Below are 91,737 nucleotides of genomic sequence, written 5' to 3'. Positions count from 1 at the left end.
CTTCATGCACTGGCTTTTAGCACACTGTTGAGTTCTCAAGAAACGGACGCGTTCACCGTCCCTCCGAACCGTTTTACCGGCCGGAATTCCGGGGCGTTTCGTTTCGTTCATTTCGTTGTGTCTTTATTCTTTCAGACCCGCTTTTTCGTGTCAAACCGATCCGACCGGATCCATTTTCTTCGATAAAGCCTGTCCGAGGAATTTCGGACCGCCCCGTCTCCGGAGCAACCCTTCAAACTTACCAGCACCTGAGTGGCTCTGCGAATCGACGCGAACCGATCATTGGAACCGTTGGTTTGAAGGGGTTGTCAGCGGACACAGAACAAGCCAAACCGGATCACCGGAGTGAGTGGAGTGGTTTGCGCCGAACCTTGCCGACGCCAGAACATTAGCAGTCCCCGCAGACCGCTCGGGACGTAACGACGAACCCCGCAGCTTGATCCGGGACGTCTGGCACGGAAAACATAGACTCGACGGGGTGAGCAGCCAGACACCGCCTACGGCGAAGAAGGTTCCCAGCGAGCGCGTGCACCACGGGGACACCGTGGTCGACGACTACGCGTGGCTGACGGTCAAGGACGACCCCGAGACGATCGCCTACCTCGAAGCGGAGAACGCCTACACCCGGCAGGCGACCGCCCATCTCGAAGGGCTCCAGGAAACGATCTTCCAGGAGATCAAGGGCCGGACGCTGGAGACGGACCTGTCCGTCCCCACCAGGAAGAAGGGCTGGTGGTACTACTCCAGGACGGAGGAGGGCAAGCAGTACGGCATCCAGTGCCGGGTCGCCGCTGACGGCGACGCTCCTCCCGAGCTGAAGGCGGGCGAGGCGCTGCCCGGTGAGCAGGTCCTGCTCGACGGCAACGAGCTGGCCGGGGACAGCGACTTCTTCTCCCTCGGCGCCAGTTCGGTCAGCCCCGACGGGACCCTGCTGGCCTATTCGGTCAACTTCACCGGCGACGAGCGGTTCACCCTGCGGGTGAAGGACCTCACCACAGGTGAGCTCCTCGACGACGAGGTCAGCGGCATCTTCTACGGCGGCGCCTGGTCCGCCGACGGCAGTGCCTTCTTCTACACGACCGTCGACGACGCCTGGCGGCCCAACCAGATCCACCGGCACATGATCGGCACCTCGACCGAGGAGGACGTGCTCGTCCACCAGGAGGACGACGAGCGGTTCTGGATCGGCGTCGGCCTGACCCGTAGCGAGCGCTACCTCGTACTTTCGGCGGGCAGCAAGATCACCAGCGAGGTCCACATCCTGGAGGCCGACAACCCGACCGGTGAGTTCCGGCTCGTCAGAGCCAGGGAGACCGGTGTCGAGTACGGCCTCGACCACGCGGGGGACCACTTCCTGATCCTGCACAACCAGAACGCGGAGAACTTCGAGCTGGCCACCGCGCCGATCGACTCCCCCGCCGACTGGACCCCGTTGATCGAGCACCGCGCCGACACCCGGCTGCTGAACGTCGAGGCCTTCCAGGGCTACACGGTCGTGCACCTGCGCCGTGACGGGCTGACCGGCATCCGCGTCCTGCCCGAGGGGGCGGAGCCGTACGAGATCTCCTTCCCTGAGCCGATCTACGACGTGGCGCCCTCGGGGAATCCGGAGTTCGTCACCGAGCGGTTGCGGCTCGGCTACACCAGCATGATCACTCCGCCCTCGGTCTACGACTACGACCTGCGGGCGCGTGAGCTGATCCTGCTGAAGCGCAAGACCGTGCTCGGTGGGTACGACCCGGCCGACTACGAGCAGTTCCGTGAGTGGGCGACCGCCGAGGACGGCACCCGCGTCCCCATCTCGATCGTGACCAGGAAGGGCGTCGAGCGGCCCGCTCCGACCGTGCTGTACGGCTACGGCAGCTACGAGATCTCGATCGACCCGTCGTTCTCCGTGGCCAGGCTCAGCCTGCTGGACAGGGGGTTCGTCTTCGCCGTCGCGCACATCAGGGGCGGCGGTGAGATGGGCCGTCACTGGTACGAGGACGGCAAGTTCCAGCGGAAGAAGAACACCTTCACCGACTTCGTCGCCGCCGCCAAGCACCTCGTCGCGGAGAACTGGTCGAGCGCGATCATCGCCCGGGGCGGTTCCGCCGGCGGACTGCTCATGGGCGCGATCGCCAACCTGTCGCCGGAGACGTTCGCGGGTGTGGTGGCCGAGGTGCCGTTCGTGGACGCGCTGAACACGATCCTCGACCCGTCGTTGCCGCTGACCATCATCGAGTGGGACGAGTGGGGCGACCCGCTGCACAACGCCGAGGTGTACGAGTACATGAAGTCGTACACCCCGTACGAGAACGTGAGCGGCCAGATCTATCCTCCGATCCTCGCGATCACCAGTCTCAACGACACCCGCGTCTACTACCACGAGCCCGCCAAGTGGATCGCGCGGCTCCGCGAGGTGGGCAGGGGCGGTCCCTTCCTGCTGAAGACGGAGATGGAGGCCGGGCACGGAGGTCGCAGCGGCAGGTACGACTCCTGGAGGGAGGAGGCCTTCGTCCTGGCCTGGATCCTCGACACCGCCAAGGTCGAGGGCACCGCCAGGGTCGAGCGATGACCTACGTGGCCGACGCGGGCCGGTACGACGGGCGGCAGCCGTACAACAGGGTGGGCAGGAGCGGGTTGAGGTTGCCCGCGGTGTCGCTGGGGCTCTGGCACAACTTCGGCGACGACACGTCGTTCGGGACCCAGCGGGCCATCCTGCGGCGGGCGTTCGACCTGGGGGTGACCCACTTCGACCTGGCCAACAACTACGGCCCGCCGTACGGCGCCGCGGAGACCAACTTCGGCAGGCATCTCAGGGAGGACTTCTCTGGATACCGGGACGAGATGGTCATCTCCACCAAGGCCGGGTATGACATGTGGCCCGGCCCCTACGGCGAGTGGGGGTCGCGGAAGTATCTGCTGTCCAGCCTGGACAGGTCGCTGGAGCGGATGGGACTCGACTACGTCGACATCTTCTACAGCCACAGGTTCGACCCGGAGACTCCCCTTGAGGAGACGATGGGCGCGCTCGACCAGGCGGTCAGGTCCGGCAGGGCGCTGTACGCCGGCATCTCGTCCTACTCCCCCGAGCAGACCGAGCGGGCGGCGCGGATCCTGCGGGAGATGGGCACCCCGCTGCTGATCCACCAGCCGTCGTACTCGATGCTCAACCGGTGGGTCGAGGACGGGCTGCTCGACGTCCTCGAACAGGAGGGGGTCGGCTGCATCGCGTTCTCCCCCCTGGCTCAGGGCATGTTGACCGACCGCTATCTCGGCGGTGTCCCCGAGGGGTCGCGTGCCTCGCAGCGGCGCTTCCTCACCCCGGAGATGCTGACCGAGGAGACCATGCGACGTGTCCGCACGTTGCACGAGATCGCGGCCTCACGTGGTCAGTCCCTGGCGCAGATGGCCCTGGCGTGGGCGCTGCGCGACCGGCGTGTCACCTCGGTGCTGGTCGGCGCGAGCAGCGTCAGGCAGCTTGAGGACAACGTGCGGGCGGTGGAGAACCTGTCGTTCACCGAGCAGGAGCTCACGGCGATCGACGGGCACGCGGTCGAGTCGGGGGTCAACCGCTGGGCCCGTTCCAGCGAGACCTGAGGGGTCACAGGGCCTCGTGTCGCTGCAGGTAGGTGAACGAGGCCCACCCGGGAAGCACGGGCAGCCAGAACGTCAGCAGCCTGAACAGCAGCACGGCCGAGGTCGCGACCTCGCCGGGCAGGCCGGAGAGGGTCAGTCCGACGGACAGGGAGGCCTCGACGGCGCCGAGCCCTCCGGGGGTCGGCGCCGCCGAGCCGATGGCGTTGCCCGCGAGGAAGACGATGGCCACGGCCGCGAAGTCGAGTGATCCGCCGAAGGCCCGCACCGAGGCGTCGAGACAGGCCACGAAGAAGATCGTCAGTAGCAGGGTGCCCGAACAGCCTTCGATGATCTTCCGGGGCGTCTGGAGCACGTCCAGCAGGCGGGGGATGACCCCGGAGAACAGGGCGCGCAGCCGTACGGTGATCAGTCTGCGCAGGCGGGGGACGCTCACGATGAACAGGACCGCGACCGCGATGGCGAGCAGGACGAACACCAGCGTGCGCGACGGGGTGAACGACGTGGCGGCGCTCGACCCGGTGATGTAGGCGAACAGCAGCAGCAGTGTGATGTGCGAGGCCAGGCCGATGAGCTGGGAGGCTCCGACGCTGGCGACGGCCTGGCCCGGGGGGATGCCGCGTTTCTGCAGGTAGCGGGTGTTGATGGCGACGCCGCTCACCGCCGCCGGGGCGACCAGCTTCACGAAGGAGCCCGCGAACTGCACCAGCACCGTACGGCCGAGCGGCAGCCGTTCCGGCACGAAGCCCCGCAGCATCAGCGCGGCGGCGACGTAGCTCATCATCGCCGCGACGAAGGCGACCCCGGTCCAGCCCCACTTGGCTGAGGTGATCATGTTGAGGTTGATCTGCGTGAGGTAGTAGACCAGGAAGTAGGCGGCGAAGGCGCTGGCGATGATCGTGATGAGGGTCCTGGGGCGGAAGCGCTCCAGGCGGACCTCGTCGGCCTCGGCCTGGGGTTCGAGGGCGACGATCCGTTCGCGGATCGCGGTCAGCAGTTCCTTGTTCTTGGTGAGCGCGGCCCTGGTCTCGCGGGTGAGCGCGATCCGTTGCAGCAGCGGCAGGGCGCCGGCCAGCACGTCGGGGCCCGCGACGGCCGCGCCCGCGGCGACGGCGCGGTCGGCTCCGACGCGGAGGCTGAGGTAGGTGAGCAGCTGGGCGATGTCGAGGCGGAGCAGGAGGTCTCCGGCGGCGATCTCACCGCTGCGGGCGTCCATGAGGACGACCCTGCCCTCGTTGTCGACGTGGATGCTGTCGCCGGTCAGCCGCCGGTGGGCCAGCCGCTGGACCTGCAGGAGCAGGATCTGCTCCCAGATCTGGGCGAGCAGGTTGTCGTCGATCTCCTCGTCGGGGATGTCGTCGAGCGGCCGGGTCTCGATGTGCTCGTAGGCGAGCAGCGCGGCCTCGGTGCCGATCTCGCTGGTGCCGACGAGCCTGGGGATGCTGGCGCCCGCGGCCTGGGTGGCGTAGGCCATCAGGGCCTCGCGTTCCAGCTCGGCGCGCAGGGAGCGGATGGCCCTGCGGCGGGTCTCGGTGTTGAGCCGGATGCGGCGCCAGATGCGGTAGAGCACCCCGGCGACCTGGCGGTCGCGGTCGAGGACGGTGACGTCGAGGCGGGTGCCGTCCTTGAGGCCGACGGCGTAGCGCCTGCTGCTCTGGTGGTCGTCGTCGAGGCGGTGCGCCCTGGCGGGGGCGAAGCCGAGTTTGGCGAGGGTGGCCACGATCGTGCTGCCGGGCGGCCTGGTGTTGGGGCTGCCGATGCCGTACAGGGTGGCGTAGCCGACGGCGAGGCCGACCAGGATGGAGACGACGATGCCGAGGATGGTGGCCGCGGTCGCGGCGAAGAGCGCGACGGCGTTGAGCGCGACGGCGCTCCACAGGGCCGCCCGCCAGGTGGGTCTTCGGGAGATGCGCACCGCGGTGACGTAGGCGATGACCGAGGTGAGCAGCGTGTTGAGCGGCTCGACCCCCTGTCTGCCCCCGGTCAGCAGGAGCCACAGGTCTTCCGGGCCGGCGCCGACGATCCACTCGCCGAGGGCGAAGGACAGGACCATGCCCGCGATGGCGGCGAAGAGCCCCTCCGCGACGCGCAGGCCGTCGCGGTGCAGGACGCGTTCGATGGCGTAGGCGGTCGGCACGCCGAGCATGGCGGCGCCGCTGAGCACGCCAGCGAGGCCGCTGAGGAGGAAGGGCGCCCGGTTCGTCCCGTCGATGACGTCGCCTTCGAGGCCGTTGAGGGTCTTCTTCGCGACGAGGGCGAGCAGGACCACGGCCACGAGCCCCAGCAGGGTCGCCAGGAAGCGCAGCAGATCGGACGGTCTGCGGATGCGCTGCGGCAGGAGCGGTTCGACGACGAGCACGCCGGAATCACGCTCCGTCTCGGGCTCTGTGCCTTCGACGGGCGCCGCTTCTCCGTGCTCTCTGATTTCCGTCACCGCCAGCGATTCTGCACGTTCCGCATTACAGGTGCGTCACCGATCTTCTCTTCCAGTGTCCACAATCGAAGGCATGCGTATCTCATTGGCCTCGGACAGTCTTGACGGGGTGGCTCCCATCCTGGTGTCGGAGATAGAGGCGAGAGGACACACGGTGATCGCGTACGGCGCCGTCGCCGCAGGGCCTTCTGACTGGGCGTGGTGTTGCTCACAGGCCGCGCGGGACGTCGTCTCCGGGGTGGCCGACCAGGCGGTCGTGTGCTGCTGGACCGGCACCGGGGCGTCGATCGCGGCCAACAAGGTGCGCGGGGCGCGGGCCGCCCTGTGTGTGGACGCGGCGACGGCCGAAGGGGCCAGACGCTGGAACGACGCCAACGTGCTGGCGTTGAGTCTCAGGCTGACCTCGGCGCCGTTGCTGGGGGAGATCCTGGATGCCTGGTTCGCCGGGAGCGTCAGCCCGGAGGAGACCGATGTGGCGAACATCGCGTACCTATCCGAGATTGAGAATTGACCTGCTGGAATGCGGCGATGACGGCCGGGTCGGCACCGGCCTGAAAAGCTGATCATCATGCGTCGCAGCCCCGTTTTTCCTTCGCACCCGACCCTAGCCACTTCTGGCGACCGCGTGGCGCCGTGGAAGGGTGCGAAGCGGATGGCCGTGGTGCGACGTGTCACGGCACACGGTCGTGTGCCATTACCCGGGTGACACCGTGACCGCCGAGTGACGCCGGGGAACACCCCGCCCGTCGATCTGACTTAGATTGTCAAATTCGGTTAATCCGGCCACTGGAGATCGTTCTTTGTTCGCCGCGATCACGGGGATTCCCCGCTCCACTTCCGTCAGCTCTCGTCAGAGGAGTTTCGCATGCGCGTACGCGCGTACCAGGGCCTGCTGGCCGCGATCACCACAGCCTCGGCCGTGACCCTGCCCGGCGCCCAGGCGACCGCCGTGACCTCACCGGCTCCCGAGGTCACCGTCGCGTCCGTCGGTTCGCCGCCTGTGGACGTGCTCTCCGTGAAGCGGCACCTGGAGGCGTTCCAGCGGATCGCCACGGCCAACGGCGGCACCCGGGCCGCCGGAACCCGCGGATACGACGAGTCGGCCGGCTACGTGGCGGACAGGCTGCGGGCCGCGGGGTACAGGGTGACCGAGCAGGAGTTCGAGTTCCCGTTCTTCCGCGTCATCGGCACGCCCAAGCTCGCCCGGGTCTCCCCCGGGGCGAGGACCTACACGCCGCAGACCGACTTCATCCCCATGACGTACTCCGGCTCGGGGAGCGTCACGGCCACCGTGCAGCCCGTCGATCTGGTGCTGCCGCCGAGCGCCGAGCCAGGTTCGACCTCCGGGTGTGAGGCCGCCGACTTCGCGGGGTTCGTCCGGGGCAACATCGCGTTGTTGCAGCGTGGCACGTGCGGCTTCCGGATCAAGGCCGAGCTGGCGGAGGCCGCGGGCGCCTCCGGCGTGATCATCTTCAACGAGGGCCAGGCCGGCGAGGGGGCCGCCGACCGGCGGGGACCGCTGAACGGCTCGCTCGGCGACACGACCACGCGCGTCCCCGTCGTGGGCACCACCTTCGCCGTCGGCCAGGAGCTGGCCAGGCCGGGATCCCGGGCCACGCTCTCCGTCACCGCCGAGGGCGACCCGCACAGGAAGACCCGCAACGTGATAGCCGAGAGCCCCTGGGGCGACTCCAGCAGGGTCGTCATGCTGGGCAGCCACCTGGACAGCGTGCCGGCGGGACCCGGCGTCAACGACAACGGCTCGGGCAGCGCGGCCGTGCTGGAGACGGCGCTGCGGGCGGGCGGCACGCCGACCAGGAACAGGCTCAGGTTCGCCTTCTGGGGGGCGGAGGAGCTGGGGCTGCTCGGCTCCCAGCACTACGTGGCCGCGCTCTCCCCCGGGGAGAGGGCCAGGATCAAGCTGTACCTGAACTTCGACATGATCGCCTCGCCGAACTTCGTCTACGGCGTCTACGACGGCGACGACTCCGACCACACGGGCGCCGGGGCCGGTCCCGCCGGATCGGGCGAGATCGAGAAGCTGTTCGAGACGTACTACGCCTCGATCGGCCAGCCGTACAAGGGGACCGACTTCACCGGGCGGTCCGACTACGGGCCCTTCATCGCGGTCGGCATCCCGGCGGGCGGGTTGTTCACCGGCGCCGAGGGGATCAAGACCGCCGAGGAGGCCGCCACGTTCGGCGGTGAGGCGGGGGTCGCCTACGACCGGTGCTACCACCAGGCCTGCGACACCCTGGCCAACATCGACGACAGGGCGCTGGCGGTGAACACCGGCGCCATCGCGACGGCCGCGGCCGTCTACGCCCGCAGCCCGATCCTGCCGGGCGGCGCCGCCTCCGCGGCGCCGAGCAGGATGAACGTGGCCCCCGCGTGGCGGGACGCGGTGTCGCGGTGACGGGCTGACCTCAAGGGGGGTACGGCCCGCGAGCCGTACCCCCCTGGCTAGAGTCTGGGCATGGCAGTGGGTGAGCGGGGGGAGTTGCGTGTCCTGGGGGCCTGTCCGCTGGACTGCCCGGACACCTGCTCGTGGGTGGTGACCGTCAGGGACGGCAAGGCGGTCGGGATGCGCGGCAACCCGGAGCAGCCCTACACACGCGGTGCGCTCTGTGTGAAGGTCAACCGCTATCTCGAACACGCCGGGGCCTCCGACCGCATCCTGTACCCCATGCGCCGGGTCGGCCCCAAGGGTTCGGGCCGTTTCGAGCGGATCAGCTGGGACGAGGCTCTCGACGAGATCTCCGTACGGCTGCGCGCGATCGTGGACGAGCACGGCGGCGAGGCGATCTGGCCCTACCTCGGCACCGGGACGCTCGGCCACATCCAGGGCTGTGAGGGGGTCGCGGGCCGCCGGTTCTGGAACGTCCTGGGCGCCTCCCGGCACTTCCTGAACATCTGCTCGACCGCGGGCAACACCGGTCTGCGGCTGACCAACGGCACCCCGGGCGGGATGGACCCCGAGACGTTCGCCCTGTCGCGGCTCATCCTGCTGTGGGGCACGAACACCCTCACCAGCGGCCACCATCTGTGGCGGTTCATCCAGGAGGCGAGGGCGGCCGGGGCGTACGTCGTGGCGATCGACCCTATCCGTACCAGGACCGCCGAGCAGGCCGACCTCCACCTGCCGATCAGGCCGGGCACGGACGCCGCCCTGGCCCTCGGGCTGCTGAACGTGGTGTTGTCGGAGGGCGCGCAGGACGACGCCTTCCTGGCCGAGCACACCAACGGCTGGGAGGACTTCCGGGCGGAGATCCTGCGTCACCCGCCCGCCCTCGTCGCGGAGATCACCGGCCTGCCGGAGGCGGACATCCGCTCCCTCGGCGTACGGCTCGCGCACACCCGGCCGACCGGCATCCGGGCCACGATGGGCGTCCAGCGGCACACGGGCGGCGGTACGGCGATGCGGACGATCGCGGCCATCCCCGCGGTGACGGGCGACTGGCGCCGTCCCGGCGGCGGGGTCGCGTACTCGACCAGCGGCCACATCCACCTGAACATCGACACCCGTGACGATCTGCTCGCGGCGCCGGTCAGGCGGCTCACGATGACCCGGCTGGCCGACGGGCTCGACGAGTCGGTCAAGTGCCTGTGGGTCTACGCCGCCAACCCGGTCGGCTCGACCCCCGACCAGAACCGTGTCCGCGAGAGGCTGGCGCGTGAGGACCTGTTCACCGTCGTGATGGAGCAGTTCCCCACCGACACCGTCGACTACGCCGACATCGTGCTCCCGGCGACGATGCAGATCGAGCACACCGACCTGCACGCGGGATACGGGCACATGTATCTCGTGTGGAACGAGCCCGCGGTCGAGCCGCCGGGCGAGTGCCTGTCGACGACGGAGACGTTCCGCCGCCTGGCCGGGCACATGGGTCTCACCGAGCCGTCGCTGTACGACTCCGACCTCGAACTGGCCGAGCAGCTGCTCGCCTCCGGTCATCCCTCCCTCGACGGGATCACGGTCGACCGGCTGCGCAAGGAGGGCTGGGTCAGGCTCAACGTGCCCCGGCCGTTCGTCCCGTTCGCCGACGGCTTCCCCACGGCCTCGGGGAGGCTGGAGTTCGGTTCCGGTCCCGCCTACGTGCCGCCGCGTACGGCCTCGGCCGCGGGCGGTCCCTACCCGCTGGCCCTGGTCACGCCCGCGTCGCACACCTTCCTCAACACCACCTTCGGCAACAACCCCGAGCTGCTGCGCCGTTCGAAGGGGCCCCGGGTGGTGGTCAACCCCGAGGACGCCGCGTCCAGGGGGCTGTGCGACGGGCAGCGGGCCCGGGTGTTCAACGCGGTCGGCGGCTTCGAGGCCGTGGTCGAGATCAGCGACCGGGTACGGCCCGGCGTCGTGGCCTCGACGAAGGGGCACTGGCGCAAGCTGAGTCCGGGGGGTTCGACGGTCAACGCCGTGGTCGAGGAGTACGACGCCGACCTGGGCAGGGGGGCCGTCTATCACGACAATCTGGTCGAGGTGACGCCCGTTATGTCTGAGTCGACATAGGTAAAGCTACGGTGCCGCATTAGGGGTGCCCCGTGAGATCCTTCCGCGGTGACCTCAACTCTCGGATACGCGATCCTCACAGCGCTGGCCCGCCGACCGAGGTCCGGATACGAGCTGGCCACCGCCATGGGACATCCGCTGGGATGTTTCTGGACGGCCCGGCACAGCCAGATCCATCCCGAGCTGCAACGGCTGGTCGCGGCGGAACTGGTCACCTTCGAGCAGGTCCCGGGCCCAGGCCCGCAGCGCAAGAAGATCTACTCCATCACCCGGCTGGGGACGAGGGAGCTGCGCGAGTGGGTCGTCGAGCCCCCGCAGTCCCGTCCCGAGCGTGACGAACTGCTGCTGAAGTCCTACGCGGCCTGGCTCGCCGACCCGGCCGAGCTGGTCAAGCTCTTCCAGATCCAGCTTGAGGAGCACGAGCGGCGGCTGGCGACCTACGAGGACGAGCGCTCGGCCTTCTCCAGCGCGCCCGGCCGCGAGAGCCGCCGCTTCGGCGACTACGCGACCCTGTGGTACGGCATCAGCTACGAGAACCACCGCATCGCCTGGTGTCGCTGGATGATCGACCAGCTCCGCGCGCGTTCCGCGCGCAGGTCACGCCTCCGCAAGGCCCCGGCGGCTGTTCCGGCTCCGCCGCCGGTGCCGTCGTTCGACGTGAGTCCGCGCTTCGGTGCGATCCCGCGCTTCGACATGGGCGCGGAGTTCGGGGTCGGCGCGCAGTTCGACGTGGGCGCGCAGTTCGGGGTGAGTCCGTGACCCGGTGGGGGTCCCGTGCCTCAGCTCAGCGCGAGCTTGTATCCCTCGTGTGAGGCGACGAAGCCGAGGGAGTCGTAGAAGCGGTGGGCGTCCTTGCGCGCCTTGTTCGTGGTGAGCTGGACCAGGGCGCACCCCCTGGTCCGGCCCCGCTCGACGGCCCAGCGCAGCATCTGCCCGCCCAGTCCTCCGCCGCGCAGGCCGGAGGCGATCCTGACGGCCTCGATCTGCATCCTGAGCGCTCCTCCGCGGGAGATCCCCGGGATGTAGGTGAGCTGCATGGTGCCGACGACCTCGCCGTCCAGTTCGGCGACGATCAGCTCGTTGCCCGGGTCGGCGTCGATGGCCTCGAAGGCCGCCCGGTGTGCCTCGCCGTACTCCCCGTGTTGGGAGCCGGAGGTCGAGTCGTCGGCCAGCAGGGCCAGGATCGTCGGGACGTCCTCAAGGGTCGCGACGCGAAAGGTCAGATAAGGGTTCACCGGCATGCCGTGAGCCTACCGAGGCCCGGTCCTCAGGGGCCGGGCCTCGGTAGGCGTCAACACGGACATGCGGGCCTCGACGTGAGCGGCGTTCGAGTCGACGGCCCGACGTCGGCCAAGTGGGCTCTCAGCAGCCTGCCGAGCCGACGTACGTGACCGGCCAGTTGACCGTCGTCTTCGAGACCTGGCCGATGGCCACGCAGGGGCCGGTGATCAGGATGTTGCCGGTGTAGTGCTGCGCACGCACGACCACCAGGTGCCGGCCCGTACCGGAGGTGCAGAGGCTGGACGCCCAGTTCGATCCCTGCTGCACGGTGCAGCCGGAGGGGGCGGCCATGGCCGAGGTGGGGGTGAGTGCCAGGACGCCCAGGCAGAGGGCGGCAGAGCTGGCGAGGGTCACCGCGCGACGACGAAAGCTCACGACGAATCTCCTAGAAAGTGGGGGGCTAGGAAGCTTTCCTTTAGGAAAGTTTCCTAATTGAATCCTAAATCGGGACTTAGGGACAGTCAACAAACGTTCAACGTTCGCCGCGGCGCCCGGCCCCGCGGGTAGGGGACGGATCAGGGTTGCTCCCCGATGCGAAGAAGGGGGCCGACGGGGCAGTCTTGGGAACATGAACGACGAACTCACTCGACGTGACGAGATGTCCCTCGCCGGCGCGGCCCTGCGGGGAGCCCCCTGGAGGGCGGCGGCGGTGACCGGAGGCGCGACGGCGGCCGTCAGCTTCGGCCTGGGGGTGATCCTGCCGGGGGCCGCGAACCTCACCTGGGCGCTCTGCCTGGGGATCACACTGTTCACCCTGGTCGCGGCGATCGGGTCGGTCGGCAGGCCGGGCTCGGGTGACCGGGTGACGCGGCAGGCCAGGATGTGGGCGCTGCGCAGGCCGTGGCGGTTCTCGCTCTACCCCGCGCTCGGCGCGGCGGCGCTCATGTATCCGGTGCAGCTCATCGTGGACGACCAGGGCGTGTTCGGCGCCGCGTTCGACGCGCTGCAGGGCGGCGTCGTGGTGTATCTGATCACCGCGTTCCTGGCCCTGACGCTCAGGGGACGCGGCGAGCGGCCCTCGCTGCCCCACGGGCACTGACCGGACGGCTCGGCGGAACGTCCCGGGACCGGTGAAAGGCCCCGGGAGGCCCGCTCGTCACAGAGATCTCACGACTGCTTCTCGTAGTCGGCGCGGCAGACGCAGAACTCGTTGCCCTCGGGGTCCAGCATGGTCACCCAGCCGGTGCCGTCGGGGTTGCGACGGTCGTCGTGGACCGTGGCGCCGAGCCCGGCCAGCCTCTCGACCTCCTGGTCGCGGGTGGTACCGCCGGTGCCCGTGACGTCGAGGTGGACGCGGTTCTTGACCGACTTGCCCTCGGGAACCCTGATGAACAGCAGGTTCGTCGGCCCGCAGACGAGGACCTCGTCGCCGTCGGGTTCCGTCTCCGGGTGGATCTCCCAGCCGGTCGCCTGGCTCCAGAAGGCCGCCAGCTCGTGCGGCCGAGCACAGTCGAATGTCACATAGTGCACGTTAATCATGCCCTCAGCCAACCGCGACACCATCTATCGCGTCAAACCGGTTTCCCTTAGGGGTGGTCAGTGGCCGCCCGCGAGGTTGAGCCCGATGACGCCCGCGAGGATGAGGACGATGGAGATGATCTTCAGAGCCGAGGCGTCCTCTCCCAGAAGGGCGATACCCACGGCGGCCGTGCCCACGGCGCCGATGCCGGTCCAGACGGCGTAGGCCGTACCGACCTCCAGGTTCTTGAGGGCCAGTGAGAGCAGACCGAAACTGAGCACCCCGAAGACGACGACTCCGACGCTCGGCAGCAGCGAGGAGAACCCGTTGCTCAGCTTGAGCGAGTAGGCCATCGCGATCTCGAACAGACCGGCGATGACAATGAGGACCCAGGCCATGACGACTCCCTGAAGCGTCGTCTTTTCAGACCGGGTACGGCGCGTCTCGTCCGGGAGTGTCTCGATTGAGAGCTCTATTCGGGCAACGCCTCCGATGTCGGCCCGATTCCCGTGTCCCACCACAGGGTGAACCACCGCTCGCGGGGAAGCGGCCACATGTCGAGCCGGATCACCGTCGCGACGACCTCGTCCGCCCGCCCCGGGTCGAGGCAGAGTCTCCTGCAGGCGCTCTCCGCCAGGCCCTCCGGTGTCGCGAAGCGGGACAGCGGGGCCAGACGCGCCTCGTGCCGCACCCGGTGACCGAGCGCCTCGGCGACGGCGATCACGTCGTGGACCGTGGGCCGGTCCGGGCGGACGATCCCGTGGAAGTGGGCCCACAGGGGGTTGAGCCAGGTCATCGGGTGGCGTTCGGTGAGTTCGACGACGACCCTGAGGCGGGCGTGACCGGACAGCTCGGTGAGGAAGGCGGCCAGGTCGGGCACGTTGTAGACGACGTGGGCGCAGACCGCGACGTCGGCGACCGGGGTCCGTGGCGCGACGTCGGGCCATCGGCCGGTGACGATCCTGAGCGGCACGCCGAGCACGGCGGCCCGAGACTCCAGTTCGGCGAGCATGCCGGGCGAGGTGTCGACCGCGACCAGCTCTCCCATCCGCCCGGCCAGCGGAAGGCCGGCCGCCCCGGTGCCCGCGCCGACGTCGAGCAGGGTGCCCCCGGGCGGCAACGCCTCGGCGACCCGGTCCAGGGTCGGTCCCTGCGGTTCGGCGAGCGCCCGCTCCGTCCGCTCGGAGAACCGCGCGGGCGAGTGCCCCCAGGGGTCGGTCCGCGCCTTCGCCGCGATCTCGTCGGGGATCGCCCACAGCGCGAGGTCCGCACGCCACCGCTCGTCCATGGCAGGAGCCTAACCCGGGGGTGACGACCGCCCCTGTCAAGGTCGCGTGTCGGCCCGGGGGCGCGACCCCGTCCGAGCAGGCCGGTACAGCTCCCTTTCCTTGAGGAATGTGACAAACACCCTTACCGCTCCAGTTTTTAGGGGTTACTGACGGGTAGCATCAGGGGTAAGGTTACTGACGAGTAGAGAAAAAGCCCGGTCCCCCGGTTTCAAGGAGCAGATCCCATGGGCCACTACAAGAGCAACCTCCGCGATCTGGAGTTCAATCTCTTCGAGGTGTTCGGCCGCGGGGACATCCTGGGTACCGGCCTCTACGCGGACATGGACGAGGACGTCGTGCGCAGCGTCCTCGACGAGGTCAACCGCCTGGCGACGGGCGTTCTGGCCGACTCCTTCGAGGAGGGCGACCGCACGCCGCCCGTCCTGGACCCGGAGACCGGCGCGGTGACGATGCCCGAGGGCTTCAAGCGGTCCTTCGCCGCCTACCGCGAGGGCGGCTGGACCAACATCGGCCTGCCCGCCGAACTGGGTGGCCCCGGCCTGCCGCCCAGCGTCAACTGGGCGCTCGCCGAGATGATCCTCGGCGCGAACCCGGCCGTCTGGATGTACGCCAGCGGACCCGCCTTCGCCTACGTGATGCACCTCATCGGCACCGAGGACCAGAGGCGCTTCGCCGAACTGGCCATCGAGCGGACCTGGGGCGCGACCATGGTCCTCACCGAGCCCGACGCGGGCTCCGACGTGGGCGCGGGCCGTACGAAGGCGGTCAGGCAGCCCGACGGCACCTGGCACATCGAGGGCGTCAAGCGCTTCATCACCAGCGCCGAGCACGACCTGGCCGACAACATCTTCCACCTCGTGCTGGCCCGCCCCGAGGGGCACGGCGTCGGCACCAAGGGCCTGTCGATGTTCCTGGTCCCGAAGTACCACGTGGACCTGGAGACCGGTGAGCTGGGCGAGCGCAACGGCGTCTACGTCACCAACGTCGAGAAGAAGATGGGCCTGAAGGTCTCCACGACCTGCGAGCTCACCTTCGGCGAGCGGCACCCGGCCGTCGGGACGCTGATCGGCGACGTGCACGAGGGCATCAAGCAGATGTTCATGATCATCGAACACGCCCGGATGATGGTGGGGACCAAGGCCATCGCCACCCTGTCGACCGGTTACCTGAACGCCCTCGAATACGCCAGGGCCAGGGTGCAGGGCGCCGACCTCACCCAGATGACCGACAAGGCCGCCCCGCGCGTGACCATCGTCCACCACCCCGACGTGCGCCGCGAGCTCATGCTCCAGAAGTCGTACGCCGAGGGCATGCGGGCGCTGGTGATGCTGACGGCCACCTACCAGGACGCGGTGCAGGCCGCTCGCTTCGAGGGCCGTGAGGACCGGCACGCCGAGGCGATGAACGACCTGCTGCTGCCGCTGGTCAAGGGGGTCGGGTCCGAGCGGTCCTACGAGCTGCTCTCCCGCTCGCTGCAGACCCTGGGCGGCTCCGGCTACCTGCAGGACTACCCGTTCGAGCAGTACATCAGGGACGCCAAGATCGACTCCCTCTACGAGGGCACGACCGCGATCCAGGGCATGGACCTGTTCTTCCGCAAGGTCCTGCGCAACCAGGGGGCCGCGCTCGGCGCGCTGCACGGCGACATCAAGGCCTTCGCCGCCTCCCAGGCGGGCAACGGCCGCCTCAAGGAGGAGCGCGGGCTGCTCGACGAGGCCGCCGACGAGGTCAAGACCATGGCCGACACGATGGCCGGCTGGGCGATCACCTCGCTGGAGACCCCCGAGGAGGTCTACAAGGTCGGTCTCAACAGCACCCGGTTCCTGCTCTCCCTGGGTGACCTGGTGATCGGCTGGCTGCTGCTGCGCCAGGCCGAGGTGGCGCTGGCGGCGCTCGGCTCCTCCGGCAGGGACCAGGCGTTCTACGAGGGCAAGGTGGCCGCGGCGTCGTTCTTCGCCAAGACCGTCCTGCCCCGGCTGGCCGCCGAGCGCCGTGTGCTGACCGAAACCGACCAGGGCCTGATGGAGCTGTCCGAAGAGGCGTTCTGACCACCCGGCCGCGGAGGGTCGTCCCGTTTCGGGGACGGCCCTCTTCCGTGTGTGCGATCATCCCCGAACCGAGTTATTCTCATTGTGAGACTATCTTGACCCGGGAAGGGCGTGTCGTGGACGAGAAGGAATCGGCGTTCCTGGCGGAGTACGACCCCAGGGACTATCCCCCGGTCGCCGTGACGGTGGACGTGGTCGCGCTCACCATCCGCGCGGGTGTGCTGCACGTGCTGCTGGTCGAGCGGGGCCGTCCTCCCCAGCAGGGACGCTGGGCACTGCCGGGAGGGTTCATCAGGCCGGGCGAGGACCTGCCAGAGGCGGCCAGGCGGGAACTGGCCGAGGAGACCGGGCTCGCCCCCCGCGTCCACATCGAACAGCTGGCCAGCTACGGAAGCCCGGACCGGGACCCGAGGATGCGGGTCGTCTCGGTCTCCTACCTCGCCTTCGCCCCCGATCTGCCCGACCCCAGGGCGGGCTCCGACGCGGCCTCCGCCGCCTGGCACCCGGCCCCGCGCCCGCCGGAGCTGGCCTTCGACCACGCGCGCGTCCTCGCCGACGGCCTCGAACGGGCGCGGGCCAAGCTGGAGTACACGCCACTGGCCACGACGTTCACCGGGGAGACGTTCACGATCTCCGAACTGCGCGGCGTCTACGAGACGGTGTGGGGGGTCCCGCTGCACGCGGGCAACTTCCACCGCAAGGTCCTCTCCGTTCCCGGATTCGTCGAGGCCACCGGGCACAGCACGGTGAGCGGCGGCTCCCGGGGCGGGCCACGCGCCAAGCTCTACCGCGCCGGGGACGCCCGCCTGCTGCACCCCGCCCTGCTGCGGCCCGCCGATCAGGAGGGCACCCGATGACCACCCCGGCCGAGGCGATCGCGCTGGTCTCCGCCGCCCGCGCCCCCGAGGACCTGTTCGGCGGACCGACACCACGGCGGACGTACCGGAGGCTGGCCAGGCTGCTGCACCCCGACCTGACGCCGGGTGCCGAGGCCGCCGGGGCGTTCGCCAGGCTGGCGAGCCTGTGGGCCGAGCACACCGGACACACCCCCGTGAACGACCTGGCCGGAACGGTGATCGGAACCCGCCACGTCGGGCGGCTGCTCCACGAGGGCGCGACCGCCCTGCTGTACGACTGCGCCCCCGACGCCCTGCTCAAGATCCCGCGCGGCCCTGCGGACAACGACCTCATGCGGCGCGAGGCGCAGGCGCTCAGGACGATCGAGCGGGAGGGCGATCCGACGCTGCTGCCGTACGTGCCCCGGCTGGTCGACTCCCTCCGGCACGGCTCCGGCGACGCGCGGCGGCGGGCGAACGTGATCAGCCGGGTCCCCGACGGGTTCGTGAGCCTGGCGGAGATCTCGCGGCGGCGGCCGGTGCTCGACCCGAGGGACGCGGCGTGGATCTGGCGGCGGCTGCTGGTCGCGATCGGGGCGGCGCACCACGCCGGGGTGGTGCACGGCGCGGTGTTCGGCCACCACGTCCTGGTCCATCCGATCGACCACGGCCTGGTGCTCGTCGACTGGAGCCAGTCCGTCCCGCTCGGCAGCCCGTTGAAGGCCCTGGTCGCCAGGCACCGTGACGACTACCCGCCGGAGGTCCTCACCGGGGCGCCCGCGACCGAGACCCTGGACATCAGGCTCGCCACCCGCTGCGTCGCCGCCCTCATGGGGGACCGGGTGCCCGGCGCGATCGGCCGTTTCGTACGGGGCAGCCTGGTCGCGCCGCCCCGGGACGCCTGGCGGCTGCTGGGTGAACTCGACGAGTTGCTCGACGACCTCTACGGCCCCAGGACCTACCGTCCGCTGAACCTCTGAGTCTCAGACCGAGGCGAACAGTTCGACGGTCCTGGCCCGTTCGCGCTCGTCACCGAGCGGGTTCACCAGCAGCTCCGTCGTCCCGGCGTCGGCGTATCGCCGTACGGCCCGCGCCACGGTCTCCTCGTCGCCCGCCAGGACCGTCTCGTGGACGCCCGACTTGCCCTGCCGGTCGAGCATGGCCCGGTAGCTGGGCAGCCGGCCGGCGAACCCGATCCGCTCGGCCACCCCGCGCCTGATCCCCTCGGGGTCGGCGGTGACGCTCGCCATCACCGCGGCCACGACCCTGGGGGCGGGCCGTCCCGCCTCCTCCGCCGCGCGGGTGATCGCGGGCCTGACATGGTCGGCGATCGCCTCGGGCCCCGTCCACACGGTCACCGTGCCGTCCGCGAGCTCTCCGGCGACGCGCAGCATGACCGGTCCGAGCGCGGAGAGCAGCACCGAGGGCGCCTTCGCGCCGGGCACGTCCACCCGCCCCGAGGCGGAGACGGTCTCCCCGTGGTGGTCGACGACCTCCCCGCGCAGCAGTGGCCGCAGCACCGACAGGTACTCCCTGATGTGCCGGGCGGGCCTGTCGTAGGAGTAGCCGAACTGTCCCTCGATGATCTGCCGATGGCTCGGCCCGACACCGAGGGTGAGGCGGTTCCCGCCCGCGGCCTGCACGGTGAGCGCCTGCCCGGCCAGCGCGAGCGGGTGTCTGGGGTAGGTCTGCACGACCGCCGTTCCCAGGTCGACGCCGGGCACCTCACGCGCGGCGATCGCCAGGACGGCGAGCGCGTCCCACGAGGTGAGCTGGCTGAGAAAGGCACTGTCGAGTCCGGCGTCGGTCGCCGCGCGCACCTGTCCGATCATCGCGTCCAGGCTCAGCCCGATGCCGCTGATGTAGAGGCCTCTTCGCACGAATCCCCCAAAGTGAAGCGGATCTTCCGGTTCCGAAAGACCACGGTACATTAACCTGAGGCCGGGATTCCGGTTAACTCAGGAAGGACGGGCCGTGCGAGCCGACGCGCGACGCAACCGCGAACTCATCGTCACGACCGCGCTCGGCCTGTTCGCCGAGCGCGGTGCCGCCGTTTCGATGGAGGAGATCGCCCGCGCGGCGGGACTGGGGGTCGGCACCCTCTACCGCCACTTCCCCGACCGGCAGGCCCTGGTCGAGGACATCGCCCTTGACGCGCTGCGCCGCCTCATGGTCTTCGGCGCGACCGTGACCACCGAGGGCACGGCCGACGACAGGCCGTACTGGCGGTCCCTGCGCCTGGTCGTCGAGCACTGCGCCGGGCTCCCCCTGGCCCTGATCAAGGCCCTGTCGCCCGAGACGACCGCCAACCCCGAGCTGGCGCGGCTCGAACGCGACCTCAACGCCCTGTTCGAACGGCTGGCCAGGGGCGCCCAGGAGGAGGGGACGCTGCGCGGCGACATCCCGCCCGGCGAGGTCGTCGGCCTGCTCAACGTGGCCGTCTGCCGCCCCGGCGCCCGCGCGGACGACCATCTCACCACCGTCATCCTCGACGGCCTCAGGCGCTGATCCGCCCGTGGCGGACCTCGCGGGTTGACGCGGCCCATCGTTATTCTCATAATGAGATTAACTCAATCTGAGAACAACCAAGGGGACCCACATGGGAAGCGGAATCTGGTCGACCGACGTCTACTCCGCCGCCGCGAGCTACCGCGCCGCCAAGGGCACCAGCGCCTTCGCCTACAGCGACAGCGGCGCGCGCGCCACGCACGAGGACCTCGACCCGTACGGCGTCGCCGCCCGCGAGAGCCGCGACTCCGACGAGCACCCCGACAGCCTCGCCATCGCCGTCCTGTTCGACGTGACCGGCTCGATGGGCGGGGTCCCCCGTACGCTCCAGACCAAGCTGCCCGACCTGCTGGGCCTGCTGATGCGCAAGGGCTACGCCGCCGACCCGCAGATCCTCTTCGGCGCGATCGGCGACGCGACCTGCGACCGCGCCCCCCTCCAGATCGGCCAGTTCGAGTCCGACAACCGGATGGACGAGGACCTCGGCAAGATCCTGCTCGAAGGCGGGGGCGGCGGCCAGAAGACCGAGTCCTACGAACTGGCGATGTACTTCATGGCCAGGCACACCTCGATCGACTGCTTCGAGAAGCGCGGGCGCAAGGGCTACCTGTTCATCATCGGCGACGAACTGCCCTACCCGAAGGTCAGCCGCCGTCAGATCCGCCAGGTGATCGGCGACTCCCCGCTGCGGGACATCACGACGAAGGACATCGTCGCCGAGCTGACCAGGGCCTACCACGTCTACTACATCCTGCCCGCCGGGGCGAGCTACGCCGGGGACGGCCAGGTGCTGACCGCCTGGCGCGACCTGCTCGGCCAGAACGTTCTCGAACTGGACGACCTGGACGCGGTCTGCGAGACCATCGCGCTCACCGTCGGCCTCGGCGAGGACGCCATCGACCTGGACGAGGGACTGGACGACCTCGACGAGATGGGCTCCGAGGCCGGCCAGGCCGTGGGCAGGGCGCTGGCCCGCCTCGACCGGCGGACGCTCGCGGTGCCCGAGGAGCCGGGCGCCAGCGGCGTGATCCGGCTGTGAGAGGTACGGGCGTGCGCGAACACGTGATCGTCGCCGACCTCGGGTACGGCGACGCGGGCAAGGGGACCGTCGTGGACTGGCTCTGCTCGCAGGAGCCGGTGCGGGCGGTCGTCCGCTTCAACGGCGGCGGGCAGGCGGCGCACAACGTCGTCCTGCCCGACGGGCGGCACCACACCTTCGCCCAGTTCGGCGCGGGGACGTTCCGGGGCGTGCCGACCCATCTGTCACGCTTCACGATCGTGGACCCGCTCGCCCTGGCCTCCGAGGCGGCGAACCTGGCCCGCCTCGGGGTGCCCGACCCGTTCGGGCTGCTCACCGTGGACCGGGACGCCCTGCTCGCGACGCCGTACCACGTGGCGGCCGGGCGGGCCAGGGAGCTGGCGCGCGGTGAGGACCGGCACGGGTCGTGCGGGATGGGCGTCGGGGAGACCGTCTCCTACGCCCTGGCGCATCCGGGCCTCGCGCCGACCGTGGGTGACTGCGCCGCCCCGGTACGACTGGCCCGCAAGCTGCGCGCGCTGCGCCGGGAGGTCGAGGAGACCTGGTGGGTGGCCGGGCCGGTGGCGACGGAGCTTCCCCCGGTCGAGGACTGCGTCGCGGCCTACCGGGCGTTCGCCGAGCGGGTGACCCTCACCGGCCCCGCGCGGCTCGCGGCCCTGCTGCGCGAGGGGCCGGTCGTCTTCGAGGGGGCCCAGGGTGTGCTGCTCGACGAGTGGCACGGCTTCCACCCGTACACGACCTGGAGCACGACGACCTTCGCGAACGCCCTCGAACTGCTCGGCGGGGCGGGTGCCGTACGGCTCGGGGTGCTGCGTTCCCACACGCCCAGGCACGGTCCCGGGCCCCTGGTCACCGAGGACCGGACGCTGCGGGTGCCCGAGCGGCACAACGGGACGGGGCCGTGGCAGGGGCCGTTCAGGGTCGGGCACTTCGACGCGGTCGCGCACCGCTACGCGCTGGCGGTCACCGGCGGGGCGGACGCGCTCGCGCTCACCCACCTGGACGTGCCGGTCTCGCGGATGTGCGTCTCCTACGACATCGGTGAGCCGCCCGTGGGTACGGCGGGCGACCTCGACGGGCAGGCGAGGCTGACGGAACGGCTGCTGCGGGCCCGTCCCCACTACGTGGACGGTGTCGACGACTGGCCGGGGGCGGTCGAGGAGGCCCTCGGAGTGCCGGTGTGGCTCGGCTCCTGGGGCCCGACCTCGGCCGACAAACGCGCGCGGGTCAGATCGTGAACTGCACGGCGGCCCGGGAGGCCACGATGGGCTTGATGTGCTTGGCGATCACCGCCTGGTGCTCCGGGTGGTCCCGGTAGACCAGGAAGTCGTCGGCGTTGTCGAAGTCCGCGACGATGGCGAACTCGTGATTGCCGGGGTTCACACCCGCGTCGGCCCCCAGCGTGTAGGCGCGGATCTCCGGGATGATCTCCGTCAGCCTGCGAAGCTCGGTCTTGACCGTCGCCTTCTGCTCCTCGGTCGTCCCCTCGGCCCAGGTGAACAGCACGACATGACGGAACATGATCTCCCCTTCGGTCGGATGCCCAGTAAGCGTACGGCCGCCTTTTACGCGGGACGAGCGCGGGGCGTCCGGCGGTATTCGGCGCGGCGACCTCCCTCGCCCGAAATGCCCTGATATATGCCATTTATTTCTTATTTATATAGATCTGTGCGCCTTTGCCAAACTATAAGTGCTTTGTGGTGTCGTGGTAGGTGCGTCTCCTGCGATGTTTGGGGTGTTCGAGCCCAGGAAGGCGAAACCGTCTTCCCGTGAAACCGGAGGATCGCATGGGATCGAAGACTGCTGCCTCGCTCTTCGCGAGCACCATGGGCGCGGGGCTCCTCGCCGGAGTCCTCATCGCCGGTCCGGCGGAGGCCACAACCACGCCCACAGCGGCGGTCCCGGCCGTCCAGACGTCCGTCTCGGCCGGTTTCCTCACCTCGGGCTGCTGCCGGCGGCGTTGCTGCCGGTGCGGTTGCGGGTGGCGGAGTCGCTGTGGCTGGCGAGGCGGCTGCGGATGGCGCGGCGGCTGGCGGTGGAGCAACTGGGGATGGGACGACGACTGGGGATGGTGACGGCGGTCGCGTTTCGTTCCGTTCCGGCTTAGGGAACCCACCGGGAAACGTCTCGCGTGAACCGGTGGCCTCCCTCGGCCTCGCCGGAATTCGGGAATGAAAGGACCGGTCAGCCCCTGAGTGAACCCGTCCCCATCCGGGGGCGGGTTCGCCATGCCGTACGGCCGAACCTGGTCCGCGTCCGTCCCGGAGCGGCACCGAGCACGACCGTGCGGGCCGTCCCGGGGACGAACCGCAGGTCATGGGTGAGCAGAATGGTCGTACGGCCCGCCATGAGACGGCCGAGCGGCTCCATGACCCGGGCGGCGGTCTCCGGGTCCAGGCCGGTCATCGGCTCGTCGAGAACGAGCACCGGGGCGTCGCGCAGGATCGCCCTGGCGATGGCCAGGCGCTGACGCTGGCCGCCGGACAGCAGCCGCCCCCGCTGCCCGACCTGGGTGTCGTACCTCGCCGGGAGCCGTTCGACGAACTCATGCGCCCCGGCCATGACGGCGGCCCTGACGATCTCGTCCATCCCGCAGCCGGGACGGCCGTAGGCGATGTTGTCCCGTATGGTGCCGGAGAAGAGCAGGTTCTCCTGTTGCAGGACGGTCACGGCCTCACGCAGCGCCGTACGAGGAATGTCCCTGATGTCCACGCCGTCGAGCAGGACACGCCCCTCGGCCGGGTCGTGGAAGCGCAGCAGGAGTTTGGCCACGGTCGACTTGCCCACGCCGCTCGGGCCGACGCACACGACCAGTTCGCCCGGTTCCGCGTGGAAGGTCAGGTGCCGCAGCGTGGGAGTCGACCTGCCCGGATAGGTGAAGCCGACGTCGGCGAAGTCGATCCGTCCCCGTGGAGGCGCGGCGGGCGGTACGGCCCCGGCGGAATCGGTGACCCGGGGCCGGATCCGCAGGACCTCGATCACCCGGTCGGAACCCGCCGCGGCCTGGGAGACGGTCAGCGCGAGTTGCCCGAGCCCCTGGACCGCCGGGTAGAGGTAGGCGAGGTAGGCCGCGAAGGCGAGCAGCCCGCCGATCGTGAGGCGGCCCGCCATGATCTCCCACGCGCCGACCCCGATGACGACGAGCAGGCAGACGGTCTCGATGATCTGGACGACCGGCCCGTACAGCGCGGAGAGCCTGGCCTGGGTCACGTTGGCCCCCATCCAGGCGCGCCCCTGGGTGTGCAGCCTCCGCGCCTCGGTGCCCTGCCGGTTGAAGGCCTGCACCAGCGCCTGGTTGGCCAGGCCCTCCTCGATGACGCCGTTCATGACGCCGTTGCTGAGCCGCTCACGCGCGGCGGCCGTCCTGAGGCGCGAGGCGAAGAGCTTGGAGGCGACCAGGAACGCCGGAACCATCGCGAACGTCACCAGCGCCAGGTCCCAGCGGGTCAGCAGGGCGGCCCCGGCGAAGAAGAACACGCTGACGGTCGTCGTGAGGATCCTGACCACACCGGAGCCGACCAGTTCCTCGATGGCCTCGACGTCGTCGGTGAGCCTGGCCATCAGGTCGCCGAGCCTGCGCCGGTCGAAGAAGTCGGGGGTCAGGGTCTGCATGTGCGCGAACACCCGGTCCCGCAGGCGCAGCAGGAAGCGTTCGCCGCCGACGGCGGTGGCGTAGGAACCGAGGAAGGAGGCCAGCCCGGCGACGACCATCAGGCCGAGCCAGACGGAGGCGGGCTCCCAGAAGGCGTCCAGGTTCCGCCCCGCGAGGACCTCGTCGGTGATGCGGCCGAAGAGCCGGATCGCCCCGATCTCGCAGAGGGCCGCGACGATCGCCAGCAGCACCCCGGCCACGAACAATCTGCGGAACCCCCGGGTGTGCGGCCAGAACCGCGAGAAGGCCTCCCTGATGGAGACGAAAGGGGCCGGTGGGGGATCGTCCGGAGGACGTGCGGGGGTGGAAAAGGAGAACCGGCGGGTTACCCGCCGGTTCGTCGCTGAGGGAACTACCACCACCAGCCGCCCCAGCCCCAGCCACCACGGCGCCAGCCCCGTCCACCGCATCCGCAGCGACGGCGTCGGCAGCCGCCCCACGCGAGCGGGGCACCGCCGGCCGGGAAGAGCTTTTCGAGTCTCATTGGCTTTCCCTTCTGGTGGAACCTTTCGCGAATCTCCAAATCACGACACTAGCACCGATATATGCATTAACCACTAAATCCACGATGAATGGATAACGTTTTAACCGGATATGTCATGACATCCCCTGACGCACCACCGGCCACCTCAAGGGAACGTCAGCGCAGGTCAAACCGCCCCCACGGAGCACGCCGTACGGCAAAGCACCTTCCCCGAAAGCGGGGAGAAGGGGAACATCGCGTTCACAGAAAGGTCATCGACTCGCACGGGAACCCGGTCGCCGCGAATCGGCCAGCGGGCTTCGCACATCAATCGAAACACCCCGGGAAAGGCCACGGAAACGCCGGTCCCGCAAACGCCGGGTAAAAGGAGACGGGCCCGCCCCGTGAGGGGACGGGCCCGTCGGGCCGGTGCGGGACTCAGCCCCAGGCGAGCATGCGCAGCGGGTCCTCCAGCATGGCGCCCACGTCGCGCAGGAAGAGCGAGCCCAGTTCGCCGTCCACGATCCGGTGGTCGAACGACAGCGCGAGCGTGCACACCTTCCTGGGCACGATCTGCCCGTCGACCACCCAGGGCAGGTCCCTGATCTGCCCGAAGGCCAGGATCGCCGACTCACCCGGGTTGAGGATCGGGGTCCCGGCGTCCACCCCGAACACGCCCACGTTCGTGATCGTGATCGTGCCGCCCGACATGTCCGCGGGCTGGGTACGGCCCGCCCGCGCGGTCTCGACCAGCGCCCCCAGGGCACGGGCGAGGTCGGGCAGCGACAGCGCGTGGGCGTCCTTGACGTTGGGCACGATCAGGCCGCGCGGGGTCGCCGCGGCGATGCCCAGGTTCACCCGGTGCTTGACCACGATCTCCTGGTTCGCCTCGTCCCAGGAGGAGTTGACCATCGGGTAGCGACGGGCCGCGACCAGCATCGCCTTGGCCACCAGCAGCAGCGGCGAGACCTTGACCTCGGCGAAGTCGTCGAGCAGCCGCAGCCGCCTGACGGCCTCCATCGTCCCGGTCACGTCCACCTGGAGGAACTCGGTGACGTGCGGCGCGGTGAACGCCGAGGACACCATGGCCTGCGCGGTCGCCCTGCGCACCCCCTTGATGGGGATGCGCTCCTCGTCGGGTCCCTGCGCCACGGCCGTCGCGCCCCGCCCAGGCCCGGCGACCGCGGCGTGGACGTCCTCCCGGGTGATGCTCCCGTTCGGGCCCGTCCCGGTGAGCGTGCCCAGGTCGACGCCGAGGTCCTTGGCGAGCTTGCGCACCGGAGGCTTGGCCAGCACAGCGCCCCGCGCGGCGACAGGCTCAGCCGGCCGTACCGGAGCCTCGACCACCGCCGGAGCCGGGGCCGGGGTTGGAGCCGAGGCCGGGGCCGAAACAGGGGCCGGAGCCGCCGGAGCGGTGGACTTGCGGGGCCTGCGCTTGGCCGTACCCGGCTTGACGCCGTAGCCGACCAGCACGGGCTGCCGCTCCGGCTTGGGGATCGTGGGGACCATGTCCTCCGCGGGGGTCTCGGCCGGGGTCTCCGGAGGACCCGAGCCGTCGTCGACGGTGATGATCGGCTTGCCGACGTCGACGGTCTGCCCCTCCTCGGCCAGCAGCGCGGCGATCACCCCCTCGTACGGCGAGGGCAGCTCGACGATGGCCTTGGCCGTCTCGATCTCCACGATGATCTGGTTGACCTTGACCGGGTCGCCGGGCTTGACGTGCCAGCGGACGATCTCGGCCTCAAGCAGGCCCTCCCCCACGTCGGGGAGCTTGAACTCCTTCACGTCGTCTCCCCTCTAGAACGCGAACACGCGGTCGACGGCTTCGAGGACCCGGTCCAGATCCGGAAGGTAGTGGTCCTCCAGCCTTGAGGGCGGGTAGGGGGTCGAGGGCCCGCCGACGCGCAGCACCGGGGCCTCCAGGTTGTAGAAACACCTCTCGGTGACCCTGGCGGCGATCTCGGCGCCGAACCCGTTGTAGATGGGCGCCTCGTGGACCACGACGCACCGCCCGGTACGGCTCACCGACTCCACGACCCGGTCGACGTCGAGCGGGTTGAGCGAGCGCAGGTCGACCACCTCGACGGACCTGCCGTCCTCCTCTGCCGCCGTCGCGACCTCAAGGCAGGTCTTCACCATCGGGCCGTAGGCCAGCAGCGTCACGTCGCTGCCCTGCCGTACGACCCGGGCCTGGTCGAAGGGGGTCCAGTCGGCGGCGGAGGAGGCGGTGTCCACCTCTGCCTTCTCCCAGTAGCGCCGTTTGGGCTCGAAGAAGACGACCGGGTCGTCGCTCCTGATCGCCTGCTGGATCATGGTGTAGCCGTCGACGGGGTTGGAGCAGGCCACGACCCGCAGGCCCCCGGTGTGGGTGAAGTAGGCCTCCGGCGACTCGCTGTGGTGCTCGACCGCGCCGATGCCGCCGCCACAGGGGATGCGCACCACGACCGGCAGCTTCAGCTTGCCCAGTGAGCGCAGCGGCATCTTGGCGAGCTGGGTGATGATCTGGTCGGCCGCCGGGAAGACGAAGCCGTCGAACTGGATCTCGCAGACCGGGCGGTAACCCCTGAGCGCGAGTCCGATCGCCGTGCCGATGATGCCGGACTCGGCCAGCGGGGTGTCGATGACCCGCTGCTCGCCGAAGTCCTTCTGCAGGCCGTCCGTGACGCGGAAGACACCGCCGAGCTTGCCGACGTCCTCACCCATGATCAGAACCTTGGGGTCGTCCTCCATGGCCTTGCGCATGCCCTCGTTGAGGGCCTTGGCCAGCGTGAGACTCGTCATCCCTCGAACCCCTCCAGGTAGGCGGCGAACTCCGCGCGCTCCTCCTCCATCAGCCGGTGCGGCTCCGCGTACACATGGTCGAAGATCGCCAGTGGCTCGGGGTCCGGCAGGGCCAGACAACGCCTGCGGACGTCCTTGCCCAGCTCGTCGGCCTCGGCGTCGATCGCGTCGAAGAACTCCTGGTCGGCGATCTCGCTCTTGAACATGTAGGCGCGGACCCGCTCGATCGGGTCCTTGAGCTTCCACGCCTCGAGCTCGCTGGCCACGCGGTAGCGGGTCGGGTCGTCGGAGGTGGTGTGGGCGCCCATCCGGTAGGTGAAGGCCTCGATGAGGGTGGGTCCCTGGCCGGAACGCACGTCGGCCAGGGCCTTGCGGGTGACCGCCAGGCAGGCGAGGACGTCGTTGCCGTCCACCCGGACACCGGGGAAGCCGAAACCGCTGGCCCTGCGGTACAGCGGGATGCGGGTCTGCTTCTCCAGCGGCTCCGAGATGGCCCACTGGTTGTTCTGGCAGAAGAAGACCACGGGGGCGTTGAAGACCGACGCCCAGATGAACGACTCGTTCACGTCGCCCTGGGAGGTGGCGCCGTCGCCGAAGTAGACCAGCGTCGCGTTCTCCGCGCCGTCGCGCTGCACGCCCATGGCGTAGCCGACGGCGTGCAGGGTCTGGCTGCCGATGACGATCGTGTAGAGGTGGAAGTTGTGCTCAGCCGGGTCCCAGCCGCCGTGGTTGACCCCGCGGAACATGCCCAGGAGGTTGACCGGGTCGACCCCCCTGCACCAGGCGACACCGTGCTCACGGTAGGTGGGGAAGACCATGTCCGTCGCGGCGAGCGCCCGCCCGGAGCCGATCTGCGCGGCCTCCTGGCCGAGCAGGGAGGCCCACAGGCCGAGTTCGCCCTGGCGCTGCAGGGCGACCGCTTCCAGGTCGACGCGGCGCACCAGGACCAGGTCCCGGTAGAGGCCGCGGATCTCCTCCGGGGTCAGGTCGATGTCGTAGTCGGGATGCTCGACCCGTTCCCCTTCCGGGGTCAGCAACTGGACGAGCTCCGCAGGTGCTTGCGCACCACGAGGGGCCTCGGCTGTCACGTGCCACTCCTGTGTGCTCAGGGCCTTGGGAGGTGGGTTCACCACCACTGTCCGGCCGGTTAGCAGCGCATCCGATCCGACTGGTGGTGGTTCGTATGCGTTTGTGGACATCGTGGCAGAGGTCACATACCTGTGCGCAAGACCTGCCTCGACATCCATCCCGCCCCTTGTTCCCGCCGGATCACCCCTCTCACCCTCGCATGGACCGCTCCCCCGGCGCACGGACCGATTCGCCGTGTGGAACGTGCCCGTCTCGCGCTCACCGGGACCCGGGACCAAACGTCCGGCGGAGCCCGTTACTCTTGAGGCGCCTAACCGTCCCCGCAGCGACCAGGAGGAACACCGTGGCGCGCGTCATCGTCGACGTCATGCTGAAGCCCGAGATTCTCGACGCGCAGGGCCAGGCCATCGCCCGCGCGCTGCCGCGGCTCGGCTTCTCCGGCGTCTCCGCGGTACGGCAGGGCAAGCGGTTCGAGGTCGAGATCGACGGCCCCGCCGACGAGGCCGCCCTGGCCGAGGTCAGGAAGATGGCCGAGACCCTGCTGGCCAACACCGTCATCGAGGACTACACGGTCACCGCCGAGTCCTAGGCCTTTGCGCCGCCCGGCGGCGGCGCGGGTTGTGTTCCTTTGCGCCGCCTGGCGGCGTCGCGGGCCTGGGCGCCTCTGAGTCGGTGTCTTCCCTCGTCACTCCGTCGCTTCGCTCCCGCGTTCCTCAGTCCAGACACCGACGCGCCCAAGCCGACACTCCTCACGCTGAGGGCCGGTAACCCGAACCCTTCGGCGCCGCGGGTTCGGGGTGGCCGTCATCGGTCGGTCGGCGCGCCTACCGGAGGCCACCGGGCGTCGAAGACAGGGCCTGGACTGCGGTCTGCACGGCGGAGATCCACGTAAGATCCCGGAACGTCCCTTATCTCAGGGGTAGATCCCTTACGCCCAGGTAGATCACTTTCTGGACCTGCGGTAATCCCACAGCTTGACCAACACTAAATAACATTAAGGTTATTTTGCGGTTAGCCCGGATTCCGCGGGGAAACCTTGACAGGGTGACGTCTGGCCCGGGAAGGGGATCCGGTGGATATCGAGTTCTCGCTGGCTCTGCCGAGAGAGGCCGTCGGCATACCGATGGTCCGCAGAGCCCTTGGCGACTCGCTTCGCTCACTCGGCGTCACCGAAAGCTGCGTGTCCGACATCCTGCTCGCGGTCACCGAGGCGTGCGCCAACGCCGTACGTCATGGGGGTCCGGCCAACCGCTACGAGGTCGAGGTCGCGATCGGCTACGGCCGTTGTGACGTCCAGATCATCGACAGGGGTCAGGGCCTGGTCCGGCTCCCCGAGCACTACCCTCCGGGCGACACGGAGAACGGCCGGGGCATCCTGATCATGCAGGCCGTGGTCGACGAGATCTCCTTCGGCGTCACGCCGGGCCGGGGCACGACCGTCCACCTGCGCAAGCACCTCGACTGGGACGACGACGCCCTCCTGCTGCGCGAGAGCCTCGCGTGCGAGGGCCTCATGCGCGAGGGGCTCATGTGTGACAACCGCGTGCGCGTCGGGCTGCCCCGCGAGGACCGCGTCCTCGCCGCGGTGTGAGAGATCCCACAGTTTCACCAGGTCACAGGAGCGAGAAGGCCATGCCGTACGGCCTGGCGGCCTGCGCGTGTGACCCGCTTGTCGGGAACGGATAGCCTGGGCGCACCGCCGCAGACCGCTGTCCACCGTGAGAGACGCCGGCGCGGCGCTCGTTTGTGGAGGGGAACGCTGTCATGAGTGCTGCCCGCGTGGGCGTCGTCACTTTTCCCGGGACTCTTGACGATCAGGACGCGGCGCGTGCCGTACGTCACGCGGGCGGCGAGGCCGTTCCGCTGTGGCACGCCGACCCTGATCTCAAGGGAGTGGACGCGGTCTTCCTACCCGGTGGGTTCTCCTACGGGGACTACCTCCGGTGCGGGGCCATCTCCAGGTTCGCGCCCCTGATGGAGGAGCTGATCCCGGCGGCCAGGGCCGGGCTTCCCGTTCTGGGCACCTGCAACGGCTTCCAGATCCTCTGCGAGGCCCACCTGCTGCCCGGTGCGCTGATGCGCAACGCGGGGCTGCACTACATCTGCCGTGACCAGGGCATCCGGGTCGAGAGCACCGCGACCCCCTGGACCTCCGACTTCACCGAGGGCCAGGAGATCGTGCTGCCGATCAAGCACGGCGAGGGCCGTTACGTGGCCGACCAGGAGACCCTCGACGCCCTTGAGGCCAACGGGCAGGTCGTCTTCCGCTACGCCGGGGGCAACCCGAACGGCTCGCTGAACGACATCGCGGGCATCAGGAACGAGGCGGGCAACGTCGTCGGTCTCATGCCGCACCCCGAGCACGCGGTCGAGGACCTCACCGGCGCCCCGAGCACCGACGGCCGGGAATTCTTCACCTCCATCCTGAAGAAGCTGGTGAACCTGTGAGCGAGCACGAGACCCCGCGCCCCGAGGCGGTTCTGGACACCGTCAAGCGGGCCCAGGACACCCCCGACGAGCGGCAGCCGTACGCCGAGCTGGGCATGAAGCTCGACGAGTACGAGCGGGTCCGCGAGATCCTCGGCCGCAGGCCGACCAGCTCCGAGCTGGCCATCTACAGCGTCATGTGGAGCGAGCACTGCTCCTACAAGTCCTCCAAGGTGCACCTGCGCCAGTTCGGCACCAAGGCCCCCAAGTCGGAGGCCCTGCTGGTCGGCATGGGGGAGAACGCCGGCGTCGTGGACGTCGGCGACGGCTGGGCGGCCACCTTCAAGATCGAGTCGCACAACCACCCGTCCTACGTCGAACCGCACCAGGGCGCGGCGACCGGTGTCGGCGGCATCGTGCGCGACATCATGTCGATGGGCGCCAGGCCGATCGCGGTCATGGACGCCCTGCGCTTCGGCGGCGCCGACGCCCACGACACGCGGCGGGTGCTGCCCGGCGTGGTCGAGGGCATCAGCCACTACGGCAACTGCCTCGGGCTGCCCAACATCGGCGGCGAGGTCGTCTTCGACCCCTGCTACATCGGCAACCCGCTGGTCAACGCGCTGTGCGTCGGCCTGCTCCGCAAGGACCAGATCAAGCTGGCCACCGCTCCAGGACCGGGCAACAAGGTCGTGCTCTTCGGCGCGCTGACCGGCCCCGACGGCATCGGCGGCGCCTCCGTCCTGGCCTCGGCCACCTTCGAGGACGAGTCGCAGGCCAAGCGCCCCAGCGTCCAGGTCGGCGACCCGTTCATGGAGAAGCTTCTGATCGAGTGCTGCCTTGAGCTGTACCAGGCTGACGTCGTCGTGGGCATCCAGGACCTCGGCGCGGCCGGTGTCTCGTGCGCGACCACCGAGCTCGCGGCCAAGGGCACCGGCGGCATGGACGTCAGGCTGGACCTCGTCCCGCTGCGCGATCCGTCGCTGCGGCCCGAGGAGATCCTGATGAGCGAGTCGCAGGAACGCATGATGGCGGTCGTCACCCCCGACGACATCGATGCCTTCATGGCGATCTGCGCCAAGTGGGACATCCCGGCGACCGTGATCGGCGAGGTCACCGACGGCGGACGCCTCGTGATGACCTGGCACGGCGAGACCATCGTGGACATCCCGCCGGGCACCGCGGCCGACGAGGGCCCCGTCTACGAGCGGCCCTTCCACGAGCCCGCCGGGCAGGCCTCCCTGAACGCCGACGTCCCCTCCCGCCTGGCCCGTTCCGAGGACCTGCGCGCCGCGCTGCTGCGGCTGCTCGGCTCGCCGAACCTGGCCTCGAAGGAGTGGGTCACCTCCCAGTACGACCGCTACGTCCGGGGCAACACCGTGCTGGCCCAGCCCGCCGACGCCGGGGTGCTGCGCATCAGCGAGGTCATGCCCGGTGCCGAGGAGACGACCAGGGGCATCGCGCTCGCCACGGACGGCAACGGCCGCTACGCCAGGCTCGACCCGTACGCGGGCGCGCAGCTCGCGCTGGCCGAGGCCTACCGCAACGTCGCGGTGACCGGGGCGACCCCGCTCGCGGTGACCAACTGCCTCAACTTCGGCTCCCCTGAGGACCCCGAGGTCATGTGGCAGTTCGCCGAGGCCACCCGGGGTCTCGCCGACGCCTGCAAGGCCCTCGGGGTGCCGGTGACCGGCGGAAACGTCTCCTTCTACAACCAGACGGGCTCCACCGCGATCCACCCGACCCCGGTCGTCGGCGTGCTCGGTGTGATCGACGACGTGGCGAACCGGGTCCGCAGCGGCTTCACCGCCCCCGGCCAGAAGGTCCTGCTGCTCGGCGAGACCGAGGAGGAGTTCGGCGGCTCCGAGTGGGCGCACGTGGTCCACGGTCACCTGGGCGGCCTGCCGCCGAAGGCCGACCTGGAGGCCGAGCGCGCCCTCGCCCTGGTCCTCACCGAGGCCGCCTCACGCGGCCTGCTGACCGGCTCCCACGACCTGTCCGACGGCGGTCTGGCCATCGCCCTGGCCGAGTCGGTCCTCGCCCAGGGGGTCGGCGCGACGGTCACCCTGCCGGACGACGACGCCTTCGTCGCCCTGTTCAGTGAGTCGTCCGCTCGCGCGCTGGTGACGGTCGCCCCGGAGTCGTTCGAGGCCTTCGCCGAGCTGTGCGCCGCCAACGACGTGCCCTGTCAGTGCCTGGGCCTCACCGGCGGAGAGGCGCTGGTCGTGGAGAACGTCCTGGAGATCCCGGCCACCGAGCTGCGGGAGACCCACACCTCGACCCTCCCGGCCATCTTCGGCTGATCCATCCCCGTCGGGGGGTACGGCTCACGGGCCGTGCCCCCCGACGGCGTTTCTCACGGTCCCCCGCGCCCCCGTGGCCGGGAACCCGCCGTACCGGTCACCGTTCCTGCTCCGGCTCCGGTTTCTCGTGCCTGCCCGGCCTGGTCCGGGTCTCTGTCTGCTGCCTGGTCAGCGACGGTACGAAGTCCTTCTCCTCAACGGGCTTGCCCTCGTGTTTTCCCATGGAGGTTTCCCTTCTCGCGGGGCTCCCGGCATGACGTACTCACCGTGACTGTAACCTCGCCCTTCGTGTCCGGGGAGAGACAATCCGCTCCCCTGCGGGTCACTGCCGGACGAGGCCATCCAAATGGGTCCGTAGGACATCGAGGCAGGCCTCGGGCGAGAGCAGGTCCGGATACAGGACGGTGTTCAGGCTGAGGCCGTCGAGCAGGGAGCTCAGCCGTTCGGTCTCGACGTCGAGGTCCAGCCCGGGCCGCAGGGTCTCGGTGTCCATCGCGCGCCGGAGAATACGCCGGACGAGGGCCCGCACCCCCACCGCGGCCTCACGGGCGAGACCGGCGTCGATCGCGGGATGGGTCCTGGCCGCGGTGACGAAGTCGACGAAGACCGCGACCTCGGCGCGGCGGGTCTCGTCCAGGGGCAGCAGTTCGGCGAGCAGGTCCAGGGAGAGCCGACGCCGCTGTTCTCCGGTGAGAGCCTCCAGGTCCCCCACCTCGTCGATACGGCGCAGCAGCCGCCCCTCGACCCGGTCGAGCATGGACCGCATGGCGAAGCCCATCAGCTCCTGCTGGTTGGCGAAGTAGTGCCGCAGGGAGCCGATGTTCAGCCCCGCCTCGTCCGCGACCGCGCGCAGGGACGCCGCCTGCAGGCCGTCCTTGAAGACGACTCTGAACAGCGCGTCCACGACGTCGGCACGACGGGCGACCGGATCGACCTGCTTGGGCACGCTTCTTTTTATCACACCTGTGATACCTTCGATTTATCACACCTGTGATAAATCGAAGGAGGAGCCGTGCAAACGGTGCTGACCCTGATGCTCGTCAGATTCGGCCTGATCGTGGGAGGGCTCGTGGTGGTCGCCCTGATCGCGTTCGGCGTCGCCGTCACGCTCAAGCGCCGGGGCAGAGGCGCCCAGGCCCGCCGATACGCCGAGGCCGCCGCCGGCTATCTCGAAACCCGCGCCGCCGCACGACCCGGGCGGGGAGGTTCCCGTGGACGGCTCGCCGGTGAGGCCGTCCGATTCGCGGCCCGCTACCTGGATGACGGGCGACACCCCAGGAACGACCGGCCCTCCGACGACGACCAACGCCTTCGGGACGACCGGCCCTTCGAGGACGGCCGGCGCTTCGAGGACGGCCGGCGCTTCGAGGACGAGCGGTACGGGAGGGACGGCCGGTGAGCGGAGACGGGGGCTCGGAGCTGCTCGACCACCTGCTGCACGACTTCATCGTCAAGGGGATCATCGTGGCCGTCGCCCTGGTCGTCCTCGCGGTGGGCATGGTGATCATCTGGCGGATGGCCGGAAGAAGCGGTCCCCGCGACCGCGACCGATGACACGCGAGGCACGGGGGCGCTCGCGAGTAGGGGGCCTTCCAGGAGCCGAGGCCTTCTGGGCGCGGAGCGTTCCCGGACACGGAGGTTTTCCCAGGCGCAGGGCTTTCCGGGCGTGAGGCTTTCCGGGCGCGGGGGCCGTCCGGGGGCGGGAACGAGAAAGGTCCCTCCCGGAGTGCGGCCGGGGAGGGACCTTCCTGGTCCTGCGCGGGGTGCGGGTCGCACCCTCTTCTGTCCGTGAGTCGCGTGAGGCCGGGTGTCCCGACTCCGTCCTCACGCGACCCACCTGGCCCTGCCATTCGTACGGCGGGGGCCGAGGAAGGGCCTTCCGCATCCGCTACGCGGAGCCCTTCCCGTCGAGCTCTCCTGGATCAGGAGAGGCAGATCACATAGATGGTGCCGCTGGCGTTCTTGCCGGTGACGGTCCAGCCAGTCGGGGCGCCGCTGCTGGCGTTGGGAGCGCTCGCGTAGATCTGGGCCGAACCACTTCCGCTGCTGATGCTGAAGCCGCCCCCGGTGGCCTTGCCCGAGGTGCAGGTAATGGTCTTGGTGACAGGCTGACCATTACCGAAGGAGACCTCGGTGCTGTAGGTGTTCAGGGTGCCGGCGCCGCCGGAGCCGGGGTCGCCCTTCTCACCCTTGGGGCCCTGCGGGCCCGCGGGGCCACGCTCGCCCTGCTCACCCTTGGCGCCCGGGGCACCGGGCCTGCCGTCCTTGCCGTCCTCGCCGTTCCGACCGTCCCGACCACGGAATCCCTGGGGGCCCTGCTCGCCCTTCTCGCCCTTGGGGCCCTGGGCACCGGGCTTGCCGTCCGTGCCGTCCTTACCGTTCTCGCCATCCTTGCCGGGGGTGCCCTGAGGGCCCTGCTCGCCCTTGGGGCCCTGAGCACCGGGCTTGCCGTCCGCACCGTCCTTGCCGGGAGCGCCCTGCGGGCCCTCGGCGCCCTTGGGGCCCTGCGGGCCGACCGGGCCCTGCTTGCCCTGGAGACCCTGGTCACCCTTGGGGCCCTGCGGACCGGCCGGGCCCTGAGCGCCGTCCTTGCCCGGTGCGCCCTGGGCGCCACGAGGGCCGGAGCTGGCGATGCCCTGGCTGACGTTGTTGCCGTCACCCCAGGTCACCCGGATCTCGGTGGACCTGCACACGGCGGACGGGTTCACGATGCGCGCGTAACGCGTCTTCTTGTTCACACAGGCGTGAATCTCGGAACCGGCCGTCGCTGCGACGGCGCTGCCGCCCACGGTGAGCATGGTTCCGGCCAGCACTCCGACGGCCACGACACTAAGCGTGCGGGCGCCCGGCACCTTGAAAGCCACAGGGCTTCCTCTCTGCTACACCAGTTACTGGTGTGTTGGAAGGGGTCATTTAGGACACGCTTAGACCGTTCCATTCGTTGTCACGTTAATCATCACGTTTTCGCATCGCTCCCGCCTCGCCGTACCGAACGCCAGGCCAGGAGCGCGGGACCACCTCACGACGGCCGCGCCGTACGGCGGGCCGCCATGATCTCGACGCCGCCGATCAGCAGGTCGACCCCGAAGGTGTCGTAGACCTCGGCCGAGCAGCCGTCGACGAGCGGGGTGGCCATCTCCACGATGTGCGGGTAGGACTCGCGCGGCAGCGACTGCAGGTTGAGCCGTTTGATCCGCTTGGCCTCGGCCGCCTCGGGGTCCGACGGACGGCGCCGGTCGCGCGCCTCCCCTCCGGCGAGGGCGATCGCGCCCTTCAGGAGGTATCTGGCGACCAGACAGCTCTCCTCGTAGGTGAACCCGGCCTGGTTGATCAGGCCGAGCGCGGTGTCCCACACCCGTAGGAAGCTCGGCACCTCCATCTGGTCCACCTCCTCAAGCACGGAGGCGGCGCACGTGTGCCGTCGCAGGACGCCGACCAGGTCCGCGACGAGGCCGCGCAGCCGCTCGTTCCACGGCCCCGTGGCGTCCTCCTGGGTCGCGAAGCCGCGCATCAGGTGGTCGCCCATACCGACGGTCAGCTGCTCCTTGTTCTTGAAATGCCAGTACAGGGCCATGGGAGTGACACCCAGGTCCTGGGCGAGCCGCCTGATCGTGACCGCCTGGAGTCCTTCGGCGTCACCGATGCGCAGCGCCTGGTCGATGACGGCGTCCCGGGTCAGTTTTCCCATCACGGTTGACAACTATACGCCGTACAAGCTCAACTATGCGATGTACATGTACAACGTATAAGTACGCCGTATAGGAGTTGATGTGACGACTGACCGCCGGTGGTGGGCGTTGGGAGCGATCTCGCTCGGGACGTTCATGACCTATCTCGACAACAACGTGGTGAACGTCGCGCTGCCGACGATCCAGCGGGACCTCGGGCTGAGCCTGTCCGGACTTGAGTGGATCGTCAGCAGCTACATCCTGGTGTTCGCCGGACTGATGCTGGCCGGAGGGCGACTGGCCGACATCCTCGGCCGACGAAGGATCTTCGTGATCGGGCTGAGCGTCTTCACCCTTGCCTCCCTCGCCGCCGGACTGGCCACCACCGGCGGCCTCCTGATCGCCGCCAGAGCGGCCCAGGGTGTCGGCGCCGCCCTGTTGACCCCGACCGCGCTCGCCCTGATCAGGTCGGTCTTCCCCGACGCCAGGGAACGCGCGACCGCCATCGGCCTGTGGAGCTCCGTCGGCGCGCTCGCCCTGGCCCTCGGGCCGCTGACCGGCGGTTTCATCAGTGAGAACTGGCGGTGGGGCTGGATCTACCTGATCAACGTGCCCGTCGGGCTGGTGACCGTCGGCCTGACCCTCTGGGCGATCAGGGACACCCCCGACGGCCGCGTACGGCACAACCTGGACGTCCCCGGCCTGGCCACGTCGAGCCTGGCGATGTTCGCCCTGACCTACGGACTCATCGAGGGCGGCCGGGCCGGTTGGACCTCACCGGAGATCCTCGGCGCGTTCGGACTGGCCGTCGCCTTCGCGATCGCGTTCGTCGTCGTCGAGCGCCGGAGCCAGGAGCCGATGATCGACCTGTCGGTGTTCAGGTCACGGGTGGTCAGCGGCGGCATGCTCTCGATCGGGCTGTGGGCGTTCGGCGTGTTCGGGATCTACTTCTTCACCGCGCTCTACCTGCAGAACGCGCTGGGCTTCTCCCCCCTTGAGGCCGGGGCCTCCTTCGTGCCGATGGCCCTGGTGATGGCGGTGTCCGCCGCCCTGTCCGCCCGGATCAGCCAGATGATCGGCACCGCGCCGACCGTGGCGGCCGGACTCCTCGTCATGGCCGGGGCGATCTTCGGGATCTCCTTCGTCGGCGAGGGCGGCACCTTCGGCGACCTGCTGCCGTGGTTCCTGCTGTACGGCCTCGGCGGCGGCCTGCTCGTCCCGGTCACCACGGTCGTCCTGGGCATGCTCCCCGCGGACCGCGCCGGAATCGCCGCAGGCGTGCTGAACGTCTCCCGGGAGGTCTTCGGCCTGCTCGGCGTCACGATTCTCGGAGCCATCCTGAACGGCAGGCAGACGGCGTTCCTCGCGGACGGCGCAGCCCCGCTGACGGCCTTCCTCGACGCCTACCGGACGACCCTGGTGATCGCGGCGCTCATCGTGCTGGTCGGGGTGCCGGTCAGCCTGTTCTCCCTGCGCCGGTCCCGCTCGGGGCAGGACGGGGACAGGCCCGCGGAGGCCGTACCGGCGATGGCACAGGGATGAGGAAGTACGGTGCCGCCCGCGGCCCCGCCCAGAGGGGCGCGGGCGGCACCGGGATCATCGGGTCAGGAGCCGATCTTCCCGCCCCTCCTGTGCCAGGTGACCACCACGGCGGGGCGGGGCTGGCTGTTGCCCCCGTCCGGCCAGTGGCTGCTCGGCGCCTCCGGGGTGGCACCGTTGGTCTCCCCGGGATGCTGGACGGCCGTGAAGACACTGCGCTGGTCGGGACTGACCAGGGGACCGCAGGTCTCCGCGCCGACCGGGACGCTCAGGAACTGCTTGAGGTGGCCGCGCTCGGAACCGCGGACCGGCATGACGAACAGCCCGTCGTGGGCGCCGAGCTGGTTGCCGTCGGTGGAGATCCACAGGTTGCCGTCGCCGTCGAAGGCGACGTTGTCCGGGCAGGAGATCGGCGAGACCTTCGTCTTGTCGAATCCGGCGAAGTAGGTCGCCGGGTCGTTCGGGTCACCGCAGACCAGCGGCAGCGACCAGGAGAAGGTCGTGGCGCCCGCGTCGTCGCGCCGCTCCGTGATCTCCAGGATGTGGCCGTGCTTGTTGGCGGGACGCGGGTTGGCCTCGTCCACCTGCGCGGGGGTCCGGTTGGTGTTGTTGGTCAGCGCCACGTAGACGCCGCCGGTGACCGGGTTGCGCTCCACATCCTCGGGACGGTCCATCTTGGTCGCGCCGACCTTGTCCGCCGCGGACCGGGTGTAGACGAGGACCTCCTGGGCCGTCATGCCGGGCACGTGCGAGATGCCGCCGGTCACCAGCGGGATCCACTGCCCGGAGCCGTCGAAGCTCCCGTCTGAGGGCAGCTTGCCGCTGCCGTCGATCTCCTTGGCCGGGCTGTCCCCGGTGAACTTCGCGACGTACAGCGTGCCCTCGTCGAGCAGCGTCCGGTTGTGCCGGTCGAAGCCGGGGATGTAGCGCCCCTTCGAGACGAACTTGTAGACGTACTCGAACCGGGAGTCGTCCCCCATGTAGGCCACGACCCGGCCGTCCCTGGCCAGGGTGGTCGTCGCGCCCTCGTGGGCGAGCCTGCCCAGGGCGGTGCGCTTGATCGGGGTCGAGGTGGGGTCGAACGGGTCGATCTCCACGATCCACCCGAACCTGTTGACCTCGTTGGGATGCTTGGCCAGGTCGAAACGCTCCTCGACCCGGTCGAACCTGCGGTTGCCCGCGGGAATGCCGGTCGTGGGGCTCACGCCGTACCGGGAGAGGTAGGGCTTCTGGGCCTCGGGGACGCCGTTGCCGTTGACGAAGTACTGGTTGAAGTTCTCCTCGCCGCTCAGCACCGTCCCCCACGGGGTCGTGCCACCGGCGCAGTTGTTGAGCGTGCCGACCGGGGTGGTGCCCGCCGGGTCGGCCGCGGTCTTCAGCAGGTCGCCGCCCGCGGCGGGGCCGGTGAAGCGCATCGGGGTCAGCGCGGTGATCCGGCGGTTGTAGCGGCGGCGTCCCCGGGTGACGAGCCGCCACTGCCCGGTCCCGCCGACCCGCTCGACCTCGACCACCGAGCCGCCGTGCGCGGCCAGCGCGATCCTGATCTGCTCCTCGGTCGCGGCGTCACCGTTGGTGTAACCGCGGAACATCAGGTTCTCGTCGGTGTACTCGTGGTTGACCCAGAGCAGGCCACGGTGGCCGCCCAGCGGGAAGAAGGTGACGAAGTCGTTGTTGTAGCCGAACTGCTTGGCCTGCGCGTCCGCGCTCTGGTTCTCGAAGTCGAAGGCGGGCGCGTCGGGCAGCACCGGGTCACCCCAGCGCACCACCGGCGCCGTCTCGTAACCCTCGGGAACCGTCACCCTGTCGTCGGTGTTCGGCGGGACCGCGGTGAAGGTGAGCCTTCCACCACCGTGACCCCCATGACCCCCGTGACCTCCCGGGCCGGGCCGGAAGGCCTGCGCCGCGTCATCGGGGCCGGGGGCGGCCAGGGCCGGGGCCGCGCCCGTCGCGACGGCGCCGATCGCGAGCGCGCCGAGGGTGCCCGCGCGCAGCACCCCGCGACGGGAGACGACCTCGGCGACCACGTCACCGAAGTAGGTGTTCTCGCTGGTGTTCTGGACGTCGTGAGCGCACTGGTTGCCGCAGCGGAACCAGCAGGTCAGCGCGCTGCGTCCACCCCCGTGAGGGCTGGCCAGCAGGGGGAGCGCTCTGCGCGGTGACACGTTCGCCACGGGGGCCTCCAAAGTTGTGGTGCGACCGGTTCGGCTGGACGTTACGAGGGCCGGGGGAATCCGGAGTGAACGACGCCTGCCCACCCGGTGAAGCGTGTGTCGCGATCCCCACCCCGAGCCGGGGGATGATGGGAACGTGCCTCCTCACAAGCCGGATCCCGCCAAGGTCCACGCCGCCCTCGACGCCCAGCTCGTCGCGCTCGGCGAGCCCGCCTACGACGGCGGGGAGACGACCGCCGAGTTGCTGCGGGCCTGCGTCGCCGTGGTGCTGCGGGCCTACGACCTGGGCCTGAGCCCCGAGCGGGAGGCCGCCCGCTTCGCCGTACGGCATCTGCTCGACCGGCTGGCCACGGCGGCGCCGGGACGGACCGTCGAGGTGCGGGTCCCGCCGTACGCCGCGGTGCAGTGCGTCGAGGGACCCCGGCACACCCGGGGCACCCCGCCGAACGTGATCGAGACCGACGCGCTCACCTGGCTCGAACTGGCCACCGGGCGGCTGACTTGGGAGCGTGCCGAGGAGGAGGGCCGGGTCACGGCGAGCGGAAGCCGGGCCGACCTCTCCGCCCACCTGCCCGTCACCTAGCGACCGTCCGAAGACCTCGCCCGCCACACCGTGGGACCACCCGGAGTCCCTCACGACCACCCCCGAGCCCACCCGCCACCGCGGGCTCCCCAGTGGATCACTGGGGATCATCGGGGAGCCCGTGTGAGACCGCTGCGGTCGTCGCCGTGGGTGTCGCCGCGGTCCCAGCTGCGGCCACCACCGTGACCGTCACCGCGGTCGTCGCTGTGGCCGTCACCTACGACCGCCACTGTGGCGCGCTCTGGACCTGCACGCCCAGCCGTTCCTCGACACAGCGCTGCTGCAGGCCGGGCGGCAGGTTCATGCAGTCACCGACCGTGCTGTAGAACCACGTCAGGAACACCACCGCGATGATCAGCGCCAGCACGCTCAACACGATGCCCCCGACGGCGCGGCCCCGGTTGGAGTCCTTCACGAAGGCGACGATGCCGATGACCAGTCCGGCGATGGCCGTCAGCACGCCGAGGCCGCACGCCACGAGCAGGAAGATGCTCACGATGCCCAGCACGAGCGACGCCGTGCCGAGCCCGCCGCCACGCGGCCTCTGGTACGGGCTCTGGTAACCCCCCTGGTACGGCGGCGCCCCCGGATAGCCCGGTCCCCCCGGCGTGAGCGGCGGCTGGTAGGGCTGCCCCTGCCCGTACGCCCCTTCCCGACCGGCCCCCGGTTGCTGCCCGTACGCCCCTTCCTGTCCGGCTCCTAGGCCCCCCGGGCCATACGGCCCCTCCTGTCCGGTCCCCGGGCGCTCCTGTCCGTACGGTCTCTCCTGTCCGGCTCCCAGGTACCCCTGTCCGTACGGCCCTTCCTGACCGCCCACCGGGCGTTCCTGACCGTACGACCCTCCCTGACCGGTTCCCGGATACTCCTGGCCGGTTCCCGCGTGCCGGCTGTACGGCCCCTCCTGACCGGCTCCCAGGCCCCCCTGGCCGTACGGCCCCGCTTGCCCGCTTCCTGGCTGCTCCTGGCTGTACGGCTCCGCTTGACCGCTTTCCCGGTGTTCCTCGCCGTACGGTCCTTCCTGGCCTCCCCGGTGGCCGGCGGCCTGCCGGCCGTACGGCGGTGCCTCTCCGCCCGCCCCGCCGTACGGGACACCCTGGCCCTGGGCGCCCTGACCTCCGTAGGGGCTGGCGCCGGGGATGCCTCCGTACCGGCCGGGCTCGGGATACTGGAACACCTCGGTGGCGTCCGAACCCCTGTCCGAACCCCTGCCTGGGCCCCCGTCCGGACCTCTGTCCGAGCCAGGGTCGGTCTGAAGGGGTTCCGGGACCTCGGGAGCGGTCGGCAGGTCGGGATGACGCGGTGTCACCGGTTCGTCCGGCGTGAAGATCGGCTCCCCCGGCGGCCTCTCCCACCGCCCCGGCGTCCCCGGTTCCGGCACTCCCGGCGTTTCCGGACCCGGCACTCCCGGACCCGGCACTCCTGGGGCGGGCACTCCTGGGGCGGGCGTCCCTGGACCGGGCAGCCCCGGTTCCGGAGCCCCCGGCTCCCGGGGCACCGGCTCGCGCGGTTCGGGAGACCACGGCTCCGGCTCCTCGGGAATCGGCCGCCTGGGCTCGGGAGAGCGCGGCTCTGGTTCCTCCCCCTCTCCCGGGGCCGTCGGGTGCTCCCGGCCCGCCGCCTCCTCGGGCTCCCCGTCGGGCCACCGGTCCCGCTGTTCCCGCCGCGGATCAGACTGGTTCGGGTCCTCAGGTGTTGTCACGTCCACTCTCCCGACGTGTAGGGATGCCGGATACCTCACACTCCCCCGGCTCTTTGCCGCGAAACAGGCCGACACGGCAAAACACCGACGATTGTTCGGCAACGGTGCGGCAGACGGCGGAGAAGGCCCCCGGGTTCGAGCAACGAGGAAGCCGACCTAGACTGAAGCATGTGCTGAAGGGCGACGGCCAGCTGAGCCATGACCTTGACCCCCGTGACCGGCCTCCGAAAGACGCGTGCGGCGTCTTCGGCGTCTGGGCACCCGGGGAGGAAGTCTCCAAACTCACCTACTACGGGCTGTACGCGCTGCAGCACCGCGGGCAGGAGTCCGCGGGCATCGCGGTCAGTGAGGGAAGCCGCATCCTCGTCTACAAGGACATGGGCCTTGTCGCCCAGGTCTTCGACGAGTCGATCCTCGGCACCCTCCGCGGCCACCTTGCGATCGGGCACTGCCGTTACTCGACCACCGGGTCGAGCGTCTGGGAGAACGCCCAGCCGACGCTGAGCTCGACCGAGGAGGGCGGCCTCGCGCTCGCCCACAACGGAAACCTGATCAACACCCCCGAGCTCTCCCAGCGGCTCGCCCCCGGCTCGACCAGGGCGACGACCGACACCGAGGTGCTCGCCTCACTGCTCGCCCAGGACCGCAGCCAGCCCATCGAGGACGCCGCCGCGGAGCTGTTCCCGCAGGTCAAGGGGGCATACTCGCTCGTCTTCATGGACGAGCGCACCCTCTACGCCGCCCGTGACCCGCAGGGCATCCGCCCGCTGGTGCTCGGCCGTCTCGAACGCGGCTGGGTCGTCGCCTCGGAGACCGCCGCGCTGGACATCGTGGGCGCGACCTTCGTCCGCGAGATCGAGCCGGGCGAGCTGATCACCATCGACGAGCGGGGTGTGCGCTCGCGCAAGTTCGCGCTCCCCGAGCCCAAGGGCTGCCTGTTCGAGTACGTCTACCTGGCCCGTCCCGACACCACGATCGCCGGGCGCAGCGTGCAGAGCACCCGCGTCGAGGTCGGCCGGGTGCTGGCCCGTGAGCATCCCGTCGAGGCCGACCTGGTCATCCCGACGCCCGAGTCCGGCACCCCCGCCGCCGTCGGCTACGCCGAGGCGAGCGGCATCCCGTACGGTCAGGGCCTGGTCAAGAACTCCTACGTCGGCCGCACGTTCATCCAGCCGTCCCAGACGATCCGCCAGCTCGGCATCCGGCTGAAGCTCAACCCGCTGAAGGAGGTCGTCGCGGGCAAGCGCCTGGTCGTCGTCGACGACTCCATCGTGCGCGGCAACACCCAGCGGGCGATCGTCAAGATGCTGCGCGAGGCGGGGGCCAGGGAGGTCCACGTCCGCATCTCCTCCCCTCCGGTCGCCTGGCCGTGCTTCTACGGCATCGACTTCGCGACGCGGGCCGAGCTGATCGCCGGTTCGCTCAGCGTCGAGGAGATCCGTGCCTCCCTGGGCGCCGACTCCCTCGGTTACATCTCGATCGAGGGGCTGACCGAGGCGACCACGATCCCCGCTGAACGGCTCTGCCGGGCCTGTTTCGACGGCGTCTACCCCATCGCCATCGACCAGGACAACGTCGGCAAGTACGTCCTGGAAGCCAAGCTGTGATCCTGTCTGTGATCCCGCAGAACACCTCGGAGACCGCATGACCAGTTACGCCGCCGCCGGTGTGGACATCGACGCGGGCGAACGCGCCGTCGAGCTGATGAAGGCGAAGGTCGCGCGGGCGCGACGGCCCGAGGTGGTCGACGACGCCAGCGGCTTCGCCGGTCTGTTCGACGCCTCGGCGCTGCTCGGTTACCGGCGTCCGCTGCTGACCACCTCGACCGACGGGGTCGGCACCAAGGTCATGCTGGCCCAGCGCCTCGGCAAGCACGACACGATCGGCATCGACCTGGTCGGCATGGTCGTGGACGACCTGGTGGTCTGCGGCGCGGAGCCGCTCTTCATGACCGACTACATCGCCTGCGGCAAGGTCGTCCCCGAGCGGATCGCCGAGATCGTCGGCGGTGTCGCGGAGGGTTGCCGCCTGGCGGGCTGCGCCCTCGTCGGCGGTGAGACGGCCGAGCACCCGGGCGCCATGGGCGCCGACGAGTACGACCTGGCGGGCGCGGCGACCGGTGTGGTCGAGGGCGACGAGCTGCTCGGCCGTGACCGGGTCCGCGAGGGTGACGTGGTGCTGGCGCTGGCCTCCTCCGGCGTGCACTCCAACGGCTACTCGCTGGTACGGCACGTCATCGCGCAGGCCGGTCTCTCGCTCGACGACCAGTTCGCCGAGCTCGGCCGTACGCTCGGTGAGGAGCTGCTGGAGCCGACCAGGATCTACGCCCTGGACTGCCTTGAGCTGACCCGTGCGACGGAGGTCCACGCCTACGCGCACATCACCGGCGGCGGCCTTGAGGGCAACCTGTCCCGCTCCCTGCCGCCGACGCTCGACGCCCTGCTCGACCGCTCCTCCTGGACCCCGCCCGCGGTCTTCGGGCTGCTCGCCGGGCACGGGAAGATCGCGCAGGCCGACATGGACCGCACCTTCAACCTCGGGGTCGGCATGGCCGCGATCGTCGCGCCGGAGGCCGTCGATCCGGCCCTGGCGCTGCTCAAGGCGCGTGGCCTGCCCGCCTGGGTGCTCGGCGAGGTCGTCCCCGGCACGGGTGTCGCGCGTTACCGCTAGCCGTGTACGGCGAGCCCCGGGTGGACGGCCACCCGGGGCGTTCGGAATCCGGAATGTCTCCGTGAAAACGCCGAACAGCGCTCCGGGAGCCGGAACGCTGTCGGGAAAAGACACAGGGAGAACACCCGGTGGTCTTTCGGCCTCCGGGTGTCTCTCACTCGTATTCGGAGTGAAGCCGCCTAACGCCGGCCGGACGTCCCGTCTTCACGGTCGTCTCCGGAGCCGTAGTCATCGGCGTAATCGGCGTACCGCTCAGCCAGTTCGTCATAGGAGTCGTTGGCGTCGTCATCGTGGTTGGAGTCGTCTCTGACTCCGAGCTCGTCGCGAAGACGCTCAAGATCAGTGCCACCGCTGTTGTACTTCAGCTGGCGAGCAACCTTGACCTGCTTGGCCTTTGCTCGGCCGCGCCCCATTGGCTCGACCCCCTCGTGTGGGGTCGTGCCCGACCCCTCGTCGCTAACGCACCACGCACTGACGCCACCTGACTTGAGGCGTCAGCTCTCGTTCGACTACAACCGTACCCGTTTTACGCCCGGCTCGGTACGCCGTATGGGCGTGATGGGCTAGCGGCCCAGCCAAATGCCCCTAATTCGCCCGACTTCCGACATTCTGCGCTCCGCTAGCCTATCGGCTGCGACCGCCGGAGGGATGCCATCCTCGTCCGCCGTCACGAAGATCTTGAGAGTCGTGTCGAAGATCTGGGTGGCCTTTGCCTTCGCACGGTCCATGTCGAACCCGTGGATCTCGTCGGCCACCTGGATGACGCCGCCGGAGTTGACCACGTAGTCGGGCGCGTAGAGGATTCCGCGGTCGGCGAGCTCCTTCTCCACCCCCGGGTGCGCGAGCTGGTTGTTCGCCCCACCACACACGATCTTGGCTCGCAGCCTGGCCACCGTCTCGTCGTCGAGTGCCCCGCCCAGGGCGCACGGCGCGTAGACGTCGATGTCCGCGCCGGTGAGCGCGACCTGGTCGGCGACCACCTCGACCCGCGGGTGCCTGGTGCGGACCCGCTCGACGGCCCGCTCGCTGACGTCGCAGACCACGACCTCGGCCCCGGCCTCGACGAGGTGGTCGACCAGGCGGTGACCGACCTTGCCGACGCCCTCGACGCCGACCCTCCTGCCGCGCAGGTCCGACGTGCCGTGGACGTGCTCGACGGCGGCCCGCATGCCCTGGAACACGCCGTAGGCGGTCAGGATCGAGGAGTCGCCCGCTCCGCCGTTGGCCAGTGTGCGGCCGGTCACGTATGAGCTCTCGCGGGCCACGAGGTCCATGTCCTCGCTGTAGGTGCCGACGTCACAGGCCGTGAAGTAACGGCCGCCGAGGGACTGCACGAACCTGCCGTAGGCGCGCAGCATGGCCTCGTTCTTGTCGGCGGAGGGGTCTCCGATGATGACGGCCTTGCCGCCGCCGAGGTCGAGACCGGCCAGGGCGTTCTTGTAGGCCATCGCCCGGGAGAGGTTGAGCACGTCGGTCAGGGCCGCCTGCTCGCTGGCGTAGGGGTAGAACCTGGTACCGCCCAGGGCAGGGCCGAGGGCGGTGTTGTAGATGGCGATGATGGCTCGCAGGCCGCTGTGCTCGTCGGAGCAGAACACGACCTGCTCGTGCCTGGCCTGGCTGTTCGCTGGGCTGGTGTCCTTGTGGGACAGCCCGAAGACGTCGGTCACGGTGGTGGCTCCCGGTCGTCCGTCCGCCGCTCCGTTGCGGCGGAGATCACCCTCAGCGTAGCCAGAACCATGTAACGAGCCGCGATCGCGCCCCTTGGGTCTCACCAGCCGAGACGCCCTGGACGACGGAACTCCTCACGACGACGGCACCGGACAACGACCTGCCCTTCGTGACACGATGCGGACGTGCTGCCCTATGCCGCGTACCTCCGTGTCTACGAACCGCTGACCGCGTTCGCCCCGCCGGAACGCTCATCCTGGGCCGCCTACGCCGAGGCCACCGACCGGCCTCGCCGCGCGGGCGCGCTCCACGCCGAGCACGGCGAGGCCGTACGGCGCCTCCTCGGGGTGCCCCCGTCCCCCGCTCCCGCCCAGGAGAGCCCCAACGCCTACCTCAGACGTGTCGAGGACGTCCTCTACGTCTGCCCGTGGCAGAGCCGGCTGAGATCGTGGCTGGCCTTCTCCCGCTTCCGTGGCTCGACCCCCGCGAGGCTGATGGAGCGGTTCGTACCGATCTCCGTCGCCGAGCAGACGGCCGACGACTTCGACAAGTTCAAGCGCCGTGGCGGGGCCGCCGCGTTGCGCACCCACATCCGTACCTCGACCTGGCACGTTCCCACGTCGTGGTTCGTCCCCTTCGACGGCAACGAGCGCTGGCTCGTGCTCGAAGGAGAGGGAGACCCCGAGGGCACGACCACCACGAGGAACCTCATCTACGTGACGTCCATGGCCCACGCCAGGCGGCGCTGCGCCCGCGCCCTGCAGATCATCCGCAGGCAGGTCGGCGAGGTCGCGGTCGCCGCCGAGGTCGAGGAGATCGCCCGCTGGCTTGAGGAGTTCCACCCGCACTCGCTCGTGGAACTCGACTACGGCGGCATCGTCCATCTGATGGGCGACGACAAGCTCCAGGCCGACCAGTCGGTCGCGGAGATCGCCGCCGCGCTGACAGGTCTGGAGAACGGCGAGGAAGAGTTGGCCTACGCCATGTACCAGCGCGTGATCCTCCGCTGGAGATCAATACAACTTCTCGAATCAGCAAACTGAGTCGCAAATCATCCCTCTGACCTGCATAAGTAGGTTCGTCGATGACCGGTGACACGTCTACGAACTGAGTAGTTTGCCGTTTTCACTGCGATACCACGAAACGTGTCGCTAGAATCACCGAGCGTGACAACAACAGGTGCACAAGAGAGATGAGCCACTCAAAGGCTCGCCAATCGCTCTACGTGGCTGTATGGTCACATCGGGTGATGCCGCATATGGCCCGAACAGCCGCACGCAAGGGGCCATAGGGGGACAACATCCGTGACAAGCGTCAAGTCGCAGGATCGCTGTCGCCGGTCCACATGGAGGAGAGGCCGCACAAATGTCAGCTCGTACACCCGAGGCAGAGCCGCTGCTCACCCCGGCGGAGGTCGCAACCATGTTCCGGGTCGATCCCAAGACCGTCACCCGGTGGGCGAAGGCCGGGAAGCTAACGTCCATTCGCACACTCGGCGGACACCGCCGCTACCGGGAAACCGAGGTTCGCGCGCTGCTGGCGGGGATTCCGCAACAGCGCTCGGAGTAAGACGGGGGCCGTCACGGACCTAGGGGGGATCCAGCGCGCGCTCACGTCGGATTCGTGAGCGCGTGAGGCCACACGGGTTATGTGGGATGCGGCGTCGCCCGCCCGGCGCCGCCCCACATCGTCCCGTACGGCCCGGCCCCGAAACCTGGTCCCACCCCTGCCCCGGCCCCCATACTCCGCCCACACGCTCCGTAACCAACGGCCCGCCCGGTGATCTTCCGAGCCGGTCACGGTGCGTGTTCGGAGACCAGGTTCTCCAGCAACGGCACGACCCTCGGGTCGTGACCGGCCGCCACGCGGAGCGTGGCCACCATGTGGTCGACCAGTATGCGCTCGACCACCCGCCGGTCGACGTCGCGGCGCTCCAGCCAGTCGAGGGCCGTCGTCTCGACCGAGGCGATCCACGAACGCAGCGTGATCCGCAGGACGGGTCCGGGCTCCTCGACCCGCAACAGCCTCATCACCAGGCCCAGCAGGCGGTGCCGTACCCCGTCGACGATCTCGCCGACCTCGCCGCTGCGGTTGGCGGGGCCGCCTCTGACCAGTGCAGCGAAGCCTGTGGCGCGCTCCTCGACGAAGTCGAAGTAGCGTTCCAGCCCCACGGCGAGCCGCTCGACCGGGCCGCCGTTCTCGCTCGGTTGCAGACGCGCCTCAAGCTGGTCCGCCGCGCTGCGCAGCGCGGCCACGTAGAGCTCCTGTTTGCCGCCGAAGTAGTGGTAGACCAGCGCCCGCGACGTGCCCGCGGCCGAGGCGACGTCGTCGATGGAGACGTCCTCCGCGTCGCGCGCGCCGAACAGCTCAAGGGCCGCCGCCACGAGCTCCTCACGCCGCCGGTCGACGCTGAGCCTGCGCCGTGCGGGACGCGCGCCCCGCCCCGCGGGTCTGTCCCGTTCCCGTTCCTCGGCCCCGGATATCGAACCCACGTCCCGCACACTAGCCGAGCCGATCAAGGGGTGGCAGGGAGAAACAAGAGTCGTTTTCTGGGCTTTCGCCGTGGTGAGCCGCCATCTGGGTGACCGGAGTGGGGGGAAAGATCCAGGAAACAGCCTTCAGGCCGTACCCGATTCGTAACTCGATCGTTTTGAGTGACAGGTGCCCATCCACCACTTCCCGGGGGAGAGCCATGTCAGGACCACCGGTCAACACCACCGTCACCCGAGCGCGCGAGTTCGCCGACCCCGTCCTACAGGACGGCGCGGGGCCGCGTCCACGGCCCACGATCCGCAACGTGGCCGAGCGCGCCGGTGTCTCCAAATCACTGGTCTCGCTCGTGCTACGCGGATCGCCGCACGTCAGCGAGCACCGGAGGCAGGCGGTGCTCCAGGCGGCCAGAGAGCTCGGATACCGGCCGAACGCGGTCGCCCGCAGCCTCGTCGAGGGCCGCACCCACCTGGTCGGGGCGCTCGTCGCCGACCTGCACAACCCCTTCTACGCCGAGTTCCTCGACGGCCTGCAGGAGAGCCTGCACGGTGACGGCCTGCGGCTGCTCATCGGCAACAGCCAGTGGGACCCGGCCTTCGAGGACGAGGCGGTCGAGGCGTTCCTCGAACTGCGCGTCGACGGCCTCGTGCTGCTCGGCATCGCGCCCACCAGCGAGACGCTCGTCGAGGCCACCGGCTACACGCCGACGGTCGTGGTCGGCGAACGTGACATCGAGCTGGGCGGCGTGGACATCGTCGTGGACGACGACCAGCTCGGGGCGCGGCTGGCCATCGACCATCTCGTGGAACTCGGCCACCGCAGGATCGCCCACATCGAGGGCACCCGGTTCTCCTCGGGCCGCTTCCGGTGCGAGGGCTACCTGGTCGCGATGCGCAGGCACGCGCTGGCGCCGTACATCATGGTCGAGCAGGGCGAGTGCACCGAGGAGGGCGGGGCGGAGGCGGCGCGCAGGCTGCTGACCCGTGACCCCCGTCCCACCGCGATCTTCGCCGCGAACGACACGGTGGCGATCGGGGTACTCGCCGCCGCCGCCGAGCTTGGCCTGCGGGTGCCCGAGGACCTGTCGGTCGTGGGATACGACAATGTCCACCTCGCCGGGACCCAGCCGATCTCGCTGACGACCGTCGACCAGCCCCGCAGGGCGATGGGGCGCTCCGCGGCGGCGCTGCTGAGCGACCGGATCGGCGAGCCGGGCAAGGTCGCGCGGCTGCGCGAGATCACTCCCAAGCTCGTCGTACGGCGCAGCACGGGCCCCGCGCTGCCGTAGGGAGCCTGCCTGGAGCGTTACAGGTCCAGGCGGGCCCCAAGTCCCCGTCAAAAGCAGGTCAATCCTCGATGTCGCGAAGACACGCGGGTGTTGACTGCGATGTGACGAGGGGGTAGCAATGCGTGATCCTGAGCTGATTTCGTGCGCCCAACGGGCGGCCGCCGAGCTTGAGCGGGCATGGGCGCACTGGCGGGCCACCAGAGGGCGCGGCGAGGACACGGGCGCCGAGTCCGTCGCGAGCTACGTGGCCCATTCGATCGATCACCCCTGGGGCCGTCCGCGTGTGGTCCTCGGGCTGGACGCGGACGACGCCAGAGAACTCGCCGCTCTGCTGCAGAAGCAGGAGACGAGCGAGCGTGTCTGGTGACCGCCGGGGTCTCGGCGAGGTAACGGTCCCGGGCCACGTAGGTTGGGTGGTTGACGGTTCCTTCAAGGAGGATGAGCGTGACCAGCAAAGCACTCGTGGCCACTCTTGCTCTGTGCGGCCTTGGCGTCGCCGCCTGCGGCGGCACCACGGGCGGCACCGGCGCGGCCCCGGCGCAGAACGGCGGCCCCGCCACCGGTACGGCCTCGCCCGCCTCCGCGCTGTCGGAGCGGACGGCGACCCCGGCTCCTGAGACCCCGGCGACGGGCGGGAGCGTTCCCGCGGACCCGCTGAAGGGCAAGGTCGTGGTCATCGACCCGGGCCACAACGGGCAGAACTACCGGCACCCGGCGGAGATCAACAAGCAGGTCGACGTCCTGACCAAGAAGAAGGCCTGCGACACCACCGGCACCGAGACCAACAACGGTTACACCGAGGCGGCCTTCACCTGGGACGTCTCCCAGCGCCTGGCCAAGATCCTCAAGAGCAGGGGCGCGACGGTCAAGCTCACCCGGCAGAACAACTCGGGCTTCGGGCCGTGCATCACCGAGCGGGCCGCGGTCGGCAACAAGGCCCACGCCGACGCGGCGATCTCCATCCACGCCGACGGGGCTCCCGCCAACGGTCACGGCTTCCACATCATCATGCCGAAGAAGATCAACGGACCGGTCGACCCGGTGGTCGAGGCGTCCAAGAAGCTCGGCATCGACGTACGGAACGCCTACAAGGCGGGCACCGGGACGGCCTACTCCACCTACATCGGCGACAAGGCCCTCGACTCCCGCAACGACCTGGGCGGCCTGAACCTCTCCACGGTCCCGAAGATCTTCATCGAGTGCGGCAACATGCGCAACGCGGGGGACGCGGCGAATCTCCAGAGCCCGGCGTTCCGCCAGAAGGCCGCCCTCGCCCTTGCCAACGGGCTGCAGAACTATCTCAAGTAATGCGCGATCATGTTCGATTTGACATGATCTGATGCATGAATGCGCCGTTGCCACGTCCTGTCGCCTTCGAAACCTCCACCGACTCGTTCGAGCTCTCCCCGGGAGCTCCCGTCGCCGGCCCCGCCGATCTGGCCGGGGCCGTACGGCTGGCACTGTCCGTGCTCGACCTGAGGCCCGCGGGGGCGGGAGAGGCCGGAGCGGTCACGGTCGAGCACGACGCCGCGCTGGGCCACGAGGCCTACACGCTTGAGGTGACGGGCCAGGGGGTGCGGATCGCGGCAGGCGACCGCCAGGGGGCGTTCTACGCGGGCCAGACGCTGCGGCAGCTGCTGCCCGACGCGGCCTTCCGCGCCTCCCCCGGTGAGGACTGGAGCGTTCCCGGTGTCACCGTGCGGGACGCGCCGCGCCTGGCGTGGCGCGGGGCGCACCTGGACCTCGCGCGGCACTTCCTGCCCAAGCGGGAGGTGCTCAGGATGATCGACCTCATGGCGGTCCACAAGCTGAACCGGCTCCACCTGCACCTGGTCGACGACCAGGGGTGGCGGGTCGAGAGCCGGGCCTACCCCCGGCTGCACGAGGTCGGCTCACACCGGCCGCGCACGATCGTCGGGCACCACGAGGACGCGCCGGTCTACGACGAGGTGCCGCACGGCGGGTACTACACGCTGGACGACCTGGCGGAGATCTCCGGATACGCCCGCGCGCGGGCCGTGACGGTCGTGCCCGAGATCGACGTTCCCGGGCACGCCTGCGCGATCCTGGCGGCCTACCCCGAGCTCGACGCGCGGGCGACCGGCGGTAGGACCCCCGAGCCGTTCACCGTGCTCGACCGCTGGGGCATCTCGACCGCCATCCTGTCCCCGCTGCCGTCGACCGTCGACTTCCTGACCGTCGTCATCGACGAGATCCTGGGGGCTCTCGGCGAGACGCCGTACGTGCACATCGGCGGGGACGAGTGCGTGCTCGACGACTGGGCCGCCTCCCCCGAGATCGTCGCCTTCCAGGCGGAGCTCGGCCTGGAGAACGTGGGCGACCTGCACGCGTGGTTCCTGCGCAGACTCGCGGACGTGCTGGCCGAGCGGGGCAGCAGGGCCGTGGTGTGGGACGAGGCCTTCGTCAGCGGCATGCTGCGGCCCGACACGATCGTGATGCCCTGGCGCGGCCCCGGCGTGGCGCGGCGGGCCGCGCAGGCCGGGCACGACGTGGTGCAGACCCCGGTCTTCCCGCTGTACTTCGACTACGCGGAGGCGGCCTCCGAGGAGGAGCCGCTGGCCATCGGCGAGACCATCACCGTCGGCGACGTCGTGGCCTACGAGCCCGCGCCGTCGTCGTGGACGGACGCGCAGCGGGAGCACGTGATCGGGGCGCAGTTCCAGCTGTGGAGCGAGCGGCTGCCCGACGCCAGGGCGCTCGACTACCGGGCGTGGCCCAGGGGCTGCGCGCTGGCCGAGATCGCCTGGTCGGGCACGCCCGGGGCCGACTTCGACGCCCGGCTCGAACGGCACCTGCGCAGGCTGGACGCGCTCGGCGTCGAGTACCGCCCGCTGTCCGGGCCGCGCCCGTGGCAGCTCGGCGGCGCCGGTCCGCGCCGCCACCGCCCCGGCTTCGTCAACGTAGAGGACGTCATGAAGCGCCTTGAGGGCATGACCCACGACGCCGACTCGACCCGGCCGAGCATGTGACGGTACGGCCCGGCACCGGGAACCACGACCGGTCCCCGGTGTGAGGGTCACGGCCCTCGCGAGAGATCGTCCCCGCCGTGGCCCCGGCTCCCGTGGAGGCCGGGGTCACGGGCTCCACGAGGGTGGCCGTGGACGTCGCGGCGGGAGGGCCGGACGGACGAGGGGCGTGGGGTGCGGGGCGCGGGGCGCGCCGGGGTCGGCGGGTGGCGCCGGGGGGCATGCCGTACGAGAAACGGGTGGGCGGTCAGCCCTCCACCTTGTAGCCGGCCTCCTCGATGGCGGCGCGGATGGCGGCGTCGTCGAGGGCCTCACCGGAGACGTCGACCCGGCCGCTGGCCAGGTCGACCTCGACGCCGGTCACGCCGGGGACCTCACCGACCTCCTCCTTGACCGAACTCACGCAGTGGCCGCAGGTCATGCCGGTGACGGTGTATGTGCTCAGGCTCATCACGCCTCCAGGTGTCGAGGTTTACCCTCCCAGGGTATTACCTCAGCCCGCGGTGCGGCCGATGATCTGGCGCACATCCGTGACACGGTGCCTCCGCAGGCGCCGTGACAGGTCGCGGTTGATCCGCCAGGCCCACAGCGGTCCTTCGTAGATCATGCCGGTGTAGCCCTGCACCAGGGTCGCCCCGGCCAGCAGGCGCTCCCAGACGTCGTCGACGCCCTCGACGCCGCCGACGGAGACCAGCACGAGGCGGTCACCGACCCGTGCCCTGAGCCTGCGCAGCACCTCGATCGAACGGGCCCGCAGCGGACGCCCCGAGAGGCCGCCCGTCTCGGTGCTGCTCACGCCCTGGCGGCTGATCGTGGTGTTGGTGGCGATGACGCCGTCGAGCCCGAGTTCGAGGGCCAGGTCGGCGACGGCGTCCACGTCCTCGTCGGCCAGGTCCGGTGCGATCTTGACGAGCAGCGGGGTGCGCCTCGGCGTGCCGTCGGCGACCTCCTTGACCGCCCGCAGCAGGGGACGCAGCAGTTCGACGGCCTGCAGGTCGCGCAGACCCGGGGTGTTGGGCGAACTGACGTTGACCACCAGGTAGTCGGCCAGCGGGGCGAGCTCCTTGGCGCTGGTCACGTAGTCGTCGACGGCCTGGGACTCGGGCACGACCTTGGTCTTGCCGATGTTGACGCCGACCACGACGGGGACCCCGCGGGTCCTGCCGAGGGCCTTGGCCGCGGCGACGGCACCGGCGTTGTTGAAGCCCATCCTGTTGATGATCGCCCGCTCCCTGACCAGGCGGAACAGCCTGGGCCTGGCGTTGCCCGGCTGGGCGTGCGCGGTGATCGTACCGACCTCGACGTGGCCGAAGCCGAGCGCGGACATGGCCTCGACGCACCTGGCGTCCTTGTCGAACCCCGCCGCGAGCCCGAAGGGGCTGGGGAAGTGCACGCCGAAGGCCTGCACCCGCAGGGCGGGATCGCGCGGGGCGAGCCTGCGGTGGACGAGCCGCTTGACCACGGGGGCCACCGACAGCAGGCGCAACCCACCGACCGTCAGGTGGTGGATGTCCTCCGGGTCGATGCGGCTGAGGACCTGCGTGAACACGATTCGATACATCACGGATCAGGGTAGTCCCCCGGCGGGACGCGGCCCGCCCCGGCCATGCCGTACGGGATCGGAGCGGCGTGTCCACGAAGACGTCACCGTGTCGCGGGTCCGGCGGGCACCGTATATTGCCGTCAACAGATCGTTAAGCGTTCGGCAAACTGGGGGCGGCAGGGTGTGGACATGAGCATCCTGTCACGTTCGACCATCATCCGCAGGCGCCGCGCCCTGGTGCACATCGTGCTCAGGGACATGGCCGAGACCGGTGACACCACGGTCCCTCCGTGGTGGGAGGCGGACATCGAGCAAGAGTTCGGCGGCCTGAGCGGGTTCCTGGCCGAACTGAGCCGCCAGTGGTGGACGGCCTACGCCGCGCACCTGGACGCGCTGATCGAACTCGGCTGGGACGAGCCCGCCCAGGCGTGGGCCGACGTGGCCGAGCAGATGCCGCAGTTACGGGCGGTGCTCGACTCCTACCTCGACGAGTCAGCCTTGGCCGAGGCCGAGCGGCGGCACTGCGACGTGCTGCGCTGGACCACCCGGCGGGAGAGCAGAAGCGCCGCTTGAAGAGCGTTCCGGGAGTCCCTGCCTGAGGATCTCTGATCGAGACGGCCGGGCCCCGCAGCGCCGATGGCGCGCCGTTCCCGCCGTGCGCGGGTCGAATCCCTGGCATATCCGTCCCCTTTCGGGTAGCGATGGATGATGGCCAGGACACTCGGAGAGCGCAGCCGTCAGGATTCCGACCGCCGCCTGGGGATGCGGCTGACGTTCGCGGTCGGGGCCGTGGCACTGTTCTCGGTGCCGTTCGTCCTGTTGCTCGTGCTCGTGCTGATCTCCTTCGAGCCGTTGAACGACCTCGACGAGACGATCGCCACCGGACTGCACGCCTACGTGCTGGCCGACCCCGGCTACGCGCGCCTTCTCGGGGCGTGGACCGACATCCTGGGCCCCAACACCTGGCGTGTGCTCGTGGTCGCCGTCGCGGCCTGGGCGTGGTACCGAGGAGCGCGCCGCCCCGCGGTCTGGGCGGTCGTCACGATCGCGGCCAGCGGTGTGCTGAACGTGTTGATCAAGGAGGTCGTCAACCGGGCCAGGCCTGTCCTGCCGGACCCGGTCTCCTGGGCACCGGGGTCGTCGTTCCCCTCCGGGCACGCGATGGCGGCGGCCACGGGGGCGAGTGTGCTCGTGCTGATGCTGCTGCCCCGGCTGAGGGGCCCGGCGTCCAGAGCCGCCGCCTGGACTCTCGCCGCGGTGCTGGCGGTCTTCGTGGCGTACACGCGGGTCGCGCTCGGCGTCCACTGGTTCAGCGACGTGATCGCGGGGCTCGCGCTGGGGGTCGTGGTGACCGCGGGGACGACGGCGGGGTTCGAGCGGTGGCGGCGGGAGGAGGGGCGCAGGCCCGCGGAGCCGTACGTCGAGGGGGTCGAGCCGGAGGCGTTCTCCCGGGGTGACCGCGAGTAACCGTCACGGTGGTGTCGTCCCCGGGTTCGAACGTCGTGATCTCCTTCCGATGGCTCTCACCTGAGGAAACGTCGCCACAGATTCTGACAAAGATCAGCAATGGGTGCCGTCAATCTAGTGATATGCCACCGTTTACTGAATTTTCCACTCAAAGCCGGGGGGCGACATGGATGATGAAGGCAAAAAGGTTTGTTGCCAGAGTCACACCGCTCGATCCCCCACACTGGTCCTTCGAAAGCCCACAATGGCCATCGCAGGGTTCGTGACACATGGATAAGATCAAGAAAAATCACCCAATATCACGATCTGTGCGCATTGGACTACTTTAGGCTACGAAGTAGGATAGAAATCCTTAATGGAAGATTAAGTATTTTCCAGCAAGGAACCAGCAGCCGGCCGGACATCTAAGGTTCGACGGCTAACCCTCGAAAGGAAGCCGTCCCATGGATCGACAGCCGATTGTCTGCAATACCTGCACGGGTGTTCTTCTCACCACGGACTCCCGTGACTACACCCCGCAGCGCGGACGCCTGATCGTCACCAACGGTTACTGCTCCTGCCCGGCCGCACAGAAGGCCGCCTCCGTGGTCGTCTCGGCCGCCCTGCCCGCCGCTCCCGAGCCCGTCGCGCAGCGCCCGGTGCCCGAGACGGCGATGGCGAGCGCCTGAGCCACATGCTCGGACGCCTCGTACGGCCTGGCGGCCGTGACGCGTCGGCCCCGGTAGTGCTTTAGTGCCCCATGGTGCCCCGCGGTGTTTCAGCAGTGCCCTGGAACACCCCGGTAGTGCTCCAGGGGTGCTCTCAGCCGTACAGGGAGGCGACCACGGCCAGACCGCTCGTCCCGGCCGGCCCTGCCAGTCCGGCCAGGGCAGGGGCGGCGGTGATCCGGTTCCTCGTGGGAGAGACGCTGACCGGCGTCACACGTGGGGCGTTCCGCACTTCATGGACGGTGTCGGGAGCGTCGCTCCTGGGTACTCAGAGGCGGGATCGCCTCGACGCGAAGCGCCGGAAGTAGGCATGATCTAGGCTCATCAGCGAGAAACCATTGAAGGCCGGGCGGCCGGGACGGGGTGCACGTGGTCGCGGAGGACGTGGAACAGCCGGCCAGGGGCAGCGACAAGAAGAAGGGCTCTCTCTGGCGGGAGTTGCCCATCATGATCGTGGTCGCCCTTCTGCTGGCCCTGCTGATCAAGACCTTCATCGTCCAGGCGTTCTACATCCCGTCCGGATCGATGGAGAACACGCTCCAGATCAACGACCGGGTCCTGGTCAACAAGCTCGTCTACCGGGTGCGCGACATCGAGCGCGGTGACGTGGTGGTCTTCTCCGGCGTCGACTCCTGGCAGGACGAGGTCGAGTTCGAGGAGCCCTCGAACCCGGTCACCGGCGCCCTCAACTGGGTCGGCTCCCTCTTCGGCCTGGTCCCCACGGAGAAGGACTTCATCAAGCGGGTCATCGGCGTCCCCGGTGACAAGGTGAAGTGCTGTGACGGTCAGGACCGCATCACGGTCAACGGCGTCCCCCTCGACGAGAAGGCCTACCTGTTCCCGGACAACAAGCCCTCGACGACGCCGTTCGAGATCACCGTGCCGCCCGGGCGGCTGTGGGTGATGGGCGACCACCGGATCGTCTCGGCGGACTCGCGCGCCCACCAGGGTGACCCCGGTGGCGGCGCCATCCCGATCGACCATGTGATCGGCCGCGCCTTCGTGATCGTCTGGCCGTTCTCGCACGCCGGCATCATCTCCATCCCCGACACCTTCTCCCAGCCCGCGCTGAACGCGACGGCCGCCCTCGGTTCCGAGGCTCCGCTGTTGCTCGGCGCCGCGGTCGCGGTGCCCCTCGTCCGCCTGCGCACCCGCAGACGGCTGCGCCGCCGCCGCTGACTCCCCGGTAGGCCCCTCCGGTAACCCCCGATTCCCCCGCGAGGCCGTGGGGGAGGTTTTACGGCGTGGTGTTCCCCCTGGTCAGCGAAGTACGACAAGGATGGAAACAGGGGACATGGGGGAGGCAGCACGATGCAGTACAACGCCGACCAGCGGCCTGTGGTCGCCGGATACGACGGTTCCGAGGCGAGTGAACGGGCGCTCAGGTGGGCCGCCGAGGAGGCCCGGCTGCGTTTCGCCCCGTTGGTCGTCTGTCACGCCTGGCAGTGGTCCCAGGGAACGCCGGTGCCACTGGCCAGCATGGAGACCGTGCAACGCCTCGGTAGTCAGGTGCTCGACAAGGGCGTCGACCTGGCGCGGCGGCTGGCTCCCCGGATCGAGGTCAGGACCTCGCTCGACCTGGGCTCGCCGTCCGTCGTCCTGATGAGCGAGTCCGGCGCCGCCGACCTGCTGGTGGTCGGCAGACGTGGCTCCGGCGGCTTCGCGGAGCTGCGGATCGGCTCGACGGCCGTACAGCTCGCCGCGCACGCCTACTGCCCGGTCGCCGTCGTCGGGGAACGGCCCGGCCCTCCGACGAACCTGGTGGTCGTCGGGGTCGACGCGACCGCCCCTGAGCGGCTGGAGCTGCGGCTGGCGTTCGAACAGGCGTGGCTGCGCAAGGCGTCGCTGCGGGCGATCTGCCTGCTCCCCGAGGAGGCGCGGGACACCCGGGAGTACATGGTCGGCTTCCGGCGGGCCGTCTCGATCCTTGAGGAGAGATACGGCCAGGTGAACGTGGAGACCACCGTCGTGGACGACGCCCACGTCGCGGCCCTCCAGCGGGCGGCCCAGGACGCGGACCTGGTGGTCGTCGGGGACCGTGGCTGGGACGACCCGGCCGAACTGCCGCTCGGTGTGCTCTGCCAGGCGTTGCTGCGCGGGGCGCCCTGCCCGGTCGTCGTGACCCCCTCCCACCGGCCGCTCAGCGCCTCGCGATAGCGCCGGGCCCGCCCAGCGCCTCCCTGACGTTCCGAACGCGTCCCGGTGGCCGGGTCACAGGGGGTCGGTCGCCGGGTTGCGCCACGTACGGCCGCCGAACCTGCCGCGTTCCGCCCTGATGATGTGGATGACCGCGTTGATGAGGGCCAGGTGGGTGAAGGCCTGGGGGAAGTTCCCCAGGTGACGCCCGCTGAGCGGGTCGATCTCCTCGGCGTAGAGGCCGAGCGGGCTGGCGAAGGAGAGCACCTTCTCGCAGAGCCTGCGCGCCCTGCGGTGCTCCCCGATCTCGGTCAGGGCCGAGACCAGCCAGAACGAGCAGATCGTGAAGGTCCCCTCCTCACCGGTGAGGCCGTCGTCCGTCTCCTTGGGCAGGTAACGCAGCACCAGGTCGTCCACGGTCAGCTCGTCGGCGACGGCGAGCACGGTGTCGCGGACCCTGGGGTCGTCCGGCGGCAGGAAACCGACCAGCGGGATGAGCAGGAGTGAGGCGTCCAGGGTGTCGGAGTCGTAGTGCTGCCTGAAGACCCCCCGCTCGCTGACGCCGTTGGCGCACACGTCGGCGTGGATCTCGTCGGCGATCTGCCTCCAGCGGGCGACCAGGGTCGCGTCCTGGCGGAGCCTGGCCAGCCGTACTCCCCTGTCCACGGCGACCCAGCACATGACCTTCGAGCTGGTGAAGTGCCGCGGTTCGCCACGTACCTCCCAGATGCCCCGGTCGGGCTCGCGCCAGTATCTGATCGCGGACTCGACCTGCCGCCGCAGCACCGGCCAGATCCGCTCGTCGAGACGGTCCCTGGACCGGGTGTGGATGTAGAAGGAGTCGAGGACGGCTCCCCAGACGTCGTTCTGCCGGTGGTCGTAGGCGGCGTTGCCGACCCGGACGGGCCGGGAGCCCTCGTAGCCCTCAAGGTCGTCCAGGACGTGCTCCGTGAGGACGCGCTCGCCGTCGACGCCGTACATGACCTGCAGTTCCTCGTCGCGTTCGGCGACGTCGGCGATGAACCAGAAGAAGTCGTCGGCCTCCCAGTCGAAGCCCAGCGTGTACAGGCCCCACAGGGCGAAGGTCGAGTCCCTGATCCAGCTGTAGCGGTAGTCCCAGTTGCGGTCGCCACCGGGTGTCTCCGGCAGGGAGGTGGTCGCCGCCGCGACCAGGGCGCCGCTCGGGGCGAAGGTCAGGCCCTTGAGGGTGAGGGCGCTGCGTTCGAGGAAACTCCGCCACGGGTGGTCGGGGAAATCTCCCCTGGCCAGCCAGTGCTGCCAGTGGTGCGCGGTCCACACGAGCCTGTCGTACGCCTCGTCGAAGGTGTAGGGCGGCTCGTGGGCGGTCCAGGTCAGCGCGCAGAAGCGGGTGTCGCCCTCCTTCAGGAGGGTGCGCGCCGTGGCCCGCGTCGCCTCGAAGCCCAGCCGCATGTCGGTGGTGAGCCTCAGTTCGAGGGACTCCCCCTCGGCCCTGGCGACTCCCTGGTGGTAGCCCCGGTCGGTGTAGGACCAGCGGCCGGGGGTGCGGCCGTAGCCGAACATGGGTTCGCAGTCCAGGGTGACCTGCGCCTCCCCGCTGACGCAGCGCACCGTGCGCAGCAGGACGTGGCTGGCGTCGTAGTCGGTCGGCGCCCTGCGGTGGGTGTGGGACAGCTCGTCGTCGTGGTGCCACGGGCCGACGACCAGCAGGTCGCGCACGACGATCCAGCCGGTCGGGGTGCCCCAGCTCGTCTCCAGGACCATGGTTCCCGGCAGGTAGCGGCGTGCCGCGGGGACCCTGATGTCGGCGGGGCCGAGGCGGAAGCCCCCGGCGTCCCGGTCCAGGAGGGTGGCGAACACGCTGGGCGAGTCGATCCGTGGCAGGCACAGCCATTCGACGTTCCCGCTCGGCGCGACCAGGGCCGTCGTCTCACAGTCGGACAGGAACGCGTAGTCCGCGATCGGAGGGAACGGAGAGCAGTCGCGGAGCACACCTGTCAGGGGGTTCACCGTCATCGGATCCCGCCTTCCCGACCTGCCGCGAGCCGGTCGTCTCCTTCCACTCTAGGCACGAAACCGCAGGTGAGAAAGGCCGCCCCTCAGTCGTCGCGGGGTCCCGGCAGGGAGATCCTGAGCCTGCGCAGCGCGGCGGCGAACTCCTCGGCGGGGTCGCCGAGATAGCTCCACGGGGCACCGCGCCCGACCCGGTTGCCGACCTGCCTGAGGTGCCTGGCCGCGAGGTCGTGCGTGCTCGCCTCGCGGACGAAGACGGCCCCGAACAGGTGGTGGGCCTCGAAGTCGCGGGGGTGCGCGGCGGCGTGGGCCGTCCAGCGGCGTTCGGCGTCCTTCAGTTCTCCGACGACCCGCTCGGAGAAATACCGCATGCTGAACTTCATGTAGGCCATCATCTTGTTCTCGGCCACGAGACGGCGTTCCTCGGCGCGTAGATACTCCAGGTGCGCCAGTGCCAGCATCGCGGTGAGCGGATTTCCCCGGGGCGCGGACGCCGCCGCTTCCCGGGCGTGGGAGAACATCTCCTCGTGGGAACCGCCCCACTTCTCGGAAAGCGCCTGAATCCGGGCCCAGTGGGCGGAGAAGAGCGTGGCGGAACGGGAGACGGTCTCCTCCCAGATCTCGTCCTCCTCGGCCCGGTCGAACTGCATGCCCAGGGCGAACCAGATCATGGACTCCCACGGCACGGGGTCGTACGGACGCAGTCTCGCCGCCTCCATGAGCGGTTCGTGGGCACCGGACAGGGTGGCGAAGAACATCTTGAACCGGTCCTCATCCACCTCCCCCGCCAAGCCGCCGCCCCGGATGACCCACGCCTCGTCGATGACCGTACGGCCGAGCCAGAGCAGGATGTCGGCCCGGTCACGGGACCCGGCGAGCAGTTCGGCGATGCCCTGGCTCCTGCCGACCGCGGCGCGGCTGAGCGCGTCGAGCCGCAGTGAACGTAACTCCGGGTCACCGTGGGTCTCCCCGAGGAGGACGAGCCCCGCGTTCAGATAGCCTTCCTCGACCGCCTCGACGGCTGCGTCAAGGGCGATGTCGTTCCAGAGACGCCCGACGACGAAGGCGTCTCCGGCAGATCGTCCGCCTTTCCGGCGCCGGAAGATTCTCATAGAAGGCCCTTTTTAGCACTTCACGATTGCCAACGTGATCGAAAAACACAAAAGTCGCGATCAACGGTCCATATGACATACCAGAAATATGACTTTATGGAGAGATTCGCTGGAGAATCCGGTCCGGGTAATCGAGGGATCCGGCGTACCGCCCGGGGAAAACCGGTCTGAGGGAAAAGCGACGGCGCGGAAAGCGAAAGGCCGTGCCTTCAGGACCTGGAGCGTTCACCACGGGTGATTCTGGATGATCGCCCCGTGCACGGCAGTGGATGATCGGATACGGTGCGGCCACGTGACACGGAACCGGAACGTCGAGGGACTCCTGTTCGACCTCGACGGCACACTGCTCGACCACGACACGGCCGCGGCGACGGCCTTCACAGCGGCTCTCAAGGGGGCTCTCGCAGGGGTCACAGGGGCTCTCGCGGGGGTCGCGGGGGCGGACGTCGACCACGAGGCGGCGCGGCGGCGCTGGGCCGAGCTCGAACACCACGCCATGGACCGTTATCTCGCCGGTGAACTCACCTTCACCGGACAGCGCCGCCTGCGCGTGACCACTCTCTTCGCCGAGATCGGCCTGGGGTCCTGGGACGAGGCCAAGGCGGACACCTGGTTCGCGGGCTACCTGCGGCACTACGAGGCCGCCTGGCGTGCCTTCCCCGACGTCGCGCCCTGCCTGGCCGTACTGGCCGGGGAGGCCGTCCGGCCGCGGCTCGGGGTCCTGACCAACGGGGACGCCGCCCAGCAGCGTGACAAGCTCCGCAGGATCGGGCTGGGTACGGCGCTGCCCGTGCTGGTCACGTCGAGCGAGGTCGGCGTCGCCAAGCCACGGGCGGAGATCTTCCACGCGGCCTGCGCGGCGCTCGGGCTGCCACCCGGGCGGGTGGCCTACGTCGGTGACAGGCACGACGTGGACGCCGCCGCGGCGAACGCCGCCGGGCTGTACGGCGTCTGGCTGAACCGGGCGGGCGCCCCGGTTCCCGCCGGGCTGCCCGCCGTACGGTCCCTGGAGGAGGTGCCCGCCCTGCTCGGGTTCGGTCAGCCGTACGGCGGCGCGGCCGGGTGACGGGTCAGGGGCCGGCTCGGCGGAGCCGTTCCTCGCGGCGATCTCCAGCGCCTCAGGCGGGCGCCTCGAAGGAGAAGGTGTCCACCAGCCCCCGCCTGCCCGTCTCGGTGAGGTGGACGACCCGGGGCGAGACGCCGTACCGCAGCCAGTCGAGGGTGAAGAAACGGCCGGTGAGCGCCGCCCCCAGTCCTCCTGCGAGGTGGTGACGCCGCTCGCTCCAGTCGACGCAGTAACGCACGACCGGGCGCCGCCCGGTGCTCAGGTGAGCGACGTCGATGCCGAAACGGCCGAAGACCTCCCCGCCCGTCCCGGTCAGGTGGTACTCCAGGGCCCGGCCGTAGGCGGCGGGCAGGTCGTCCCCCCGGCCGTCCTCCTCGGTCTTCGGTACCCCGGTGAGCAGCCCCTGGCTGACGAAGGTCTCCATGAGCCCGACACCGAGGGACCCGGCGAGGTGGTCGTAGCAGGTACGCGACCTGCGCAGGGCGTTCTCCCTGCTGCCGACCCGCAGCGAGGCGACGGGGGCCGGGACGGCCGGGGCGACGACCGCCAGCGCCTCAAGCGCCGCGGAGACCTCGGCACTCGCCAGGCGGTAGTAGTGGTGCCGCCCGCGCTGCTCACCGACGACCAGGCCGGCCTCGGTGAGCCGCCGCAGGTGCACGCTCGCGGCCAGCGGACGGCCGCCGGAGAGCGCCTTGAGCATGTGGGCGCGGGAGGCGCTGGCGATCAGGCGCGCCGCGCGGGCGATGTCCGGGTCACGTCGTGGATGCTCCACGGCGCGAACGTACATCAACGGTTAGACAGATGACTAAGTGACCCGGGGCGACCATGCGGTCATGATTGCAACCGACCGTCGGGTCCCCGCCGAGCGGCTGGTCTGGCCCCCGCTCGTCGCGCTGAGCCTCGGCTACTTCCTGGTCATGCTCGACGTCACCGTCGTCACCGTCGCGGTCCCCACCATCAGGGAGTCCGTGCACGCCGACGCCCCGGCCACGGCCTGGGTCGTGGACGGCTACAGCACGGTCTTCGCGGGCCTGCTGCTCCTCGGCGGCGGCCTCGGCGACCGGCTCGGGCACCGCGGGGTCTTCCTGACCGGCCTCGGCGTCTTCACCGTCGCCTCCCTCGGCTGCGGCTTCGCGACGACCTCCGTGCCGCTGATCGCGTCGCGGATGCTCCAGGGCGTCGGCGGGGCGCTGCTGGTACCGACGTCGCTGGCGCTGCTGGCCGCCGCCTACCCCGTACGGGCGACCCGGGCCAGAGCTCTGGGGGTGTGGGCCGGCGTCGCCGGGGTCGCCTTCGCCGCCGGCCCCCTGGTCGGCGGTCTCCTCGTGGCCGGGCTGAACTGGCGGGCCGCGTTCTGGATCAATGTGCCGGTGGCGCTGCTCGCCGTATGGCTCACCCTGAGGCACGTCCCGGCCCCGGCCGTCCGCGCCTCGGGTCGCGGGCTCGACCCCGTCGGGCAGGTCCTGGGCGTCGTCGGCCTGACGGCGCTCGCGGGCACGCTCAACGAGGCCGGTGCCCGGGGCTGGACGTCGCCGCCCGTGCTCGCCGCCTGCGGGGTGGGGATCGTGGCGCTCGGGCTGTTCGTCCTGGTCGAACGGCGCCTTGAGGCCACGCCCGGCGCCGGTTCCGCCCCCCTGCTGCCGCCCTCGCTCTTCCGCTCCCCCGGCTTCTCCCCGGCCGCCGCGGTCGGGGTGCTGCTCAACCTCGGCTACTACGGGATGCTCTACCTGTCCACGCTGTACTTCCAGAACGAGCGCGGCTACGGCGCCCTCGGCACCGGGGTCGCGCTGCTGCCGACCGTGTGCATGGCGGTGTTCGCCGCCCCGCTCTCCGGCCGCCTCACCGCGCGCCACGGCCCCCACGCCCCGATGGCCGGGGCGCTGCTGCTCGGCGCGTTCGGCTTCCTCGGCTGGCTGGTCGCCGGTCCCGACACCCCCTACTGGCAGTTGCTCTTCGCCCTGGTCGCCACCGGTCTGGCCACCCCGACCACCGTCCCGGCCGCGACCGCCGCGATCGTGCAGGCCGCGCCGGACGCCAACGCGGGCGTCGCCTCGGCGGTGTTCAACGTCGCCAGACAGATCGGCAACTCCGTCGGCGTCGCCCTGTTCAGCACCCTCGCCACGACGTCCGCGCCGCTGGTCTCCGGCCTCCACACGGCCGCCCTGATCGCCTCAGGCGCCTTCTTCGCCGGGGCGTTCCTGGCCCTGATGTCCTGGCGCGCCAACCGTGTCCCGGTCCCCCTGTGAACCGCGGCGCCGTACGGCGAGCACCACCACCGGCACGGCCAGGAGCGCGAGCGTTCCCCCCGCCCACATGACGCCGGAGACCGCGACGGTGTCGACGACCCGGCCGCCGAGCAACGCGCCCAGGGAGATGGCCGCGTTGAAGACGGCGACGAACAGCGCCGACCCGGCCTCCGGAGTCTTCGGCGCCGCCGTGAGCACCCATGTCTGCATACTGACCGAAACCCCTCCGTAGGCCAGCCCCCACGCCGCCAGCGAGACGACGACCGCGGCCCGCGTCTCACCGGCGAGCGGGACCGCGAGCATGCAGACGCCGAGCAGCCCGGCCACGGCCAGGACCGTGCCGTACCGGGCCCGCACGACGACGGCCCCGGCGACGAAGTTCCCCATCACCCCGGCCAGGCCGTACGCCAGGAGCAGGGTGCCGACGAGACCGGGGCCGACTCCGGAGACCTGCTCAAGGACGGGCCTGACGTAGGTGTAGGCCGCGAAGTGGCCGGTCACCATCAACAGGACGACGACCAGGCCGAGCCGTAGCCGGGTGTTGTGGAGCAGGCCGGGCAGCTCCCGCGCCCTGACCGTCCCGAGGGCGGGCAGCGGCGGCAGCGTCAGGACCAGCGCGACCAGCAGGACCAGCGCGAGCACCCCGAGCGCGGCGAACGCCGGGCGCCAGCCCACGAGTTCACCGGCGAACGTCCCCGAGGGCACGCCGAGCACGGAGGCCAGGGAGACGCCGCTGAAGATCAGCGAGGTGGCCGTCCCCGCCCGCTCCGGCGCCAGCCGTGCCCCCAGCCCCGCCGCGACCGCCCAGAAGCCGCCGATGGACAGCCCGACCAGGACGCGGGCGGCCAGCATGACGGCGAACACCGGGGCCAGCGCCGAGAGCAGGTTGGCCACGGCCAGCAGCGCCGCCAGCGCGACCAGCACCCGGCGCCGGTCGAGCCCGCCGACGGCCACCACGAGCACCGGTGCCACGATCGCCCCGACAAGGCCGGGGACCGTCACCACCAGGCCCGCCGTACCCGCGGAGACGCCGAGTTCCGCGCTCATCGAGGTGAGCAGCCCGACCGGCAGCATCTCGGTCGTGACGACGGAGAAGGTGCCCAGGGCGACGGCGACGACGGCGGTCCAGTTCCCGGTCCTCGCCGGGGTTCGCATCGTTGTGAACATGTCGCCAAGCCTGTGCCGCCGCCGGGCCGGGAACAACGACGAAGATCGCATCCTTACATTAACCGGGCTAATCGATTTGGGGACGCGCGGTGCCTGAGCTGGAGATGAGAGAGCTTGAGTGCTTCCTCACGCTGAGTGAGGAGCTGCACTTCGGGCACGCCGCGGAACGGCTGCGCGTCTCCCAGGGGCGGGTCAGCCAGCTCCTGCGTTCGCTGGAGCGCAGGATCGGCGCCCGCCTCCTCGAACGCACCAGCCGCCGGGTACGGCTCACCCCGCTCGGCGAGCGTTTCCTGACGGACCTGCGTCCGGCCTACGACGCCCTGCGGCAGAGCGTCGAGCGCGCCAGGACCGGGGCGCGCGGCGTCGAGGGGATCGTGCGGATCGGCTTCTCCGGCTTCCTGAACGAGCAGGTCATGACGGCGATCAGGGCCTTCGAGGACCGGCACCCCGCCTGCGAGGTCGAGACCGTGGAGTACCCGCTGGCCGACCCGTTCGGCGGCGTGCGCCGGGGCGAGGTCGACGCGGCCGTCGTCCCCGCCCCGGTCAGGGAGCCCGACCTGCTCGCGGGACCGCTCTTCTCCAGGGAGCCGATGACCCTGGTGGTGTCCGGTCGCCACCCCTTCGCGGGCCGGGAGTCGATCTCCGCCGAGGAGCTCGCCGACTGCGTGCTCGTCGACATCGCGGAACCCGCCCCGCGCTACTGGCGCGACCTGCAGGTGCCCGCCGTCACCCCCGGCGGCAGGCCCGTGCCCCGGGGGCCCGGGGTCAGCACCCTGCAGGAGGCGCTGACGCTGATCGCCGCCGACCGGGGAGCGATGCTGCTCTGCGCGCCGAGCGCCCGCTACCACGGCCGCCCCGACATCGCCTTCGTCCCCGTCACCGGCCTGCCGGACTCCGCGCTGACGCTCATCCGGCACCGCGACAACGAGACCGCCTCACTGCGCGCCCTCGGCGACGCCCTCGCCGTGTGAGCCGCGGCGCAGCGTGTACCCCCGGGTGACCGCGACGAGATCACCGTCCTCCCTGGTCGCCGCGACCAGCCCCGGGGGCCGGGGCACGAAGCCGGGCACCGTGGACAGGCCGTCGGTCTCGGAGATCGCGATGACGCGGACCCGCTCGGCGGGCGACAGCCGTACGGTGACCCTGACTCCCTGGGAGGGGATGCCGCGGAAGCGGATCTCACTCGGCCAGGTGCCCGCGCGTGTGCCGGTGACCGGGACGCCCGCCTGGCCGAACCGGCCCGCGGACACACCCGCCCAGGTGATCGGGTGGTCCAGCCGCAGCGTCACCGAACGGGCTCCCCGGCCCGCTGTTACGCGCATCGTGAGCGTGCCGCCGTCGTAGGAGGACACGACGACCCTCGGGCCGTCGGCCCTGATCACCGGGGCGGGGCCCGTCCACAGTGCCCCCCGCGCGTAGCCGGGCGGCAGCCCCTCAACGGCACGCGCCGAGACGTATCGCCCGGTCCACCCGGCGGGTTCGGGGTCCGCGCTGGCCCAGTGCGCGACGCGGGTGTCGGCGTCCATGACATAGGCCAGGTGCGTACGGCGTGGCCGCTCGGCGTCGAACCCGTCCACGGCCAGCCCCGTGCCGACCAGGCAGACGGCCAGGACGGCCGCCGTCACCGGCACACGCCTCAGGGGTACGGCGGGGCCGGGCTGGAACAGCTCGACGAGCGGCGAGACGCCCAGCCAGAACAGCGCCAGCACCAGGGCTCCCACCCCGCCGAGCGCCAGGCCCATCCCGTCGAAGGCGTTCCAGGCCAGGGAGGGCAGCACCGCGGCGGCCGTGACCGGCCCCGGCGTCGTCGCGACCGCCCGTACCCAGGCCGGTGCGCCGGTCACGGACGCCGCCAGCGCGCCGAGCGCGCCCAGCAGCGCGGGCAGGGTGAACAGGAAGGCCGCTCCCGGGGCGAACCAGGCGCACAGCGCGCCCAGCCCGGCCGTCCAGACCAGTACGGCCGTCGACAGCGCGGCCGGGCCGAGCCTGCGGCGCAGCGGCAGGTACCAGCAGAGCACCGCCAGCGCGGACAGGGCCGCGATCGCCGCCTCGAAGGCCTGCGGGCGGTGCAGAAGCCCGCCCATCGTGTCGTACTCGGGCCGCAGGCCGACCAGTAGTTCCCACAGCCCCTGGGCCATGGCGACCGAGGCGAGCAGCGGCAGGACCGCCGAGACCGTCGCGACCGCCAGCCGGGGAAGGGTGAGCAGCCGCCGTACCCGGCCGAGGACCACCAGGCCCGCGACCGCCAGTACGGCCAGCACCGCCAGGGGCGGGACGGCCGTGCCCGGGTAGGTGATCATGACGCCGAGGGCGCGGAAGTAGGTGACGTCGTGGTCGGAGGTCAGCGTCCGCAGGTCGGCGCCGCCCAGGGCGCGGGTCAGCGCCAGCATGGTGGAGCCGTGGTGCTGCAGGCTGCCGGGGTCGAGGTTCGCGATGGAGTCCGCCGCCGTGTGGTAGAGCGAGGAGCCCCTGATGTAGGCGAAGTTCATGCCGGTGAACCCGGCCCCGGTCAACGGGGTGAAGTCGGTGTTGTTGGGCAGCAGCCGGTACATCTCGACCATGGAGGAGTCGCCGCGCGGAGCGGGGACGGCGTCGGCGAACGTCTCGACCAGCCGGGCGTTGTTCCGTGAGGTCTCGAACATCAGTGAGGGGCCGCGCACTCCCCTGGCCTCCCAGTTCAGCAGCACCCCGCCCGCACGGCCGAGCGGATGCCGCCTGACGAACGCCTCGGCGCCGAGAACGCCGTCCTCCTCACCGTCCGACATCAGCAGCACGACGTCGTTGCGGAGGCCGGTCCCCGTGCGCAGCGCCCTGACCGTCTCGATCATCGCGGCCACCGCCGCGCCGTCGTCGGAGGCGCCGGGGCCCATCGCCGCCGAGTCGTAGTGGGCGGCGACGAGCACCGTACCCGTCGGGTCGGTCCCGGGGAGCCTGCCCACGATGTTGTCGACCTGGCCGAACGTCGCCAGTCCCGAGGCCGGGCGGGCTCCGACGGCCCGCTGCACCTCGACCTGGAGACCCTCGGCCCGCAGCCGCCCCACCAGGTAGTCCCTGGCCCGGTCGCCCGCCGGGCTTCCGATGGGCCGTGGCTCGACGGCGAACTCCCTCAGGTGGTCCAGGGCGCGCCGCGCGCTGAACTCCCCGGCGGGGGCGGAGGCGGGCAGGGGCTGCATCGTGCTGTCGGCCATCGCGGACAGCACGACCACCGCTACCAGGACGGCGAGGGCGGCCGGCCCGGCGAACGTCTTCTTGAACGCCGTCTTTGTGAACATGGTCGGCGACGATAGGTACGGCCGACGGTCCCGCGGCATGAGGCGCCTGCCCGAACCTCGCTGTGGTTTTCCACAGGTGTGGTTTTCCACAACCGGAAACGGTCACGCGCCTCATGGTGACCATATCCCGACCTTCGTAGCCTTCTGGGCATGACGGATTGGCTGGTTGCACTGATGGAAAGCCTCGGCGCCCCGGGGGCCGGGTTCGCGGTGGCGATGGAGAACCTCTTCCCTCCCATCCCGAGCGAGGTGATCCTGCCGCTGGCGGGCTTCGCCTCCTCCCAGGGGGAGATGAGCCTGCCGGCCGTACTTCTGTGGACCACGACGGGCTCGGTGGTCGGCGCGCTGGCGCTGTACTGGGTGGGCGCGCTGCTCGGCCGTGAACGCACCCTGGCCCTGGCCGCCCGTATCCCGCTGCTGAAGGTCTCCGACATCGACAAGACCGAGGCGTGGTTCCTCAAGCACGGCCGCAAGACCGTGTTCTTCGGCAGGATGATCCCGATCTTCCGCAGCATGATCTCTATCCCGGCCGGGGTCGAACGCATGCCGCTGGGTGTCTTCACGGCGCTGACCGCCGCGGGCAGCCTCATCTGGAACACCATCTTCGTGCTGGCCGGCTACCTCCTCGGGGAGAACTGGTCCCTGGTCGAGGCCTACGTCGGCGTGGGCACCAACGTGGTGATCGCCGTGGTCGCGCTGGCCGTGGTCGTCTTCGTGGGCCTCAGGCTGAACGAACGGTACAAGGGGCGGCATGCGAGCCGTCGTTAGGGGACTGCGGCTGCTCGGGGCGGTGGTCCTCGGCGCGTTCACCGCCCTGCTCGGCCTGGTCTTCGTCCTGGTGGCGCTGCCGTTCGCGGGGCGCCCCTGGGCGCGGGCGGCGGCCCGGCGGCTGGCCGTACTCGAAGTCCGGCGGCTCGGTCTCGACCTCTCCCCCCAGGGCGGGGGTGAGCTGGGTTACCTCGCGGCGAGGGTGCCGGTCGGCGTGCTCGGCGGCCTGGTGGTCCTCCTGCTCGGGTACGGCACGGTCACGGCCGCCGTCCTGGCCTGGACGTGGAGCAGGGGCCTGCCGTTCGACGGCATGCCGCCGACCCCTCCGCTGGTCGCCTACATCGGCCTGGCCGGGGTCTTCCTGCTCTTCCTGAACCTGTCCGGTCTGGTGGGGGCGGACGTGCTCGAACGGCGGCTGGCCGTACGGATGCTCGCCCCCGACCCGACCGAGGCGCTGCGGCGCAGGATCACCGAGCTGACCGAGAGCAGGGCGGGGGCGCTGGCGGCGGTCGACTCCGAGCGACGCAGGATCGAACGCGACCTGCACGACGGGGTGCAGCAGCGGCTGGTCGCGCTGTCGATGCTGGCCGGACGGGCCCGCAGGGGACGGCCCGAGCTGCTCGAACAGCTGCACGAGCAGGCCCAGCAGGCGCTGACCGAGCTTCGCGAGGTGGCCTGGCGGGTCTATCCTTCGGCACTCGACTCGCTGGGGTTCGCCGAGGCGCTGGCCGGGGTCGCCGAACGCGCCGGGGTCCCGGTCAAGGTCGTCGGCAGGCCTCCGGAACGGCTGCCCAGGGCGGTCGAGACGGCGGCCTACTTCGTGGTCAGCGAGGCGGTGACCAACGCCGACAAGCACTCGGGGGCGGACCTGGTCACCGTCGAGGTCCGCGAACAGGGCACGATGGTCCTCGTGCGTGTGGAGGACAACGGCGCCGGTGGCGCCGACGCGACGGGGGACGGTCTGTCCGGACTGGCGGGCCGGGTGGCCGCGCTCGACGGCCGTCTCACCGTGACCAGCCCGGACGGCGGGCCGACCGTGATCACGGCGGAGCTGCCATGCGGGTGATCCTGGCCGAGGACTCGACCCTGCTCAGGGAGGGCCTGGTACGGCTGCTGGCCGAGGAGGGGCACGAGGTGCTCGCCGCCGTGGGCGACGGCGAGGCCCTGGTCGAGGCCGTCTCCGAGGCCGGAGCGGAGCTCGACGTGGTGGTGGCCGACGTCCGGATGCCGCCGACGCACACCGACGAGGGCCTGCGCGCGGCCCTGGAGATCAGGCGGCTCCGGCCGGACGTCAGGGTGCTGGTGCTGTCGCAGTACGTGGAGAAGAAGTACGCGACCGAGCTGATGAGCGGCGACATCTCCGGGGTCGGCTACCTGCTCAAGGACCGGGTGGCCCAGGTGAGCGACTTCCTTGAGGCACTCGACCGGGTCGGAGCCGGAGGGACGGCCTTCGACCCCGAGGTGGTACGGCAGCTGCTCGCCCGCACCAGCCACGCCGACCCGCTGACCCGGCTGACCGCCCGGGAGCGGCAGGTGGTCGAGCTGATGGCGCAGGGGCTGACCAACGCCTCGATCGCGCAGACGCTGCACGTGTCGCAGAGCGCGGTCGAGAAGCACGTCAACGCCCTGTTCGACAAGCTTGAGCTGTCACACACCACCGGTTACAGCCGACGGGTCCTGGCCGTGCTGCGCTATCTCGGCTCCTGAGGACCGCTCGCCGGGCAGGGAGTCGAGCCAGTCCAGGAGGCGGCTCCCCTCCCGGACCATGATCTCCGGGTCGCGCAGGGCGTTGGTCAGCAGCGACATGCCCTGGTAGGCGCCGACGAGCGTGAGCGCCAGGCCGTCCGGATCGGGGGCGCCCAGTTCACGGAACTGCCGCGCGGCCCAGTCGAGCAGCAGCCGGATGACCCTGCCCGCCTCGACGTCCATGCCCCCGTCCTCGCGTTTGTCCAGTTCGACGGCCAGGGTCCCGGTCGGGCAGCCGTAGCGGGCCGCGACGTCGCGCTGGCCGATCCAGCCGTCGACCAGGGCCTTGAGGCGTCCGCGCGGGTCGGGGAGCCTGTCGAGTTCGTCGGTGAGGCCCGCCAGGTGTCCGGCGTGCTCGGCCAGGGCCGCCTGGACCAGCGCGTCCTTGGTCTTGAAGTAGTAGTACACGTTCCCGACGGGGACGTCGGCGGCGCCGGCGATGTCGGCGATGGTGGTGCGCTCCACGCCCTGCCGGTGCAGGACCTGGGCGGCGGCGACCATCAACTGCCGCCGCTTGCCCGCCGATTTCTTTGAGTCAGTCACCTGACTAACCATAGCCCGCCGCCTCGCCCGCGTGTACGGCCGGCGAGGCGGCGCGGAGGAACAGCTACGCCGGGACGGCGGCCCACAGGACGCCGAGGGCGCGGTGCAGCCCGGCCAGCCGCAGCTTGTGCTCGGGCCCGGGGGGTACGTCAAGGAAGATCATCTCGGCGCCTTCGGCCATCGCCTGCTGGGCGGCCACCAGGCACCGGATGCCCGCCGCGCAGATGTCCTCAAGGGCGTCCAGCCGAAGGACGAGCCGGTCGACGGGGTGGGCGGCGGCCTGCTGGAGCAGGGAGCGCAGCAGCGGTACGGCCTCCTCGTCGAGGTCTCCCATCAGCCGGATCCGCGCCACGGCGCCGTCGATCGTCAGATACGCCTCAAGACTCATCGGAACTCCTTCTGTCTCACCGGCACGGTCACCTCGGGCGGGGCGTCAGCCGTACCTGGACGGTCATCGGTTCCCCGGAGTCGGGCAGGGTCACGGTCATCCCCTCCGGGTCGAACTCCGGCCACGACCTGCCGTCGATCGACACCTCGTCCAGCAGGACCCGGCCGCGCGGCAGCAGGTCCGGGGCCACCCGCAGCAGCCCGCCGGGGTAGCCCGCGCGGCCATGCGGCCGGAACCACAGCGAGAGCGGCTCCCCCCTGACGAGCAACCTGCCGTAGACCGCAGCCAGGTAACACAGCTCCGAGGTGTGGTACATGCTCATGGAGTGGCTGCCCTTGAGCCGTTCGTCCCCCATGAGGAACGGGACCCCGCCCGCCAGGACCGTGAAGTGGACCCCGCCCTGGTCGTGGTCGAGGAAGAAGGCGTTGTAGAAGGCCGCCGACTCCCGGGCGTGCCGGAGATAGTCGTCGTCGCCCGTGTGCCCGGCCAGGATCAGGTACGCGAGGATGGCCTGCTCCTGCTGCCACCAGCTCTTCCTGTCGTGCCAGACGAACCGGTGCACCCCCTCCTGGTCCGGCCGCCGTTCGAGCATGTCGTACCAGCCGCCGCGGTTACGGTCCCGCGCCACCTCGGGCATGGTCTTGGCGATGCGCTCGGCCAGCTCGCGGTACTGGAACTTCGGCAGCACGGCGTTCATCCGCGTCAGGTTCCAGGCGATCTTCAGGTTGTGGCCGACGACCGCCCGGTCGCGCTGCCAGCCCCAGGTGGCGTCCGGCGTCCAGTCGTGGTGGAAGCGTTCCCTCACGAACGGCAGGCCGTCCGGGTCGGGGAAGTGGGAGACGATCATGTCAAAGGTGTGTTCGAGCATGCTCAGGTAGCGCTGCTCCCCGGTGGCCAGGTAGAGGTTGATCAGGTAGGCCGGGGCGTGGTCCCCGACCGAGTTCCAGTTCTTCCTCGACCGGTTGCCGCCGAGCGACTCGTGGTGCGGGCTCAGCGTCTCCGGGTCCAGGTGCGAGAAATAGCCACCGAGCCTCCGGTCGGAGAAGAAACGCTCGAACAGCGTCACCGTGTCCTCGATGTCAGCCCTGAGGTCCGGGTCGCCGGTCACCCGGTAGGTCTGCGTCAGCCCGACGAGCGCGTAGATCTGCTCGTAGGCGGGGATCGCGCGGTAGTCGTCGCCGAACTCCGAGGAGAACAGCTTGCGCTCCCGCGCCCCCGACAGGTCAACGCCGTGGTACCAGTAGGTGACCCCGGCGTCCGGGTCCACGAAGCGCATGTGGTCGCGTAGGTACCGCGAGCCCCTCTGGGCGACCGTGAGGAAGTCCTCCTCCCCGCTGAGCATGTACGCGCTGGCCATGCCGTACACCAGCCGGGACAGGGTGTCGGTTTCCTGGACGTGGCGCCCGGTCTTCTCGCCGCCGAGCCGCAGCTCGGTCCGGTAGTCGGCGAAGTCGACCGGCCCTGCGCCGAACTGTGCCCCTCGATAGAAGGCCGCCAGCTCGCCGAGCTGGTCGATCCACCAGTCCGGCGTCTCGAAGCCGTACTCGTCCGGCCGCTCCCCCAGGAAGAACAGCTGGGAGGCTTGGAAACGCGGACCGTTGGCCTCCGGGTAGACGGGTCCGTAGCTGAACAGCATCTGGCCGGGGACCAGCAGGTCCCACAGCCGTCCGCTGACGTCCTGGTAGGACCGGCCGAGGTTGCGGACGATCTGACCGCTGGTGGTCCCGGTCAGGTGTACCGTCACCGACCTGCCGTCGAAGGTCCGCAGCGCCACCCGCCCGTCGTGGAAACTCCGGACGTAACCGGCGACGAGGTCGGAGAAGGCGAAGTCCGGCCCGGTGCTCACCGCGCGCCGCCGACGAGGTCGATGATGGTACGGGTCAGCAGGTGGCTGTGTTCGACCGTACGGCCGGTCACCAGGTCCCCGTCCACCACCACGTCCTGGGCGGTGAAGACCGCCCCCATGTTCCTGACGTCGCCGACCAGGTTGTTGTGCGCGGTGACCGTACGGCCGCGCAGCAGGTCGGCGGCCGTGGACATCAGCAGGAGGCCGTGGCAGGAGAACGCCTTCACCAGGTTGGGCAGCCGGAAGGCGCGGCGCATCAACTCGACCGCGGGGGCGGGCCTGAGCACGTCCTCGCTGTAGCGAAGCCGGTCGGCGACCATCCCCGAGGGAACGATCAGCGCCGAGTAGCGGGACAGCTCCTCGTAGCCGAGACCGCCGAGTTCGCCGTTGACCGTGATGGGGGCGCGGTGCTCGTGACCGGTGAAGGTGAGCGACTCGTTCCCCCACAGTCTCGACAGCAGGTCGACCTCGGCGCCCTCCTCGGCGAACCTCATCCGGTAGTAGGCGATCTCGTCCTCGACGAAGTCGCTCTCCATGAGGATTCCCACGCGCCTGCCGCGCAGGAGGCCGGTCTTCGCCGGCGGATAGTGGTTCATCTCGGCTCCACGGGACCGAGGACCGCGCGGGTCCTGATGCGGGCGGCGCCGTCCCTGGCGACCACGGACCAGGTCTCCTTCGTCTCCTGTCCGGCCGCGCAGACCACCGACATCGTCACCTCGGCGTGCAGGGGGGAGGAGATCCGTACGACGACGTCCTTCGGCGTCCTGGCCTGATGGGAACGGTCCCGGTTGCGGGCCGCCCACCACTGCCGGACCTCGTCGTGGCTGCGCAGCGTCCCCTCCGGCAGGCGCAGCACCAGGCCCTCGGTCACGAGGTGCCGCAGGATCTCCTCGGCGGGGCCGCCGCCGTTCGACGTGGCGAACCAGTCGCCGACCAGCGCGAGCACCCCCTCCTCGGTGATCGGCCGGTGGGTGGCGGCCGGACGCCGCGCGGGTGGCGCCTGCCGGGTGGGGAGCATGGTGGAAACGGTCATTGCGAGTACGCCTCAATCCTTGTGTCAGTCGATGACCAGGTCGATCAGGTACGGTCCCTCGTGCGCGAGCATCCGGGCCACCGCATCCTCGGCCTCCTCGGCCTTCTCGACCCGGTGGGCGGCGACGCCGAGCGATCCGGCCAGCCCGCTGAAGGAGATGTCGGGGAAGGACAGGTCGAAGGAGGCCGGATGGGGGTGGGTCCCGATGCCCTGTTCCCTCCAGTACTGCTCGATGTTCAGGTCGAGCAGCCGGTAGCGGCGGTTGTTGCAGATGACGAACTTCGCGGCGATGCCGTACCTGGCGGCGGTCCACAGCGCCTGGATCGTGTACATGCTTCCGCCGTCACCGGTGAACCCGACGACGGGCAGGTCCGGGCGGGCGAGCTTGACGCCCATCGCCCCGGGGATGCCGACCCCGAGGGAACCACCGCGCGTCTGGAAGAAGTGCCCGGGAAGGCGGGGCGGCAGGTGGCGGGCCAGGGGCCCCGAAGCGGTCAGGGCCTCGTCGAACAGCACCAGGTCGGCGGGCGCCTGCCGGGCCAGGTGGTACACGAACCGGTCCAGCACGGTGTGGGGCACGTCCTCCTCGCGGAGCGGCGTCACCGGGCGGGGCCGCGCGCCCTCTGGGAAGTTCTCCGAGGCCCCGGCCCTGGCGGGAACCGTCCCTGCTCCGCGCCGGTCGAGTTCGCCGGCCAGCGCCGCGAGCGTGAGCCTGGGGTCGGCCACCAGGCCGACGTCCACCGGGAAGTTCTTGGCGATCTCGTAGGCGTCGAGGTCGATGTGGACGATCCGCGCCCCCGGTTTGAACGGGCTGTCGAGCCTGGGGAAGACCTCGGGGAACACGTAGGTGCCGACGATGAGAACGCTGTCGGCCTCCTCGACCACCCGGGCGCTGTCGGCGCCGAACATGTGGCCGAGCTGACCGCCCCAAAGGGGGTGGGTGGGGTCGAAGTTGAACTCGGAGTGGTTCACCCCCCACACGGGGGCGTTCAGCCGTTCGGCCACCTCGGCCAGCTCCCGCTGCGCCCCGCTGGCCGCGATCCCGTCCCCCATCAGGATCAGGCGGTTGTGCCCGGCCAGCAGCCGGGTCGCGGCCTCGGTGACGAGGCCGGGCTCGGGCAGCACCCGGGTCGACGGTACCGAGGTCGGCACCACGGGCTCGGTGGTGATCTCGTCCATGACGTCGGCGGGCAGCACGACCAGCACCGGCCCCCGGGGAGGCGTCATCGCGATCTTCACGGCCTTGCGCAGCGTGCGCAGCAGCGAGGACGGATGAACGACCCGGGCGGCGAACTTGGTCACCGGCCTCGCCATCTCGACGAGGTCGACCGCCATCTGGCCGTCCATGGCGTCGTAGCGGATTCCCGCCTCCCCGGCGACGACGACCAGCGGTGAACCGCCGCGCAGCGCCTGGTAGAGCAGGCCGACGCCGTTGCCGAGACCGACGCCGGTGTGCAGCTGGACCAGTGCCGGGCGCTGCGTCGCCCGGGCGTAGCCGTCGGCCATGCCGACGGCCACGCCCTCGTGCAGCGCCAGGACGTACTCGGTGTCGAAGGCGGCCCCGGCGTCCAGGAATCCCTGTTCGACCGTCCCCGGATTGCCGAACATGTAGCCGATCCCGTCGGCCGCGAGCTGCTCGAAAAACGCGATCTTCCCAGGTCTTCCTGGCATGGTCATCCTCCTTGGGGTTCCACCGTCACGAGGCCGCCGGCGCGCCTACCAGCCGAAGCGGCGGACGCCGTTCTCCAGCACCTCGACGAGGAGCTCACCGGACAGGGTCGAGTCGGGGGTCGAACGGGCCGTGACGAAGGGGAAGTCCACGATCACCGACAGCTCCTTGCCGACGTTGCCGTGGAAGTCCCCGTCCGGGCCGGTCGCGTCGCGCAGGATGTACTCCAGCGGGTACGGCGGCGGCCCCATGTTGAACTCGACGTTGAGGAAGCCGGTCCCGTCCTTGTAGTCGTACTCCTTGGGGTGACCGGTGACGTGCTTGCCCCACAGGAGGCTCCTGCGGCCCTCCCACTCCCTGGCGAAGGCCAGCGCGGCCACGCCGTAGCACTCGCCGACGATGGGCTTGTCCGCCGCGACGAACCCGAGGATCAGCTCGTGGAGACGGCCGTTGTTGGCCAGGTCCACGATCGGTCCGCTGCCGCCGACGATGACGAGCGCGTCGAAGCTGCCGACCAGGTCGGCGACCGCGCTCGCCAGGCGGCCGTTGTAGGCCTCCAGGTCACGCAGGTAGTTGATGGAGCTGTAGTAGGGACGCTCGGGGATGAGCGCCTCCAGGTTGAGCGGGTTGTCGAGCCGGTCGGACTCATCCAGGTCACGGGCCCGGCGGGCCATGTCCGGAGTCGTCACCGAGCGGCCGAGGGGCGGGTCGATGTAGTCCGGGTCGAGACTCGGGGGCAGCGCGTGCGCCCGCTTTCCTGTGGGGGTGAGGAAGGTGGTGCGGTAGCCCTTGGCGTCGAAGACCTCGACCGGGCCGACCAGTTCCTCTCCCCAGTACCCGTACTCGGAGAGCACCACGAGAATTCGGCGGGACATCCGTCCTCCTGATTCTTGGCTTCGCGATTGCGTAATCAAAATTTGAACCGCTCTTCGCGTCGGATTACAAGAACTCGGCGACATCCCTGAATTACTTTGTGAACATGACAAAGTAACAAGCGGGAAGGCCGTGAGCCAGGCAGTGTGCATGCCAGTTTCGGCAGTGCTAGTGACGCCTGTGCTCTTCTATTGTTTTGACGGGGCGGGCAATATCGAAGAGGTCGCCCGCGGGAGCCGCGCAACCAGCTCCCCGGCCTGGAGCAGCGTGGTCACCCCGCGGGCGACTCTGGGGCGCTCGTGCCCGCCGCCCGCGGCGGCTCCGGCGCGCCAGACAGGTGAGGAGCTCCCCGGCGTGGCGGGGTCACGAGCGCCAGGTCCCGGCGCGGACGGACGACGCCACGCCGGCGGAGACCGCCCCGCCGTACGGCATGGGGCGCCGTGGGGTGACGCCATGGCGTGATGCCGGGGTCTACCTGGGCTCGGGGCCGATGATCCAGTGCTGGCGTGTGACCAGCCGGTGGACGTAACGCGGCTCGACGAATTCGAGCAGGTCCTCGGTCGCCTGCTTGTACGCGGCGGAGCCGAGGGCGTTCTCCAGCGCGTCCAGGTCGTCGAAGTACAGCTGGTAGGCGGCGTCGAGAACGGCCTCACCCACCCCGTAGTACCCGTCCCGGGTGTGGCACTGCAGGTAGCGGCGCAGGCCGGGCACCTCGCGGACCAGGTCGGCGTGGGCGCCGAGGCTGCGCGCGCGGAAACCGGCCAGCGACAGGCCCTCCCTGCGCTTCACGAGCGTGATCAGTTTGATCCGGGAGTCGTCCCGGGCGAGCGGCGGCCCCGGCACGATCTCGGTCGCGTCGGTGTCCAGCACGACCGTGCGCCAGAACGCGGCCCACCGGGGTTCGTCGAGGCGGGCGCCCTGCAGGAACTCCTCGCTCTGCAGGGAGGCCAGCTGCTCACGCTCGTCGTTCAGCCAGATCTCCGCGACACCGCTCCACAGCGGCTCGCCCTGGTCGTTCCCGAGGGGCACCCGGGTGTCGATGAGGTACTTGCGGATCTGCGGGATCTTGCTCGCGTACCGCACGGCGTGGACGTCGAGCCAGTAGCGCTGGAACTCCTCCTCGGTCATCCCCGGCCTCGGCGCCGCGAAAATGAGCTGGTGGATCATCGTCTCTCCTTCCGGTCCGGCCCCCAGCGGGTCAGACCTTGTAGCGTCGCTTCACGTCGTCGGCGAAACCCAGGTAGTCCCGCAACGGCCACACCTCTTCGAATTCGAGGTACTCCCGCATGGGCAGCCGCCCCAGGGCGGTTCGGTCGAGCTCCTCGGCGTCCGGGGAGTCGATGATCGCGATGACCCGCTTCTGCGCGGCCACCTTCCAGATGCCGACGCAGAACCCGGAGTCGACCGTCTCTTGGGCGTGCTCGGCCTCCTCCGCCTCGATCTCCCACAGTTCGTCGAGGGTGATCCGGCCTTCGTGCTTCCACTTCATCTGCACGTAGAACAGCACTGTCTTCCTCCTTCTCACGGATGTCGCAGAGGACGGTCAGCGGACGGCCGACCGGATGCGCCTGGTCAGCGGGTGCTCCGCGCCGAACATCTCGACCGCCAGCGCCAGCGGCGTCTTGCCGTCGTGGCCCACGAGGGTGAGCGAGGCCCCGGCCTCCATGAGGATCAGGGCGCACTCCTCGTATCCGTGCCAGAGGGCGTCGTGCAGCGGCGTGTAGCCGTTCGTGGCCCCCTGGAAGTCCAGGTCGGTCCCCGGCCAGGCAGCGATCAGGCGGGTCAGGTCCACATGGCCGTTGTAGACGGCCTTGTGCAGCGGTACGGCCCCGAAGGTCGGCTCGACCGCGTTGACGTCCGCCCCCGCCTCAAGCAGCAACCGGGCGATCTCGGTGTGCCCGTCGCGGGCGGCGACCAGCAGCGGGGTGTGGACGTCGTTGAAGCCGTTGACGACGGGGAAGCGCTCGTCCACGGCGTCGCCCGCCGCGAGCAGCCGCCGGACCTCCTCGACCTCACCCCCGGCGACCGCCGCCATCAGCCGCTGCCCGGTGATCCTGGCCTGGTCGGAGTCCTGCCGCTCCCGCAGGTACCGCTCGGCCAGCAGCAGCTTGTCCTTGCCGACGGCGTTCACGTTGAGCTCGTACTCGAAGTGCTCCTTGAGCGAGAAGCCGTAGCTGGTCTGCAGGTTCAGGCCCGCCCCACGGTCAAGGAGGTATCCGACCAGCTCGGGGTGCTTGTACCAGAACGCGTCCATCAGCGGCGTGTGCCCGGTCGTCGGGGCGACCGCGTCGACGAACGCCCCGGCCTCGACGAGGGAGCGCACCACCTCCAGGCTGCCGCCCTGGCACGCCTTGTGCAGGGCGGTCGCCCCGGCCCGCGCGTCCGCGGTGTGGATGTCGGCGCCGGCCTCGATCAGCAGCCGGACGATCTCGGGCTGCGCCGTTCCCGCGGCCATCATCAGCGGCGTCAGGCCGCTGGCGGGATCGCGGTGGTTCACGTTCGCGCCGAAGCCGATCAGCTCCCCGACAAGCGCGGTCTCCGCCCGTACGACCGCCGCGAAGAGCCGCCGTTCACGGTCGGCGTTGAACGCCGCGATCTCGGAGTTGGGGTCGAAGTAGACCTTCCACTCGACGATCCTGCCCGTGTCGTCGACCACGAGCCGGTGCGCGTCCTCGATCTCGAAGACCCTGCGGGTCCGGGTGTGCGCGGCCTTGGTGTAGATCACCGCGATGGCGGTCTCGTTCTCGGCGACGAGGTCGCGCAGCGCGTAGTCCAGGATCTCGGTGGTCTCCGCCCTGACCCGGAACGCCTCCATGACCTCCGTCACGCCACGGTGTTTTCCGAGATAGGGAATCACCTGGTTCCAGCGATCTTCGGGAAGTTCGAATTCGATGTCCGGGGAAAGCAGTTCCATGGCTTTCTCGACCTCACCCGACGCGAGGCGGTCGAAGTATTGCAGGACGATCTCATGAGTTCGCTCCGTTGACATTTCCCGTCCCTTTCGCGGTTCCCCTCTTGTCCTGATCTCCGCATCAAGTCTCACTATTTCGTTCGAGATCGCACAAGGCACCGGAGCGACATCCACCGCAATTACGTTATTTTCCCTTTTTCGTACTCGGTTGCGGTCGGACGGGTGCGGTTCTCCCGCCACGCGAAAAGGCCGGGCCGCTCAACGAGCGGCCCGGCCTGGGCGGACGAGCGGGCCCCGCCGGCAGCGACCGGCTGCGGGGGAGGCACGACGGCCACGGCGGGGGCGACACGCCGCGGGCGGCCGCGTACCAGACGGTCGATCCGATACGGGGCCCGCGTCCTGGATGGAGGGAACTGGGGCAGAAGGTCAGACCGCGAGTGGGTCCGCGTCCCCCTGGGGTGCCGGTCGCGTCTTCGGCCGCCTGCTCAGCGCCAGGGCGATGAACGCGGTCCCGACGAACGTCGTGACCGCCGCGACGACGTACGCGGCGTGGAAGCCGGCGAGCTGGGCCTCGGCCCCGGAGTCGGAACCCGCCACGGCGGCGGCGACCGCCACCAGGGCGGCCACCCCGATGCTCGAACCGACCTGCTGGGTCGTCACGTTCACGGCGCCCGCGATACCGTGCTGCCGCTGCGGGACACCGGTCAGCGCCGCGGCCGTCAGCGCCGGGAACGTGGTGCCCTGCCCGATGCTCATGACGATGATCCCGGGCAGCAGGTTCAGCCAGTAGCTGCCGTCGACAGGCGTCCAGAACCACATCAGGACACCCAGGCCGATGAGCGGCATGCCGTACACCAGGAAGGGGCGCTGGCCGACGCGCGCCATCGTCCTGCCGGTGATGGTGGACGAGACGATCACGGTCAGGCCCATCGGCACCATGGCCAGACCCGACTGGAACGGCGAGTACCCGAGCACGCCCTGCATGTAGAGCGGGGCGAAGAACAGCAGCGCGATCACGGCGGCGTAATGCAGGAACGCCGCCAGGGTCGCCGCCTGCACGGTGGGTACCCGGAAGATCCCCACCGGCAGGAGCGGCTCTGCGAGCCTGCGCTCCCAGAGCACGAACGCGACCAGCAGTACGACCGCGGCCACCAGCGACGCGACCGTGCCCGGATCGCCCCAGCCCGTGTCCCCACCCCGTCCGACACCGAACACCGTGAGCACCAGGCCCACCGTCACCATCGCCGCACCGGGCAGGTCGAGCGGGCGGTTGACCCGCACGCTCGGCGGCAGACCGGCGCGGATCGCGGCGAGCACCCCCACGCCGAGGATCGTCGAGAAGGCGAAGACCGCGCGCCAGCCGAGGAACTCGGTCAGGGCACCGCCGACAATGAGCCCGCCGCTGAAGCTCGCCGCGCCGACCGACCCGTAGACGGCGATCGCCTTGTTGCGCTGCGGCCCCTCGGGGAAGACCTCGGTCAGCAACGCCAGCGCGGCGGGCCCGGACAGCGCCGCCCCGAGCCCCTGCACGGCTCGCGCGATGACCAGCACGGTGATGTTGGGCGCCAGCACACCGCCAAGCGCCGCGACGCTGAAGAGCACGACTCCGGCGGTGAACACCAGCCTGCGGCCGAGGACGTCAGCGGCCCGGCCGCCGAACAGCAGGAATCCGGCGAACGTGACGGCGTACGCCGTCATCGCCCACTGCAGGATGGCGCTGCTGATATGGAAGTCGGAGCGAATGTCGGGAAGTGCCGCGTTCAGGACGGCGAGCGCGCTCACGTCGAGCGCGATCGCACCCGCCAGGACGAGCAGCGCCAGTCCGGGGCGGCCTGCCTGCCCCGACGGGCCGCCCCTGACCGCGGGGTCTGCGGGATGGGTGGTCAAGGCTCGTTCTCCTATCCGCTGTTCGGCCGGTGCCACGGTTCGGTCGGCCGGTTCCTGTCACAGACGCGGGCGGTGCCCGCCCCGCGGCTCACCGGCGACCGATCCGGGCCTCGGGCCTGCGCTCTCAGCGCAGGTGCTTGGGCAGTCCGGGGGGCGCTCCCTTCCAGGGACCCACACCCCCGATCTCCTCCGCCCTCACCCGCACCACGTGGCCGGTGTGGACGCGGAGCTCGTCGGGCGGAATCTGGGCGCCCTCGCCGACGTAGACCTCGGCGAGCCTCCGGATCAGCTCGAACGCGCCGCCCTCGGTCACCTCCGCCCTGCCCCGGACCACCAGGTACTGCTGGAGGCCGGTGGCGTGGGACCCGGGTGACTCGACGGAGACGGCGACACGTGGATCACGCAACAGGTTCTCCGTCTTGCGCCAGGGGAACATGGAGGCGAAGACGATGTCCCCGTCGTCGATCCCCACCCAGACCCCGGTGACATGCGGGCTGCCGTCCTCGTTCAACGTCACCACGTGTCCCAGGGCTCCGGAGCCAACGAGCTCCCTGGCCGATTCGGGCAGTTCCACGGTCGCCGGGAAGTCGATCCCCGCCTGCTCGGTCGTCATTTTTCCTCCGCAGGATTCGATGAACCTGGCGCGCTGGGCAATCATTGCGCGCCGGATGGGCCGTATACAGACCCTGCATTTGATAGTAATCGCAGTACCAGCATTCGCCGGGAACCCGGGGCCACTATGACCATTTAACGAAGTGAGCCCCGCGGACTGGAATCCCGATCGCCCCGCAGGGCAGACTGGGGATGCGACCGCCAATAAGCACCGGAATGCCACAGGAGAAGGATCATGTCAATTAAGCGGAAACTCCTGGGCGCGACGGCGCCTTTGTGGCTGGCCCTCCTGGCCGCCTGCTCACAGAGTTCACCGGCGGTCCTCCCGGCCGCCTCCGCGCCCCCCACATCCCCCATGGCCACCGCGCCCTCCACGCCCTCCACGGCCGCCGCGCCCTCCGCGGTGGACCGCACCGCCGCGGAGCAGGTCGCGGCACGTTTCGTCGAGCGGGCGAACGCGGGAGACACCGCCGGGGTCGAGGCGACCTTCGCGCGGGACGCCCGTTTCGACAGTGCGGGCCGGCTCTACGGCAACCGCCAGGAAATAATGCAGCGATTTCTCGTACCAGAGGTTCTCGAAGCGGGCGGTAAATATCACGTCCGCGACCGGGAATGGAAGGAAGGCCGCCTCGTCGTGCACTACCGGTACGAAACCGGATCGGGCGGCGCCGAGACCTTCACCTACTCCTATCTCATCGAGAACGGGTTGATACGGGACGTCGTCGGCCGCTACGAGTGAAAGCGGCCACACATTTCCGCCGTCCACGGCGGGGACATCACCTGACCTTTCCCTGGCTCCACACCCCGCGCGGCGGGAGAACGTCCGCCGCGTGGGTGGGGCCTGCCCGGAAATCGCCTCTCGAACGTAGGAGATCCTCCATGACCGCTGTTTCCCACGACTCTCTCGCCGGGCTGCGTGACGCGCTGTCCAGCCCGGTGACCCTGCCCGGAGAACCCGGCTACGAGCTGGGGCGCCGCATGTGGAACGCGGACGTGGACCGTCACCCGGCCGCGATCGTGAAGTGCCGTGACGCCGTGGAGGTCGCCGAGGCGCTCACCTGGTGCGTTGAGCGGGACATCGAGGTGACCGTCCGGGGCGGCGGTCACAACGTGGCCGGCACCGCGGTGATCGACGGCGCCGTGATGCTGGACACCTCACCGATGCGCGACATCACCTTCGACACCGACGCGGGCACCGTCACCGTCGGCGCGGGCTGCCTCTGGGGCGAGGTGGACAGGCTCAGCGCCGACCTCGACGTGGCCGTCCCCGCCGGGGCCGTCTCCCACACCGGTGTGGCGGGCCTGACGCTGGGCGGCGGGATCGGCTACCTGTCCCGCCTGTACGGCATGACCGTGGACTACCTCGTCGCGGCCACCGTCGTCGTCGCCGACGGCCGGATCCTGACGGTCTCGGAGAACGAGCACCCCGACCTGTTCTGGGCGCTGCGCGGCGCCGGCCACAACTATGGCGTCGTGACGTCGTTCACCTTCCGTTACGTACCGCTGCCCGGCCTGGTGACGATCCGGCAGGCGCTGTACGCGGCAGGGGACCGCGCCGAGGTGCTGCGTTTCTTCCGGGACTGGGCGCCGGGAGCCCCGGACAGCGTCACCACCTACGCCCGGCTCTACGACTGCCCGCCGTACTGGGCTCAGGTTCCCACCGCCCATCGCGGGACACCGGTCCTGTCGATCTCCACGGTGCACTACGGGGACCCGGCCGCGGAGCCCGAGGTCACGGCGCCGATGTTCGCGCGGGCCACACCCGTCTACTCGGGTCTGCGCACAGTGCGGCACGTCGAGCTCCAGCAGGCCTGCGACGACGAGTTCCGTCACGGCATCGGCCACTACTGGAAGCACGTCTACCTTGAGTCGCTCTCCGACGAGGTGATCGACCTCGCGATCGACTGGACCGACCGGTATCCGGGCCGTCCGCTGCAGTCCCACTCCGGCATCGTCCACCAGGTCATGTGCCCCTTCGAGGTCAGCGCGGGAGGGGGCGCGCTCGACCGTCGCGACCAGGACGCCACGGCGGCGACCTCGCCCACGCTGCCGTTCGGCGCCAACATCGCCGCCGACTTCGAGCTGAGGGAGGAGAAGCCCGCTCTCGTCGAATGGGTCAAGGGCTTCGCCGACGCGCTCGTCCCCTACCAGGGCGGCACCTACATCAACTTCACCAGCGTGCAGGGTGACGAGGAGGTCGCCAGGACGGTCTACGGCGCGAAGTACGACAGGCTGGCCACGGTGAAGCGGGAGTACGACCCGCGCAACGTGTTCCGTCGCGGCCTGGTCGACCTGACGGCGAGACCCGAGCAGGACTGAGCCGTACGGAAGGACCCCGGTCCCTCGGACCGGGGTCCTTGTCGTGCGGCGCGCTACCAGCGGTCGGCCCCGCCGAGGTGGTCGGCGGAACTCTGCAGCGTCTCGGCACCGACCACGGAGAGCAGGTCGAGGGCTCCCTGCGACGGGCTGCCCGCGGGCGCCGTGTAGGTGACCAGGTACTGGTCGCTGCCGTCGGGCAGCAGCAGCGCCTCCCAGTCGAGGCTCATCCGCCCGACGACCGGGTGGTTGAACTCCTTGCGCCCGCTGCCGCAGTCCTGCACGTCGTAGCAGGCCCACCACCGGCGGAACTCGGGGCTGCGCACCGACAACTCCCCCACCAGCGAGACGACGGACTGGTCGTCGGGGTACCTGGCCGCGAACAGCCGCAGCCTGGCGACCCCCTGCCGTGCGGCGCTCTCCCAATGGATGTACAGGGAGCGGGCGGCCGGGTCGCAGCACAGCAGCCACAGCAGGTTCCGCTGCGACCTGGGGAGCGCCCCGAAGTCCGCGACCAGCGCCGCCCCCATCTCGTTCCAGGCGAGCACGTCCATGTTCCTGCTGATGACGTACGCCGGGAGGGGCATCAGGCCCTCAAGGAGGCGGTGCACGCCCGGCCGCAGCCGGTCACTCGCCACGGAGGCGGGGGCCGGGGCCTCGGAGAAGGCCAGCCGGTGCAGGTAGTCGCACTCGTCGGGGGTGAGCTTCAGCGCTCGGGCCAGCCCGGCGAGCACCGGCGCCGAGGGGCGCACGCTCCTGCCCTGTTCGAGGCGGATGTAGTAGTCAACGCTGATCCCGGCGAGCTGGGCGACCTCCGTCCGCCTCAGTCCCGGAGAGCGGCGTCGTCCCGGCGGCAGGCCGTAGTCGTCGGGGCGCAGCCGGTCCCGCCGCGAGCGGAGAAAAGAGGCGAGTTCACGTCGTACGTCCATACGTCCAGTGTGTATCGCCGGAAGCGCCGATCACAGAGACATCCTGGTACCACCGTTACCAGCCTTACGTGAAGCCGAATTACCACTTCGCATACTTGACCGGGTCGTTCTCTCTTTTTAGACGGGGAAGGGGAACGGGCCGCACCATGGGAGAAACGGTTTCCACCGAATTTGGAGGCGATAAAGAATGACCGGACGCCTCGGTATCGACGACGTTTTCCCCGTCGTCGGAGCCCGTTGTCACCCGGCCAAGACGGTCGTCGGTGAACACCTTCCCGTCGAGGCCACGATATGGCGGGAGGGCCACGAGCCCGTCTCCGCCGCCGTCGTGTGGCGGGGCCCTTCGAGCAGGACCGCGACCCGGGTCCCGATGACGTGCGCCGACGAGGGCACCGACCGCTGGCAGGCGACCGTGGTCGCCGACCGGCAGGGCATGTGGACCTTCCAGGTCGAGGCGTGGAGCGACCCGTGGCTGACCTGGCGGCGGACCGTCGAGGTCAAGCTCGAAGCCACCGTCGCCCCCGGGGCCACCGGGTCAGGCGCGCGGCGCCTGGCGAACGACCTCGAACGAGGCGCCCGGCTGCTGGAGCGGCAGGCGCACCGGGTCAGGAGGCGGCCCTGGGCGAGGATCCTGACCGAGGCGGCGGCCGTACTCAGGCGGGAGGACCTCACGCCGGCCGAGCGCGCCGCGCCCGCCCTGTCCCCCGCGGTCCAGGCGCTCTTCGACATGAACCCGCCGCGTGAGCTGCTGACCCGTGGCGCACGGCACGAGGTGTGGGCCGACAGGGACAGGGCGCTCCACGGCGCCTGGTACGAGGTCTTCCCCCGCTCGACCGGGGGCCTGGACCGGCGCGGCAGGCCCGTGCACGGCTCCTTCGCCAGTACGGCCGCCGACCTGCCCCGCATCGCGGACATGGGGTTCGACGTCGTCTACCTGCCGCCGGTCCACCCGATCGGCGAGGTCAACCGTAAGGGGAGGAACAACGCGCTGCGGGCGGCCCCGGGCGACGTCGGCTCCCCCTGGGCGATCGGCTCCCGCGAGGGCGGGCACGACGCCGTCCACCCCGCGCTCGGCGACCTCGGGGACTTCGACGCCCTCGTCGCCGAGGCCCGCCTGCTGGGCCTGGAGATCGCGCTTGACCTCGCGCTGCAGTGCGCCCCCGACCACCCGTGGGTCGAGGCCCATCCCGAGTGGTTCACCCGGCTGCCCGACGGGAGTGTCGCCCACGCGGAGAACCCCCCGAAACTGTACGAGGACATCTATCCGCTCAATTTCGACAACGACCCCGAGGGTCTGTACGCGGAAATCCTGCGCGTCGTCGAATTCTGGATCGAGCACGGGGTCCGGATATTCCGCGTCGACAATCCGCACACAAAGCCGTTGAACTTCTGGAACAGGCTGATCTGGAGTGTCAAGGAACGGCATCCGGACGTGCTCTTCCTGGCCGAGGCGTTCACCCGCCCCGCGATGCTGAAAGGTCTGGCGAAGCTCGGTTTCAGCCAGTCGTACACCTATTTCACCTGGCGCGACAGCAAGGCCGAGCTGACCGAGTACCTCACCGAACTGGCCGCCTCGACCCATTTCCTGCGGCCCAACCTCTTCGTCAACACGCCGGACATCCTTCCCCTCGCGCTCCAGCACGCCGGGCCGTCCTCGTTCGCGATCCGCGCCGCCCTCGCCGCGCTGCTCTCGCCGACCTGGGGCATGTACTCAGGGTTCGAGCTCGGGGAGAACCTCCCGGTCGAGGAGGGCAGCGAGGAGTTCCTCGACTCGGAGAAGTACCAGCTACGGACCCGTGACTACGAGGGAGAACTGCGCCGGGGCCGTTCCATCGCCCCGTGGGTCCGTATCCTCAACCGGGCCAGGCACGACCACCCGGCGCTGCAGGGACTGCGGACGCTCCGGTTCCACAAGGTCGACAACGACGACCTGCTCGTCTTCTCCAAGACCGATCCACCGACGGGCGACACCGTCGTCTGCGTGGTCACCCTCAACCCGGCGGGCGTCGAGAAGGGCACGATGATCCTCGACCTGCCCGCGATCGGGCTGGCGCCGGGGGCGCGCTTCGAGGTCCGTGACGAGGTCAGCGGCCGGACACGGGAGCTGGGCGCTCGGAGCACCGTCAGGATCGACCCCGAGGAGGCGGTCGCCCAGATCCTCACCGTGGTCGGCTCGTGAGCACCCGTGTGGCCCGGGGAGTGGTGGCCGAACCCCGCGCCGAGGACTACGGACACGCCCGTGAGCTGCCTGAGAACCCGCACTGGTTCAAGAGCGCCGTCTTCTACGAGGTGCTCATCCGGGGGTTCGCCGACTCCGACGGAGACGGCACCGGGGACATCCAGGGACTCATCGAACGGCTGGACTATCTCCAGTGGCTCGGGATCGACTGCCTGTGGCTGCCCCCCTTCTACGCCTCACCGCTGCGCGACGGCGGCTACGACGTCAGCGACTTCCGCGCGATCCAGTCCGTCTTCGGCACGATCGACGACTTCGTCGCCCTGCTCGACGCCGCCCACGAGCGCGGTATCCGCGTCATCGTCGACATGGTGATGAACCACACCAGCGACGCCCACCCGTGGTTCCAGGAGTCCCGTTCCGACCCCGAGGGTCCCTACGGCGACTTCTACATGTGGAGCGAGACCGGTGCCGAGTACCAGGACGCCCGGATCATCTTCGTCGACACCGAGACCTCCAACTGGGCCTACGACCCGGTCCGGCAGCAGTACTACTGGCACCGCTTCTTCTCCCACCAGCCGGACCTCAACTACGACAATCCGGACGTGCAGGACGCGATGCTCGACGTGCTGCGGTTCTGGCTGGACCTCGGCGTCGACGGCTTCCGGCTCGACGCGGTGCCGTACCTCTACGCCCGTGAGGGCGGCAACTGCGAGAACCTGCCCGAGACCCACTCCTTCCTCAAGCTTGTCCGCAAGGTCGTCGACGACGAGTACGCCGACCGGGTGCTGCTGGCCGAGGCCAACCAGTGGCCCGCGGACGTGGTCGAGTACTTCGGCGACCCCGCGACCGGTGGCGACGAGTGCCACATGGC

General features: G+C 70.2%; 87 protein-coding genes and 1 riboswitch. Of the genes, 45 read left to right on the top strand and 42 right to left on the bottom strand.

What is annotated here, in order from left to right; all coding sequences use genetic code 11:
• Nucleotides 1-478 precede the first annotated feature (478 nt).
• Both ACFYY8_RS40265 and mgrA read left to right on the top strand, forming a co-directional pair.
• Entirely contained in the window at nucleotides 479-2,557 is a 2,079-nt protein-coding gene (locus ACFYY8_RS40265) for a S9 family peptidase (protein WP_390050372.1), read from the top strand.
• Entirely contained in the window at nucleotides 2,554-3,582 is a 1,029-nt protein-coding gene (mgrA, locus tag ACFYY8_RS40260; protein WP_390050371.1) for an L-glyceraldehyde 3-phosphate reductase, read from the top strand. Before ACFYY8_RS40265 ends, mgrA begins: the two co-directional genes overlap by 4 nt.
• A 4-nt stretch (nucleotides 3,583-3,586) precedes the next feature.
• Here the strand turns inward: mgrA and ACFYY8_RS40255 are convergent, their stop codons facing one another.
• The gene (locus tag ACFYY8_RS40255) at nucleotides 3,587-6,013 is read right to left on the bottom strand and encodes a YbhN family protein (RefSeq protein WP_390050370.1); all 2,427 of its coding nucleotides are present in this window, start codon (nucleotides 6,011-6,013) and stop codon (nucleotides 3,587-3,589) included.
• A 73-nt stretch (nucleotides 6,014-6,086) separates the two neighbouring features.
• Here ACFYY8_RS40255 and ACFYY8_RS40250 point away from each other — a divergent pair, with 73 nt between their 5' ends.
• From ACFYY8_RS40250 to ACFYY8_RS40235, 4 genes are all read left to right on the top strand, one after another.
• Entirely contained in the window at nucleotides 6,087-6,524 is a 438-nt protein-coding gene (locus ACFYY8_RS40250; protein ID WP_390050369.1) for an RpiB/LacA/LacB family sugar-phosphate isomerase, read from the top strand.
• Between the two features lie 354 nt (nucleotides 6,525-6,878).
• Nucleotides 6,879-8,429 carry a M28 family peptidase gene (locus tag ACFYY8_RS40245; RefSeq protein ID WP_390050368.1) on the top strand — a complete coding sequence of 517 codons (1,551 nt, stop codon included), beginning with the start codon at nucleotides 6,879-6,881 and terminating at the stop codon, nucleotides 8,427-8,429.
• A 60-nt stretch (nucleotides 8,430-8,489) separates the two neighbouring features.
• Nucleotides 8,490-10,520: a molybdopterin-dependent oxidoreductase gene (locus ACFYY8_RS40240; RefSeq protein ID WP_390050367.1), complete on the top strand. Its 2,031-nt coding sequence runs from the start codon at nucleotides 8,490-8,492 to the stop codon at nucleotides 10,518-10,520.
• Nucleotides 10,521-10,568: 48 nt separating this feature from the next.
• Entirely contained in the window at nucleotides 10,569-11,279 is a 711-nt protein-coding gene (locus ACFYY8_RS40235; protein ID WP_390050366.1) for a PadR family transcriptional regulator, read from the top strand.
• 20 nt (nucleotides 11,280-11,299) lie between these two features.
• Here ACFYY8_RS40235 and ACFYY8_RS40230 read toward each other — a convergent pair whose 3' ends face one another.
• Together ACFYY8_RS40230 and ACFYY8_RS40225 are read right to left on the bottom strand one after the other, a co-directional pair.
• The gene (locus tag ACFYY8_RS40230) at nucleotides 11,300-11,761 is read right to left on the bottom strand and encodes a GNAT family N-acetyltransferase (protein WP_390050365.1); all 462 of its coding nucleotides are present in this window, start codon (nucleotides 11,759-11,761) and stop codon (nucleotides 11,300-11,302) included.
• A gap of 121 nt (nucleotides 11,762-11,882) precedes the next feature.
• Nucleotides 11,883-12,176 carry a hypothetical protein gene (locus ACFYY8_RS40225; RefSeq protein WP_352015219.1) on the bottom strand — a complete coding sequence of 98 codons (294 nt, stop codon included), beginning with the start codon at nucleotides 12,174-12,176 and terminating at the stop codon, nucleotides 11,883-11,885.
• A gap of 193 nt (nucleotides 12,177-12,369) precedes the next feature.
• On the opposite strand from ACFYY8_RS40225, the gene ACFYY8_RS40220 reads away from it, so the two are divergent.
• Nucleotides 12,370-12,840 (top strand): hypothetical protein, encoded by a 471-nt coding sequence (locus ACFYY8_RS40220; RefSeq protein WP_390050364.1) that lies wholly within the window; start codon nucleotides 12,370-12,372, stop codon nucleotides 12,838-12,840.
• A 68-nt stretch (nucleotides 12,841-12,908) separates the two neighbouring features.
• Here ACFYY8_RS40220 and ACFYY8_RS40215 read toward each other — a convergent pair whose 3' ends face one another.
• From ACFYY8_RS40215 to ACFYY8_RS40205, 3 genes are all read right to left on the bottom strand, one after another.
• Nucleotides 12,909-13,262 carry a VOC family protein gene (locus ACFYY8_RS40215; RefSeq protein WP_390050363.1) on the bottom strand — a complete coding sequence of 118 codons (354 nt, stop codon included), beginning with the start codon at nucleotides 13,260-13,262 and terminating at the stop codon, nucleotides 12,909-12,911.
• A 75-nt stretch (nucleotides 13,263-13,337) separates the two neighbouring features.
• Nucleotides 13,338-13,658, bottom strand: coding sequence for a DMT family transporter (locus ACFYY8_RS40210; RefSeq protein ID WP_390050362.1), 321 nt, complete (start codon nucleotides 13,656-13,658; stop codon nucleotides 13,338-13,340).
• An 11-nt stretch (nucleotides 13,659-13,669) separates the two neighbouring features.
• Nucleotides 13,670-13,734, bottom strand: a riboswitch (guanidine-III (ykkC-III) riboswitch).
• Complete coding sequence (locus ACFYY8_RS40205) at nucleotides 13,733-14,548, bottom strand: class I SAM-dependent methyltransferase (protein WP_390050361.1); 816 nt, start codon at nucleotides 14,546-14,548, stop codon at nucleotides 13,733-13,735. (Overlaps the previous riboswitch by 2 nt.)
• Nucleotides 14,549-14,773: 225 nt before the next feature.
• On the opposite strand from ACFYY8_RS40205, the gene ACFYY8_RS40200 reads away from it, so the two are divergent.
• The 3 genes from ACFYY8_RS40200 to ACFYY8_RS40190 all read left to right on the top strand — a co-directional run bounded on the left by ACFYY8_RS40200 (nucleotide 14,774) and on the right by ACFYY8_RS40190 (nucleotide 18,413).
• Nucleotides 14,774-16,597: an acyl-CoA dehydrogenase gene (locus ACFYY8_RS40200; RefSeq protein ID WP_390050360.1), complete on the top strand. Its 1,824-nt coding sequence runs from the start codon at nucleotides 14,774-14,776 to the stop codon at nucleotides 16,595-16,597.
• Nucleotides 16,598-16,713: 116 nt separating this feature from the next.
• Nucleotides 16,714-17,454, top strand: coding sequence for an NUDIX domain-containing protein (locus tag ACFYY8_RS40195; protein ID WP_390050359.1), 741 nt, complete (start codon nucleotides 16,714-16,716; stop codon nucleotides 17,452-17,454).
• Nucleotides 17,451-18,413 (top strand): lipopolysaccharide kinase InaA family protein, encoded by a 963-nt coding sequence (locus ACFYY8_RS40190; RefSeq protein ID WP_390050358.1) that lies wholly within the window; start codon nucleotides 17,451-17,453, stop codon nucleotides 18,411-18,413. The genes ACFYY8_RS40195 and ACFYY8_RS40190 overlap by 4 nt, the downstream gene beginning before the upstream one ends.
• Nucleotides 18,414-18,416: 3 nt before the next feature.
• On the opposite strand, the gene ACFYY8_RS40185 is transcribed toward ACFYY8_RS40190, so the two are convergent.
• Nucleotides 18,417-19,313 (bottom strand): LLM class F420-dependent oxidoreductase, encoded by an 897-nt coding sequence (locus ACFYY8_RS40185; protein ID WP_390050357.1) that lies wholly within the window; start codon nucleotides 19,311-19,313, stop codon nucleotides 18,417-18,419.
• 94 nt (nucleotides 19,314-19,407) lie between these two features.
• Here ACFYY8_RS40185 and ACFYY8_RS40180 point away from each other — a divergent pair, with 94 nt between their 5' ends.
• From ACFYY8_RS40180 to ACFYY8_RS40170, 3 genes are all read left to right on the top strand, one after another.
• The gene (locus tag ACFYY8_RS40180) at nucleotides 19,408-19,941 is read left to right on the top strand and encodes a TetR/AcrR family transcriptional regulator (protein WP_390050356.1); all 534 of its coding nucleotides are present in this window, start codon (nucleotides 19,408-19,410) and stop codon (nucleotides 19,939-19,941) included.
• A gap of 91 nt (nucleotides 19,942-20,032) precedes the next feature.
• Nucleotides 20,033-20,980, top strand: a complete 948-nt coding sequence (locus ACFYY8_RS40175) for a hypothetical protein (protein ID WP_390050355.1) — start codon at nucleotides 20,033-20,035, stop codon at nucleotides 20,978-20,980.
• An 11-nt stretch (nucleotides 20,981-20,991) separates the two neighbouring features.
• Nucleotides 20,992-22,218, top strand: a complete 1,227-nt coding sequence (locus tag ACFYY8_RS40170; RefSeq protein WP_390050354.1) for an adenylosuccinate synthetase — start codon at nucleotides 20,992-20,994, stop codon at nucleotides 22,216-22,218.
• Here the strand turns inward: ACFYY8_RS40170 and ACFYY8_RS40165 are convergent.
• Nucleotides 22,208-22,501, bottom strand: a complete 294-nt coding sequence (locus tag ACFYY8_RS40165; RefSeq protein ID WP_352015231.1) for a Dabb family protein — start codon at nucleotides 22,499-22,501, stop codon at nucleotides 22,208-22,210. The genes ACFYY8_RS40170 and ACFYY8_RS40165 overlap by 11 nt on opposite strands.
• A 266-nt stretch (nucleotides 22,502-22,767) precedes the next feature.
• Between ACFYY8_RS40165 and ACFYY8_RS40160 the strand changes: the two genes are divergently transcribed.
• Nucleotides 22,768-23,055 carry a hypothetical protein gene (locus tag ACFYY8_RS40160; protein ID WP_390050353.1) on the top strand — a complete coding sequence of 96 codons (288 nt, stop codon included), beginning with the start codon at nucleotides 22,768-22,770 and terminating at the stop codon, nucleotides 23,053-23,055.
• A gap of 109 nt (nucleotides 23,056-23,164) precedes the next feature.
• Here the strand turns inward: ACFYY8_RS40160 and ACFYY8_RS40155 are convergent, their stop codons facing one another.
• The 4 genes from ACFYY8_RS40155 to pdhA all read right to left on the bottom strand — a co-directional run bounded on the left by ACFYY8_RS40155 (nucleotide 23,165) and on the right by pdhA (nucleotide 28,964).
• Complete coding sequence (locus ACFYY8_RS40155) at nucleotides 23,165-25,072, bottom strand: ABC transporter ATP-binding protein (protein WP_390050352.1); 1,908 nt, start codon at nucleotides 25,070-25,072, stop codon at nucleotides 23,165-23,167.
• A gap of 461 nt (nucleotides 25,073-25,533) precedes the next feature.
• Nucleotides 25,534-26,880 (bottom strand): dihydrolipoamide acetyltransferase family protein, encoded by a 1,347-nt coding sequence (locus tag ACFYY8_RS40150; RefSeq protein WP_390050351.1) that lies wholly within the window; start codon nucleotides 26,878-26,880, stop codon nucleotides 25,534-25,536.
• A 12-nt stretch (nucleotides 26,881-26,892) separates the two neighbouring features.
• A complete protein-coding gene (locus tag ACFYY8_RS40145) occupies nucleotides 26,893-27,876 on the bottom strand; it encodes an alpha-ketoacid dehydrogenase subunit beta (RefSeq protein ID WP_390050350.1) in 984 nt (327 codons plus the stop codon).
• The gene (pdhA, locus tag ACFYY8_RS40140; protein ID WP_390050349.1) at nucleotides 27,873-28,964 is read right to left on the bottom strand and encodes a pyruvate dehydrogenase (acetyl-transferring) E1 component subunit alpha; all 1,092 of its coding nucleotides are present in this window, start codon (nucleotides 28,962-28,964) and stop codon (nucleotides 27,873-27,875) included. Before pdhA ends, ACFYY8_RS40145 begins: the two co-directional genes overlap by 4 nt.
• Before the next feature lie 344 nt (nucleotides 28,965-29,308).
• On the opposite strand from pdhA, the gene purS reads away from it, so the two are divergent.
• The 4 genes from purS (at nucleotide 29,309) to purL (ending at nucleotide 33,695) form a co-directional block, all read left to right on the top strand.
• Nucleotides 29,309-29,554: a phosphoribosylformylglycinamidine synthase subunit PurS gene (gene purS / locus ACFYY8_RS40135; protein ID WP_184725185.1), complete on the top strand. Its 246-nt coding sequence runs from the start codon at nucleotides 29,309-29,311 to the stop codon at nucleotides 29,552-29,554.
• A gap of 483 nt (nucleotides 29,555-30,037) precedes the next feature.
• The gene (locus tag ACFYY8_RS40130) at nucleotides 30,038-30,556 is read left to right on the top strand and encodes an ATP-binding protein (protein ID WP_390050348.1); all 519 of its coding nucleotides are present in this window, start codon (nucleotides 30,038-30,040) and stop codon (nucleotides 30,554-30,556) included.
• A 173-nt stretch (nucleotides 30,557-30,729) separates the two neighbouring features.
• A complete protein-coding gene (gene purQ, locus ACFYY8_RS40125) occupies nucleotides 30,730-31,413 on the top strand; it encodes a phosphoribosylformylglycinamidine synthase subunit PurQ (protein WP_390050347.1) in 684 nt (227 codons plus the stop codon).
• Between the two features lie 95 nt (nucleotides 31,414-31,508).
• A complete protein-coding gene (purL, locus tag ACFYY8_RS40120; protein WP_390050375.1) occupies nucleotides 31,509-33,695 on the top strand; it encodes a phosphoribosylformylglycinamidine synthase subunit PurL in 2,187 nt (728 codons plus the stop codon).
• A 97-nt stretch (nucleotides 33,696-33,792) separates the two neighbouring features.
• On the opposite strand, the gene ACFYY8_RS40115 is transcribed toward purL, so the two are convergent.
• Nucleotides 33,793-33,918, bottom strand: coding sequence for a hypothetical protein (locus ACFYY8_RS40115; protein ID WP_390050346.1), 126 nt, complete (start codon nucleotides 33,916-33,918; stop codon nucleotides 33,793-33,795).
• Between the two features lie 99 nt (nucleotides 33,919-34,017).
• On the bottom strand, nucleotides 34,018-34,641 hold the full coding sequence (locus ACFYY8_RS40110; protein WP_390050345.1) for a TetR/AcrR family transcriptional regulator: 624 nt from the start codon (nucleotides 34,639-34,641) through the stop codon (nucleotides 34,018-34,020).
• A 66-nt stretch (nucleotides 34,642-34,707) separates the two neighbouring features.
• Here ACFYY8_RS40110 and ACFYY8_RS40105 point away from each other — a divergent pair, with 66 nt between their 5' ends.
• Entirely contained in the window at nucleotides 34,708-35,094 is a 387-nt protein-coding gene (locus ACFYY8_RS40105) for a hypothetical protein (RefSeq protein WP_390050344.1), read from the top strand.
• Nucleotides 35,091-35,249 carry a hypothetical protein gene (locus tag ACFYY8_RS40100; protein WP_352015243.1) on the top strand — a complete coding sequence of 53 codons (159 nt, stop codon included), beginning with the start codon at nucleotides 35,091-35,093 and terminating at the stop codon, nucleotides 35,247-35,249. The genes ACFYY8_RS40105 and ACFYY8_RS40100 overlap by 4 nt, the downstream gene beginning before the upstream one ends.
• A gap of 368 nt (nucleotides 35,250-35,617) precedes the next feature.
• On the opposite strand, the gene ACFYY8_RS40095 is transcribed toward ACFYY8_RS40100, so the two are convergent.
• On the bottom strand, nucleotides 35,618-36,559 hold the full coding sequence (locus tag ACFYY8_RS40095; protein ID WP_390050343.1) for a hypothetical protein: 942 nt from the start codon (nucleotides 36,557-36,559) through the stop codon (nucleotides 35,618-35,620).
• A gap of 155 nt (nucleotides 36,560-36,714) precedes the next feature.
• Nucleotides 36,715-37,383: a TetR/AcrR family transcriptional regulator gene (locus ACFYY8_RS40090; RefSeq protein WP_390050374.1), complete on the bottom strand. Its 669-nt coding sequence runs from the start codon at nucleotides 37,381-37,383 to the stop codon at nucleotides 36,715-36,717.
• Between the two features lie 82 nt (nucleotides 37,384-37,465).
• On the opposite strand from ACFYY8_RS40090, the gene ACFYY8_RS40085 reads away from it, so the two are divergent.
• Nucleotides 37,466-38,905 (top strand): DHA2 family efflux MFS transporter permease subunit, encoded by a 1,440-nt coding sequence (locus tag ACFYY8_RS40085; RefSeq protein ID WP_390050342.1) that lies wholly within the window; start codon nucleotides 37,466-37,468, stop codon nucleotides 38,903-38,905.
• A 62-nt stretch (nucleotides 38,906-38,967) separates the two neighbouring features.
• Here the strand turns inward: ACFYY8_RS40085 and ACFYY8_RS40080 are convergent, their stop codons facing one another.
• Nucleotides 38,968-41,073: a PhoX family protein gene (locus tag ACFYY8_RS40080; RefSeq protein WP_390050341.1), complete on the bottom strand. Its 2,106-nt coding sequence runs from the start codon at nucleotides 41,071-41,073 to the stop codon at nucleotides 38,968-38,970.
• A 136-nt stretch (nucleotides 41,074-41,209) separates the two neighbouring features.
• Here ACFYY8_RS40080 and ACFYY8_RS40075 point away from each other — a divergent pair, with 136 nt between their 5' ends.
• The gene (locus tag ACFYY8_RS40075) at nucleotides 41,210-41,656 is read left to right on the top strand and encodes a sterol carrier family protein (RefSeq protein WP_390050340.1); all 447 of its coding nucleotides are present in this window, start codon (nucleotides 41,210-41,212) and stop codon (nucleotides 41,654-41,656) included.
• 217 nt (nucleotides 41,657-41,873) lie between these two features.
• Here ACFYY8_RS40075 and ACFYY8_RS40070 read toward each other — a convergent pair whose 3' ends face one another.
• The gene (locus tag ACFYY8_RS40070; RefSeq protein ID WP_390050339.1) at nucleotides 41,874-43,355 is read right to left on the bottom strand and encodes a DUF4190 domain-containing protein; all 1,482 of its coding nucleotides are present in this window, start codon (nucleotides 43,353-43,355) and stop codon (nucleotides 41,874-41,876) included.
• 170 nt (nucleotides 43,356-43,525) lie between these two features.
• On the opposite strand from ACFYY8_RS40070, the gene purF reads away from it, so the two are divergent.
• Together purF and purM are read left to right on the top strand one after the other, a co-directional pair.
• Nucleotides 43,526-44,962 (top strand): amidophosphoribosyltransferase, encoded by a 1,437-nt coding sequence (purF, locus tag ACFYY8_RS40065; protein WP_352015249.1) that lies wholly within the window; start codon nucleotides 43,526-43,528, stop codon nucleotides 44,960-44,962.
• Between the two features lie 37 nt (nucleotides 44,963-44,999).
• Nucleotides 45,000-46,025 carry a phosphoribosylformylglycinamidine cyclo-ligase gene (purM, locus tag ACFYY8_RS40060; RefSeq protein ID WP_352015250.1) on the top strand — a complete coding sequence of 342 codons (1,026 nt, stop codon included), beginning with the start codon at nucleotides 45,000-45,002 and terminating at the stop codon, nucleotides 46,023-46,025.
• Nucleotides 46,026-46,204: 179 nt separating this feature from the next.
• Here the strand turns inward: purM and ACFYY8_RS40055 are convergent, their stop codons facing one another.
• Complete coding sequence (locus ACFYY8_RS40055; protein ID WP_390050338.1) at nucleotides 46,205-46,438, bottom strand: DUF3073 domain-containing protein; 234 nt, start codon at nucleotides 46,436-46,438, stop codon at nucleotides 46,205-46,207.
• A 150-nt stretch (nucleotides 46,439-46,588) separates the two neighbouring features.
• Complete coding sequence (locus tag ACFYY8_RS40050) at nucleotides 46,589-47,692, bottom strand: Leu/Phe/Val dehydrogenase (RefSeq protein WP_390050337.1); 1,104 nt, start codon at nucleotides 47,690-47,692, stop codon at nucleotides 46,589-46,591.
• A 186-nt stretch (nucleotides 47,693-47,878) separates the two neighbouring features.
• On the opposite strand from ACFYY8_RS40050, the gene ACFYY8_RS40045 reads away from it, so the two are divergent.
• Together ACFYY8_RS40045 and bldC are read left to right on the top strand one after the other, a co-directional pair.
• Nucleotides 47,879-48,736: a hypothetical protein gene (locus ACFYY8_RS40045; RefSeq protein ID WP_390050336.1), complete on the top strand. Its 858-nt coding sequence runs from the start codon at nucleotides 47,879-47,881 to the stop codon at nucleotides 48,734-48,736.
• A gap of 322 nt (nucleotides 48,737-49,058) precedes the next feature.
• The gene (gene bldC / locus ACFYY8_RS40040; protein WP_013133571.1) at nucleotides 49,059-49,262 is read left to right on the top strand and encodes a developmental transcriptional regulator BldC; all 204 of its coding nucleotides are present in this window, start codon (nucleotides 49,059-49,061) and stop codon (nucleotides 49,260-49,262) included.
• A 227-nt stretch (nucleotides 49,263-49,489) separates the two neighbouring features.
• Here bldC and ACFYY8_RS40035 read toward each other — a convergent pair whose 3' ends face one another.
• Complete coding sequence (locus ACFYY8_RS40035; RefSeq protein ID WP_390050335.1) at nucleotides 49,490-50,185, bottom strand: TetR/AcrR family transcriptional regulator; 696 nt, start codon at nucleotides 50,183-50,185, stop codon at nucleotides 49,490-49,492.
• Between the two features lie 200 nt (nucleotides 50,186-50,385).
• Between ACFYY8_RS40035 and ACFYY8_RS40030 the strand changes: the two genes are divergently transcribed.
• From ACFYY8_RS40030 to ACFYY8_RS40015, 4 genes are all read left to right on the top strand, one after another.
• A complete protein-coding gene (locus ACFYY8_RS40030) occupies nucleotides 50,386-51,471 on the top strand; it encodes a LacI family DNA-binding transcriptional regulator (protein WP_390050334.1) in 1,086 nt (361 codons plus the stop codon).
• Between the two features lie 118 nt (nucleotides 51,472-51,589).
• Nucleotides 51,590-51,838 (top strand): hypothetical protein, encoded by a 249-nt coding sequence (locus ACFYY8_RS40025; protein ID WP_390050333.1) that lies wholly within the window; start codon nucleotides 51,590-51,592, stop codon nucleotides 51,836-51,838.
• A gap of 77 nt (nucleotides 51,839-51,915) precedes the next feature.
• The gene (locus ACFYY8_RS40020) at nucleotides 51,916-52,779 is read left to right on the top strand and encodes an N-acetylmuramoyl-L-alanine amidase (RefSeq protein WP_390050332.1); all 864 of its coding nucleotides are present in this window, start codon (nucleotides 51,916-51,918) and stop codon (nucleotides 52,777-52,779) included.
• 35 nt (nucleotides 52,780-52,814) lie between these two features.
• Complete coding sequence (locus ACFYY8_RS40015) at nucleotides 52,815-54,461, top strand: beta-N-acetylhexosaminidase (protein ID WP_390050331.1); 1,647 nt, start codon at nucleotides 52,815-52,817, stop codon at nucleotides 54,459-54,461.
• Between the two features lie 244 nt (nucleotides 54,462-54,705).
• Here ACFYY8_RS40015 and ACFYY8_RS40010 read toward each other — a convergent pair whose 3' ends face one another.
• Both ACFYY8_RS40010 and ACFYY8_RS40005 read right to left on the bottom strand, forming a co-directional pair.
• Complete coding sequence (locus tag ACFYY8_RS40010; protein WP_390050330.1) at nucleotides 54,706-54,909, bottom strand: heavy-metal-associated domain-containing protein; 204 nt, start codon at nucleotides 54,907-54,909, stop codon at nucleotides 54,706-54,708.
• Nucleotides 54,910-54,951: 42 nt separating this feature from the next.
• Nucleotides 54,952-56,019 (bottom strand): quinone-dependent dihydroorotate dehydrogenase, encoded by a 1,068-nt coding sequence (locus ACFYY8_RS40005; RefSeq protein ID WP_390050329.1) that lies wholly within the window; start codon nucleotides 56,017-56,019, stop codon nucleotides 54,952-54,954.
• Between the two features lie 171 nt (nucleotides 56,020-56,190).
• Here ACFYY8_RS40005 and ACFYY8_RS40000 point away from each other — a divergent pair, with 171 nt between their 5' ends.
• The 3 genes from ACFYY8_RS40000 to ACFYY8_RS39990 all read left to right on the top strand — a co-directional run bounded on the left by ACFYY8_RS40000 (nucleotide 56,191) and on the right by ACFYY8_RS39990 (nucleotide 58,136).
• Nucleotides 56,191-56,574, top strand: coding sequence for a hypothetical protein (locus ACFYY8_RS40000; protein WP_390050328.1), 384 nt, complete (start codon nucleotides 56,191-56,193; stop codon nucleotides 56,572-56,574).
• Nucleotides 56,575-56,706: 132 nt separating this feature from the next.
• On the top strand, nucleotides 56,707-57,468 hold the full coding sequence (locus tag ACFYY8_RS39995) for a phosphatase PAP2 family protein (RefSeq protein WP_390050327.1): 762 nt from the start codon (nucleotides 56,707-56,709) through the stop codon (nucleotides 57,466-57,468).
• A gap of 443 nt (nucleotides 57,469-57,911) precedes the next feature.
• Nucleotides 57,912-58,136, top strand: a complete 225-nt coding sequence (locus tag ACFYY8_RS39990; protein ID WP_390050326.1) for a hypothetical protein — start codon at nucleotides 57,912-57,914, stop codon at nucleotides 58,134-58,136.
• Nucleotides 58,137-58,269: 133 nt separating this feature from the next.
• On the opposite strand, the gene ACFYY8_RS39985 is transcribed toward ACFYY8_RS39990, so the two are convergent.
• The gene (locus tag ACFYY8_RS39985) at nucleotides 58,270-58,407 is read right to left on the bottom strand and encodes a hypothetical protein (protein WP_390050325.1); all 138 of its coding nucleotides are present in this window, start codon (nucleotides 58,405-58,407) and stop codon (nucleotides 58,270-58,272) included.
• A 137-nt stretch (nucleotides 58,408-58,544) separates the two neighbouring features.
• Between ACFYY8_RS39985 and lepB the strand changes: the two genes are divergently transcribed.
• Both lepB and ACFYY8_RS39975 read left to right on the top strand, forming a co-directional pair.
• Nucleotides 58,545-59,354, top strand: coding sequence for a signal peptidase I (gene lepB, locus ACFYY8_RS39980; protein WP_390050324.1), 810 nt, complete (start codon nucleotides 58,545-58,547; stop codon nucleotides 59,352-59,354).
• 132 nt (nucleotides 59,355-59,486) lie between these two features.
• Complete coding sequence (locus tag ACFYY8_RS39975; protein ID WP_390050323.1) at nucleotides 59,487-60,332, top strand: universal stress protein; 846 nt, start codon at nucleotides 59,487-59,489, stop codon at nucleotides 60,330-60,332.
• 54 nt (nucleotides 60,333-60,386) lie between these two features.
• Here the strand turns inward: ACFYY8_RS39975 and ACFYY8_RS39970 are convergent, their stop codons facing one another.
• Complete coding sequence (locus ACFYY8_RS39970) at nucleotides 60,387-62,306, bottom strand: glycoside hydrolase family 15 protein (RefSeq protein ID WP_390050322.1); 1,920 nt, start codon at nucleotides 62,304-62,306, stop codon at nucleotides 60,387-60,389.
• Nucleotides 62,307-62,389: 83 nt separating this feature from the next.
• Nucleotides 62,390-63,415, bottom strand: coding sequence for a hypothetical protein (locus ACFYY8_RS39965; protein WP_390050321.1), 1,026 nt, complete (start codon nucleotides 63,413-63,415; stop codon nucleotides 62,390-62,392).
• A 292-nt stretch (nucleotides 63,416-63,707) separates the two neighbouring features.
• On the opposite strand from ACFYY8_RS39965, the gene ACFYY8_RS39960 reads away from it, so the two are divergent.
• The gene (locus ACFYY8_RS39960; RefSeq protein WP_390050320.1) at nucleotides 63,708-64,481 is read left to right on the top strand and encodes an HAD family hydrolase; all 774 of its coding nucleotides are present in this window, start codon (nucleotides 63,708-63,710) and stop codon (nucleotides 64,479-64,481) included.
• 52 nt (nucleotides 64,482-64,533) lie between these two features.
• On the opposite strand, the gene ACFYY8_RS39955 is transcribed toward ACFYY8_RS39960, so the two are convergent.
• Nucleotides 64,534-65,253, bottom strand: a complete 720-nt coding sequence (locus ACFYY8_RS39955; RefSeq protein ID WP_390050319.1) for an ArsR/SmtB family transcription factor — start codon at nucleotides 65,251-65,253, stop codon at nucleotides 64,534-64,536.
• Nucleotides 65,254-65,314: 61 nt separating this feature from the next.
• On the opposite strand from ACFYY8_RS39955, the gene ACFYY8_RS39950 reads away from it, so the two are divergent.
• Nucleotides 65,315-66,727 carry an MFS transporter gene (locus ACFYY8_RS39950; protein WP_390050318.1) on the top strand — a complete coding sequence of 471 codons (1,413 nt, stop codon included), beginning with the start codon at nucleotides 65,315-65,317 and terminating at the stop codon, nucleotides 66,725-66,727.
• Here the strand turns inward: ACFYY8_RS39950 and ACFYY8_RS39945 are convergent.
• On the bottom strand, nucleotides 66,653-67,894 hold the full coding sequence (locus ACFYY8_RS39945) for an MFS transporter (RefSeq protein ID WP_390050317.1): 1,242 nt from the start codon (nucleotides 67,892-67,894) through the stop codon (nucleotides 66,653-66,655). The two genes, ACFYY8_RS39950 and ACFYY8_RS39945, sit on opposite strands and share 75 nt — an antisense overlap.
• Before the next feature lie 89 nt (nucleotides 67,895-67,983).
• On the opposite strand from ACFYY8_RS39945, the gene ACFYY8_RS39940 reads away from it, so the two are divergent.
• Complete coding sequence (locus tag ACFYY8_RS39940) at nucleotides 67,984-68,865, top strand: LysR family transcriptional regulator (RefSeq protein WP_390050316.1); 882 nt, start codon at nucleotides 67,984-67,986, stop codon at nucleotides 68,863-68,865.
• On the opposite strand, the gene ACFYY8_RS39935 is transcribed toward ACFYY8_RS39940, so the two are convergent.
• Complete coding sequence (locus tag ACFYY8_RS39935; protein WP_390050315.1) at nucleotides 68,830-71,166, bottom strand: M28 family peptidase; 2,337 nt, start codon at nucleotides 71,164-71,166, stop codon at nucleotides 68,830-68,832. The genes ACFYY8_RS39940 and ACFYY8_RS39935 overlap by 36 nt on opposite strands.
• Before the next feature lie 150 nt (nucleotides 71,167-71,316).
• On the opposite strand from ACFYY8_RS39935, the gene ACFYY8_RS39930 reads away from it, so the two are divergent.
• From ACFYY8_RS39930 to ACFYY8_RS39920, 3 genes are read left to right on the top strand one after another with little or no spacing between them, the layout of a single operon-like run.
• Nucleotides 71,317-71,934, top strand: a complete 618-nt coding sequence (locus ACFYY8_RS39930) for a DedA family protein (protein ID WP_390050314.1) — start codon at nucleotides 71,317-71,319, stop codon at nucleotides 71,932-71,934.
• Nucleotides 71,918-73,000, top strand: a complete 1,083-nt coding sequence (locus ACFYY8_RS39925; protein ID WP_390050313.1) for a sensor histidine kinase — start codon at nucleotides 71,918-71,920, stop codon at nucleotides 72,998-73,000. Before ACFYY8_RS39930 ends, ACFYY8_RS39925 begins: the two co-directional genes overlap by 17 nt.
• A complete protein-coding gene (locus tag ACFYY8_RS39920) occupies nucleotides 72,991-73,641 on the top strand; it encodes a response regulator transcription factor (RefSeq protein WP_352015277.1) in 651 nt (216 codons plus the stop codon). Before ACFYY8_RS39925 ends, ACFYY8_RS39920 begins: the two co-directional genes overlap by 10 nt.
• Here the strand turns inward: ACFYY8_RS39920 and ACFYY8_RS39915 are convergent.
• The 12 genes from ACFYY8_RS39915 to ACFYY8_RS39860 all read right to left on the bottom strand — a co-directional run bounded on the left by ACFYY8_RS39915 (nucleotide 73,582) and on the right by ACFYY8_RS39860 (nucleotide 85,443).
• Entirely contained in the window at nucleotides 73,582-74,223 is a 642-nt protein-coding gene (locus tag ACFYY8_RS39915; RefSeq protein ID WP_390050312.1) for a TetR/AcrR family transcriptional regulator, read from the bottom strand. The genes ACFYY8_RS39920 and ACFYY8_RS39915 overlap by 60 nt on opposite strands.
• Before the next feature lie 64 nt (nucleotides 74,224-74,287).
• A complete protein-coding gene (locus ACFYY8_RS39910) occupies nucleotides 74,288-74,611 on the bottom strand; it encodes an STAS domain-containing protein (RefSeq protein ID WP_390050311.1) in 324 nt (107 codons plus the stop codon).
• A 28-nt stretch (nucleotides 74,612-74,639) separates the two neighbouring features.
• On the bottom strand, nucleotides 74,640-76,457 hold the full coding sequence (locus ACFYY8_RS39905) for an AGE family epimerase/isomerase (protein WP_390050310.1): 1,818 nt from the start codon (nucleotides 76,455-76,457) through the stop codon (nucleotides 74,640-74,642).
• A complete protein-coding gene (locus ACFYY8_RS39900) occupies nucleotides 76,454-77,053 on the bottom strand; it encodes a DJ-1/PfpI family protein (RefSeq protein ID WP_390050309.1) in 600 nt (199 codons plus the stop codon). The genes ACFYY8_RS39905 and ACFYY8_RS39900 overlap by 4 nt, the downstream gene beginning before the upstream one ends.
• Nucleotides 77,050-77,490, bottom strand: coding sequence for a hypothetical protein (locus tag ACFYY8_RS39895; protein ID WP_390050308.1), 441 nt, complete (start codon nucleotides 77,488-77,490; stop codon nucleotides 77,050-77,052). Before ACFYY8_RS39895 ends, ACFYY8_RS39900 begins: the two co-directional genes overlap by 4 nt.
• Nucleotides 77,491-77,514: 24 nt before the next feature.
• Nucleotides 77,515-79,161, bottom strand: coding sequence for a thiamine pyrophosphate-binding protein (locus ACFYY8_RS39890; RefSeq protein ID WP_390050307.1), 1,647 nt, complete (start codon nucleotides 79,159-79,161; stop codon nucleotides 77,515-77,517).
• 45 nt (nucleotides 79,162-79,206) lie between these two features.
• A complete protein-coding gene (locus tag ACFYY8_RS39885) occupies nucleotides 79,207-80,034 on the bottom strand; it encodes a type 1 glutamine amidotransferase domain-containing protein (protein ID WP_390050306.1) in 828 nt (275 codons plus the stop codon).
• A gap of 469 nt (nucleotides 80,035-80,503) precedes the next feature.
• Entirely contained in the window at nucleotides 80,504-81,199 is a 696-nt protein-coding gene (locus ACFYY8_RS39880; protein WP_390050305.1) for an EthD family reductase, read from the bottom strand.
• Between the two features lie 31 nt (nucleotides 81,200-81,230).
• Entirely contained in the window at nucleotides 81,231-81,539 is a 309-nt protein-coding gene (locus tag ACFYY8_RS39875) for a muconolactone Delta-isomerase family protein (protein WP_390050304.1), read from the bottom strand.
• Between the two features lie 36 nt (nucleotides 81,540-81,575).
• The gene (locus ACFYY8_RS39870) at nucleotides 81,576-83,021 is read right to left on the bottom strand and encodes an ankyrin repeat domain-containing protein (RefSeq protein ID WP_390050303.1); all 1,446 of its coding nucleotides are present in this window, start codon (nucleotides 83,019-83,021) and stop codon (nucleotides 81,576-81,578) included.
• Between the two features lie 348 nt (nucleotides 83,022-83,369).
• The gene (locus ACFYY8_RS39865; protein WP_390050302.1) at nucleotides 83,370-84,830 is read right to left on the bottom strand and encodes an MFS transporter; all 1,461 of its coding nucleotides are present in this window, start codon (nucleotides 84,828-84,830) and stop codon (nucleotides 83,370-83,372) included.
• A gap of 124 nt (nucleotides 84,831-84,954) precedes the next feature.
• Complete coding sequence (locus ACFYY8_RS39860) at nucleotides 84,955-85,443, bottom strand: PPOX class F420-dependent oxidoreductase (protein ID WP_390050301.1); 489 nt, start codon at nucleotides 85,441-85,443, stop codon at nucleotides 84,955-84,957.
• A 234-nt stretch (nucleotides 85,444-85,677) separates the two neighbouring features.
• Here ACFYY8_RS39860 and ACFYY8_RS39855 point away from each other — a divergent pair, with 234 nt between their 5' ends.
• The gene (locus ACFYY8_RS39855) at nucleotides 85,678-86,181 is read left to right on the top strand and encodes a hypothetical protein (protein ID WP_390050300.1); all 504 of its coding nucleotides are present in this window, start codon (nucleotides 85,678-85,680) and stop codon (nucleotides 86,179-86,181) included.
• Nucleotides 86,182-86,321: 140 nt separating this feature from the next.
• Nucleotides 86,322-87,761, top strand: a complete 1,440-nt coding sequence (locus ACFYY8_RS39850) for an FAD-binding oxidoreductase (RefSeq protein WP_390050299.1) — start codon at nucleotides 86,322-86,324, stop codon at nucleotides 87,759-87,761.
• A gap of 53 nt (nucleotides 87,762-87,814) precedes the next feature.
• Here the strand turns inward: ACFYY8_RS39850 and ACFYY8_RS39845 are convergent, their stop codons facing one another.
• Nucleotides 87,815-88,687: a helix-turn-helix domain-containing protein gene (locus tag ACFYY8_RS39845; RefSeq protein ID WP_390050298.1), complete on the bottom strand. Its 873-nt coding sequence runs from the start codon at nucleotides 88,685-88,687 to the stop codon at nucleotides 87,815-87,817.
• Nucleotides 88,688-88,874: 187 nt separating this feature from the next.
• On the opposite strand from ACFYY8_RS39845, the gene ACFYY8_RS39840 reads away from it, so the two are divergent.
• On the top strand, nucleotides 88,875-90,866 hold the full coding sequence (locus tag ACFYY8_RS39840) for an alpha-1,4-glucan--maltose-1-phosphate maltosyltransferase (protein WP_390050297.1): 1,992 nt from the start codon (nucleotides 88,875-88,877) through the stop codon (nucleotides 90,864-90,866).
• A 23-nt stretch (nucleotides 90,867-90,889) separates the two neighbouring features.
• On the top strand, nucleotides 90,890-91,737 hold an 848-nt coding region (locus ACFYY8_RS39835), incomplete at its 3' end, for an alpha-amylase family glycosyl hydrolase (protein ID WP_390050373.1).

Origin of the sequence: Streptosporangium sp. NPDC001559 (assembly GCF_042893955.1) — a bacterium.
Lineage (GTDB): Bacteria > Actinomycetota > Actinomycetes > Streptosporangiales > Streptosporangiaceae > Streptosporangium.
This window is presented reverse-complemented; position numbering and strand designations above follow the sequence as displayed.

Excerpts from the sequence above, each read along its gene's own strand:
- ACFYY8_RS39855 (WP_390050300.1), top strand. The coding sequence starts at position 85,678 with ATGTCAATTAAGCGGAAACTCCTGGGCGCGACGGCGCCTTTGTGGCTG.
- ACFYY8_RS39900 (WP_390050309.1), bottom strand. The coding sequence starts at position 77,053 with ATGAACCACTATCCGCCGGCGAAGACCGGCCTCCTGCGCGGCAGGCGC.
- ACFYY8_RS40090 (WP_390050374.1), bottom strand. The coding sequence starts at position 37,383 with ATGGGAAAACTGACCCGGGACGCCGTCATCGACCAGGCGCTGCGCATC.
- bldC (WP_013133571.1), top strand. The coding sequence starts at position 49,059 with ATGTCAGCTCGTACACCCGAGGCAGAGCCGCTGCTCACCCCGGCGGAG.
- ACFYY8_RS40250 (WP_390050369.1), top strand. The coding sequence starts at position 6,087 with ATGCGTATCTCATTGGCCTCGGACAGTCTTGACGGGGTGGCTCCCATC.
- ACFYY8_RS40025 (WP_390050333.1), top strand. The coding sequence starts at position 51,590 with ATGCGTGATCCTGAGCTGATTTCGTGCGCCCAACGGGCGGCCGCCGAG.
- ACFYY8_RS40000 (WP_390050328.1), top strand. The coding sequence starts at position 56,191 with ATGAGCATCCTGTCACGTTCGACCATCATCCGCAGGCGCCGCGCCCTG.
- ACFYY8_RS40245 (WP_390050368.1), top strand. The coding sequence starts at position 6,879 with ATGCGCGTACGCGCGTACCAGGGCCTGCTGGCCGCGATCACCACAGCC.
- ACFYY8_RS39890 (WP_390050307.1), bottom strand. The coding sequence starts at position 79,161 with ATGCCAGGAAGACCTGGGAAGATCGCGTTTTTCGAGCAGCTCGCGGCC.
- ACFYY8_RS39995 (WP_390050327.1), top strand. The coding sequence starts at position 56,707 with ATGATGGCCAGGACACTCGGAGAGCGCAGCCGTCAGGATTCCGACCGC.
- ACFYY8_RS39930 (WP_390050314.1), top strand. The coding sequence starts at position 71,317 with ATGACGGATTGGCTGGTTGCACTGATGGAAAGCCTCGGCGCCCCGGGG.
- ACFYY8_RS39920 (WP_352015277.1), top strand. The coding sequence starts at position 72,991 with ATGCGGGTGATCCTGGCCGAGGACTCGACCCTGCTCAGGGAGGGCCTG.
- ACFYY8_RS40210 (WP_390050362.1), bottom strand. The coding sequence starts at position 13,658 with ATGGCCTGGGTCCTCATTGTCATCGCCGGTCTGTTCGAGATCGCGATG.
- ACFYY8_RS40160 (WP_390050353.1), top strand. The coding sequence starts at position 22,768 with ATGGGATCGAAGACTGCTGCCTCGCTCTTCGCGAGCACCATGGGCGCG.
- ACFYY8_RS39910 (WP_390050311.1), bottom strand. The coding sequence starts at position 74,611 with ATGAGTCTTGAGGCGTATCTGACGATCGACGGCGCCGTGGCGCGGATC.
- ACFYY8_RS39885 (WP_390050306.1), bottom strand. The coding sequence starts at position 80,034 with ATGTCCCGCCGAATTCTCGTGGTGCTCTCCGAGTACGGGTACTGGGGA.
- ACFYY8_RS40175 (WP_390050355.1), top strand. The coding sequence starts at position 20,033 with ATGGGAAGCGGAATCTGGTCGACCGACGTCTACTCCGCCGCCGCGAGC.
- ACFYY8_RS39840 (WP_390050297.1), top strand. The coding sequence starts at position 88,875 with ATGACCGGACGCCTCGGTATCGACGACGTTTTCCCCGTCGTCGGAGCC.
- ACFYY8_RS40010 (WP_390050330.1), bottom strand. The coding sequence starts at position 54,909 with ATGAGCCTGAGCACATACACCGTCACCGGCATGACCTGCGGCCACTGC.
- ACFYY8_RS39880 (WP_390050305.1), bottom strand. The coding sequence starts at position 81,199 with ATGATCCACCAGCTCATTTTCGCGGCGCCGAGGCCGGGGATGACCGAG.
- ACFYY8_RS40005 (WP_390050329.1), bottom strand. The coding sequence starts at position 56,019 with ATGTATCGAATCGTGTTCACGCAGGTCCTCAGCCGCATCGACCCGGAG.
- ACFYY8_RS40200 (WP_390050360.1), top strand. The coding sequence starts at position 14,774 with ATGGGCCACTACAAGAGCAACCTCCGCGATCTGGAGTTCAATCTCTTC.
- ACFYY8_RS39870 (WP_390050303.1), bottom strand. The coding sequence starts at position 83,021 with ATGTCAACGGAGCGAACTCATGAGATCGTCCTGCAATACTTCGACCGC.
- ACFYY8_RS40145 (WP_390050350.1), bottom strand. The coding sequence starts at position 27,876 with ATGACGAGTCTCACGCTGGCCAAGGCCCTCAACGAGGGCATGCGCAAG.
- purQ (WP_390050347.1), top strand. The coding sequence starts at position 30,730 with ATGAGTGCTGCCCGCGTGGGCGTCGTCACTTTTCCCGGGACTCTTGAC.
- ACFYY8_RS40205 (WP_390050361.1), bottom strand. The coding sequence starts at position 14,548 with ATGGACGAGCGGTGGCGTGCGGACCTCGCGCTGTGGGCGATCCCCGAC.
- ACFYY8_RS40115 (WP_390050346.1), bottom strand. The coding sequence starts at position 33,918 with ATGGGAAAACACGAGGGCAAGCCCGTTGAGGAGAAGGACTTCGTACCG.
- ACFYY8_RS40220 (WP_390050364.1), top strand. The coding sequence starts at position 12,370 with ATGAACGACGAACTCACTCGACGTGACGAGATGTCCCTCGCCGGCGCG.
- ACFYY8_RS40240 (WP_390050367.1), top strand. The coding sequence starts at position 8,490 with ATGGCAGTGGGTGAGCGGGGGGAGTTGCGTGTCCTGGGGGCCTGTCCG.
- ACFYY8_RS39925 (WP_390050313.1), top strand. The coding sequence starts at position 71,918 with ATGCGAGCCGTCGTTAGGGGACTGCGGCTGCTCGGGGCGGTGGTCCTC.
- ACFYY8_RS39970 (WP_390050322.1), bottom strand. The coding sequence starts at position 62,306 with ATGACGGTGAACCCCCTGACAGGTGTGCTCCGCGACTGCTCTCCGTTC.
- ACFYY8_RS40055 (WP_390050338.1), bottom strand. The coding sequence starts at position 46,438 with ATGGGGCGCGGCCGAGCAAAGGCCAAGCAGGTCAAGGTTGCTCGCCAG.
- ACFYY8_RS39850 (WP_390050299.1), top strand. The coding sequence starts at position 86,322 with ATGACCGCTGTTTCCCACGACTCTCTCGCCGGGCTGCGTGACGCGCTG.
- mgrA (WP_390050371.1), top strand. The coding sequence starts at position 2,554 with ATGACCTACGTGGCCGACGCGGGCCGGTACGACGGGCGGCAGCCGTAC.
- ACFYY8_RS40030 (WP_390050334.1), top strand. The coding sequence starts at position 50,386 with ATGTCAGGACCACCGGTCAACACCACCGTCACCCGAGCGCGCGAGTTC.
- purM (WP_352015250.1), top strand. The coding sequence starts at position 45,000 with ATGACCAGTTACGCCGCCGCCGGTGTGGACATCGACGCGGGCGAACGC.
- ACFYY8_RS40165 (WP_352015231.1), bottom strand. The coding sequence starts at position 22,501 with ATGTTCCGTCATGTCGTGCTGTTCACCTGGGCCGAGGGGACGACCGAG.
- ACFYY8_RS39860 (WP_390050301.1), bottom strand. The coding sequence starts at position 85,443 with ATGACGACCGAGCAGGCGGGGATCGACTTCCCGGCGACCGTGGAACTG.
- ACFYY8_RS39895 (WP_390050308.1), bottom strand. The coding sequence starts at position 77,490 with ATGACCGTTTCCACCATGCTCCCCACCCGGCAGGCGCCACCCGCGCGG.
- ACFYY8_RS39990 (WP_390050326.1), top strand. The coding sequence starts at position 57,912 with ATGGATCGACAGCCGATTGTCTGCAATACCTGCACGGGTGTTCTTCTC.
- ACFYY8_RS39935 (WP_390050315.1), bottom strand. The coding sequence starts at position 71,166 with ATGTTCACAAAGACGGCGTTCAAGAAGACGTTCGCCGGGCCGGCCGCC.
- ACFYY8_RS40015 (WP_390050331.1), top strand. The coding sequence starts at position 52,815 with ATGAATGCGCCGTTGCCACGTCCTGTCGCCTTCGAAACCTCCACCGAC.
- ACFYY8_RS39845 (WP_390050298.1), bottom strand. The coding sequence starts at position 88,687 with ATGGACGTACGACGTGAACTCGCCTCTTTTCTCCGCTCGCGGCGGGAC.
- ACFYY8_RS39945 (WP_390050317.1), bottom strand. The coding sequence starts at position 67,894 with ATGTTCACAACGATGCGAACCCCGGCGAGGACCGGGAACTGGACCGCC.
- ACFYY8_RS39965 (WP_390050321.1), bottom strand. The coding sequence starts at position 63,415 with ATGAGAATCTTCCGGCGCCGGAAAGGCGGACGATCTGCCGGAGACGCC.
- ACFYY8_RS39950 (WP_390050318.1), top strand. The coding sequence starts at position 65,315 with ATGATTGCAACCGACCGTCGGGTCCCCGCCGAGCGGCTGGTCTGGCCC.
- purL (WP_390050375.1), top strand. The coding sequence starts at position 31,509 with ATGAAGCTCGACGAGTACGAGCGGGTCCGCGAGATCCTCGGCCGCAGG.
- ACFYY8_RS40230 (WP_390050365.1), bottom strand. The coding sequence starts at position 11,761 with ATGCCGGTGAACCCTTATCTGACCTTTCGCGTCGCGACCCTTGAGGAC.
- ACFYY8_RS39975 (WP_390050323.1), top strand. The coding sequence starts at position 59,487 with ATGCAGTACAACGCCGACCAGCGGCCTGTGGTCGCCGGATACGACGGT.
- ACFYY8_RS40190 (WP_390050358.1), top strand. The coding sequence starts at position 17,451 with ATGACCACCCCGGCCGAGGCGATCGCGCTGGTCTCCGCCGCCCGCGCC.